This window comes from Leifsonia sp. GW821-FHT13C09, assembly GCF_058806435.1.
On record NZ_JBXAPS010000001.1, the window covers coordinates 1,422,101 to 1,535,466 of the forward strand.

101 protein-coding genes, 3 tRNA genes, 1 other RNA gene, 1 pseudogene and 1 riboswitch (2 of these 107 running past the window's edge) are annotated in these 113,366 nt (G+C 69.9%); of the genes and pseudogenes, 29 read left to right on the plus strand and 77 right to left on the minus strand.

Annotated elements, in window-relative coordinates; genetic code table 11:
- The 4 genes from AC1ROW_RS06910 to AC1ROW_RS06925 form a co-directional block, all read right to left on the minus strand.
- Positions 1-108 carry the start of an ABC transporter ATP-binding protein gene (locus tag AC1ROW_RS06910; protein ID WP_493018095.1) on the minus strand. It extends 1,431 nt beyond the left edge of the window, so only the first 108 of its 1,539 coding nucleotides appear in the window; the start codon lies at positions 106-108; its stop codon lies off the left edge, out of view.
- Positions 109-201: 93 nt separating this feature from the next.
- Complete coding sequence (locus tag AC1ROW_RS06915) at positions 202-1,284, minus strand: BMP family lipoprotein (RefSeq protein ID WP_493018096.1); 1,083 nt, start codon at positions 1,282-1,284, stop codon at positions 202-204.
- Between the two features lie 176 nt (positions 1,285-1,460).
- On the minus strand, positions 1,461-2,564 hold the full coding sequence (locus tag AC1ROW_RS06920) for a magnesium and cobalt transport protein CorA (RefSeq protein WP_493018374.1): 1,104 nt from the start codon (positions 2,562-2,564) through the stop codon (positions 1,461-1,463).
- Between the two features lie 101 nt (positions 2,565-2,665).
- Positions 2,666-3,835: a glycosyltransferase family 4 protein gene (locus tag AC1ROW_RS06925; protein WP_493018097.1), complete on the minus strand. Its 1,170-nt coding sequence runs from the start codon at positions 3,833-3,835 to the stop codon at positions 2,666-2,668.
- Positions 3,836-3,909: 74 nt separating this feature from the next.
- Here AC1ROW_RS06925 and AC1ROW_RS06930 point away from each other — a divergent pair, with 74 nt between their 5' ends.
- From AC1ROW_RS06930 to AC1ROW_RS06950, 5 genes are all read left to right on the plus strand, one after another.
- The gene (locus AC1ROW_RS06930; RefSeq protein WP_493018098.1) at positions 3,910-5,031 is read left to right on the plus strand and encodes a mannose-1-phosphate guanylyltransferase; all 1,122 of its coding nucleotides are present in this window, start codon (positions 3,910-3,912) and stop codon (positions 5,029-5,031) included.
- 164 nt (positions 5,032-5,195) lie between these two features.
- Entirely contained in the window at positions 5,196-5,612 is a 417-nt protein-coding gene (gene sdhC / locus AC1ROW_RS06935; protein ID WP_179607700.1) for a succinate dehydrogenase, cytochrome b556 subunit, read from the plus strand.
- A gap of 1 nt (position 5,613) precedes the next feature.
- Positions 5,614-6,057 (plus strand): succinate dehydrogenase hydrophobic membrane anchor subunit, encoded by a 444-nt coding sequence (locus tag AC1ROW_RS06940; RefSeq protein WP_493018099.1) that lies wholly within the window; start codon positions 5,614-5,616, stop codon positions 6,055-6,057.
- Positions 6,058-6,080: 23 nt separating this feature from the next.
- On the plus strand, positions 6,081-7,883 hold the full coding sequence (gene sdhA / locus AC1ROW_RS06945; protein ID WP_493018100.1) for a succinate dehydrogenase flavoprotein subunit: 1,803 nt from the start codon (positions 6,081-6,083) through the stop codon (positions 7,881-7,883).
- Positions 7,883-8,644, plus strand: a complete 762-nt coding sequence (locus AC1ROW_RS06950) for a succinate dehydrogenase iron-sulfur subunit (RefSeq protein WP_493018101.1) — start codon at positions 7,883-7,885, stop codon at positions 8,642-8,644. The genes sdhA and AC1ROW_RS06950 overlap by 1 nt, the downstream gene beginning before the upstream one ends.
- 205 nt (positions 8,645-8,849) lie before the next feature.
- Here AC1ROW_RS06950 and AC1ROW_RS06955 read toward each other — a convergent pair whose 3' ends face one another.
- Together AC1ROW_RS06955 and AC1ROW_RS06960 are read right to left on the minus strand one after the other, a co-directional pair.
- Positions 8,850-9,641 (minus strand): hypothetical protein, encoded by a 792-nt coding sequence (locus AC1ROW_RS06955; RefSeq protein ID WP_493018102.1) that lies wholly within the window; start codon positions 9,639-9,641, stop codon positions 8,850-8,852.
- A gap of 151 nt (positions 9,642-9,792) precedes the next feature.
- A complete protein-coding gene (locus tag AC1ROW_RS06960) occupies positions 9,793-10,638 on the minus strand; it encodes a hypothetical protein (protein WP_493018103.1) in 846 nt (281 codons plus the stop codon).
- A 277-nt stretch (positions 10,639-10,915) separates the two neighbouring features.
- Here AC1ROW_RS06960 and AC1ROW_RS06965 point away from each other — a divergent pair, with 277 nt between their 5' ends.
- From AC1ROW_RS06965 to AC1ROW_RS06985, 5 genes are all read left to right on the plus strand, one after another.
- A complete protein-coding gene (locus AC1ROW_RS06965; protein ID WP_493018104.1) occupies positions 10,916-12,160 on the plus strand; it encodes a YihY/virulence factor BrkB family protein in 1,245 nt (414 codons plus the stop codon).
- Between the two features lie 9 nt (positions 12,161-12,169).
- Positions 12,170-13,009, plus strand: a complete 840-nt coding sequence (locus AC1ROW_RS06970; protein WP_493018105.1) for an exodeoxyribonuclease III — start codon at positions 12,170-12,172, stop codon at positions 13,007-13,009.
- A gap of 33 nt (positions 13,010-13,042) precedes the next feature.
- Entirely contained in the window at positions 13,043-14,053 is a 1,011-nt protein-coding gene (gene trpS, locus AC1ROW_RS06975; protein WP_493018106.1) for a tryptophan--tRNA ligase, read from the plus strand.
- A gap of 72 nt (positions 14,054-14,125) precedes the next feature.
- A complete protein-coding gene (locus tag AC1ROW_RS06980; RefSeq protein WP_493018107.1) occupies positions 14,126-14,725 on the plus strand; it encodes a GNAT family N-acetyltransferase in 600 nt (199 codons plus the stop codon).
- Entirely contained in the window at positions 14,722-15,456 is a 735-nt protein-coding gene (locus AC1ROW_RS06985; protein ID WP_493018108.1) for an HAD family hydrolase, read from the plus strand. The genes AC1ROW_RS06980 and AC1ROW_RS06985 overlap by 4 nt, the downstream gene beginning before the upstream one ends.
- Positions 15,457-15,530: 74 nt before the next feature.
- Here the strand turns inward: AC1ROW_RS06985 and AC1ROW_RS06990 are convergent, their stop codons facing one another.
- From AC1ROW_RS06990 to AC1ROW_RS07005, 4 genes are all read right to left on the minus strand, one after another.
- Positions 15,531-16,799, minus strand: coding sequence for an LCP family protein (locus AC1ROW_RS06990; RefSeq protein WP_493018109.1), 1,269 nt, complete (start codon positions 16,797-16,799; stop codon positions 15,531-15,533).
- Positions 16,800-16,939: 140 nt separating this feature from the next.
- A complete protein-coding gene (gene glpK, locus AC1ROW_RS06995; RefSeq protein ID WP_493018110.1) occupies positions 16,940-18,454 on the minus strand; it encodes a glycerol kinase GlpK in 1,515 nt (504 codons plus the stop codon).
- Between the two features lie 71 nt (positions 18,455-18,525).
- On the minus strand, positions 18,526-19,305 hold the full coding sequence (locus AC1ROW_RS07000) for an MIP/aquaporin family protein (protein WP_493018111.1): 780 nt from the start codon (positions 19,303-19,305) through the stop codon (positions 18,526-18,528).
- A gap of 130 nt (positions 19,306-19,435) precedes the next feature.
- Positions 19,436-21,175: a glycerol-3-phosphate dehydrogenase/oxidase gene (locus AC1ROW_RS07005; protein ID WP_493018112.1), complete on the minus strand. Its 1,740-nt coding sequence runs from the start codon at positions 21,173-21,175 to the stop codon at positions 19,436-19,438.
- A 148-nt stretch (positions 21,176-21,323) separates the two neighbouring features.
- On the opposite strand from AC1ROW_RS07005, the gene AC1ROW_RS07010 reads away from it, so the two are divergent.
- Together AC1ROW_RS07010 and AC1ROW_RS07015 are read left to right on the plus strand one after the other, a co-directional pair.
- Positions 21,324-22,337, plus strand: coding sequence for a sugar-binding transcriptional regulator (locus AC1ROW_RS07010; protein WP_493018113.1), 1,014 nt, complete (start codon positions 21,324-21,326; stop codon positions 22,335-22,337).
- Positions 22,338-22,436: 99 nt separating this feature from the next.
- Positions 22,437-23,015, plus strand: coding sequence for a hypothetical protein (locus AC1ROW_RS07015; RefSeq protein ID WP_493018114.1), 579 nt, complete (start codon positions 22,437-22,439; stop codon positions 23,013-23,015).
- 50 nt (positions 23,016-23,065) lie between these two features.
- Here AC1ROW_RS07015 and AC1ROW_RS07020 read toward each other — a convergent pair whose 3' ends face one another.
- Positions 23,066-23,626: a hypothetical protein gene (locus AC1ROW_RS07020; protein WP_493018115.1), complete on the minus strand. Its 561-nt coding sequence runs from the start codon at positions 23,624-23,626 to the stop codon at positions 23,066-23,068.
- Positions 23,627-23,806: 180 nt separating this feature from the next.
- Positions 23,807-23,959: riboswitch (FMN riboswitch) on the plus strand.
- A gap of 106 nt (positions 23,960-24,065) precedes the next feature.
- On the opposite strand from AC1ROW_RS07020, the gene ribD reads away from it, so the two are divergent.
- The 4 genes from ribD to ribH are packed head-to-tail and all read left to right on the plus strand — an operon-like array spanning position 24,066 to position 27,578.
- Positions 24,066-25,103, plus strand: a complete 1,038-nt coding sequence (gene ribD, locus AC1ROW_RS07025) for a bifunctional diaminohydroxyphosphoribosylaminopyrimidine deaminase/5-amino-6-(5-phosphoribosylamino)uracil reductase RibD (RefSeq protein ID WP_493018116.1) — start codon at positions 24,066-24,068, stop codon at positions 25,101-25,103.
- Between the two features lie 2 nt (positions 25,104-25,105).
- Positions 25,106-25,822, plus strand: coding sequence for a riboflavin synthase (locus AC1ROW_RS07030; RefSeq protein WP_493018375.1), 717 nt, complete (start codon positions 25,106-25,108; stop codon positions 25,820-25,822).
- Positions 25,819-27,105 (plus strand): GTP cyclohydrolase II, encoded by a 1,287-nt coding sequence (gene ribA / locus AC1ROW_RS07035; protein ID WP_493018117.1) that lies wholly within the window; start codon positions 25,819-25,821, stop codon positions 27,103-27,105. Before AC1ROW_RS07030 ends, ribA begins: the two co-directional genes overlap by 4 nt.
- Positions 27,102-27,578 (plus strand): 6,7-dimethyl-8-ribityllumazine synthase, encoded by a 477-nt coding sequence (gene ribH, locus AC1ROW_RS07040; RefSeq protein WP_493018118.1) that lies wholly within the window; start codon positions 27,102-27,104, stop codon positions 27,576-27,578. The genes ribA and ribH overlap by 4 nt, the downstream gene beginning before the upstream one ends.
- A gap of 11 nt (positions 27,579-27,589) precedes the next feature.
- On the opposite strand, the gene AC1ROW_RS07045 is transcribed toward ribH, so the two are convergent.
- A complete protein-coding gene (locus AC1ROW_RS07045) occupies positions 27,590-28,075 on the minus strand; it encodes a DUF2269 family protein (protein WP_493018119.1) in 486 nt (161 codons plus the stop codon).
- 171 nt (positions 28,076-28,246) lie between these two features.
- Here AC1ROW_RS07045 and AC1ROW_RS07050 point away from each other — a divergent pair, with 171 nt between their 5' ends.
- The gene (locus AC1ROW_RS07050; protein WP_493018120.1) at positions 28,247-29,641 is read left to right on the plus strand and encodes an MFS transporter; all 1,395 of its coding nucleotides are present in this window, start codon (positions 28,247-28,249) and stop codon (positions 29,639-29,641) included.
- Between the two features lie 34 nt (positions 29,642-29,675).
- Here AC1ROW_RS07050 and AC1ROW_RS07055 read toward each other — a convergent pair whose 3' ends face one another.
- On the minus strand, positions 29,676-30,356 hold the full coding sequence (locus AC1ROW_RS07055) for an SDR family NAD(P)-dependent oxidoreductase (protein WP_493018121.1): 681 nt from the start codon (positions 30,354-30,356) through the stop codon (positions 29,676-29,678).
- Between the two features lie 86 nt (positions 30,357-30,442).
- Between AC1ROW_RS07055 and AC1ROW_RS07060 the strand changes: the two genes are divergently transcribed.
- Complete coding sequence (locus tag AC1ROW_RS07060; RefSeq protein ID WP_493018122.1) at positions 30,443-30,853, plus strand: winged helix-turn-helix transcriptional regulator; 411 nt, start codon at positions 30,443-30,445, stop codon at positions 30,851-30,853.
- Between the two features lie 264 nt (positions 30,854-31,117).
- Here AC1ROW_RS07060 and AC1ROW_RS07065 read toward each other — a convergent pair.
- The 4 genes and pseudogenes from AC1ROW_RS07065 to AC1ROW_RS07080 form a co-directional block, all read right to left on the minus strand.
- Positions 31,118-31,429 (minus strand): annotated as a pseudogene (locus tag AC1ROW_RS07065) (DsbA family oxidoreductase); the annotation flags it as partial.
- A gap of 79 nt (positions 31,430-31,508) precedes the next feature.
- Entirely contained in the window at positions 31,509-32,339 is an 831-nt protein-coding gene (locus AC1ROW_RS07070) for an ABC transporter permease (RefSeq protein WP_493018123.1), read from the minus strand.
- A complete protein-coding gene (locus AC1ROW_RS07075; protein ID WP_493018124.1) occupies positions 32,336-33,181 on the minus strand; it encodes an ABC transporter permease in 846 nt (281 codons plus the stop codon). Before AC1ROW_RS07075 ends, AC1ROW_RS07070 begins: the two co-directional genes overlap by 4 nt.
- Positions 33,178-34,104, minus strand: a complete 927-nt coding sequence (locus AC1ROW_RS07080; RefSeq protein ID WP_493018125.1) for an ABC transporter ATP-binding protein — start codon at positions 34,102-34,104, stop codon at positions 33,178-33,180. Before AC1ROW_RS07080 ends, AC1ROW_RS07075 begins: the two co-directional genes overlap by 4 nt.
- Before the next feature lie 109 nt (positions 34,105-34,213).
- Between AC1ROW_RS07080 and AC1ROW_RS07085 the strand changes: the two genes are divergently transcribed.
- The gene (locus AC1ROW_RS07085; RefSeq protein ID WP_493018126.1) at positions 34,214-36,172 is read left to right on the plus strand and encodes an ABC transporter ATP-binding protein; all 1,959 of its coding nucleotides are present in this window, start codon (positions 34,214-34,216) and stop codon (positions 36,170-36,172) included.
- 82 nt (positions 36,173-36,254) lie between these two features.
- Here the strand turns inward: AC1ROW_RS07085 and AC1ROW_RS07090 are convergent, their stop codons facing one another.
- Positions 36,255-38,117, minus strand: a complete 1,863-nt coding sequence (locus AC1ROW_RS07090) for a phosphoenolpyruvate carboxykinase (GTP) (protein ID WP_493018376.1) — start codon at positions 38,115-38,117, stop codon at positions 36,255-36,257.
- A gap of 177 nt (positions 38,118-38,294) precedes the next feature.
- On the opposite strand from AC1ROW_RS07090, the gene AC1ROW_RS07095 reads away from it, so the two are divergent.
- Complete coding sequence (locus tag AC1ROW_RS07095; RefSeq protein ID WP_493018128.1) at positions 38,295-39,752, plus strand: helix-turn-helix domain-containing protein; 1,458 nt, start codon at positions 38,295-38,297, stop codon at positions 39,750-39,752.
- 28 nt (positions 39,753-39,780) lie between these two features.
- Here AC1ROW_RS07095 and AC1ROW_RS07100 read toward each other — a convergent pair whose 3' ends face one another.
- The 15 genes from AC1ROW_RS07100 to topA form a co-directional block, all read right to left on the minus strand.
- A complete protein-coding gene (locus AC1ROW_RS07100; protein ID WP_493018129.1) occupies positions 39,781-40,560 on the minus strand; it encodes a 3-hydroxyacyl-CoA dehydrogenase in 780 nt (259 codons plus the stop codon).
- 120 nt (positions 40,561-40,680) lie between these two features.
- On the minus strand, positions 40,681-41,865 hold the full coding sequence (locus AC1ROW_RS07105; RefSeq protein ID WP_493018130.1) for a thiolase family protein: 1,185 nt from the start codon (positions 41,863-41,865) through the stop codon (positions 40,681-40,683).
- Between the two features lie 71 nt (positions 41,866-41,936).
- Positions 41,937-43,400 (minus strand): NAD-dependent succinate-semialdehyde dehydrogenase, encoded by a 1,464-nt coding sequence (locus AC1ROW_RS07110; RefSeq protein ID WP_493018131.1) that lies wholly within the window; start codon positions 43,398-43,400, stop codon positions 41,937-41,939.
- Between the two features lie 53 nt (positions 43,401-43,453).
- Entirely contained in the window at positions 43,454-43,915 is a 462-nt protein-coding gene (locus AC1ROW_RS07115; RefSeq protein WP_493018132.1) for an Lrp/AsnC family transcriptional regulator, read from the minus strand.
- A gap of 51 nt (positions 43,916-43,966) precedes the next feature.
- On the minus strand, positions 43,967-44,692 hold the full coding sequence (locus AC1ROW_RS07120; protein WP_493018133.1) for an alpha/beta fold hydrolase: 726 nt from the start codon (positions 44,690-44,692) through the stop codon (positions 43,967-43,969).
- 29 nt (positions 44,693-44,721) lie between these two features.
- Positions 44,722-45,507, minus strand: coding sequence for a thiamine pyrophosphate-dependent enzyme (locus AC1ROW_RS07125; protein ID WP_493018134.1), 786 nt, complete (start codon positions 45,505-45,507; stop codon positions 44,722-44,724).
- Positions 45,508-45,600: 93 nt separating this feature from the next.
- Positions 45,601-47,772, minus strand: coding sequence for an MMPL family transporter (locus AC1ROW_RS07130; RefSeq protein ID WP_493018135.1), 2,172 nt, complete (start codon positions 47,770-47,772; stop codon positions 45,601-45,603).
- Between the two features lie 181 nt (positions 47,773-47,953).
- Positions 47,954-48,526, minus strand: a complete 573-nt coding sequence (locus tag AC1ROW_RS07135) for an isochorismatase family protein (protein WP_493018136.1) — start codon at positions 48,524-48,526, stop codon at positions 47,954-47,956.
- A 47-nt stretch (positions 48,527-48,573) separates the two neighbouring features.
- Positions 48,574-50,214, minus strand: a complete 1,641-nt coding sequence (locus tag AC1ROW_RS07140) for a D-alanyl-D-alanine carboxypeptidase/D-alanyl-D-alanine-endopeptidase (protein ID WP_493018137.1) — start codon at positions 50,212-50,214, stop codon at positions 48,574-48,576.
- Positions 50,215-50,337: 123 nt separating this feature from the next.
- A tRNA-Thr gene (locus AC1ROW_RS07145) sits at positions 50,338-50,413 on the minus strand.
- 89 nt (positions 50,414-50,502) lie between these two features.
- Positions 50,503-51,198 carry a TetR family transcriptional regulator gene (locus AC1ROW_RS07150; protein ID WP_493018138.1) on the minus strand — a complete coding sequence of 232 codons (696 nt, stop codon included), beginning with the start codon at positions 51,196-51,198 and terminating at the stop codon, positions 50,503-50,505.
- Between the two features lie 74 nt (positions 51,199-51,272).
- Positions 51,273-52,829, minus strand: coding sequence for an alpha/beta hydrolase (locus AC1ROW_RS07155; RefSeq protein WP_493018139.1), 1,557 nt, complete (start codon positions 52,827-52,829; stop codon positions 51,273-51,275).
- Positions 52,826-54,016, minus strand: coding sequence for a DNA polymerase III subunit delta' (locus AC1ROW_RS07160; RefSeq protein WP_493018140.1), 1,191 nt, complete (start codon positions 54,014-54,016; stop codon positions 52,826-52,828). Before AC1ROW_RS07160 ends, AC1ROW_RS07155 begins: the two co-directional genes overlap by 4 nt.
- Positions 54,017-54,078: 62 nt before the next feature.
- A complete protein-coding gene (gene tmk / locus AC1ROW_RS07165) occupies positions 54,079-54,708 on the minus strand; it encodes a dTMP kinase (RefSeq protein WP_493018141.1) in 630 nt (209 codons plus the stop codon).
- Positions 54,705-57,572: a type I DNA topoisomerase gene (topA, locus tag AC1ROW_RS07170; RefSeq protein ID WP_493018142.1), complete on the minus strand. Its 2,868-nt coding sequence runs from the start codon at positions 57,570-57,572 to the stop codon at positions 54,705-54,707. The genes tmk and topA overlap by 4 nt, the downstream gene beginning before the upstream one ends.
- Before the next feature lie 229 nt (positions 57,573-57,801).
- On the opposite strand from topA, the gene AC1ROW_RS07175 reads away from it, so the two are divergent.
- Positions 57,802-58,053 (plus strand): hypothetical protein, encoded by a 252-nt coding sequence (locus AC1ROW_RS07175; RefSeq protein ID WP_493018143.1) that lies wholly within the window; start codon positions 57,802-57,804, stop codon positions 58,051-58,053.
- 46 nt (positions 58,054-58,099) lie between these two features.
- Here AC1ROW_RS07175 and AC1ROW_RS07180 read toward each other — a convergent pair whose 3' ends face one another.
- The 5 genes from AC1ROW_RS07180 to AC1ROW_RS07200 all read right to left on the minus strand — a co-directional run bounded on the left by AC1ROW_RS07180 (position 58,100) and on the right by AC1ROW_RS07200 (position 61,515).
- Positions 58,100-58,483, minus strand: coding sequence for an Rv3654c family TadE-like protein (locus AC1ROW_RS07180; RefSeq protein WP_493018144.1), 384 nt, complete (start codon positions 58,481-58,483; stop codon positions 58,100-58,102).
- 3 nt (positions 58,484-58,486) lie between these two features.
- Positions 58,487-58,975 carry a hypothetical protein gene (locus AC1ROW_RS07185; protein WP_493018145.1) on the minus strand — a complete coding sequence of 163 codons (489 nt, stop codon included), beginning with the start codon at positions 58,973-58,975 and terminating at the stop codon, positions 58,487-58,489.
- On the minus strand, positions 58,968-59,147 hold the full coding sequence (locus AC1ROW_RS07190) for a DUF4244 domain-containing protein (protein ID WP_493018146.1): 180 nt from the start codon (positions 59,145-59,147) through the stop codon (positions 58,968-58,970). The genes AC1ROW_RS07185 and AC1ROW_RS07190 overlap by 8 nt, the downstream gene beginning before the upstream one ends.
- Before the next feature lie 123 nt (positions 59,148-59,270).
- Positions 59,271-60,464, minus strand: a complete 1,194-nt coding sequence (locus AC1ROW_RS07195; RefSeq protein WP_493018147.1) for a type II secretion system F family protein — start codon at positions 60,462-60,464, stop codon at positions 59,271-59,273.
- Positions 60,457-61,515 carry a TadA family conjugal transfer-associated ATPase gene (locus AC1ROW_RS07200; protein WP_493018148.1) on the minus strand — a complete coding sequence of 353 codons (1,059 nt, stop codon included), beginning with the start codon at positions 61,513-61,515 and terminating at the stop codon, positions 60,457-60,459. The genes AC1ROW_RS07195 and AC1ROW_RS07200 overlap by 8 nt, the downstream gene beginning before the upstream one ends.
- A gap of 355 nt (positions 61,516-61,870) precedes the next feature.
- On the opposite strand from AC1ROW_RS07200, the gene acs reads away from it, so the two are divergent.
- Positions 61,871-63,820: an acetate--CoA ligase gene (gene acs, locus AC1ROW_RS07205; RefSeq protein WP_493018149.1), complete on the plus strand. Its 1,950-nt coding sequence runs from the start codon at positions 61,871-61,873 to the stop codon at positions 63,818-63,820.
- A gap of 83 nt (positions 63,821-63,903) precedes the next feature.
- On the opposite strand, the gene AC1ROW_RS07210 is transcribed toward acs, so the two are convergent.
- Both AC1ROW_RS07210 and AC1ROW_RS07215 read right to left on the minus strand, forming a co-directional pair.
- Complete coding sequence (locus tag AC1ROW_RS07210) at positions 63,904-64,374, minus strand: RidA family protein (protein WP_493018150.1); 471 nt, start codon at positions 64,372-64,374, stop codon at positions 63,904-63,906.
- The gene (locus AC1ROW_RS07215; RefSeq protein ID WP_493018151.1) at positions 64,374-64,508 is read right to left on the minus strand and encodes a DUF4177 domain-containing protein; all 135 of its coding nucleotides are present in this window, start codon (positions 64,506-64,508) and stop codon (positions 64,374-64,376) included. Before AC1ROW_RS07215 ends, AC1ROW_RS07210 begins: the two co-directional genes overlap by 1 nt.
- A 115-nt stretch (positions 64,509-64,623) precedes the next feature.
- Here AC1ROW_RS07215 and AC1ROW_RS07220 point away from each other — a divergent pair, with 115 nt between their 5' ends.
- Both AC1ROW_RS07220 and AC1ROW_RS07225 read left to right on the plus strand, forming a co-directional pair.
- On the plus strand, positions 64,624-67,173 hold the full coding sequence (locus tag AC1ROW_RS07220; RefSeq protein ID WP_493018152.1) for a transglycosylase domain-containing protein: 2,550 nt from the start codon (positions 64,624-64,626) through the stop codon (positions 67,171-67,173).
- Positions 67,170-68,153 carry a metallophosphoesterase gene (locus tag AC1ROW_RS07225; RefSeq protein ID WP_493018153.1) on the plus strand — a complete coding sequence of 328 codons (984 nt, stop codon included), beginning with the start codon at positions 67,170-67,172 and terminating at the stop codon, positions 68,151-68,153. Before AC1ROW_RS07220 ends, AC1ROW_RS07225 begins: the two co-directional genes overlap by 4 nt.
- Positions 68,154-68,207: 54 nt before the next feature.
- On the opposite strand, the gene AC1ROW_RS07230 is transcribed toward AC1ROW_RS07225, so the two are convergent.
- Positions 68,208-68,711: a hypothetical protein gene (locus AC1ROW_RS07230; RefSeq protein ID WP_493018154.1), complete on the minus strand. Its 504-nt coding sequence runs from the start codon at positions 68,709-68,711 to the stop codon at positions 68,208-68,210.
- A 191-nt stretch (positions 68,712-68,902) separates the two neighbouring features.
- Between AC1ROW_RS07230 and AC1ROW_RS07235 the strand changes: the two genes are divergently transcribed.
- Positions 68,903-68,979 (plus strand) — tRNA-Pro (locus tag AC1ROW_RS07235).
- A 45-nt stretch (positions 68,980-69,024) separates the two neighbouring features.
- Here AC1ROW_RS07235 and AC1ROW_RS07240 read toward each other — a convergent pair.
- Both AC1ROW_RS07240 and AC1ROW_RS07245 read right to left on the minus strand, forming a co-directional pair.
- Positions 69,025-69,642: a response regulator gene (locus AC1ROW_RS07240; RefSeq protein ID WP_493018155.1), complete on the minus strand. Its 618-nt coding sequence runs from the start codon at positions 69,640-69,642 to the stop codon at positions 69,025-69,027.
- Positions 69,639-70,667 (minus strand): sensor histidine kinase, encoded by a 1,029-nt coding sequence (locus AC1ROW_RS07245; protein WP_493018156.1) that lies wholly within the window; start codon positions 70,665-70,667, stop codon positions 69,639-69,641. The genes AC1ROW_RS07240 and AC1ROW_RS07245 overlap by 4 nt, the downstream gene beginning before the upstream one ends.
- A 112-nt stretch (positions 70,668-70,779) precedes the next feature.
- Between AC1ROW_RS07245 and AC1ROW_RS07250 the strand changes: the two genes are divergently transcribed.
- From AC1ROW_RS07250 to AC1ROW_RS07260, 3 genes are read left to right on the plus strand one after another with little or no spacing between them, the layout of a single operon-like run.
- A complete protein-coding gene (locus AC1ROW_RS07250) occupies positions 70,780-71,829 on the plus strand; it encodes a hypothetical protein (RefSeq protein WP_493018157.1) in 1,050 nt (349 codons plus the stop codon).
- Entirely contained in the window at positions 71,829-74,252 is a 2,424-nt protein-coding gene (locus tag AC1ROW_RS07255) for a glycoside hydrolase domain-containing protein (RefSeq protein WP_493018158.1), read from the plus strand. Before AC1ROW_RS07250 ends, AC1ROW_RS07255 begins: the two co-directional genes overlap by 1 nt.
- Positions 74,253-74,281: 29 nt before the next feature.
- Positions 74,282-74,761 (plus strand): hypothetical protein, encoded by a 480-nt coding sequence (locus AC1ROW_RS07260; protein WP_493018159.1) that lies wholly within the window; start codon positions 74,282-74,284, stop codon positions 74,759-74,761.
- A 35-nt stretch (positions 74,762-74,796) separates the two neighbouring features.
- On the opposite strand, the gene msuE is transcribed toward AC1ROW_RS07260, so the two are convergent.
- The 23 genes from msuE to ffs form a co-directional block, all read right to left on the minus strand.
- Positions 74,797-75,390 (minus strand): FMN reductase, encoded by a 594-nt coding sequence (msuE, locus tag AC1ROW_RS07265; protein WP_493018160.1) that lies wholly within the window; start codon positions 75,388-75,390, stop codon positions 74,797-74,799.
- 167 nt (positions 75,391-75,557) lie between these two features.
- Positions 75,558-76,574 (minus strand): LLM class flavin-dependent oxidoreductase, encoded by a 1,017-nt coding sequence (locus AC1ROW_RS07270; protein WP_493018161.1) that lies wholly within the window; start codon positions 76,572-76,574, stop codon positions 75,558-75,560.
- 57 nt (positions 76,575-76,631) lie between these two features.
- Positions 76,632-77,174 (minus strand): hypothetical protein, encoded by a 543-nt coding sequence (locus AC1ROW_RS07275; protein WP_493018162.1) that lies wholly within the window; start codon positions 77,172-77,174, stop codon positions 76,632-76,634.
- Positions 77,175-77,223: 49 nt separating this feature from the next.
- Complete coding sequence (locus AC1ROW_RS07280; RefSeq protein ID WP_493018163.1) at positions 77,224-79,068, minus strand: DUF4012 domain-containing protein; 1,845 nt, start codon at positions 79,066-79,068, stop codon at positions 77,224-77,226.
- A 104-nt stretch (positions 79,069-79,172) separates the two neighbouring features.
- Positions 79,173-80,480, minus strand: a complete 1,308-nt coding sequence (locus tag AC1ROW_RS07285; RefSeq protein ID WP_493018164.1) for a UDP-glucose dehydrogenase family protein — start codon at positions 80,478-80,480, stop codon at positions 79,173-79,175.
- Positions 80,480-81,154, minus strand: coding sequence for a thymidine kinase (locus AC1ROW_RS07290; protein WP_493018165.1), 675 nt, complete (start codon positions 81,152-81,154; stop codon positions 80,480-80,482). The genes AC1ROW_RS07285 and AC1ROW_RS07290 overlap by 1 nt, the downstream gene beginning before the upstream one ends.
- A gap of 28 nt (positions 81,155-81,182) precedes the next feature.
- Positions 81,183-81,869, minus strand: coding sequence for a response regulator transcription factor (locus AC1ROW_RS07295; RefSeq protein ID WP_493018166.1), 687 nt, complete (start codon positions 81,867-81,869; stop codon positions 81,183-81,185).
- Positions 81,866-83,077 (minus strand): hypothetical protein, encoded by a 1,212-nt coding sequence (locus AC1ROW_RS07300; RefSeq protein ID WP_493018167.1) that lies wholly within the window; start codon positions 83,075-83,077, stop codon positions 81,866-81,868. The genes AC1ROW_RS07295 and AC1ROW_RS07300 overlap by 4 nt, the downstream gene beginning before the upstream one ends.
- Entirely contained in the window at positions 83,074-84,264 is a 1,191-nt protein-coding gene (locus tag AC1ROW_RS07305) for a sensor histidine kinase (protein WP_493018168.1), read from the minus strand. The genes AC1ROW_RS07300 and AC1ROW_RS07305 overlap by 4 nt, the downstream gene beginning before the upstream one ends.
- A gap of 151 nt (positions 84,265-84,415) precedes the next feature.
- A complete protein-coding gene (locus AC1ROW_RS07310) occupies positions 84,416-85,555 on the minus strand; it encodes an Rv2578c family radical SAM protein (protein ID WP_493018169.1) in 1,140 nt (379 codons plus the stop codon).
- A 31-nt stretch (positions 85,556-85,586) separates the two neighbouring features.
- The gene (locus AC1ROW_RS07315) at positions 85,587-87,221 is read right to left on the minus strand and encodes an ABC-F family ATP-binding cassette domain-containing protein (RefSeq protein WP_493018170.1); all 1,635 of its coding nucleotides are present in this window, start codon (positions 87,219-87,221) and stop codon (positions 85,587-85,589) included.
- A 254-nt stretch (positions 87,222-87,475) separates the two neighbouring features.
- The gene (locus tag AC1ROW_RS07320) at positions 87,476-88,978 is read right to left on the minus strand and encodes a malate:quinone oxidoreductase (RefSeq protein ID WP_493018171.1); all 1,503 of its coding nucleotides are present in this window, start codon (positions 88,976-88,978) and stop codon (positions 87,476-87,478) included.
- 73 nt (positions 88,979-89,051) lie between these two features.
- Positions 89,052-90,125: an aspartate-semialdehyde dehydrogenase gene (locus AC1ROW_RS07325; RefSeq protein WP_493018172.1), complete on the minus strand. Its 1,074-nt coding sequence runs from the start codon at positions 90,123-90,125 to the stop codon at positions 89,052-89,054.
- Positions 90,126-90,224: 99 nt separating this feature from the next.
- Positions 90,225-91,511 (minus strand): aspartate kinase, encoded by a 1,287-nt coding sequence (locus AC1ROW_RS07330; RefSeq protein ID WP_179609606.1) that lies wholly within the window; start codon positions 91,509-91,511, stop codon positions 90,225-90,227.
- Between the two features lie 95 nt (positions 91,512-91,606).
- Complete coding sequence (recR, locus tag AC1ROW_RS07335) at positions 91,607-92,203, minus strand: recombination mediator RecR (protein ID WP_369960909.1); 597 nt, start codon at positions 92,201-92,203, stop codon at positions 91,607-91,609.
- A 4-nt stretch (positions 92,204-92,207) separates the two neighbouring features.
- Entirely contained in the window at positions 92,208-94,673 is a 2,466-nt protein-coding gene (locus AC1ROW_RS07340) for a DNA polymerase III subunit gamma and tau (RefSeq protein WP_493018173.1), read from the minus strand.
- A 92-nt stretch (positions 94,674-94,765) separates the two neighbouring features.
- On the minus strand, positions 94,766-96,037 hold the full coding sequence (locus AC1ROW_RS07345) for an acyl-CoA thioesterase/BAAT N-terminal domain-containing protein (protein ID WP_493018174.1): 1,272 nt from the start codon (positions 96,035-96,037) through the stop codon (positions 94,766-94,768).
- A complete protein-coding gene (locus tag AC1ROW_RS07350) occupies positions 96,034-97,332 on the minus strand; it encodes an acyl-CoA thioesterase/bile acid-CoA:amino acid N-acyltransferase family protein (RefSeq protein ID WP_493018175.1) in 1,299 nt (432 codons plus the stop codon). The genes AC1ROW_RS07345 and AC1ROW_RS07350 overlap by 4 nt, the downstream gene beginning before the upstream one ends.
- Positions 97,329-98,684, minus strand: coding sequence for an acyl-CoA thioesterase/BAAT N-terminal domain-containing protein (locus AC1ROW_RS07355; protein WP_493018176.1), 1,356 nt, complete (start codon positions 98,682-98,684; stop codon positions 97,329-97,331). Before AC1ROW_RS07355 ends, AC1ROW_RS07350 begins: the two co-directional genes overlap by 4 nt.
- 30 nt (positions 98,685-98,714) lie before the next feature.
- Entirely contained in the window at positions 98,715-99,908 is a 1,194-nt protein-coding gene (locus tag AC1ROW_RS07360; protein WP_493018177.1) for an acetate/propionate family kinase, read from the minus strand.
- On the minus strand, positions 99,905-102,043 hold the full coding sequence (gene pta / locus AC1ROW_RS07365) for a phosphate acetyltransferase (RefSeq protein WP_493018178.1): 2,139 nt from the start codon (positions 102,041-102,043) through the stop codon (positions 99,905-99,907). Before pta ends, AC1ROW_RS07360 begins: the two co-directional genes overlap by 4 nt.
- A gap of 2 nt (positions 102,044-102,045) precedes the next feature.
- Positions 102,046-103,428, minus strand: a complete 1,383-nt coding sequence (locus AC1ROW_RS07370; protein ID WP_493018179.1) for a DUF1254 domain-containing protein — start codon at positions 103,426-103,428, stop codon at positions 102,046-102,048.
- Between the two features lie 117 nt (positions 103,429-103,545).
- Positions 103,546-103,642: signal recognition particle sRNA small type (gene ffs / locus AC1ROW_RS07375), an RNA gene on the minus strand.
- 100 nt (positions 103,643-103,742) lie between these two features.
- On the opposite strand from ffs, the gene AC1ROW_RS07380 reads away from it, so the two are divergent.
- Positions 103,743-103,830, plus strand: a tRNA-Ser gene (locus tag AC1ROW_RS07380).
- A 104-nt stretch (positions 103,831-103,934) separates the two neighbouring features.
- On the opposite strand, the gene AC1ROW_RS07385 is transcribed toward AC1ROW_RS07380, so the two are convergent.
- The 11 genes from AC1ROW_RS07385 to AC1ROW_RS07435 all read right to left on the minus strand — a co-directional run.
- Complete coding sequence (locus AC1ROW_RS07385) at positions 103,935-104,885, minus strand: aldo/keto reductase (RefSeq protein ID WP_493018180.1); 951 nt, start codon at positions 104,883-104,885, stop codon at positions 103,935-103,937.
- Complete coding sequence (locus tag AC1ROW_RS07390; RefSeq protein WP_493018181.1) at positions 104,882-105,655, minus strand: VOC family protein; 774 nt, start codon at positions 105,653-105,655, stop codon at positions 104,882-104,884. Before AC1ROW_RS07390 ends, AC1ROW_RS07385 begins: the two co-directional genes overlap by 4 nt.
- A 112-nt stretch (positions 105,656-105,767) precedes the next feature.
- Complete coding sequence (locus AC1ROW_RS07395; RefSeq protein ID WP_493018182.1) at positions 105,768-107,006, minus strand: ROK family protein; 1,239 nt, start codon at positions 107,004-107,006, stop codon at positions 105,768-105,770.
- Positions 107,006-107,797: a substrate-binding domain-containing protein gene (locus tag AC1ROW_RS07400; protein WP_493018183.1), complete on the minus strand. Its 792-nt coding sequence runs from the start codon at positions 107,795-107,797 to the stop codon at positions 107,006-107,008. The genes AC1ROW_RS07395 and AC1ROW_RS07400 overlap by 1 nt, the downstream gene beginning before the upstream one ends.
- A gap of 98 nt (positions 107,798-107,895) precedes the next feature.
- Positions 107,896-108,768, minus strand: coding sequence for a TolB family protein (locus AC1ROW_RS07405; RefSeq protein WP_493018184.1), 873 nt, complete (start codon positions 108,766-108,768; stop codon positions 107,896-107,898).
- A complete protein-coding gene (locus AC1ROW_RS07410) occupies positions 108,768-109,178 on the minus strand; it encodes a tautomerase family protein (RefSeq protein WP_493018185.1) in 411 nt (136 codons plus the stop codon). Before AC1ROW_RS07410 ends, AC1ROW_RS07405 begins: the two co-directional genes overlap by 1 nt.
- A 32-nt stretch (positions 109,179-109,210) precedes the next feature.
- Positions 109,211-109,399 (minus strand): hypothetical protein, encoded by a 189-nt coding sequence (locus AC1ROW_RS07415; RefSeq protein ID WP_493018186.1) that lies wholly within the window; start codon positions 109,397-109,399, stop codon positions 109,211-109,213.
- Positions 109,383-110,789: a GH1 family beta-glucosidase gene (locus AC1ROW_RS07420; protein ID WP_493018187.1), complete on the minus strand. Its 1,407-nt coding sequence runs from the start codon at positions 110,787-110,789 to the stop codon at positions 109,383-109,385. The genes AC1ROW_RS07415 and AC1ROW_RS07420 overlap by 17 nt, the downstream gene beginning before the upstream one ends.
- Before the next feature lie 57 nt (positions 110,790-110,846).
- Entirely contained in the window at positions 110,847-111,635 is a 789-nt protein-coding gene (locus tag AC1ROW_RS07425) for a carbohydrate ABC transporter permease (RefSeq protein WP_493018188.1), read from the minus strand.
- Positions 111,628-112,566 (minus strand): carbohydrate ABC transporter permease, encoded by a 939-nt coding sequence (locus tag AC1ROW_RS07430; RefSeq protein WP_493018189.1) that lies wholly within the window; start codon positions 112,564-112,566, stop codon positions 111,628-111,630. The genes AC1ROW_RS07425 and AC1ROW_RS07430 overlap by 8 nt, the downstream gene beginning before the upstream one ends.
- A 64-nt stretch (positions 112,567-112,630) precedes the next feature.
- Positions 112,631-113,366 carry the 3' portion of an ABC transporter substrate-binding protein gene (locus AC1ROW_RS07435; RefSeq protein ID WP_493018190.1) on the minus strand. Its footprint extends 629 nt past the window's final position, so the window shows 736 of its 1,365 coding nt (coding positions 630-1,365); its start codon lies off the right edge, out of view; it ends in the stop codon at positions 112,631-112,633.

Sequence of the window (113,366 nt, forward strand, 5' to 3'; positions counted from 1 at the left end):
CTCACCGAGCAGACAGTGGATCTCACCGGGTTCGACCGTCAGGTCGATGTGATCGTTGGCGACCAGCGCGCCGAAGCGTTTGGTGATACCGCGGAGTTCGAGTTTCATGGGGGGCCTTGGGGTGTCGGGCTGTGCGCCGGCCGGGGGCGGACGAGGTGGGGAGGCCGGCACGAGGCCGGCCTCCCGGGGTGTCGCTGGGATCTACTCCGAGAACGCCGACGGCGACTCGACCTTGATCGAACCGTCGATGATGCCGGCCTTGATCTTGTCGAGCTCGCCCTGCAGGCCGGAGTCGACCTTCGAGGCGAAGTCGTGGAACGGGGCGATGCCGACGCCGTTGTTCTTCAGCGTGCCGACGTACTGCGAGTTGTCGAACTTGTTGCCGGAGGCGGCCTGCTGCACGATCGTCGAGACGGTCGGCTTGATGTTCTTCATGATCGAGGTGAGGAACAGGCTGTTGTAGCCGTTCTGGTCGGTCAGGAAGACGTCGGCGTCGTTACCGATCAGGGCGACGTTCTTGCCGCCGTCCTTGATCGCCGAGGCGGCGCCCTGGTAGATCGGGCCGCCGATGGGGGCGAGCACGTCGGCGTTCTGGCCGAGCATGGTCTGCGCGATCGTCTTGGACGTGTTCAGGTCGACGAAGCTGTTGACGAACTGGCCGTCCTGCGACGCGACGTCCCAGCCGATGACCTTCTTGGTGGCGCCCTTCTGCTGGTTGTAGTACTTCACGCCGTCCGAGATGCCGTCCATGAAGATGGTGACCGACGGCAGCTTCTGGCCGCCGTAGGTGCCGATCACACCGGTCTTCGAGTAGCTCGCCGAGGCGTAGCCGGCCAGGAAGCCGGCCTCGTCGGTGTTGAACACCACGGGCTTCACGTTGGCGGCCTTGATGCTGTTGTCGTCGACCATCACGAAGTTGACCTTCGGGTTCTCCGCGGAGGCCTGCTTGACGGGGGCGACGAGGTTGAAGCCGGAGGCGACGATGATGTTGCAGCCCTGCTGGATCAGGCTCTTGATGTTCGGCAGGTAGTCGTTGGCGCTCTTCGACTGGACCTGCTTGTAGCTGCTGCCGATCTTCTGAGCGGCCTCCTGGACGCCCTCCAGACCGAGCTGGTTGAACGAGCGGTCGTTGAAGCCGCCCTGGTCGGACACGATGCAGGGCAGGTACTTCGAGTTCGCGGCGGTGCTGGTCGAACTGGGCGCCGAACCGCAGGCTGCGAGCAGTGCGACGACGCCGGCGGCGACAAGGCCGGTGAGGGCGGCCTTACGGGCTGTGATTGTCAAGGTTTTGTCCTCCAAGATGCAGTGCCCGCTCGGGTGCGCGCGGGCAAGGATACGCAGTGCACGTTACCGAATATGACGAACCGCACTGTGGTCGAATTCGGCTTCTTCATGCAAGCGTTACAAATGCGCGCCTGTTTGGCACCTGCTCATTTGAGCAAGAGATCTCGTCGGTCCCGCTACATCCACCCGCGCTTCTTGAACACCGTGTACAGCAGCGTGCTCAACCCCAGCATCGCGAGGATCGCCAGCGGGTACCCGAGCGGCCATGCCAGTTCCGGCATGTTCTCGAAGTTCATCCCGTAGACGCCCGCGATCAGCGTCGGCGCGAACAGGATCGCCGCCCACGAGGAGATCTTCTTGACCTCCTCGCCCTGCCGGTGCGAGGAGTGCGCCAGACGCGTCAGCTCCTCGTTCTGGCGTTCGGCGACGAGCGTCGAGTTCACCGTCAGGATGTCGCGCAGCAGGTAGCGGAAGCCGTCCACGCGCTCATTCACCTGCGTGAGGTGGTCGGCCACGTCGCGCAGGCGCCGCTCCAGCTCCTCGGCGACGCCGTACTTCGCCGAGCCGCGCTCCAGGGCGACCATGACCGACGACAGCGGGTGCGTAGCGCGCTGGAAGTCGATGACCTCCCGCGACAGCTCGTAGATGCGCCGTGAGACCAAGACGTCGCCACCGAAGACCTGCGTCTCGATCTCGTCGATGTCGTTGGCCAGCCCCGCGACGACCGGGCCGTACGCGTCCACGACGGCGTCGATGATCGCGTAGAGGATGGCCTGCGGGCCGAGCGCGAGGAGGTCGCGCTCCCGCTCCATCCTGTGTCGCACGGTGGACAGGTCCGGCGACTCGCTGTGCCGCACCGTGATGACGAAGTTCGGCCCGACGAAGAGGTGCAGCTCGCCGAAGTCGACCTCCTCGGGCACGTCCAGGTAGTTGGCCGCCTTCAGCACGACGAACAGCACGGAGTCGTAGCGCTCCAGCTTGGGCCGCTGGTGGGCGACGATCGCATCCTCGATGGCCAGCGGGTGGAGGCTGAACTCCGCCGCGAGCGACATCAGCTCCTGCTCGGTCGGCCGGTAGAGCCCGATCCAGGCGACGCCGCCGGGGGTGTCGTCCAGCGCACTGTAGGTCTCGGCCAGGGTGCGCGGCGACGCGACCCGCACGCCGTCGGCGTAGATCGCGCTGTCCACCATGCTGGAGCGCGCGGCGCGCTGCGGCTCGGTCAGGGCGGGCTCAGGCGAACTGGGAGGATCGACCCGCCGGGCACGGGACACGAAGGGCATCGGAATGCCGCGTCGGTTCAGGTTCGCCAAGGTTCACCTCCTGGTGCGCGGAAACGTGAGGTGGCCCGTGCAACGCCCGGCGAACCGCGCGGCAGCGCCACCTAACTGTACGCGCGGAGTGTGCCGGTGCGCTGGGCCCCGCCGCGGCGGACGTCCGTGCAAGCGTCGAGGATGACCTGCTCGTAGTGCCCGACGAGCTCGGAGCACAGCACGTCCCACCCGCGGCCGAGCACGCGCCGGCGTCCGGCCTCCCCCATCCGCAGGCGCAGCGGCGCGTCGGCGGCGAGCATGGCGACGGCGGCCCGCAGCCCGCGGTCGTCGGCCGGAGGGAAGAGGAGCCCGTCGACGCCGTGCTCCACGAGGTCGATGGGGCCGCCGGCGCGCGGCGCGATCACCGGCAGACCGGAGGCGTGCGCCTCCTGGACGGTCTGCCCGAAGGTCTCCTCGGAGCCGGTGTGCGCGAACACGTCGAAGGCCGCATAGGCGGCGGCCAGGTCGGCTCCGCCGAGGCGGCCGAGCCAGGTGGTCGGCACGCCGTGCAGCTGCCGCTCGACGGCCTCCCGCGATGGCCCGTCCCCGACGATCGCGACCGAGACCCCCGGCAGACCGCGGAGCACGCGCAACCGCTCGACCTGCTTCTCCGGCGCGATCCGGCCGACGTAGCCGACGACGATCTCGCCGTCCGGCGACAGGCGCTCCCGCAGCGCGACCGCCCCGGCGGTGCGGCGGTTGTTCGGGTGATACCGCTCCAGGTCCACGCCACGCCCCCAGCGGGCGAGGCGGCGGACCCCGGCCTCCCGGAGGTCGTACTCGCTGGCCGACGACGGCACCAGCGTGAGGTCGGCGCCCTCGTGCACCCAGCGCACGTACTTCCAGGCGATGGCGGCGGTCATCCCGAGCCCGTTGCGGCGGGCGAACCCGGCGACGTCGGTCTGATAGATGGCGACCGAGGGCACGCCGACCCGATTGGCGGCGGCGATGGCCTGCGCGCCCAAGAAGAAGGGGGAGGCCGCATGCAGCACGTCCGGCTCGAACTTCGCGAGGATCCGCTGCACCTGCGGGCTGGGCAGCCCCACCGGGAACTGCCGGTACGCGATGGAGGGCACCTGGTGGATGCGATAGCCGGCGTACTCGTCCGGCGCCCCGGCCTCCGGGCAGATGACGATCGCTTCGTGGCCCTCCGCGGCCAGATGATCGAGCACCCGCAGGACGCTGGTGGTCACCCCGTTCACTGTGGGGAGGAAGCTTTCGCTGACGACGGCGACCCGCATGACCACAGTGTCTGCTCCGGGAATGTCCCGCCTGTGAACGGAAGGTGTCCAGAACCGCTCGATATCCTTTCGGCATGACTTCTCCTGGCGCGCTCGACCGGTTCTACAGCATCATCCCGGCGGGCGGGATCGGCTCCCGGCTGTGGCCGCTGTCGCGGGCCGACGCGCCGAAGTTCCTCCACGACCTCACCGGGTCGGGGCAGACGCTGCTGCGCGACACCTGGGACCGGCTGGCGCCGATCGCGGGCGAGCAGCGGATCATGGTCGTCACCGGCCGCGCGCACCGCGCCGCCGTGGAGGCGCAGCTTCCGGCGCTGGCCGACGCCAACGTCGTGCTCGAGTCCGAGCCGCGGGACTCCACCGCCGCGATCGGCCTGGCCGCCGCCATCCTGGAACGCCGCGAGCCGGGGGTGATCGTCGGGTCGTTCGCCGCCGACCACGTCATCCGCAACACGCGGCTGTTCGCCTCCACCGTGCGGGAGGCCGTCGCCGCCGCCGACGCCGGCTACATCACCACCATCGGAATCAAACCGACCGAGCCCGCCGTCGGGTTCGGCTACATCCGCTGCGGAGGCGGCCTGACCGTCACCGGCGCCCCGAATGTGCTGGCGGTCGAGTCGTTCGTCGAGAAGCCGGACCTGCCGACGGCCGAGGCCTACCTCGCCAGCGACTCCTACCTGTGGAACGCCGGCATGTTCATCGCGCGCGCCGATCGGCTCCTGGAGGAGATCGGCCGCTCCAAGCCCACCCTCCTCGCCGGGCTGCTCGAGCTCGCGGAGGCCTGGGACGACCCGGCCACCCGCGGACCGGCCGTCGACCGGATCTGGCCGAACCTGGAGAAGATCGCGATCGACTACTCGGTCGCCGAGCCCGCGGCCGCCGCAGGGAGGCTCGCGGTCATCCCGGGCTACTTCGACTGGGACGACGTGGGCGACTTCGCCTCGCTCTCCAAGCTGAACTCCGGCGGCCGGACCACCGACCTCGCCATCCTCGGTGAGAACGCCCGGGTGCTCGCCGACGCCTCCAGCGGGATCGTCGTCAGCCAGACCAAGCGGGTCATCAGCCTGATCGGCGTGAAGGACATCGTGATCGTCGACACGCCCGACGCGCTGCTCGTCACGACGACGGACAACGCCCAGCGGGTGAAGTCGGTGGTGGACGCGCTGAAGGTCACCGGCTCGACCGACGTGCTCTGAGCGGCGCCCGCAGCTCGGTCCCGCAACCGGCCGCACCCCTCCCATTTATCTCGACGTCGAGATAACCAAGGCCACCCTAAGCAGCGCGGACGCCCCCCGCGGCATAGACTTGCCACGCGCTTCGTGCGCCTACTTTCAGCGATCGCAACCAGGGAGGGTTGTTCGTGCCAGAGCAAGCGGCAGGGACCCTGCAACCGACGAAGTCGAGGCCGGGCGGCACGCTGTACCGCGGCCGTGAGGGCATGTGGTCGTGGGTGCTTCACCGCATCACCGGCGTCGCCATCTTCTTCTTCCTTCTCGTCCACATCCTCGACACCTCGCTCGTCCGGGTCAGCCCCGAGGCGTACAACGCGGTGATCGGCACCTACAAGAACCCGATCATGGGATTCGGGGAGATGGCGCTCGTCGCGGCGATCATCTTCCACGCCTTCAACGGCATCCGGATCATCCTGATCGACTTCTGGAGCAAGGGCGTCAAGTACCAGAAGGTCATGTTCTGGATCGTCATCGCCCTCTGGGTGATCCTCATGGCCGGCTTCGTCCCGACCCAGCTCATCCACATCTTCTCGGAGGTGAACTGACGTGACGACCATCGAAGCGCCGCGCACGCCGGCCCGCCCGGCCCGCAAGGGCGTCAACTGGGAGAAGTGGGGCTGGATCTACATGCGGGCCTCCGGCCTCGTGCTGGTGATCCTGATCTTCGGCCACCTGCTGATCAACCTCGTGCTCGGCGCGGGCGTCAAGCAGATCGACTTCGCCTTCGTCGCGGGCAAGTACGCCACGCCGTTCTGGCAGGTCTGGGACCTCCTCATGCTGTGGCTCGCGCTCATCCACGGCGGCAACGGCATGCGCACCCTGATCAACGACTACGCGCACAACGTGCTGGTCAACCGCATCCTCAAGTGGGCGGTCCTCGCGGCGGTCGTCGTCCTGATCGTGCTCGGCACGCTCGTGATCTTCACCTTCGACCCGTGCCCGGCAGGCGCCCACGCGGCCGACCTGCCTTCGTTCTGCCCGGCCAAGTGACTGATTGACGGAAAACAAACGCTGTGACAACTGAAACCACCGAATCCACCGTCATCGACGGCGTCCACTACCACGAGTTCGACATCGTCATCGTCGGCGCCGGCGGCGCCGGCATGCGCGCGGCCATCGAGGCAGGCCCGCACGCCAAGACCGCGGTGATCTCGAAGCTCTACCCCACCCGCTCCCACACCGGCGCGGCGCAGGGCGGCATGGCCGCGGCGCTCGCCAACGTGGAGGAGGACAGCTGGGAGTGGCACACCTTCGACACCGTCAAGGGCGGCGACTACCTGGTCGACCAGGACGCGGCGGAGATCCTCGCCAAGGAGGCCATCGACGCGGTCATCGACCTCGAGAACATGGGCCTGCCTTTCAACCGCACGCCCGAGGGCAAGATCGACCAGCGCCGCTTCGGCGGCCACACCCGCGACCACGGCAAGGCGCCGGTCCGCCGGGCCTGCTACGCGGCCGACCGCACCGGCCACATGATCCTGCAGACGCTGTTCCAGAACTGCGTCAAGCTCGGCATCAACTTCTTCAACGAGTTCTACGTCCTCGACGTGATCATGAACGAGGTCGACGGAGTCGAGCAGCCCGCTGGTGTCGTCGCCTACGAGCTGGCCACCGGCGAGCTGCACGTCTTCCACTCGAAGGCGATCGTGTTCGCCACCGGCGGGTTCGGCAAAATCTACAAGACGACCTCCAACGCGCACACCCTCACCGGTGACGGCGTCGGCATCATCTGGCGCAAGAAGCTGCCGCTGGAGGACATGGAGTTCTTCCAGTTCCACCCGACCGGCCTCGCCGGCCTCGGCATCCTCCTCACCGAGGGCGCCCGCGGCGAGGGTGCGATCCTCCGCAACGCCTCCGGCGAGCGGTTCATGGAGCGCTACGCCCCCACGATCAAGGACCTCGCGCCGCGCGACATCGTCGCCCGCTGCATGGTCCAGGAGGTCGCGGAGGGTCGCGGCGCCGGCCCGCACAAGGACTACGTGCTCCTCGACTGCACCCACCTGGGCGCGGAGGTCCTGGAGACCAAGCTCCCCGACATCACCGAGTTCGCCCGCACCTACCTGGGCGTCGACCCGGTCGTCGAGCCGGTGCCGGTCATGCCGACCGCGCACTACGCGATGGGCGGCATCCCGACCAACAACAACGCCGAGGTGCTGCGCGACAACACCACCGTCGTCCCCGGCCTCTACGCCGCCGGCGAGTGCGCGTGCGTGTCCGTGCACGGTTCGAACCGCCTCGGCACCAACTCGCTGCTCGACATCAACGTCTTCGGCAAGCGCGCGGGCAACAACGCTGTCGAGTACGTCAAGACCGCCACGGCCGTCCCGCTGCCGGCCGACCCCGCCAAGGCCGTCCGCGAGATGATCGAGGGCCTCCGCAGCGGAACGGGCACCGAGCGCATCGCCGCCATCCGCAAGGAGCTGCAGGACGAGATGGACCGGAACGCCCAGGTGTTCCGCACCGACGAGTCCCTGGAGAAGGTCACCGGCACCATCCACCGCCTGCGCGAGCGCTACAAGAACATCGTCGTGCAGGACAAGGGCAAGCGCTTCAACACCGACCTGCTGGAGGCCGTGGAGCTGGGCTTCCTGCTCGACCTGGCCGAGGTCGTCGTCTTCTCGGCCCGCAACCGCAAGGAGTCCCGCGGCGGCCACATGCGCGACGACTACCCGAAGCGCGACGACGAGAACTACATGAAGCACACGATGGCCTACCTCACCGGCGACCCGCACTCCGCCGACGCGGCAGACCACATCACGCTCGACTGGAAGCCGGTCGTCGTGACCCGCTACCAGCCGATGGAGAGGAAGTACTGATGTCCACCGCCGTACTCGAGACTCCCCCGGCCCCGGAGGCCCCGGTCCAGTCGTTCACCGTGACGCTCATCATCCGCCGGTTCGACCCGGACGTGGACACCGAGCCGCGCTGGCAGGACTTCGACGTCGAGATGTTCCCGACCGACCGCATCCTGGACGCGCTGCACAAGATCAAGTGGGAGCAGGACGGCTCGCTGACCTTCCGCCGCTCGTGCGCCCATGGCATCTGCGGCTCGGACGCGATGCGCATCAACGGCCGCAACCGCCTTGCCTGCAAGACGCTGATCAAGGACCTGGACATCTCCAAGCCGATCTACGTCGAGGCGATCAAGGGCCTGCCGCTGGAGAAGGACCTCATCGTCGACATGGAGCCGTTCTTCGCCAGCTACCGCGAGGTCCAGCCGTTCCTGGTCGCGAACACCACCCCGGAGAAGGGCAAGGAGCGCATCCAGTCGGTCGCCGACCGCGCCCGCTTCGACGACACCACCAAGTGCATCCTCTGCGCGGCGTGCACGTCGTCCTGCCCGGTGTTCTGGACCGACGGCCAGTACTTCGGCCCGGCCGCGATCGTCAACGCGCACCGCTTCATCTTCGACTCCCGCGACGACAACTCGCAGGTGCGCCTCGACATCCTCAACGACAAGGAGGGCGTTTGGCGCTGCCGCACGACCTTCAACTGCACCGACGCCTGCCCCCGCGGCATCCAGGTCACGCAGGCCATCGCGGAGGTCAAGCAGGCCATCATGCGCGGCAAGGCGTGACGCCGGCCACGACGGCCTGAGCACACCACTCGAACGACGAAGGCGCCCCCGGGAGACCGGGGGCGCCTTCGTCGCTCGAGTGGTGTCAGGGTGCACGTCAGCACTGGGCGCGCCAGCCTGAACGAGCGGAAGCGCCCCCGAAAGATCGGGGGCGCTTCGCGAGTAGTGGTTGCTGCGAGGCCGCCGCGCCGCCTGAGGGCAGGCCTCAGTTGTAGAGAAGGCCGTCCCACGAGTAGGCCGTAGCGACGGGAATCGGCACGTCGGGGCCCAGATTCGGGGCCCACCACACGAGCTGGAAGTATCCGAAATGCCGGGCCAGGTCCCACTGAGTGACGTCGAAGGAGAAGGTGTCCCCAACGATCGTCACCGCTCTCTCGCCCCCGACGACGTCCCAGCCCTTGATCGAGGTATAGGCGACGAGCTGGATGCCCGGCGGCAGCTGCGTTCCTTCGGGCACCACGATCTTTCCGGTGAGCGTGGTGGTCCCTCCGGGTAGCGTTCTGAAGACATACTCGTCGTACACGAGCGTCGGCGTCCCAACGGGGAGCTGGGAGGGGAACTCCTTCTCCAGCGCGGCTTCCGCCGGCGCCCAATTGGCGTGATTGGCGGCCGAGACCGTCAGCCTGCCGGACATGGCTCCGGTGGGCGTTCCTCTCACGAGGAGCTCGAAGCTTCGTCGGTCCTCGCTCAGGACGGGCTGGACCAGCACGTCGAAGCCGGCGGTGACCTGCGCGGTGAGGACGATGTCCGCGGGGACGTCCGCCGTGTTCGGAATCGGAGTGAGGGTTCCGCTGATGCGCAACACGTACGCGCTGGAGGTCTCCAACGTGTACGTGCTCTTGCCGAAGCCGATGACGCCGCTCGAGGTGCCGGGCGAGGCGGCGCGGGCCGGGGAGGCGGCGGCGAGGGCGATGGCCGGGGCGGCCCAAGCGGCGGTCTTGGCGACCGTGCGTCGGGAGACGAGGCGTGGCGCGTCGGAGTCGGGTGTGTCGTTCACGAGGAGGAGCCTTTCTTGGCAGTGTTGAAATGTCTGACGCCAATGTTACTCGCTAAGTCTGAGCAATTGCACATCGAGGCTCGATCGGGTGGTGAATTCTCAGCCGCGAACATCACGGCCGGCCGGGGAAGCGCCCCGGCCGGCCGTGTACTCAGGCGTACCGGTAATGCACGACGAAGCCGAGCTTCTTGCCGTCGACCTGATGGATGATCTCGGCGGTACCCACCGAGCCATGCGGGAGTGTCCCGGGGAGGAACGCGTAGACCGTGTCGTGTGTCTGGATCGCCACCGTGCCGTTGTGGCTCGGCCAGCACCCGGTCACATCCGGCTTCCGCCCCTGGCTGGTGATGGTTCCCGGGCCGCTGACGCTCACGGAGCCGATCCGGGTGCCGATACCGTGGGCATCGGCCTGCGCCGCGCCGTTCGCCCGCAGGCCGGCGACCCTGCTGACGGTGCTGATCGTGTGGGTGCTCGTGTCGAACTGGCTCGTCTGGGTGGGCTTGAGGAAGGGTGTGTTGCCCAGGTTGTCGAGGAAGGGGTCGCCGACAGCGTGGCAGAACCGGAGGTCGAGCCAGCGGGCCCCCGTTCCGAGCATGGCGGAGGTCACGTCGACGACGGGAGTCGCGTGTCGGAACCACGCGATCGAGGCGTCGCTCCCGACCTTCGCCCGCTGCCAGTGGTTCGCGATCGGCGTCAGGGTGGGCGTCTTGGCGTTGGCGTAGCCGGACACCAGGTAGGCGGATGCCTCGCCGTACAGGGGATAGTTCGGGCTGCCGACCACGAGGGTCGCCACGGCGGGCGTCGCCGGGGCCCGGACGACCAGGGTGAAGACGTTGCCTTGGATGTCCGGGGACCCGACGACCGCGAATCCGGCCTCGCCGATCGAAACAGCGAGCTGGTAGTCGGACGGGACGGTTGTTCCCGGCGCCGGGACGAGCGTTCCGCTGATCATCACCGTGCCGGAGGTCACCACTTCGTACAGCGGAGCGCCGAGCACGATGGTCCCGGCACGCCCGGCCGGGGAGGCGGCATAGGCCGGACACCCTGCCGCGAAAGCGACGGCCGGGGCGGCCCACGCAGCCGTCTTGGCGAGCGTGCGCCTACTTACGCGGGGCGTTGCGGGGGGGGGGGGGGGGGGTAATGCCGTTCACTGCGTCAGAAGCCTTTCGAGGACTTTGTGAAATGTACAACGCACAATCTAGCACCTGGCACGGAGAAGTGTCCATGCGCGGTTCATCCCGCAACGACGACCGCCGACTCGCTATCCTTGCGGCGTGGCCAGGAAGTCGCGACGCGGGGAGGGCACGGTGTCGGCGCAGCCCGATCCGGCGCTGCAGCGCGCCGAGGGCACGGTCGAACCGGAGGAGACGCTGAAGGAGCGCATCCTCGATGCCACCGAGCCGCTGAAGGAGCGGCTTGAGAAGCCGGTAGCGCGGGTGTCCCGATGGGCGAAGTGGGTGCAGTCGCTGCGGCCGTACCGGGTCTACATCAACTTCTCGCACTCCGACGGCAACCTGCGGGCGGCCGGGATGGGGTTCCAGTCGCTCTTCGCCGTGTTCGCGGCGGTCTGGCTCGGCTTCTCGGTCGCCGGGGTCTGGCTGAGCGGCAACAACGACGTCTACGAATCGCTGGTGGAGATCATCAACCGGGCGATCCCCGGACTCATCTCCACACCCACGACGACGGGGGTCATCAACTCCGAGCAGCTCGAGTCGGCCACGGCCTTCGGTTGGTCGGGCATCGTGGCGGCGATCGGCCTGCTCTGGACGGCGATCGGCTGGCTCTACTACACACGCCAGGCCGTGCGCGCGGTGTTCGGGCTCAGCCGGGACACCACCAACTACGTCCTGCAGAAGATCCGCGACCTGTTCCTGGCGCTCGCATTCGGGCTGGTGCTGGTGCTCTCGGCGCTCATCTCGATCATCAGCACGCAGGCCGTGACCTTCTTCCTCCATCTCGTCGGGCTCAGCACCGACACGTTCTGGACGGACGCGCTCACCCGGTTCTCCGGCCTGCTCATCTCGGTGGTCCTCAACATCTTCACGCTCGGCGCCATGTTCCGGGTGATGGCGCGGGTCGCGATCCCGTGGCGCAACCTGTTCTTCGGCGTCCTCCTCGGAGCGTGCGTGCTGGCCGGGCTGAGCGCGCTCGGCGGGCTGCTGCTGACGGGGGCGACGAAGAACCCGCTGCTGGCGACCTTCGCGGTGTTCGTCGGTCTGCTGATCTGGTTCAACCTGGTCTCGCGCGTCATCCTGCTGTCGGCCTCCTGGATCGCGGTCGGGATGTTCGACAGCGGGATCTCGCCGCGGATGATCACGCCGGAGCAGGCGGCGGCCGAGCGCGCAGCCGCCGAGTACGAGGCGCGCGTGCTGGTCGCGAAGGCCGAGCTGCAGAACGCGCGGGACGATCTGGCCGGGGCGAAGTTCCTGGCCCGGCTGAGCGCGCAGCGCCGGGTCGAGAAGGCCGAGCACCGGCTCAACGACCTGCTCGACGACAGCGGCGTCGGCGCCCGCCGGTAGGCTGGACGCATGCCCTCGAAACCCCTGCGCATCGCGACGGTCAACGTCAACGGCATCCGGGCCGCCTACCGTAAGGGCATGGGCGCCTGGCTCGACGGCAGGGACGTCGACATCCTCGCGCTGCAGGAGGTGCGCGCCTCCAGCGAAGACCTGCAGGGCCTCCTCGGCGACGAGTGGGACATCGTGCACGACCCCGCGACGGCCAAGGGCCGCGCTGGCGTCGCCATCGCCAGCCGGCATCCCCGCGCGGAGATCCACCGCGTCGAGCTCGGCGCGCCCGACTTCGACAGCGCGGGCCGCTGGCTGGAGGCCGACTACGAGGTCGGCGGCACCGTCGTCACGGTGGTCAGCGCCTACGTGCACTCCGGCGAGGCCGGCACCGAGAAGCAGGACGCGAAGTACGCCTTCCTCGACGCGATGGAGGCGCGCCTGCCCCAGCTCGTGAAGCACAGCGAGTACGCGGTCGTCCTGGGCGACCTCAACGTGGGCCACCGGAAGCTCGACATCCGCAACTGGAAGGGCAACGTCAAGAAGGCCGGCTTCCTCCCCGAGGAGCGCGCCTACTTCGACCGCTTCCTGGGCGCGGAGGACGACCCGCGCTACAACGACGGCGCCGGGCTCGGCTGGGTCGACGTCGGCCGCAAGGCCGCGGGCGAGGTCGACGGCCCCTACACCTGGTGGTCGTGGCGCGGGCAGGCGTTCGACAACGACACGGGCTGGCGGATCGACTACCAGCTCGCCTCCCCGGCGCTGGCTGCGACGGTGAAGAACTACGCGGTGGACCGTGCGGCCGCCTACGACGAGCGATGGTCGGATCACACCCCCGTGGTCGTCGACTACGCCCTCTAGCATCCGCACCCTCCCTACTTCGAAAGCAGTGACATGAGCACACTCCCCCGCCTGTACTCCGGCATGCAGCCGTCGGCGGACTCCCTCCACCTCGGGAACTACGTCGGCGCCCTCCTGCAGTGGAAAGAGCTGCAGAGCAGCCACGACGCCTTCTTCTCCGTGGTCGACCTGCACGCGATCACCGTCGCGCAGGACCCGGCGGAACTCCGCGAGAAGACCCGGCGCACGGCCGCGCAGTACATCGCCGCGGGCATCGACCCGTCGGCCTCCACCCTCTACGTGCAGTCGCACGTGCCCGCGCACGCGCAGCTCGCCTGGCTGCTGAACACGATCACCGGGTTCGGCGAGGCCTCGCGGATGACGCAGTTCAAGGACAAGGCCGCCAAGCAGGGCGCGGACGCGACCTCGGTCGGGTTGTTCGCCTACCCGGTGCTGATGGCCGCCGACATCCTGCTGTTCGACGCCGAGGTCGTGCCGGTCGGCGACGACCAGCGCCAGCACGTCGAGCTGACGCGCGACCTGGCGGAGCGGTTCAACAGCCGGTTCGGCGAGACGTTCGTCGTGCCGCAGGCGATGATCCTCAAGGACGGCGCGCGCATCTACGACCTGCAGAACCCGGAGTCGAAGATGTCCAAGTCCGCCGAGTCGGGCGCCGGGATCGTCTGGATGCTGGACGAGCCGGACGTGACGCGCAAGAAGATCATGCGCGCCGTGACGGACACCGACGGCGTCGTGTCGTTCGACCGCGCAGGCAAGCCGGGCATCTCCAACCTGCTCAGCATCTACTCCGCCCTCACCGGCCGCGCGGTGGCCGACATCGAGCTGGAGTACGACGGCAAGGGCTACGGCGACTTCAAGAAGGGTCTCGTCGAGGTCGTCGTGGAGACGTTCGGCCCGATCCGCGAGCGCGCGCTCGAGCTGCTCTCCGACCCGGCCGAGCTCGACCGCATCCTCGCGGGCAACGCGGCGCGGGCCAGCGAGGTCGCCGAGCGGACGCTGGCGAAGGCCTTCAACGCGATCGGCCTGCTGCGACGGGCGCACTGAAAGCGCTGGGCGCACTGAAAGGCGACGGGCACACTGAAAGGCGACGGGCATACTGATGCGGCGGGCGCGCTGATGTCTCCGGCTCCGGTAGAGCTGGCGGGCGGCCCTGTCGTCCTGTCGGTGCCGGTGGAAGCCGACATCGACCGGATCGCTGAGTTCTGCCGCGATCCGGAGGTCGCCGCGTGGACCACGGTGCCGACGCCGTACGAGCGCGCCGACGCCGAGAGGTTCGTGACCGGAATCGTCCCGGACGGCTGGGCGAGCGGGCGGGAGTGCACCTGGGCGCTCCGCGACGCGACCACCCGTCTCCTGCACGGGATGATCGGGCTGCACCACCTCCACGACGGCGAGGGCGAGATCGGCTTCTGGCTGGCCGACGGCGCCCGCGGGCGCGGATGGATGTCCACCGCGGTCGGCCTGGTGCTCGACTACGGGTTCGACGTGTCCGCGGGGCTGGGCTTGCAGCGCATCGTGTGGCACGCGTTCGCGGGCAACGTCGCGAGCGCCGCCGTCGCCCGCCGCGCCGGCTTCCAGTGGGAGGGCGTCGCCCGGCTCGGCGCTCCGCACCGGGGCGTCCGGCGCGACGACTGGCAGGCCGCCCTCCTGCCCGGCGACCCGCGGCGGCCGGCGGACGGCTGGCCCGCGTTCACCCTGGCGGAGCCGACGCGATGATCGGCCCGCGCGTCGTCCTCTTCGACCTCGACGACACGCTGTTCGCGCACCGCGCCGCGGTGTCGGCGGGCATCCAGCGTTACGCAGGCCGGCTCGGCGAGCCCTACGGGACGATGGAGGCCGTCGATCTGACCGCGCTCTGGCACGACCTGGAGGAGGAGCACTACCACTCCTACCTCGCGGGCCGGCTCGACTTCGAGGGGCAGCGCCAGGCCCGCGCCCGCGACTTCGCCGCCCGGCACGGCGTCCAGCTGACCGACGCCGAGGCGAGCGCCTGGTTCGCGGACTACTTCGAGCACTACGTTGCCGCCTGGTCCCTGCACGACGACGCGCTGCCCTGCCTGGACGCGCTTGAGGCGGCGTTCCCGGGGGTGCGCTTCGGCCTGATCACCAACGGGGACCTGGCGTTCCAGCGCCGCAAGGTGGAGGCCGTCGGGCTCGACACCCGCATGGAGCACCTGATCGCCTCCGGCGAGGTCGGCGTCGCGAAACCGGACCGGCGCATCTTCGAGGAGGCATGCTCGGTGTTCGGCGTGCGGCCGGCCGAGGCTGCCTACGTCGGCGACCGGCTCCGCACCGACGCGATCGGCGCGGCGCGGGCGGGGCTGACCGGCGTGTGGCTGAACCGGCGCGGGGATGTGCCCGCGGGCGACGACGCGGCCGAGGCTGCTGAGGTCGGCGTTATCGAACTCCGCGGCCTGGTCGGGCTGGTGGAGGCGCTCGCTCGCTGAGCCACCTGGCAGGACACGCCGTGCGCTGATACGCGCTGGCGGCGTGTCCTGCCAGGTGATTCAGGGATGGACGATCAGTTCCCCTTCGTGCAGGTCTGCTGCGCCGCGGTCTGACCGGTGACGTTCGAGGGGAGGCTGACCGCCGACGACGTCGGGGCCGGGGTGCTTCCGCTCGTCGCGCTCGGCGCGGGGGTCGCCGCCGCGGTGGGCGCGCTCGGAGCCGTGGACGGCGAGGGCGTCGCCGACACCGTCGCGTTGCCCGTCGTCCCGGTGAGCTGCACCGGGGTGTCGGTGGCGAGCGCCTGCTTCAGCGCGTCCGCCCCGGTCGGCTCCGGCACCACCCGGTTGACGTTCTCCGGGTCCGTCATCGCCGGGTACTGGAGGAAGACGAAGTCGCTCAGCGGCACGCTCTTCAGCGCGAGCCCGATCGACACCAGGGTGGTCGGGGAGGACATCGTGTCCGAAAGCGTGAGGTTGGAGGTCGCGGCCTTCGCGAGTGTGAACAGCGTCAGCGGGTTGGCCAGCACGCCCGCGCTGGTCACCTTGCGCAGCAGCGACGACAGGAAGAGCTGCTGGTTGCTGATCCGGCCGAGGTCGCTGCCGTCGCCGACGCCGTGACGGCTGCGGACGAACGCGAGCGCCTGGGCGCCGACCAGGGTCTGCTGGCCCGCCGGCAGGTTCAGCCCGACGTAGGGGTCCTTGAGCGGGGTGGCGAGGCAGACGGTGACGCCGCCGACGGCGTTGGACATCGCCGAGACGCCGTCGAAGCTGACTTCCGCCGCGTACGGGATGCTGAGGCCGGTGAGCGCCTCCGCCGTGAGCACGACACAGGACAGACCGCCCGTGGACAGCGTGGTGTTGAACTGGGCCTTGTCCTGAGGCGAGGTGGAGCGGCCGCCCGAGGTCGGGCAGGACGGGATCGGCACCATCAGGTCGCGCGGGATGCTGATCACCGTCGCGTGCTGGTGGTCGGCCGAGAGGTGCAGGACCATCGTGACGTCGTTGTTGCCGGCGCCCGAGCTTCCGGCGAGCTCCTGAGCGGACGAGAACTGGCCGCCCTGGCCGGTGCGCGTGTCCGTTCCGGCCAGGAGGATGTTGACAGCGCCGGACTCCGCGCTGACACTGGGCGCGGCGACGGCCTTGCCCGCCGCGGAGACCAGGTGGACCGAGGGCTTCAGCGAGCGGACGGTGTCCTGCACCGCGTACGCGGCGACGGCCCCGGCGGAGACCACGGCGACGGCGACGATGCCGGCGAGCAGCCGCGCGACCGGTCCGCGGGCGCGACGGACCGGAAGACGGCCGTGCCGTACCGGTGCCGGTCGCTCGACCGCGGAATGCCTCATCCTTCGAAGCTAAGGCAGCAATCTGCGCGAAACCTTTTCCGCGGGTGAGGAATCTGCAAGGATCCTCATCCTGCGAGCGGGCCACACGCACGAGCGCCGCCCGGCGGGAGCCGGACGGCGCTCGAGGTCAGGACCGTTGACTACTTCACGTCCTCGTCGACCCAGTCGAAGGTCTTCGTGACGGCCTTCTTCCAGAGGCGCAGCTGACGGTCGCGCTCGGCGTCGTCCATCTTCGGCTCCCAGCGGCGGTCCTCCTGCCAGTTCTTGCGGAGGTCGTCGAGGTTCTCCCAGAAGCCCACCGCGAGCCCGGCCGCGTAGGCTGCGCCGAGGGCGGTGGTCTCCGCGACGACCGGACGCACGACCGGAACGCCGAGGATGTCGGCCTGGAACTGCATCAGAGTGTTGTTGGCGATCATGCCGCCGTCCACCTTCAGCTCGGTCAGGTCCACGCCGGAGTCGGCGTTGACCGCGTCCAGCACCTCGCGGGTCTGGAAGGCCGTGGCCTCCAGGGCGGCGCGGGCGATGTGGCCCTTGTTCACGTAGCGCGTGAGGCCGACGAGGGCGCCACGCGCGTCCGCGCGCCAGTACGGCGCGAACAGGCCCGAGAACGCCGGTACGAAGTACGCGCCGCCGTTGTCCTCGACGGTCTTCGCCAGGTCCTCGATCTCGGGGGCGCTGGAGATGATGCCGAGGTTGTCGCGCAGCCACTGCACCAGCGAGCCGGTGACGGCGATCGAGCCCTCCAGGGCGTAGTGCGGCTTGTCGTCGCCCAGCTTGTAGCCGAGCGTCGTCAGGAGGCCGTTCTTGGAGTGGACGATCTCCTCACCCGTGTTGAAGATGAGGAAGTTGCCGGTGCCGTAGGTGTTCTTGGACTCGCCCGGATCGAAGGCCGCCTGGCCGAACGTGGCCGCCTGCTGGTCGCCGAGGATGCCCGCGACGGGCACCTCGCGCAGCAGGCTGGAGGACTCCACCGTACCGTAGACCTCGGACGAGGCCTTGATCTCGGGGAGCATCGAGCGGGGCACACCGAACACCTCGAGGATGTCGTCGCGCCAGCTGAGGGTCTCCAGGTCCATGAACATGGTGCGGGAGGCGTTGGTCACGTCGGTGGCGTGCACGCCGCCGTCCGGGCCGCCGGTGAGGTTCCAGAGCACCCAGGCGTCGGTGTTGCCGAACAGCAGGTCGCCGCGCTCGGCGCGCTCGCGGGCGCCCTCCACGTTCTCCAGGATCCAGGCGATCTTCGTGCCGGAGAAGTAGGTGGCCAGCGGGAGGCCGACGATCTGCTTGAACCGCTCGACGCCGCCGTCCGCCGCCAGGCGGTCGACGATCGGCTGGGTGCGGGTGTCCTGCCAGACGATGGCGTTGTAGACGGGCTCACCGGTGTTCTTGTCCCAGACCACCGCGGTCTCGCGCTGGTTCGTGATGCCCACCGCCGCGATGTCGTGACGGGTCAGGTCCGCCTTGGAGAGGGCCTGGCCGATCACCTCGCGGGTGTTGTTCCAGATCTCCTTCGGGTCGTGCTCGACCCAGCCGGCCTTCGGGAAGATCTGCTCGTGCTCGAGCTGTCCGGTCGAGACGATCGACCCGGACTTGTCGAAGATGATCGCCCGGGTGCTGGTGGTGCCCTGGTCGATGGCGACGACGTAGTCGGCCATAGGTAACTCCTTTGTTTGGTGGTGGGACTGAAGAGGGCCGGTCGGGGTCTCCCCCGGCCGGCCCCCGGGTGTTACTTGGTGAGGATCGGAAGCAGCAGCAGCGCCAGCCAGCCGGCGAGCAGGCCGCCGATGACCGGGCCCACGACCGGGACCCAGGAGTAGGACCAGTCGCTGGTGCCCTTGCCCCGGATGGGGAGCACGGCGTGCGCGATGCGCGGACCGAGGTCACGTGCTGGGTTGATCGCGTACCCCGTCGGACCACCGAGGCTGGCGCCGATGCCGACCACGAGGAGGGCGACGGGCAGGGCGCCGAGGGCGGCGAGTCCCGCCGCGGTCCCCGGCTGGTGGCCGAAGGCGATCACGACGAACACCAGCACGAAGGTGCCGATGATCTCGGTGACGAGGTTCCACGCGTAGCTGCGGATCGCAGGTCCGGTCGAGAAGACGCCGAGCTTGTTGCCCGGGTCCGGCTCCTCGTCGAAGTGCTTCTTGTACGCCAGGAACGTCAGGCAGGCGCCGATGAAGGCTCCGATGAACTGGGCGACGATATAGAGGAGGATCGTCACGAAGTTGACCGGCACCAGCGTGTGCCCGGCGGCGCTGCCGAACGCCTTGGCGCCGTTGGCCACTAGGCCGAGCGTCACCGCGGGGTTCAGGTGGGCGCCCGAGTTGTATGCGACGACGACACCTGAGAAGACCGCGATGCCCCAGCCGAAGTTCACCATCAGGAACCCGCCGTTGAAGCCCTTGTTCTTGATCAGGGCGACGTTCGCGACGACACCAGTACCGAGAAGCACCAGCATTGCCGTTCCGCACAACTCTGACAGGAAATCAATACCGATATTGTCCACGTTGACCTTCCAGTTGTTCAGTTGACCCGCACCCTGTCGTGCGATGGTGTGGCTCTCGCCAGGGTGGGCCTTTGAACGCTATTGCGGTCGGGTCCGCCCGGGCAAGGACCGTTCAATGCACGTTCGTGCATTATCGGAGCGCTGCGGCCTCGCTCCCGTCCCCCGACGCCAGGTTCACCCGGTGGGCGGCTGCCAGTTCCGCTTGGAACGCATCTTCCTCCTCCGCGCGCCGGTTTGGCGACCATCCGAGGGCGTTTGCGACGATTTCCCCGATCTCGTGGACCAGCGGGATCGAGACCGATCCGGTGAACGCGAGGCTCGTGCGGCGCAGGAAGACGTCCGACAGGTGGGCCACGCGCTCCGTGCGCACGAGGTGGTCGACCTCCGCGCGGGAGTAGTCGGGGGCCGCCGCGAGCGGCGCGTCCTCGCCCTCCCAGCCCGCGATGGCGTCGATGACGAAGGCGGCCTTGGTGCCGTAGCGGTGCAGCAGAACGCTCGCGCGGGCCGCGCCCACGTCCGCGCCGTAGCGGGCGATCCAGTCGCGCTCGGCCTGCGGGGTGGCCGGGAAGCCTGCGCCGCCGCCGATCGGGAGCCCGAGGGTGGCGACCGTGCGGGTCATGCCGAGTGCCGCCAGAGTCTCGGTCGCGAGGTGCTCGCTCAGGGCGCGGAACGTCGTCCACTTGCCGCCCACCAGGCTGAGCACGGTGGTGTCGCCGAGGCCTGCGATCGTGCCGGGCACGATCCGGTAGTCGCGGGAGACGAAGCCGGGCGCGGTGTCGTCGTGGTGCGGCAGCGGGCGCACCCCGGAGAAGCTGTAGACGATCTGCTCGCGGGTGACCGGGATCGTTGGGAAAACGTGCGCGACCAGCTCGATGAAGTAGTCGATCTCGTCCTCGGTGCACACCGCGGGCACCGCCATGTCGGCTTCGAGGTCGGTCGTGCCGACCATGACCTTGCCCTTCAGCGGGTAGATGAGGACGATGCGGCCGTCGTTGTTCTCGAAGAAGATCTCCCGGCCGTCGCACGCCTCCAGCAGCTCCGGGCTGTCGAGGACGATGTGCGAGCCCTTGGTGCCGCCCATGAACTGCGTCGCCTGGCCGAGGGCCGCGTTGGTGAGGTCGGTCCACGGACCGGAGGCGTTCACGACGACATCGGCGGTGATCGTGAACTCGTCGCCGGTCTCCCTGTCGCGGACGAGCACCCCGCCGTCCTGCGCTCCGACGGCCTCCAGGTAGTTGGCGGCACGGGCGTGCGGGCCGGCGGCGAGGCCGTCGGCGAGGACGTCGAGCGCGAGCCGCTCCGGGTCGTGCACCGACGCGTCGAAGTAGGTGGCCGTGTATTTCAGGCCCGGATTGAGCTTCGGGAGGGTCTCGAGCGACTTGCGGCGGCCGTGGAAGGTGTGCCGCGGCACCGTGCCGCCCTCGCGCGAGAACGTGTCGTAGATCGTCAGGCCGGTCTTGATCAGGAACGCGCCGCGCTCCTTCGGCTTGCCCTGTTTGTGGGTGAGGAAACGCAGCGGCGCGGCGAGGATGCCGGAGAAGGTGGAGTAGATCGGGATCGTGGTCTGCAGCGGCTTGACGTAGTGCGGCGCGATCTTCAGCAGCCCGTTGCGCTCCGTCACCGACTCCTTGACCAGGCGGAACTCGCCGTTCTCCAGGTAGCGGATGCCGCCGTGAATCATGTGGCTGGAGGCCGCGGACGCGCCCGACACGAAGTCGTTGCGCTCCACGAGCACGACGTCGACGCCTTGCAGGGCGAGGTCGCGGAAGGTGCCGAGCCCGTTGATTCCGCCGCCGACGATGACGACCTGGGCGTGCGGGCGCTCGCGGAGCTGCTGGACCTCGGGGCGGACATTGGACTGCGTCGTCACGGTGACTCCTGGTGCTTCTACTGAACGGCGGTGGGTTTCGCTATAGTCTTCGATGCCGGCACAACTTCGATCAAGCCGGGTGCACATACGTGCAGCGCCATCCCGAACCCATAGGCAGCAGTACCCGAAAGCAGAAGGCGGTCCCCGAATGTCCGCACCCGACACCCAGAACCTCCCCGAGAAGGTCCGCGACGCCCTGAAGGCGGGGCACCTCTACTACATGCAGGACCTGACGATGGAGGCCATCGCCCACGAGATGCACACCTCGCGGTCCAGCGTCTCCCGGCTCCTCTCCTATGCGCGCGCGTCCGGGCTGGTCACCATCCAGATCGCCCAGCCGCACGAGGGCGCCACCCGTGTGCAGCAGGAACTGCACGCCCGCTACGGCATCGGAGCGCACATCGTCCCGATGCCCAGCGCGATCAGCGACGTCGACCGGCTCGAGCGCGTCGCCATCTCCGCTGCACGAATTCTCGACCGCTTCATCGACTCCAACATGACGGTCGGCGTGGCGTGGGGCTCGACGATGAGCGCACTGAGCCGCCACCTCATCCCGAAGGACCTGCACAATGTGGAGTTCGTGCAGCTCAACGGGGCGGGCAACACCTACACGACCGGTGTGCTCTACGCGTCGGAGATCCTGCGCCGGTTCGGCGACACGTACTCCGGGACGATCCAGGAGTTCCCGGTGCCCGCGCTGTTCGACGACCCGCAGACCAAGCAGGCGATGTGGCGGGAGCGCAGCACACGGCGCATCCTCGACATCCAGGAGCGGATGGACGTCGCACTCTTCGGCCTCGGCTCGCCGTTCTCAGAGGTGCGCTCTCACGTCTACGCGGGCGGCTACCTCGACCCGGAGGACTATGCGTCGCTGGACGCGTCCGGGGTGGTCGGCGACGTGGCGACGGTGTTCTTCCGCGAAGACGGCAGCCACCACGGCATCCCGCTCAACGAGCGGGCCAGCGGGCCGGACATCGACCTGATCAAGCGGGTGCCGCGCCGGGTCTGCATCGTCTCCGGGCCGTCGAAGGTCCACAGCCTGCGCGGGGCGCTCGCGGCGGGGCTGATCACGGATCTGATCGTGGACGAGGGGACGGCGCGGGCGCTGGCGGATATTGCGGAGCCGCAGGGGACGGTGGAGCCGGTGGAGCACGCAGCCTGACGTCATCTGAAATTTAACCTTCCAACTGCAATCTAACGTTTGTAGTGTTGGAGTGGCGATCGGAGTCGGGTCGCGCATTCAACGATGAAGGGAAACACCATGACCTTTGGGTTCAACGCCCTCCGTGCCGCCGTGGCTGCGGCACTTGCGGGCACACTCGTCTTCTCCGGCGCCCTCGCCGCCCAGGCCGACGACGTGACCGCGGAGACGGAGACAATTACCGTCGGGATGGTCCCGTCCGGATTCGACTCCGCCGTCGCGGAAGCGAACGGTTACCAGATCGTCACGGACAGCGATGGTCAGCAGCGTTCGGTCGCCGTGAGTCCCGAAGCCATCCGGTTCGAGAAGTCACTCGCGATGAGCCGGACCACCTGGGTCGAGGGCCCCTGCGGCAACTCGTGGATCAACGCTGTCAGTCGCGGCAACTCGAAATTCATCTCCACTGGTTTCGTCGTCCCGCGGCCGGTGATTGCCAAGAACTGGACCGTGCAGGTGTGGGGATGGTCGGGCACGCCCTCGTACTGGTGGGGCGGCGCGAGCGGGTCCTCCTGGAGCAGTAGCTGGTCGTTCTCGATGCCCGGGGACGGCTTCGCGAACGTGCTCCCAGGCTCCAACGTCGTCATGAACAACGGGGCCGTCTGCGCATCCGGATCGCCGGGAGAGAATTTCCACTCCTGACCGAACCAGGACGACGAGCGGGTGTCATCCCGAATATGGCACCCGCTCGTTCAATCCCGCCCGAACGAGCGCAGCGCCTCCGTGTAGCCGACCACGTCGCGGCGGGTGACGGTCGAAACGACCAACGTCGCCGCGGAGAGCTTCCGCCAGTACGCGCCGGCGAGAGGGAGCTCGATGACCGTCCGCAGCCCGCGTCGCCAGGCGACGCGGACATCATCGACGACCGTCCTCTCCGCATTGTGGAAATCGGGCGCCCCTCGCCACGAACGCACGCCCTCGCCGACATCGAGACCGAACTCCTCCGCGAACGCTCCGATGTCGGGCGCAGCCCAGAGTTCGGGATGCTCCGCCACCGCGAGCGGGTCGAGCTCATGCACACGCCGCGAGTTCTCGAGGCTGTCCTTCCAGAGCTTCTCCCAGGTCCCGACCAATCGGTGGTCATCCGAGGAAATCGGTTCACCGGGAAGCGCCGCGGGCGGCAACGACGGCTCGGCGTTTCCCACCGCCATGTGGCGCAACCACAAGAGGTCGATGAGGTTCGCACCGTCGGACACGCGAATCGTCATGTCGTCCGGCCACTCGTTGGCGTCGCTTCCGTTTTCGTACCGCATCGTCGCTCCTCACTGGCTGTGCAACATCTTCCATCATCACTGAGAAATCTGAAACCCCAACCTTCGCCGAGCCTACCAACTGCGCGCCGTCAGCGCTCCCCACGGGCATCCCCTCCATGTCCGCATATGTCCGGGAATACTTCCCCCGTTCCAGCGTTGATCTACACTCGACAACAGAAGAACGTGCTCCGGGGTCGGTGAGAGTCCGAACCGGCGGTGACAGTCCGCGAGCGGGAGGCGAGAGCCCCCTGCTGAGCCGGTGGAATTCCGGCACCGACGGTAATGCGTGCAGGCAGGAGCCTGGGCGCTCAGTCCGGATGGGAGGCGCACGTCGGCGGTCGACGACCGCCGCGAACGCGAGCTTTCGGCTCCAGCGACCCCGGCATCACGTCTCACATGACGAGAGAGATCTCGCAGCGAGAGACAGGACGACGCCCGGATGACCCGGACTGGAGAATGGGAAGCGGCGATGCGCACCGCGCTGCGGCTCGCCGAGGGCGGCCCGGCCACTGGTGTGAACCCGCGCGTCGGCTGCGTCATCCTCGACGCCGAGGGCCGCGCGATCGCAGAGGGCTTCCACCGCGGCGCCGGCACGGCGCACGCCGAGGTCGACGCGCTCAGCAGCCTCCCCGAGGGCGGCGCACGCGGCGCGACGGCCGTCGTCACCCTGGAGCCCTGCAACCACTGGGGGCTCACGGGCCCCTGCTCGGAGGCTTTGATCGCCGCCGGCGTCGCTCGCGTGGTCTACGCTGTCGCCGACCCGGGCCGGCACTCCAGCGGTGGGGCCGAGCGGCTCCGGGAGGCCGGCGTCGAGGTGGTCGGCGGAGTGCTCGCGGACGAGGCCGAGCGCTTCCTCGGCGACTGGCTGACGGCCGCGCGGCTCGGCCGGCCGCACATCACGGTCAAGTGGGCCAGCACCCTCGACGGACGCACGGCCGCCACCGACGGCACCAGCCGGTGGATCACCGGCGCCGCGGCCCGGCAGCGCGTGCACGAGCAGCGGGAGGCCTCCGACGCGATCGTCGTCGGCACCGGCACCGTGCTCGCCGACGACCCGAGCCTGACGGCGCGCGGGGACGCGGGCGAGCTGCTCGCGAAGCAGCCGACGCCGGTCGTGGTCGGCACGCGCGCGGTTCCGAAGGACGCCGCGGTGTTCCGGCACCCGCATCCCGTGATCTTCGAGGGCACCCACGACCTCCACGAGGTGGTCGCGGACCTGCGCCAGCGCGGCTTCCGCCGGGTCTACGTGGAGGGCGGCCCGACCCTCGCGAGCGCGTTCGTCGCCGCGGGGCTCGTCGACGAGTACGCGATCTACCTCGCGCCGTCACTGCTCGGCGGCCCGAAGCTCGCGCTCGGCGACATCGGCGCGGAAACCATCGGCGACCAGCGCAAGTTGCGCATCCTCGACGTCGAGCGACTCGGCGTCGACCTCTACCTGCGGGCCGTGCCCGTCCAGACCACCCCTCAGGAGGCGTGAGCGTGTTCACCGGAATCATCGAAGAGCTGGGCGAGGTCGTCGCCGTCGAGCGCGACGCCGACGCGATGCGGATCACCGTGCGCGGGCCGCTCGCGGTCAGCGACGCGGGGCACGGCGACTCCATCTCGGTCAGCGGCGTCTGCCTCACCGTGATCGGCCAGGACGCCGAGACGTTCACGGCCGACGTCATGGCGGAGACGCTCGCGATGAGCACCCTCGACGACGTCGCGCCCGGTCGGCGCGTCAACCTGGAGCGTGCCGCGCAGGTCGGCGACCGCCTCGGCGGCCACATCGTCCAGGGTCACATCGACGGCACCGCGACCGTGCTCTCCATCGAGGACGGCAGCGCTTGGCGCGTGGTCCGGCTCAGCCTCGACCCCGCGCACGCGCCGCTCGTCGCGCGCAAGGGCTCGATCGCCATCGACGGCGTCTCGCTCACCGTCAGCGGCGTCGGCGGCGGCCGCGAGGACGGCTGGTTCGAGGTCTCGCTCATCCCGGAGACGCTTGCCGCCACGACGCTCGGCGACCGGGTCCCCGGCGACCGCGTGAACATCGAGACCGACATCCTCGCCCGGCACGTGGAGCGGATGCTCGCGCTCGAGCCTGACTTCGCCGCCCGGTTCTCCCCCCACACCGCAGCAGCCACCGAGACCGCGACCGACACAGCGGCCGCCACCGCAGCAGCCACCCAGACGCTGACAGAACGGAGTGCGTCATGACGCTCGCCACCATCCCCGAGGCCCTCACCGAGCTGCGCGCCGGCCGGCCCGTCATCGTGGTCGACAACGAGAGCCGCGAGAACGAGGGCGATGTCGTCATCGCCGCCGAGCTCGCCAGCCAGGAGTGGATCGCCTGGACCGTGCGCAACTCGTCCGGCTTCATCTGCGCACCGATGACGAACGAGATCGCCGACCGCCTGGAACTGCCGGTGATGGTCGCGAACAACGAGGACGCGCGCGGCACCAACTACACGGTGAGCGTCGACGCCGCCAACCGGCTGTCCACGGGCATCAGCGCGGCCGACCGCGCGCACACCCTGCGCGTGCTCGCCGACACGGAGTCCACGCCCGCCAGCCTGCACCGGCCCGGCCACATCATGCCGCTGCGCGCGGTCGACGGCGGCGTGCGGGAGCGCGACGGCCACACCGAGGCCGCGGTCGACCTGCTGAAGCTCGCCGGGCTGAACCCGGTCGGCGCCATCTCCGAGATCGTCGCGGACGACGGCGAGATGATGCGCCTTCCCGGCCTGCTGGAGCTCGGTGAGCGCGAGGGCGTCCTGGTGATCACCATCGAGGCGCTGATCGCGTACCTGCAGGAGTTCCACTGCGACCAGCAGCTCGCCTCCCCCGCGCCCATCCCGGAGTCGTCGCGGGTGATCTTCGAGGTCGAGACGACCGTCCCCACCACGAACGGCACCTTCCGCATGCGCGCCTACCGCGACCGGATGACCGGCGCCGACCATGTCGCCATCGTCTCGGGCACGCCTGCCGCCGAGGGCACATTGGTGCGGGTGCACTCGGAGTGCCTGACCGGTGAGGCGTTCGGCTCGCTCAAGTGCGAGTGCGGCCCGCAGCTCGACGCGGCGCTCGCCACCATCCAGCGCGAGGGCGGCGTCGTCGTCTACCTGCGCGGACACGAGGGCCGCGGCATCGGCCTGATCAACAAGCTGCGCGCCTACAAGCTCCAGGAGGACGGCCTCGACACGCTCGACGCGAACCTGGCGCTGGGCCTGCCGATCGACGCGCGCGACTACGGCGCGGCGACCGCGATCCTGCAGGACCTCGGCATCGAATCGGTGCGCCTGCTGACCAACAACCCCGAGAAGGTGCGCCAGCTCGAGGAGCACGGGATCACGGTCGACGAGCGCGTGCCGCTCGTCGTCGGCGTCGGCGTGTTCAACGAGGGCTACCTGGAGACCAAGCGCGACCGCATGGGTCATGTGATCGCCGAAATCGACCCCGAAGAAGACGCTGCGATCGCGGCGGAGAGGACAGCACGATGAGCGGAGCCGGAGCGCCCAACGCAGCAGAGGCCGTCGACGGGAGCGGCCTGCGGGTCGTCGTCGTCGCCGGAACCTGGCACGAGCAGATCACCGACGGCCTGATCGCGGGGGCGACCCGCACGCTGGAGGCGGCGGGCGCCGACTACTCGCTCGTGCGCGTGCCCGGCAGCTTCGAACTCCCCGTGGTCAGCAAGGCGGCGCTGGAGTCCGGCGCCGACGCGGTCGTCGCGCTCGGCGTGATCATCCGCGGCGGCACCCCGCACTTCGAATACGTGTCATCGGCGGCGACCGACGGCCTCACCCGGGTGGCGCTCGACACCGGCAAGCCGGTCGGCTTCGGCGTGCTCACCCTGGACGACGAGGCGCAGGGCATCGACCGCGCCGGCCTCCCCGGGTCCAAGGAGGACAAGGGCGAGGAGGCCGCGCACGCGGCGCTCGTGACCGCGATCGCGCTGCGGGAGCTGCGCGGCTGAGGGCCGGGAGGCTACGGCTTCCAGACCATCAGCACGACCACGGCGACCAGCAGCAGGCTGGCCACGCCGGAGCCCGCGGCGATCGCCGGGTACTTGGTGGGCGCTGCCTTCGTGGGTGCTGCCTTCGACGCCGTCGCCGTCTCGCCGGCCGGCGCGGTACTGGCGGCCTGGAGGGCCTCGGCGGCGCGGCGCATGGTCGGCACGACCAGGAACAGCGTCAGGCCTAGGGCGATCACGTAGAGGACGATCGACCAGAGGATCCACGGCGTCGCGATGCTCAGGTCGTACTTCTTGTCGGCGAGTCCCATCACGCCGAAGCCGAAGAAGACCACCAGCAGCGACAGCAGCGCGATCAGGTTGGTCGACTTGGCGAGCACCTCCACCTGACCGGCATTGCCCGCCCGCACCGCGCGCATCGCCGTCATCGGCAGGATGGCCATCGGACCCACGATGAACACAGCGGACACGACGTGCAGGACGGCGAAAAGGGTTTCCATGCCTCCACCCTAGCGAGCGATGCGAGTGCCCCGATTCGGCCGGGCCACGCGAGCGGCATAGGGTGAGAGGGACGCCACAAGCGTCCCGTCCCCCTTTTTCCCGCCCGCGCGACGCCCGACCGACGCCCACGCTCTGCGGCCCTTCGTCACGTCACCGGAAGTTCTGCACGCATGTCCACGACGGCCTCCGTCATCTCCCCCGCCCCCGCCAACACCCGCGGCCGCGTCATCCTCGCCAGCCTCATCGGCACCTCGATCGAGTTCTACGACTTCTACGTCTACGCCACCGCGGCGGTGCTCGTCTTCCCGTCGCTGTTCTTCACCAGCGAGGACCCGACCGCCGCCCTCCTGTCGTCCTTCGCCGTGTTCGGCGTCGCCTTCATCGCGCGCCCTGTCGGCTCCATCCTGTTCGGCCACTTCGGCGACCGGATCGGCCGCAAGGGCACCCTCGTCGGCTCGCTGCTGACGATGGGCATCGCGACGGTGCTGATCGGCTGCCTCCCGACCGCGCACGTGCCCGGCTGGGAGTTCTGGGCGCCCTTCCTGCTCGTCGTCATGCGGTTCTGCCAGGGGCTCGGGCTCGGCGGCGAGTGGAGCGGCGCGGCACTGCTCGCCACCGAGAACGCTCCGGCCGGCAAGCGCGCGATCTACGGCACGTTCCCGCAGCTCGGGGCGCCGATCGGCTTCATCGTCGCCAACCTGCTGTTCCTGGTGCTCAGCCTCAGCATCGACGCCGAGCAGTTCGCGGCGTGGGGCTGGCGGGTGCCGTTCCTGCTGAGCGCGGTGCTGGTCATCGTCGGGCTGTACGTGCGGCTGAAGCTGGTGGAGACCCCGGCCTTCCAGAAGGTCGTGGACACCGGCGAGGTGGCGAAGCTGCCGCTGGCGCGCGTGTTCCGGACGAGCTGGCGGCAGATCGTGCTCGGCACGTTCATCATGCTGGCGACCTATGTGCTGTTCTATCTGATGACGGCGTTCACGCTCACCTACGGGACCACCGCCGCGACCCCGGCCGCCGCCCAGGCCGCCGCCGAGAAGGCCGGCAAGACGTTCTCCGCCGCAGGCTTCGTGCCGGGGCTCGGCTATGCGCGCAACGAGTTCCTGGTCATGCTCATCGTCGGTGTGGTGTTCTTCGGCGTCTTCACGCTCGTAGCCGGCCCGCTGGCCGAGCGCTTCGGCCGCCGGAAGACGCTGATCTGGGTGACGCTCGGGATCATCCTCTTCGGCCTGCTGTTCGTCCCGCTGTTCGCCGGCGGAATGGTCGGCACGATGGCGCTGCTGATCGTGGGCTTCACGCTCATGGGCCTCACCTTCGGGCCGATGGGTGCGGAGCTGCCCGAGCTGTTCCCGACCAACGTCCGGTACACGGGTTCGGCCATCGCGTACAACCTGGCCAGCGTGCTCGGCGCGGCGGTCGCGCCCACCATCGCGGTGTGGCTGTGGACGATCGGCGGCGGCAGCACGGTGTGGGTGGGCGTCTACCTGTCCGGCGCCGGTGTGCTGACGCTCGTCGCGCTGCTGCTGTCGAAGGAGACCCGCGACATCGAGTTCACCGACAACGTGAGCTGACTCCCTCCGCCGAAGGGCACGGCGGTCGAGTGGTTCACGCAGCGGCGTAGGGGTGCTCTGCACCGTCGCGGGTGTTGTGGACGTTCCAGTAGTGCTGGGCGATGGTGTCGGGCTGGGTTTCCGGGCCGCCGGCTCCGATCCAGGCGAAGATCGGCACGTGGGCCACGTAGACGCCGGTTCCGGCAGTGGCCTGGTGCAGCTTGAGGGCGTAGGTGCGGAGCGCGCCGGATCCGATGGCGGTGGCGGCGAACTCGGGTTGTCCGGCCAGCGGGTCCAAGGATGATCCTCCGGTGGTGTAGAGGATGGTCCCCGAGTCGCGCTCGAGCATGCCGGGCAGAACCTGCTGGGTCGCGGCGATTCCGCCGTAAAGGTAATAGTCGATTTGCGGTTGGATGTTGTCGCGGTCGGCTTCCAGAGGGGTCGCGTTCCGGAGTCCGGGCACGGGGTTGTGCGGGGCGGGCGAGTACTCGAGCACGTCGATGGGGCCGAAGCGCTCTGCGATGCGGCCGAAGGCGGCAGCGACGGAGGCGGGGGCCATGACGTCGGCGGCGAAGCCTGCGGCTTCGACCCCGGCGTCGGTCAGCTGGGCGGCGAGGTCGTCGAGCTTAGCCTGCGTCCGGGAGACGAGGGCGACGGAGAAGCCGTGGCCGCCGAAGACCTTGGCGATGGACAGTCCGAGGCCGGATCCGGCTCCGACGATGGCGATGGTGGGCATTTCTGGTTCCCTTCGATTGCTTACATACTTGTGGTGCGGCAGCAGACTGGAAGTACTGCATGCGTTCATGGATGAAGGACAGTGAGATGGCAAGAGCCAGGACGATCAGCGGGCCGTGTCAGGCGTGGCCGGAGGAGAGCGCGTTCATCCGCGAGGTGCTCGACCGGATCGGGGAGAAGTGGACGGTTCTGATCATCAGCACCCTGGGCTCGGGGCCGCTGCGATATTCCGACGTGCAGGCGAGCATCCCGGGCATCTCGCAGCGGATGCTCACGGTGACGTTGAAGGCTCTGGAGCGCGACGGGCTGCTCACCCGCACGGCCTACGCTGAGGTCCCACCCCGGGTCGAGTACGACCTGACACCGTTGGGCCGGTCGCTGCTGGAGGCCGTGATGACCCTTGCGGGCTGGGCGGCCAGCCACTACGAAGACGTGGCCGCCAGCCGGCGCGAGCACGAGCTGACCGGCGTCGGCAGGGAGAGATCCCGCCGGACCTAGCCCGATGGGGCCGGTGCCGGACGCTCGCGGTGACCTCGGCCTGGAGGACGTGGTCGAGGGCCTGGCCGTAGGCGGCAACGGACTGAGCGCCCGCTGCCGCGATCCGGCGGCCGAAGACCGTGAACGGCACCCCCTGCGCGCCCAGCGCCATGCCTTCGGAGGCGTCGGCCCTGACATCGTCGGCGAACTCGTCGTTGGCGAGGACCTCGCGCACACGCGGTCGCCGTCGAGGCCGAGGGACTGTGCGACCTCGACCATGGCATCCGCGTCGTAGGGGTCGATCTCGCCGGAGAAGAACCGGTCCTGGAGCTGGGAGAAGAACTCGAACCCGTGGCCCGACTGCTCGGCGAAGTGCGTCACGCGGTGCAGGTCGAACGTGTTGGCGTTCTTCCGGTCGAGGTCGAACTGAAACCGCCCCGCATCCGGCCGGGCCTCAATCGCGCGCTGGAGCCGATGCTTGCCGAGATAGCACCAGGGGCACCCGAGGTCCGCCCAGACCTCCACGACGATAGGGACCTGTTCGGCCGTGCTGCTGTCTTCCACCCTCATCACCTCACGATTGGTTCGTAACCTCATTCTGAGTGCGCTCGACGAGGTCCACAAAAGGCACCTCGAAGTGCGTGCCGATCAATGAGGTGCCCTTCGGCGTGTTCGCTCAGTCCAGGAAGAGGGCGCGAAGGCGGCGAGTAGTGAGGATCAGGCCGAGCGCGATCATCACCGCGAAGTACAGCACGTGCCACAGCATCCCCGGACCGACGGCCCCGGTCGTGAGCCCGCGCACCAGCTCGACGCCGTGCCAGAGCGGCATCGCCATGATGATCGACTGGATCCAGGCCGGGTAGACGGTGATCGGGTAGAACGTCGCCGACAGCAGGAACATCGGCAGCAGGATGAAGTTGATCCAGTCCATCTGCTGGAAGGTCTTCATGTAGCTCGTGATGCCCATCCCGAAGCTGGCGAAGCCGAACGCGATCAGCAGCACCGCCGGCAGGGCGAGCAGCGCCCACCAGGACAGGTTCAGGCCGAGCACCTGCATGACGATCATGAAGCCGACCGCGTAGAGGGCGCCGCGCAGCAGCGCCAGCAGGATCTCGCCGAGCGCGACGTCGAGCGGTCCGAGGGAGGTGGACAGCATCCCCTCGTACAGCTTGGCGAAGTGCATCTTGAAGAACACGTTCCAGGTGGAGTCGTACACCGCGCCGTTCATCGCGGCCGTCGCCAGCAGCGCCGGCGCGATGAAGGCCGCGTACGGCACCTGCTGGCCGCCGGCCGTGGTGACGTCGCCGACCAGCCTGCCGAAGCCGATGCCGAGCGAGAGCAGGTAGAAGATCGGCTCGAAGAAACCGGAGACGATGACCAGCCAGTTCGTGCTGCGGGTCGCGGACCAGCCGCGCTGCATCACCGAGCGGGCGTTGCCGGCGTAGAGCGCGCGCAGCGGGCGCGACCGGGGCGCGGTCTCGACGAGCGGGTCGCGGGTGGTGGTCACTTGTTCAGCCTCCGTCCCGCGATGCGGCGCGCCCAGCGCCAGAACACGACGAACAGCGCCGCGAGGTACAGGACGTGCACGATCGTGAGCCAGAGCGGCTCGGCGTAGCCATAGGCGAACACGCGCGCGAGCTCGGTGGAGTGCCAGAGCGGGGAGATCCAGCCGATCCATTGCAGGTAGACCGGCATGGCGGCGAGCGGGAAGAAGGTCCCCGAGAACAGCGTCATCGGCAGCAGCACGAACCGCATCAGCATCGCGATCTGGCCGGTGTCCTGCTCCAGGGTCGCGACGTACGCCATGACGGGAGCGCCGAACGCCAGGCCGCCGAGCGTGGCGGCCGGGATGGCGAGCCAGCCCCAGGGGCTCGGCACCGCCCCGAACAGCAGCATGAAGAGGTAGTAGACGACGCTCGTGCCGAGCAGCCGCGCCACCACCGAGATGACCACGCCGTCGATGATCTGCCCCGGCGCGATCGGGGACGCACTGATGCCGATGAACGTCGGATTCCACTTGAACCCGAGCATCACCGGGTAGGTGAACTCCTCGCTCGCGACCGTGACGCCGGCCGTGCACAGCAGCGCGGGGGCGACGAACGCCAGGTAGCTGACGCCGTTGACGGCGGTCGGGCCGAGGTTGGCGCTGACCAGGCTCCCGAGCCCCACCCCCATCGCGAACAGATACAGGAACGGGTTGCCGAAGCCGGTCACCAGCAGCGTCTGCAGGTACGAGCGCATCACCCGGAACCGGTGCTCGGCGACGTACCAGGCGCCGAACCGGCGCGGCCGTCCCGCGGCGGCGAGCGCGGCCCGCGTGCCGTCGTCCACGGAGGTGGCTGCGCTCATTCGATCAGGCTCCGCCCGGTCAGCCGCAGGAATACGTCCTCCAGGCTCGACCGACGCACCAGGCTGGTGAGCGGGTGGAGGCCGCGCTCGGTCAGCCGGGCGAGCTCGGCCTCCCCGTCGTCGCTGTAGACCAGGATGCGGTCGGGCAGGACCTCGACGCGCTCCCCGATGCGCTCCAGCCGCGGCGCGACCTCGGCGTTGCGCTCGGAGCCGAAGCGGACCTCCAGCACCTCCCGGGTCGAGTACTGCCGGATGAGCGATGCCGGGGTCCCCTCGGCCATGATCGTGCCCTTGTCGACCACGACGAGCCGGTCGCAGAGCTGCTCGGCCTCGTCCATGTAGTGCGTCGTGAGCACCAGCGTGGTGCCTTGCTCCTTGAGCCGGAACAGCCGGTCCCAGAGGATGTGCCGGGCCTGCGGGTCGAGACCGGTGGTCGGCTCGTCCAGCAGCAGGATGCGCGGGTCGTTGATGAGCGCCCGCGCGATGGTGAGCCGGCGCTTCATGCCGCCGGAGAGGTCATCGACCTTCGCCTTCGCCTTGTCCTCCAGCTGCGCGAACGCCAGCAGCTCGTCGGCGCGCTTCCGCACCCGCGCGGACGGGAGGCCGAAGTAGCGCCCGTAGACGATGAGGTTGTCGCGCACCCGGAGCTCGGTGTCGAGGTTGTCGGACTGCGGCACCACGCCGAGCTGCGACCGGATCTCCGGTCCGTACTTGTCCGGGTCGAGCCCGAGGATGCTCAGCTCGCCCGCGGTGCGCGTCGACACCGCGCCGATCATCCGCATGGTCGTCGACTTGCCGGCGCCGTTCGGGCCGAGGAGACCGAACGACTCCCCCGCCTCGACTTCGAAGCTGATGCCGTCGACCGCGGGGAAGTCCTTGTACTTCTTGACGAGGTCGGCGGCGGTGATGACGGACGTCGGCATAGTTCAGCACTGTAGCCCGGACCGCGGACATTCACCCGGTGTCAGCAAACCGGAAGCCCGCAGGAAGTACGGTCGAAGCAGCATCCCGAACTCCTGTCGAAGGAATCCCATGAGTACCGACACCGCCGCTCCACGCCGCCGTTCGCCCTTCGCGCGGCGGGAGCCGGACAGCGGACCGCGCGCGCGGTTCAGACAGCTCCTCCCCTACCTGCTCGAGCACCGCGGTGTGCTCTCGTTCGTCGTCGTGCTGAGCGTGCTCGGCGCCGCCGCGAGCCTGGCGCAGCCGCTGCTGGTCAGCCAGGTGATCACCATCGTGGGCAAGGGCGAACCGCTGAACGGGATCGTCTGGGGGCTCGTCGCGCTCGTCGTGGTCTCCGCGCTCATCTCGGGCTACCAGCACTACCTGCTGCAGCGCACGGGCGAAGGCGTCGTGCTGTCGTCGCGCCGCAAGCTGGTCGCGCGCATGCTGCGGCTGCCGATCAGCGAGTTCGACACCCGGCGCACCGGCGACCTGGTGTCGCGTGTCGGCTCGGACACCACGCTGCTGCGCGCCGTGCTCACCCAGGGTCTGGTGGAGGCCATCGGCGGGGCGCTGACCTTCATCGGCGCGCTCATCGCCATGCTCATCATCGACCCGGTGCTGCTCGGGCTGACCGTGTTCGTCGTCGCGGTCTCCATCGTCGTCGTGACGCTCCTGTCGGGGCGCATCCGCGTCGCCAGCCAGAAGGCGCAGACCAAGGTCGGCGACCTCGCCGCGGCGGTCGAGCGGGCGATCAGCTCGGTGCGGACGATCCGCGCGGCGAACGCGACGGAGCGGGAGATCGCGGCGGTGGACGCCGACGCGACCGGGGCGTGGAGGATGGGCATCCAGGTCGCCAGGATCTCCGCGCTCGTCGTCCCGGTCGCCGGGATAGCGATGCAGGTGTCGTTCCTCGTCGTGCTCGGCGTCGGCGGGTTCCGCGTCGCCAGCGGGGCGATCACGGTCGCGAACCTGGTCGCGTTCATCCTCTTCCTGTTCATGATGATCCTGCCGCTCGGCCAGGCGTTCGGCGCGATCACCGCGGTGAACTCGGCGCTCGGCGCGCTCGGCCGCATCCAGGAGATCCTCGACCTCCCGACCGAGGACCAGTTCGACCGCGACATCGCGCCGCTGGGGATGACCGCGGGAGCGGCGAACGAGGGGCTCGCTCCGCAGGCGCCGGCGATCGAGTTCGTGGACGTGGAGTTCGCCTACCCGTCGAACCCGGAGCGGGACGAGCCGAGTCCCGCCGGGGTTGCGCCCGCGGACGCCGAGCGCATCGCCCTCGGCGCGCTCGGCGGCGTGGACGTCGTCGCCGAGGCGGAGGCCGCGGCGGGGATCGGCAGCAACGCTCCCGCCGCGACGCACGGGGGGGTGCTGCACGGGGTCAGCTTTACGGTGCCGCGCGGCAAGCGCACGGCGCTGGTCGGCCCGTCCGGAGCGGGCAAGTCGACCATCCTGGCGCTCATCGAGCGGTTCTACGACCCGGAGGCCGGGCAGGTCCGGTTCGGCGGGATGGACCTCCGCATGCTCGACCGGGTCGCGCTGCGCTCCAACATCGGCTACGTCGAGCAGGACGCGCCGGTGCTGGCGGGCTCGCTGCGCGACAACCTGCGGCTGGCGACGCCGGACGCGACCGACGAGCAGTGCGTGGACGTGCTCCACGCGGTCAACCTGACCGAGGTGCTGGAGCGCAGCGAGCTCGGTCTGGACGCGCCGGTCGGCGAGGACGGCATCATGCTCTCCGGCGGCGAGCGCCAGCGCCTTGCGATCGCGCGCGCCCTGCTGGCCGCTCCCCCGGTGCTTCTGCTGGACGAGTCGACCTCCAGCCTCGACGGCCGCAACGAGCAGCTGATGCGGGAGGCCATCGACGCCGTCGCCGCGGACCGCACACTCCTCGTGATCGCGCACCGGCTCTCCACGGTCGTGGACAGCGACCAGATCGTCGTCCTCGACCACGGCCGCGTAGTAGGAGTAGGAACCCACTCCGAACTCGTAGCGTCCACCCCCCTCTACCGCGACCTGGCCAAGCACCAACTCCTCGTCTAACCCGGTCCTCAAACCGTCGAGTACGCGAAAAATCGAGTAAAAACCGCCGAGTACGCAGACAATCTGCGTACTCGGCGGTTTGCTACGCGTGGAGGTGGTAGCGGAGCGAGGCGAGCTCGGCCCGGAGGGCGGCGGGGACGTGCGCGCCGAACTGGTCGAAGTACTCCTCGGTGAGGTCGCACTCGGCCAGCCAGCTGTCGCGGTCGACCTCGAAGAGCTCGGCGACGTCCTCGTCCGGGAGGTCGAGTCCGTCCAGGTCGAGCTCCTCCACGAGCGGGAGGCGGCCGATCGGCGTCGAGGCGGCGCCGGCCGTGCCCTCCACCCTGCGGGCGATCCACTCGATGACGCGCGAGTTCTCGCCGAACCCGGGCCACAGGAACCGGCCGTCGTCGCCCTTGCGGAACCAGTTCACCTGGAACACCGCCGGCGCGTTCGAGCCGAGCTTCTCGCCCACCTCGAGCCAATGGCCCCAGTAGTCGGCCATGTTGTAGCCGCAGAACGGCAGCATCGCGAACGGGTCGCGGCGCAGCTCGCCGACCGTGCCCTCGGCGGCGGCCGTCTTCTCCGACGAGATGGTCGCGCCGATGAACACACCGTGCTTCCAGTCCCTGGTCTGCGCCACGAGCGGCACATTGGTCGCGCGGCGGCCGCCGAACAGGATGGCGTCGATCGGCACGCCGTCGACCGCGTCCCAGTCGTCAGCGATCGCCGGGCACTGGGCCGCGGCGACGGTGAAGCGGGAGTTCGGGTGCGCCGCCGGGCGGCCGCTCTCGGGCGTCCAGTCGTTGCCCTGCCAGTCGATGAGGTGCTCGGGCGGGGTCTCGGTGAGGCCCTCCCACCACACGTCGCCGTCGTCGCGGAGCGCCACGTTGGTGAAGATCGTGTTGCCCCAGAGCGTGTCGACCGCGGTCTTGTTGGTGAGCTCGCCCGTCCCCGGCGCGACGCCGAAGAAGCCGGCCTCGGGGTTGATGGCGCGCAGCCTCCCGTCAGAGCCCTGCCGGAGCCAGGCGATGTCGTCTCCGATGGTCTCGACCTTCCAGCCCGGGATGGTCGGCCTGAGCATGGCGAGGTTCGTCTTGCCGCACGCGGACGGGAACGCCGCCGCGAAGTGGAAGGCGCGACCCTCGGGCGAGGTGACCTTGACGAGCAGCATGTGCTCGGCCAGCCAGCCCTCGTCGCGCGCCATCGCCGACGCGATCCGCAGCGCGAAGCACTTCTTGGCCAGGATGGCGTTGCCGCCGTAGCCGGAGCCGTAGGACCAGACCTCGCGGGTCTCCGGGAACTGGACGATGTACTTGGTCTCGTTGCACGGCCAGGTCACGTCCTCGTGACGCACCCCGGCGTCGTCGATCAGCGGGGCGCCGACGCTGTGCACGGTCGGCACCCAGGGCTGGCCGGCGTCGATGAGGTCGAGCACCCGGTCGGTGACGCGGGTCATCAGCGCCATGCTGACCGCGACGTACGCGGAGTCGGTCAACTCGACGCCGACCTGCGAGATGGGGCCGCCGAGCGGACCCATCGAGAACGGGACGACGTACATCGTGCGGCCGCGCATGCTGCCGGCGAAGACCCCGCGCAGCTCGGAGCGCATGGCCTCCGGCTCGCGCCAGTTGTTGGTCGGGCCGGCGTCCTCCTCGTTGACGGAGCAGATGAAGGTGCGGTCCTCGACACGGGCGACATCGCCCGGGTCGGTGCGCGCCAGGAAGCTGTTCGGGCGCCACTCCGGGTTCAACCGGATGAGCTTGCCCTCGGCGACGAGCTGCTTGGTCAGCCGGTCGGCCTCCCCCGGCGTTCCGTCGCACCAGACGATGCTCTCGGGCTCGGTGAGTTCGGCGATCTCGGCGACCCAGGCGCGGAGGCCGGCGAGGCCGGAAGGTGCGGGAGTCGAGGGGGCGGCGGCGTTCGCGCTCTCGGCGATGGTGCTGGTGGCCTGGTAGACGCGCATCTCGTCTGCTGCGTCGGCATCGTGTGCCTGGTCGGTCAGCGGGAGCTCGGCGATGGACATTCCGTCGGTCCTCTCGTTCGGAAAGATCGGGGCGTGGATCCAGGATCGAACAGAATTCATAGCCCCGGGCGACAATTCCCGGGTAAAGAATCGCGATTCTTTCGCTATTGTGAAGGCATGGACTCCCTCGCCACCGAACCGGCGACCGCCGACGTCGCCACCCTCGGCCACCGCATCCGGCATTTCCGCACGCAGCGCGGCCTGACCCTGGACGAGCTCGGCGCCGCCGCCGGGGTCGCCGCGAGCCAGCTCTCGCTGATCGAGAACGGCAAGCGCGAGCCGCGCGTCTCCCTGCTCGGCACACTGGCCGCCGCGCTCGGAGTCCCGCTGGCCGAGCTGCTGTCCGCCGAGCCGCCGGACGCACGCGCGGCGCTCGAGATCGAGCTGTCCCGCGCCCAGAAGGGCTCGCTCTACGGCTCGCTCGGCCTCCCCGCCGTCAAGCCGACCAAGGGCACGCCGACCGAGACGCTGGAGGCCCTGGTCGGCCTGCACCGCGAGCTCGCGCGCCGCGCCAGCGAGGCGATCGCGACGCCCGAGGAGGCCCGCCGCGCGAACACCGAGCTGCGCGAGCGGATGCGCGGGGAGAACAACTACATCCCCGACATCGAGGTGCTCGCCGAGGAGCGCGTGCGCGCGTCCGGCCATGTCCGCGGCGCTCTCACCCACCGCGAGGTCAGCGTCATGGCCGAGCAGCTCGGCTTCGAACTCATCTACGTGGATGACCTCCCGCGCTCCACCCGCTCGATCACCGACCTGGAGAACGGCCGCATCTACCTGCCGCCGGCCTCCATCCCGGGAGGCCACGGCCTCCGCTCGATGGCATTGCAGGCGATGGCGCACCGTCTGCTCGGCCACGAGCGACCGTCGAGCTACGCGGACTTCCTGCGGCAGCGCCTGGAGATCAACTACTTCGCGGCGTGCGCGCTGATGCCGGAGGCCGCGGCCGTGGCGTTCCTGCAGCAGGCGAAGAAGGAGAAGGACCTCGCCGTCGAGGACTTCCGCGACGCCTTCGGCGTCACGCACGAGGCGGCGGCGCTGCGCCTGACCAACCTGGCGACCCGGCACCTGGACATGCCGCTGCACTTCCTCCGCGTCGGCGACGACGGCACGCTCTACAAGGGCTACGAGAACGACGGCCTGCCGCTGCCCACCGACGTCACCGGCTCGATCGAGGGCCAGGTCGTCTGCCGCAAGTGGGGCGCCCGCAACGCGTTCGCACGCACCAACCGCACGACGGAGTTCTACCAGTACACGGACACGCCCGCCGGGACGTACTGGTGCTCGACGCAGACCGGCAGCACGGCCGACGGCGGTTACTCGATCAGCGTCGGCGTGCCGTTCGACCAGGCGAAGTGGTTCCGCGGCCGGGAGACGACGGCGCGCGCCGAGTCCCGCTGCCCGGACGAGTCGTGCTGCAAGCGGCCGGCGGCCGAGCTGACCGGGCACTGGGCAGGCAAGGCGTGGCCGAGCGCGCGCCTCCACGCGCACATCCTCTCACCGCTCCCGTCGGGGTCGTTCCCCGGCGTCGACGACTCCGACGTCTACACGTTCCTCGAATCCCACTCCGGCGCCTAAGCCCCGCGACATTCGTGGCGGATCGGGGTTACTTCGGCTGCATCCGGATGGCGCCGTCGAGGCGGATGGTCTCGCCGTTGAGCATGGGGTTCTCCACGATGGAGCGCACGAGCTGCGCGTACTCCGCGGGGCGGCCGAGGCGGGACGGGTGCGGCACCTGGGCCGCCAGGGAGTCCTGCGCGGCCTGCGGCAGTCCGGCCATCATCGGCGTCTCGAAGATGCCGGGCGCGATGGTGACGACGCGGATCAGGCTGCGGGCGAACTCGCGGGCGAGCGGCAGCGTCATCGCGGCGACGCCGCCCTTCGACGCGGAGTAGGCGGGCTGGCCGATCTGGCCGTCGAACGCGGCGACCGAGGCGGTGTTGACGATGACGCCCCGCTCCTGACCACCCGGGATGGCCTCGCCAACCGGCTCGGTCTCCGCCATCGCGACGGCGGCGAGGCGCACCACGTTGAACGTGCCGATCAGGTTGACCCGGATGACGCGCTCGAAGCTCTCCAGCGGGAGCACGCCGTCGCGGCCGATGACCTTCTGGGCCGTCGCGATGCCGGCGCAGTTGACCACGATCCGCAAGGGGCCGAGGGAGCTCGCGGTGTCCACGGCGGCCTGCACCTGCTCCTCGTCGGTGACGTCCGCGGCGACGAACCGGGCGTGCGGACCGAGCGCGACGGCGGCCTTCTCGCCCTCCGAGCTCGGCAGGTCCAGGATGACGACGCGGGCGCCGGCCTCCGTGAGCGCCCGGGCGGTCGCGTTGCCGAGTCCGCTGGCGCCGCCGGTGACGAGCGCCGAACATCCGTCGATCTGCATGGGGGATCCTTTCTCCGGCCGCCGAGTACGCGGATATTCGACGTACTCGACGGAATCTGGCTGAATTCGGGCGTACTCGGCGGTTGGGGTCGGGGGGCGGGTGGGGGCGGGTGGAGCGGGTTAGAGGCGTTCGATGAGGGTGGCGTTGGCGGTGCCGCCGCCCTCGCACATGGTCTGCAGGCCGAACCGGCCGCCGGAGGCCTCCAGCTCGTTGAGAAGCGTGCCGAGCAGCCGTGTGCCGGAGGAGCCGAGCGCGTGGCCCAGCGCGATCGCGCCGCCCCGCGGGTTCAGCCGCGCCGGGTCGGCGCCGAACTCGCGCAGCCACAGCAGCGGCACCGGGGCGAACGCCTCGTTGACCTCGTACGCGGCGATGTCCTCCAGCTTCACGCCGCTGCGGTCGAGCAGCTTGCGGGTCGCGGGGAGGATTCCGGTGAGCATGAACAGCGGGTCGCTGCCCGCCACGGCGAACGAGTGGAAGCGCGCCCGCGGCCGCAGCCCGAGCCGCGCCGCGGCCTCCGCGCTCATGATCAGCGCGGCCGAGGCGCCGTCGGTCAGCGGCGACGAGTTGCCCGGCGTGATCCGCCAGTCGAGCTGCGGGAAACGCGCGGCGAGCCGGTCGGTGCGGAACGACGGCGACAGCGCGGCCAGCTTCTCCACGGTCGTCCCCGGCCGGATGGTCTCGTCCGCCGTGACGCTGCCGCTGTCCGGCGTGGGCACGGGCACGAGTTCGCTCTCGAACGCTCCAGAGGCCGCTGCCTCGGCCGCGCGGCGGTGCGACTCGGCCGCGAAGGCGTCCAGCTCCTCACGGGAGAAGCCCCAGCGCTCGGCGATCAGCTCGGCCGCGACGCCCTGATTCACCAGGCCCTCCGGGTAGCGGGCGTGCAGAAGCTCGCCGCCGAGGGAGGCGCCGCCGAGGTTGGAGCCCATCGGAGCGCGGCTCATCGACTCCACCCCGCAGGCGATCACGATGTCGTACGCCCCCGCGATCACGCCCTGCGCGGCGAACGCGGCGGCCTGCTGGCTGGACCCGCACTGCCGGTCGATCGTGACGCCGGGGACGCTCTCGGGGAAGCCGGCGCTCAGCAGTGCGGTGCGCGCGATGTTGCCCGCCTGCTCCCCGGCCTGGGTGACGCAGCCGGCGATGACGTCGTCCACGAGGGCGGGATCGACCCCGTTGCGGTGCGCGATCTCGGCCAGCACGCCGGCCAGGAGGTCGGCCGGATGGATGTCGGACAGCTCGCCGCCCGGCTTGCCGCGCCCGGAGGGGGTGCGGACGACATCGACGATGACGGCTTCGGTGGCCATGGGTGCGCTCCTCGGCTCGGGCTGATGGGTCGGCTCGGTTGATGGGTCGGCTCGGGGTGGGTCGGTCAGGCTCAGACGCGGAACGGGTCGGGCGTCAGCGTGTACTTCGTGCTGAGGTACTCGTGGATGCCCTCCAGGCCTCCCTCGCGCCCCAGCCCCGACTGCTTCACGCCGCCGAACGGCGCGGCCGCGTTGGACACGACGCCGACGTTCAGCCCCATCATCCCGGTCTGCAGCCGCTCGATCATGCGCTGGCCGCGCGCGAGGTCCTTCGTGAAGACGTACGACACCAGCCCGAACTCGGTGTCGTTGGCGATCCGCACTGCCTCGTCCTCGTCGCGGAAGCGGACGATCGACAGCACCGGGCCGAAGATCTCCTGCCGGAGGATCTCGCTGCCGGCGCGCACGTCGGTGACGACGGTGGGCTCGAAGAAGGTGCCGGTCCCGGAGACCCGCGAGCCGCCCGCGAGCACCGTGGCGCCGCGCGCGACCGCGTCCTCCAGGAGCTCTGCGGCCTTCTCGACGGCGTCCTCGTTGATGAGCGGGCCGATCGTGACGCCGTCCTCCGTGCCGCGGCCGATCTTCATCGCCTTCACGCGGTCGGCGACCCGGCGGGCGAACTCGTCCGCGACATCCTCGTGCACGATGAACCGGTTGGCGGCCGTGCAGGCCTCCCCGATGTTGCGGAACTTCGCGAGCATCGCGCCGTCCACCGCCCGGTCGAGGTCGGCGTCGTCGAACACGACGAACGGGGCGTTGCCGCCGAGCTCCATCGAGGTGCGCAGGACGTTTACCGACGCCTGCTGCAGCAGTTTCCTGCCCACCTCCGTGGAACCGGTGAAGGAGAGCTTACGCAGCCGCGGGTCGGCGATGATCGGCGCCGACACCTTCCCCGACGTGGAGGTCGTGATGACGTTGAGCACGCCGGCGGGGAGGCCCGCGTCCTCCAGGAGGCGGGCGAAGTACAGCGTCGTGAGCGGGGTCAGCTCGGCCGGCTTCACGACCACGGTGCACCCCGCGGCGAGCGCCGGCGCGATCTTCCGGGTCGCCATCGCGAGCGGGAAGTTCCACGGCGTGATCAGGAAGCACGGCCCGACCGGGTGCTGCGACACGATCATGCGTCCGGTGCCTTCGGGATTGGTCGCGTAACGGCCGGCGATGCGCACCGCCTCTTCGGAAAACCAGCGCAGGAACTCGCCGCCGTAGGTGACCTCCCCGTTGGCCTCCGCCAGCGGCTTGCCCATCTCCAGCGTCATCAGCAGCGCGAACTCGTCGCGGCGCTCCTGCAGCAGGTCGAACGCGCGGCGCAGGATCTCGCCGCGGGTGCGGGGAGGCGTCGCGGCCCAGGCGTCTTGCGCGGCCACCGCGGCGTCTAGGGCGCGGGTGCCGTCCTCCACCGAGGCGTCCGCGATCTCGCGGATGAGGTCGCCGGTGGCGGGGTCGTACACCTTCAGGGTGCCGTTCGAGCCGGGCAGCCACTCGCCCCCGATGAACAGGCGGTCGGGCACGCGCTCCAGCAGGGTCTTCTCATCCATCGTCGTTCCTCGTCTCGTGTCGTCTCGTATCGTGTCGGTTCCGCGTCGCGCGTTCAGTCCTCCACCGCCGACTCCACCAGCGGCACGCTGCGGTGCTCGATGGTGGTCTCCAGCGCGATCACCGTGGAGGTGCGGCTGATGCCCGGCTCGCTGAGGATGTCGCTGATCACCCGCTGCAGGTCGGCGTTCGAGCGGGCGACCACCCGGATCAGCAGATCCCCGGCCCCGGTCACGGTGTGCACCTCCAGCACCTCCGGGATGCCGCGCAGGTGGTCGACCACGGAGAGGTCGCTTTGCGTGATCTCCGCGGTGACGAACGCAGTAACGGGGAAGCCGAGCCGCAGGCTGTCGATCGTCGGCGCGAAGTCCTTGATCACGCCCGTGCGCTGGAGGCGGTCGAGCCGGGCCTGCACCGTGCCGCGTGCGACGCCGAGCCTCCTGGACGCCTCGAAGACGCCGAGCCGGGGCTCCTCCGTGAGCAGCGCGATGAGGTCGGCGTCCAGCCTGTCGATCATGCGGGCACTCCTTCGCTCCTCGCACATCGTACGACCCGGCGGCCGCGTCGCCTACAGGCTGACCGAAGCTCCCAGGAAGGGAAGCGCAGCCTGCTTGAATGCGCGGGCACTGAGTGCCGTGATGTGGTTGCGGCGCGGCAGCAGCACCAGCTCGGCGCCGAGCAGCCGGGCGGCCTGGTCGGCGTCCTGGGCGACCGGGTCGGCGTCGCCCGCCACCACGAGGGTCGGCACGGTGGAGGCCAGCGGCAGCGGATGCTGCGCCATCCCCGTCGCGCAGGCGGCGAGCGCCTCGCGATCGACGCCGGGGGCCTCGCGCAGGGAGGTCAGGAGCGGGGCGAGCGGGGCGTCGGCGGGAAGCGTGTCCGCGCCCTCCAGGATCGCCTGCCGCACGGCCTCCACGCCCCAGTGGGCGAATTGCTCGACGGTGCCGACGCCGCCGACGACGAGGCGGCGAACGCGCCCCGGCGCCCGGCCGACGAGCGCCAGGGCCACCCAGCTCCCCATCGAGTACCCCACGACGTCGACGCGGTCGAGGCCCTGCTCGTCCAGCACGGTCAGCAGGTCCTCCGCGAGCAGGGCGGGCGAGTAGGCCGCGGGGTCATGCGGCGCGTCGGACGCACCGTGGCCGCGCAGGTCGGGGACGAGCGCGCCGCGGCCGGCCTCGGCGAGCGCGGCGACCCAGCCGGTGGCCTCCCAGGTGAGCGCGCCGGTGGTCGCGAAGCCGTGGATCAGCAGGACGGGATCGGCTCCGGGATGGCGTTCGACGTGGATGCGCATGGTCCCATCCTCGCCGATCGCGGCCGGGTTCAGGCTCCGACGGTGAGCCGGGCGCGCAGCCGGTCGGCGAGCGCGTCCGCGGTGTCGGCGACCTCGGCGAAGAAGCCGTCATCCACGGTCCCGGTGACGCGCAGGCGCTGCTCGCAGACCACGAGCGGATCGCGGGCGGGCCACGCGGTCGGGCCGGGGAGGACGGCGTCGATGAGGACGGGCCCCGCACCCGACCGCGCGAGTTCGAGCGCCTTCACGGCGGCGTCGTGGACGGCGAGCGCGTCGGCGCCATCGACCAGCAGGACGGGCATCCCGGCCCCTTCGGTGCGGCCGGAGCTGGACAGGAAGACCACGGGAAGAGCGGACGCGCGTGCCGTCGTCACCGCGGTGCGCAGTTCCGCGGCCGACCCGGCGCCCGTGCCGAGCGTGGTGAGGGCGCAGCCCCCGGTGCGGTCGAGCTTGGCGCAGAGCGCCCAGCCGACGGCGTGGGTCACCGGCCCCTCGACGGCGTCACCGGGCCCGGCGCGCAGCACGGCCGCGGGGTCGGCTCCGAGGGCGATCGCCATCCCTGGCTCGTGGGCGGTCGGGAAGGCGCGGTCGCGCGCGGTCTGCAGGGCGAGCGCGGCGCCCACCTGCACCGCCTCCCGGCCGCGGGAGTCGAGGTAGCCGGGGAGGACGCCGTGGCCGCGCAGCGCCACCGCTTCGCGATCGAGGCGCCGGACGGTCGCCAGGGTCCGGTAGAGCCGGCGGAGCAGTGCGGCGGCGTCGGCGCCCGCTCCGCCGATCGACGCGCCGAGGACCGGCTCGAGGATCGTGGGGGTCATGGATGCCACTCTGACCGACAGGTGAAGAGGCGGCAACGAGTCGGCGACGGGGCGAGCATCCTGCTCATCCGAGCAGCGGTCGGCGGCCTCCCGCTATACAGACTGCCCGGGCGTCCGCCACAGCTTCGAGGGCCACCAGATCGCCCGCCCCACGTCGTACGACACCGCCGGCACGAGCAGGGAGCGCACCAGCACCGTGTCGAGCAGCACCCCGAACGCGACGATGAAAGCGATCTGCACCAGGAACAGGATCGGGATGACCGCGAGGGCCGCGAAGGTCGCCGCCAGCACCACGCCGGCCGATGTGATGACGCTGCCGGTCATCCCGAGCCCGCGGAGGATGCCCGGCCGGGTGCCGAGCCGCAGCGACTCCTCCCGCACGCGCGTCATCAGGAAGATGTTGTAGTCCACGCCGAGGGCGACCAGGAACACGAAGCCGAACAACGGCACGCTCGCGTCGGCTCCCGGGAAGCGGAATAGATGGTCGAACACCAGGGCCGAGACGCCGAGCGCCGCGGCGTACGACAGCACGACGCTGCCGATCAGCAGCACCGGCGCCAGGATCGAGCGCAGCAGCAGCATCAACACGAGCAGGATCACCAGCAGCACGATCGGGATGATCCGCAGCAGGTCGCTCTGCGCGGTGTCGTTGGTGTCGAGCGCGATCGCGGTGACGCCGCCGACGAGCACGCCGGAACCCGCCTGCGGGAGGTCGCGGCGCAGGTCGCGGACCACCTGCTCGGCCGCGGACGAGTCGGGCTGCGCCTTCAGGGTGGCCTGGATGAGGACCCGGCCGTCCTTCACGACCGGACCCGGCGCGCTCTCCCCCGGCCCGCTCGGCCGCACGTTGCCGGCGTACAGGGTCGCGGTGGAGATGCCGTCGTTCTTCTTCGCGGCGGCGAGCACGGCGTCCGCGTCGGCCTCCTTCGCCACGATGAGCACCGGCGCACCCGACCCGGCGTCGAAGTGCTTCGCGAGCACCTTCTGACCGTCGACGGCGTCCGACTGCGAGAGCACCAGCGCGGTCTGCTCGACGCCGTTCGCCTTCAGCCCGGTGAGTCCGAACGCGCACACGACCAGCAGCACGAACGACACGATCCAGGTCACGCGCGGCCGGTGCGCGATCAGGTGGCCGACGCGGCGCCAGACGCCGCGGATGCCCTCGAGTCCGGCGACGCGCTCGGTCACCTCGTGCTTGTGCTCGTGCTCGTGCCGGTCGCCCGCATACTTCGGCCGGAACGGCCAGAACGCCGCACGCCCGAACACCGCGAGCAGGGTCGGCAGCAGCGTCAGCGCGGACAGCAGCGAGAAGACGATCCCGATGGCGGCGATCGGGCCGAGGCTCTTGTTCGAATTGAGGTCGGAGAACAGCAGGCACAGCAGCGCCAGGATGACGGTCGCGCCGGAGGCCAGGATGGGCTCGAACGCCGCGCGCCACGCCTTCACGATCGCCGTCCAGCGCGACTTGTCCTGCTCCAGTGCCTCCCGGTAGCGGGCGACGAGCAGCAGCGAGTAGTCGGTGGCCGCGCCGATCACCAGGATGGACAGGATGCCCTGGCTCTGTCCGCTGAGCTTGATCCAGCCCCAGAGCGCGAAGAGGTAGACGACGAGGATCGCCGCGCACAGCGCGAACACCGAGGTGAGCAGCACCAGGAACGGCAGGAGCAGCGCCCGGTACACCAGCAGCAGGATCACGAACACCGCGCCGACCGCGACGAACAGCAGGATGCCGTCGATGCCGCCGAAAGCGTTCACCAGGTCGGCGGTCAGACCGCCTGGCCCCGTGACCCAGCCCTGCGTCCCGGCGGGCAGCTCGCTCTTCAGCACACTGCGCAGGTCGGCGACGACGGTCTTCACGTTGTTCTGGTCAGTGATGGGGACGATGAACTCGACCGCGCGGCCGTCCTGGGAGGGGATCGGCCCGGCGACGCTCGTGCTCTGCCCGGACTCCGGCGCCTGCACGCCCGGCACCTCGCCGAGCTTCGCGCCGAGGGCGGCGTACGAGGCGAGCTCGCTGGGTGGGATGGTCGAGTCGGACTGGATGACGACGATCGCCGGTAGCGCCTGCGCGTCCGTGAACCGCTTCTGCCAGTCCTGCACCTCGGTGGATTCGGCGCTGGCCGGCAGGAACGCGGCCTGATCGTTGCTCGACACCCCGGAGAGCTTGCCGAAGGTCGGGCCTCCGAGGCCGGCCAGCACCAGCCAGACCAGAATGAGCACCGTCGGCACCCCCACCCGCAGCCACACCGACGGTTTGCCCGACATCTCACCCTCGCCTCCGCTCGATTACCTAACCAAGCTAGCAATCAGCATAGTGCGTATTCGGCAGGGTAACCGCCGAGTACGTCGATAATCTGCGCACTCGGCGGTTTTCGCCTGAATATCCGCGTACTCGGCGGGGCGAGGGATGGGCGGGGGCGAGGGGTGGGCGAGGCGAGAGTCCGGGTCAGGCGAGTTCGGCGCCGGCGTGGGCGAGCTCGGCGAGGGCCGCCTCCGACGACTCCGGCGCGACGCCCGCGACCAGGCCGGTCAGCACTCGCACCCGCTGGCCGTGGTTCAGCGCGTCCAGCGCCGAAGCCCGCACGCAGTAGTCGGTCGCGATCCCCACCACGTCGACGGTGTCGATCCCGTGCTCGTCGAGGAGGTTGTGGACCGACGAGCCCGCCTCGGTGCGGCCCTCGAAGATCGAGTACGCCGGGACTCCCTGTCCCTTGCGGATGTGATAGCCCACGCGGGACGTGTCGAGCGCGGGATGATAGTCCGCGCCGTTCGTGCCCGCGACGCAGTGCACGGGCCAGGTATTCACGAAATCGGGCTCGGCGTCCGTCGCGAAGTGCCCGCCGTTGTCGTTGTCGCGGTCGTGCCAGTCGCGGCTGGCGAGGATGATCGTGTACTCGTCGGCGTGCGCGCGCAGGTGCTCGGTGATGGCCGCCGCCACCGCCGCTCCCCCGTCGACGCCGAGCGCGCCGCCCTCGGTGAAGTCGTTCTGCACGTCGATGATGAAAAGCGCCTTGCCCATCGCGGCCTCCCCTGCTCGCCTGTCCGTCTGCGCGCCCGATGCCCGGCTCACCCGTTGGTGAGGTTGTCCCCACAGGTGTAGAAGCCGGCCGTCAGCGCGTCGATCGCCTGCTTGGCATTGTCGCTCACCGGACCGAGCGCGTACACAGCGAAGGTGAGCTGGGATCCGTCGGCCGCGTCGATGATGCCGGAGAGCGTATATCCGTTGTTGATCCAGCCGGTCTTCGCGTGCACCGCGCCGTCCGCGACCGAGCTCGACCCGGTGAACCGGCTGTAGCCCGGCCCGAGCGTCCCGGTCCGGCCGGAGATCGGCAGCCCGTCGTAGACCACGCCGAGCCCGTTCTGCCGGTTGAGCACCTTGATGAAGAGCTGAGTCAGGTACGACGGCGGGACGGCGTTGTCGGCACTGAGCCCGGAGCCGTCGGCGATGTGGATGCCGGTGGTGTCGATGCCGTAACCCTTCAGCCCGGCCAGCACCCCCGCGTTCTCGGCGGCGAAGGTGTTCCCCGCGCCGCTCTTGATGGCGACGAGCCGGGCCAGCTCCTCCATGATCGTGTTGTCCGAGTAGGTCATCGCCTGGTCGATCAGGGTCGTCACCGGCTGGGATTTCACCACCGCGAGCTGCCGGGCGCCCGCCGGGGCAGTCCCGGAGGTCACCGGCACGTTCGTGCCGAGGTACTGCTGGAAGTACTGCACCGCGCGGCCGGTCGGGTCGGTGCTGCGCGGCGACTCGACCGCGCCGGGGTTGTCCCGGTCGCCGTCCACCATCAGCGCGGACATGTACGGCGTCGAGCCCTCGACCACGCGCTCCTCGTGCTCGTCCCAGCTCGGCTGCCACAGCGGGCCGCCGAACAGCGACGTGTCGACCACGATCGAGGTCACCGGCTGGCCGCCGAGCGCCTGCTTGGTCTGGGTGGCGAGATCCTGGATGGACGGCGCGTTCGTGTAGAAGGCGCCCTGGCCTCCCGGCAGGCGCGACAGCGTCACGTCGCCGCCGCCGACGAGGACGACCTGGCCGGGGACGCTGCCGGCGACGACCGTGGTCTGCACGCGGTAGTCGGGGCCGAGCGTCGCGAGCGCCGCGGCGGAGGTGAGCGTCTTGAGCACCGATGCGGTCGGGCCGGGCTTGCCGCCGTCGCGGTCGAACAGCACCTGACCGGTCTTGGCGTTGACGACCTGGGCCTCCAGGTTGCCGAGCCGGCCGTCCCGGGCGAGGGACGCGACAGAGCAGGTGCGGACCCGGCTGGCTGCCGGCTGTGTGGCGGGGACGGGCCGCGTCGGGTCGGCGGTGGGAGTGGGGGTCGGCGTGGCACTGGGCGTTCGGACCGCGGAGTGGGTCGGAGGCGCAGCGGCCGCGGCCCCGGCCGGCGCGGAACCGACCGTCGCGCCGAGGGCCACGCTCCCGGTGCCGAGGAGCACGAACGCGACGGCGGCGCCGGCGGCGATCCAGGCCTTCGGATGCGTGCGGATGGCGGTGAGCACCCCCGCGACGGCGCCGGCGAGCGCGCCGGAGACGGCAGCCCCCGAACCCGTCACTCCGGCGGAACGCCGGCCCGATGGGGTCGCTCCACTGCCCGGCTCACTCGTCGCAGAGGAGTCCCCGGTGGGGAGGAGGGTGGTCGGGGGGTTCGTCGATTCAGACTCGGTGCTGTCGGATGCACCGGAGTCGCGCTGGTCCGGTTCGCGCATCCGGGTATCGTACCGGGCTTCGCTGGGAGCGCCAATCCGCGCCGGGATCAGCAGGGGCGACCGACGGCTCCCGCAGGACAGAAAAACCCCCGAGTCAGGACTGCCGCTGACCGGGGGTACCAGTGGAGCCGCCCAAGGGAATCGAACCCTTGACCTTCTCATTACGAGTGAGATGCTCTGCCGACTGAGCTAGGGCGGCGTGGCCGGGCTTCGCGCCCGGGCACAGTCAGATAGCTTACCCGATTCGGCGGGGTGCTCTCAACCACGGCCGCGGGCCGCACGCCCGGCTCAGTGGAGCTGGCCGCCGAGGGACTGGAGCTGCGCGAACGAGCTGCGGAGGCGGTCCGCGAGCGGCTCGACACCGCCGTGGTCGGCCCAGCAGGACCAGGCGTGCCGCATGCCGGCGAACGCCACGTAGGTGACCAGGCGCGCGCGTTGGTGCAGGGCCTCCTCGTCGGCCGCGAGGGCCGGATCGTCGTGCGCCAGGCGGCGCTGCACCACGGCGCTCAGCGCATCCTCGAACTTGTGCATGCTCGCCATCCGCTGCGCGAACAGCTCCGGATTTCCCTTCAGGAGCGCGCGGCGGAGGGCGTGCAGCTCCTTCGCGCTGGCGGCGTTCTCCCCCGCGTGGCCGCCGTCGAGCTCGCCGTCGAGGTCGCCCGTCTCGATCGCGACGATGAGGAGGCGGCCCAACCCGTCGAGGATCGGCTCGGCCGGCCCCGCCTCGATGAAGCGCTCGATGCTGGCCTCGTCCGGGAGCTCAGGGAGCTCGCCGATGATCGCGGACTCCTTCGAGGGGAAGTAGTTGAAGAAGGTGCGCGGCGAGACGTTCGCCGCGTGGCTGATCTCGTCGACCGTGACATGGTCGAACCCGCGTTCGCTCGCCAGTTCGAGCGCGGCGAGCTGGATCGCGCGTCTCGTCGCGATGCGCTTGCGCTCACGGAGGCCCAGCTCGCCCTCCGCCGTCCCGATCTCTACAGTCACGCGTTCGATTATTTCACCGTCTGCAAAATTGCACCACTGACTGCCCCAAGTGTGTCGGCGTGAGACGACCAGCGTCAGCAGGTCTTGCCGCTGGGCGGGACGGTTCCGCTCACCAGGAAGTCGTCCACCGTGTTGTTCACGCACGAGTTCGACTTGTTGTACGCGGTGTGGCCCTCACCCTTGTAGGTGAGCAGGTGGCCGTTCTCCAGCTCGGACGCCAGGTTCTTCGCCCACACGTACGGCGTGGCCGGGTCGTTCGTGGTGCCCACGACGAGGATGGGCGCGGAGCCCTTCGCCGCGATCGGGCCGCGCTGCACGGTGGTCTTGTCCGGCCAGGTCGCGCAGCCGATGTCACCGTAGGCCATGTACGGCCCGATCACGGGCGCCGCGACCGCGAGCGCGGCCGCCTGCGCCCGCATGGCGGCGGGGTCGGCGTTGTAGCTGTAGTCGAGGCAGTTGATCGCGGTGAACGCCTCGGTCGAGTTGTCCGAGTAGGTGCCGTCGCTGTTGCGGCTGTTGTAGCCGTCGGCCAGGGTGAACGCGACGGAGGCTTTGCCCTTCATCACGTCCGCGAACATGCTGCTCAGATACGACCACGCGGTCGCGTCGTAGAGCGGGTAGATGATCGCCGTGACGAGCGTGTTGGCGCCGAGTTCGCGGCCGTCCGAGTTGCGGATCGGGCTGCGTTCCACCGAGGCCAGCAACTCGGAGATGGTCTTCATCCCGTCGTCCACCGTGCCGGTGAACGGGCAGTCCTTCTGCGTGAGGCACTTCTTCAGGTAGGCACGCAGGGCGCTCTCGAAGCCCACCGCCTGCACCTTGGTGACCTCGTCGTTGCTCGCCGCCGGGTCGAGCGCGCCGTCCAGGACGAGCCGCCCGGTCCTGCCCGGGTAGAGGTCGGCGTACACGGCGCCCAGGTAGGTGCCGTACGAGTAGCCGAGGTAGTTGAGCTTCGTGTCCCCGAGCACCGCACGCAGGAGGTCGAGGTCCCGCGCCGCGCTCACCGTGTCGACGTGGCCGAGCAGCGATCCGGTGTTCTTGGCGCACGCGGCGCCGAACTGCTGGGAGATGGCGGTGTTCTCCGCCAGCCACTGGTCGGACCCGCGCTGTCCCGGCGTGATCCCGTAGAGGTAGTCGTCCATCTGCTTCGCGTCGTAGCACTTCACCGCGGTGGAGCGGCCGACTCCGCGCGGGTCGAAGCCCACGATGTCGAAATGGCTCTGCAGTGTCTTGTCGGTCGCGTAGTCGACCGAGTCCTTGACGAAGTCGTACCCGGAACCGCCCGGGCCGCCGGGGTTGACCAGGAGAGAGCCCTGCTTGTCGCCCTTCGCCTGCTGGCGGATCAGCGCCAGGGAGACCTGACCGGCGGAAGGGTCGCTCCAGGTGAGCGGCACCGTGGCGGTCGCGCACTGCTTGCCGCTGGCGCAGTCGGACCAGACCAGCCGCTGCTCATAGAACGGCTTCAGCGCGGCGGCGACCTTCTCGGGCGCCGGCGTCGAGGTCGTGGACGTCTTCGCAGGGATGAACCAGGTGACGCAGCCGGTCAGCGTCAGCGCGACGACGGCCGCGATCGCGACGAAGACGGTGCGAGCGGCCCGCCGGCGGGCCGGATGGCCCTCTCGGGTGGTCACAGGTCTGTCCCCTTTCGCGCGGCGCCGCCGCGAAGGATCGTCGTGAGCATGGCCTCCAGGGCCAGGGCGGGAGCGACGTTGCCGTCGATCCGCTCGCGGGCTGTCGTGACGGCGTCCATCGCGGCGAGCGTAGCCGCAGGACTCGTGTGCGCGCTGAGAGCGGTCAGCCGATCGCCCAGCTCGACGTTCACCAGATCGCTGCCGCTGCCGAGCTGCAGCATCATCACATCGCGGTACAGCGAGAGGAGGTCGGTGAGGATGCGGTCGATCCCGTCGCGCAGGCTGCGGGTGGCGCGGCGCTTCTGGTCCTCCTCGAGCTGGCGGAGCTGGCCGCGCAGCGCGGGCGGGATCGCCCCGCCCGGCTCGATGCCGAGCGAGCGGAGGGCGTGCTCCCGCTCCTCGGCGTCGCGCTCCTCTGTGATGGCCTTCGCGTCCGCCCCGGCCACCTCCAGCAGTGTGGCGGCGGCGAGCACCGCGCCGGAGACCGAGCGGATGCCGAGCGCGAGGTCGAGCGTCTGCGCGCGGCGGCGGCGGGCCTCCTCGTTGGTGGCGAGGCGGTGCGCCATCCCGATGTGGCTCTGCGCGTGGCGCGCCGCACGCTCGGCGGTGGCGCTGTCCACGCCGTCGCGGCGCTCGATCAGGCGTGCGACGTCCGCGACGTCCGGGACCTTGAGCCGCACGGTGCGCACGCGCGAGCGGATGGTCGGCAGCAGGTCGGCGTCGCTCGGCGCGCAGAGGATCCAGACGGTCCGCTCCGGCGGCTCCTCCAGCGCCTTGAGCAGCACGTTGGAGGTGCGCTCGGTCATCCGGTCGGCGTCCTCGATGACCATCACCCGGAAGCGGCCGACGGACGGCGCGAACTGCGAGCTCGCGACCAGCGACCGGACCTCCTCGATGGAGATGATGACGCGCTCGGTGCTGAGGACGGCGAGGTCGGGATGCGTGCGGGCCTCCACCTGGCGCCGGGTGGCGAGGTCGCCCTCCGGGTCGCCTGGACTGAGCAGGGCGGTGGCGAACGCGTAGGCGAGGTTGGAGCGGCCGGACCCGGGAGGGCCGGTGATCAGCCACGAGTGCGTCATGCCGCGCGCCGCGTCGGCGGCGGGACCGGACGCGGTGGCCGCCTCGGCGGCGGAACGGACGACGGCGATCGCCTCGTCCTGACCCGTCAGGTCGTCCCACACCGCCATGCGTTCCAGGCTAGCGGGCACGGCGGACAGCGCGGGTACGGCGGCGGCGCCTGGTGCGGTGGTCAGACGCGGTCCTCCAGCCGGCGGCGGATGTCGGCGGCGATCTCCTCGACGGGGAGGGCGGCGTCCACCACGAGGAACCGCTCCGGCTCCGCCTCGGCGAGCCCGAGGTACGCGGCGCGGACGCGCGCGTGGAACTCGGAGCGCTCGGCCTCCAGCCGGTCGTAGCGCGTGCGCGAGGTGTCCAGCCGGGCGCGCGCCGCCGTCTCGTCGAGGTCGAGGAGGATCGTCAGGTCGGGGAGCAGGCCTTCGGCGGCCCAGAGCGACAGGTCGCGCACCTGGCCGGCGTCGAGCACGCGGCCGGCGCCCTGGTAGGCGACGGACGAGTCGATGTAGCGGTCCTGCACGACGACGTCGCCGCGCTCCAGGGCCGGTCGGACGACCGTCGCGATGTGGTGGGCGCGGTCCGCGGCGTAGAGCAGGGCCTCCGCGCGCGGCGCGATGTCGCCGCGGTGGTGGAGGACGATCTCGCGGATCTCCACCCCGGCCGCGGTGCCACCGGGCTCCCTGGTACGCAGGACGGTCCGGCCGCGCTCGCGCAGCCACTCTTCGAGCAGCGCGGCCTGCGTCGACTTCCCGACGCCGTCGCCGCCCTCCAGGGTGATGAACAGGCCGGGGTGCGAGTCGCTCACTCGGCGGACTTCTTCGCCGCCGCGCGGGTCGACGCGCCGGTCTTGGGTGCGGCCTTCGCCTTCGCGGCGGTCGTTTTGGCGGCGGTGGTCTTGGCAGCCGTTGTCTTCGCGGCCGTCGTCTTGGCCGAGCTCGTCTTCGCCGCCGTGGTCTTCGCCGTCGTCGTCTTCTTCGCCGTGCTCGCGCGGGAGGTCGCGCGCTTCGCGGCCGGCTTCTTGGCCGGTCCCTTCGCGCGCTTGTCCGCGAGCAGCTGCACGGCACGGGCGAAGTCGACCTCATCCACGGTCTCACCCCGCGGGATGGTCGCGTTCGTCTCGCCGTCGGTCACGTACGCGCCGAACCGGCCGTCCTTGATCTTGATCGGCTTGCCGCTGACCGGGTCGGCCTCGAACTCCTTGAGTGCGCTGGAGGCCCGGCGGTTGCCGTACTTCGGCTGCGCGAAGAGCTCGAGCGCGCCGGCCAGGTCGATCCCGAAGATGTCGTCCTCGCTCGGCAGCGAACGGGTGTCCGTGCCCTTCTTCAGGTACGGGCCGTAGCGGCCGTTCGCCGCCTGGATCTCGGCGCCGGTCTCCGGGTCGGCTCCGACGGTGCGCGGCAGGTCGAGCAGACGCAGCGCGGTGTCGAGGTCGATCGTGGAGAGGTCCATCGACTTGAACAGGGAGGCCGTGCGCGGCTTGGCCGCCGCCTTCTTCGCGGTCTTCTTCGGCTCGACGACCTCGCCGGTCTGCGGGTCCACCTCGGGCTCCGGCTCCGGGTCCGCCTCGGTCACGTAGGGCCCGAAACGGCCGTCCTTGGCCAGGACGAGCTTGCCGCTCTCCGGGTTGGTGCCGAGCTCGCGGTCGGTCTGGACCGGCGCCTCGATGAGCTCCTTGGCCTTCGCGGGCGTGAGCTCGTCGGGCGCGAGCTCCGGCGGGAGGTTGACGCGGCGCGGCGTTGCGTCCTCGGCGGCGCCGGGCTCCTGCACCTCCAGATAGGGGCCGTACTTGCCGATGCGCAGCGTCACGCCGTCGTCGATCGCGATCGAGTTGATGCTGCGCGCGTCGATCTCGCCGAGGTTGTCGATCACGCGGCGCAGGCCCTTGTGCTTGTCGCTGCCGAAGTAGAAGCTGTTCAGCCAGTCGACGCGCTCGGCCTCGCCGTCGGCGATGCGGTCGAGGTCGTCCTCCATCTCGGCCGTGAAGTCGTACTGCACGAGGTCGCCGAAGTAGTCCTCCAGGAGACGCACCACGGAGAACGCGACCCAGCTCGGCACGAGCGCCTGCCCGCGCTGCGTGACGTAGCCGCGGTCGATGATCGTGGAGATGATGCTCGCGAACGTCGACGGACGCCCGATGCCGAGCTCCTCCAGCGACTTAACGAGGCTCGCCTCGGTGTAACGCGGCGGCGGGGTGGTCTCGTGGCCGTCCGCCGCGACGTCCTGGACCCCGAGGGTCTGGCCCTGGGTGAGCGGCGGCAGCTTGGCGTCGCCGCTCGCGTCGGCATTGCGCTCCTCGTCGCGGCCCTCCTCGTAGGCGTTGAGGAAGCCGCGGAAGGTGATCACCGTTCCGCTCGCGGTGAATTCGGCGACCGTGCCGGCGAGCTCGCCTTCGCCGATCCGCGCCTCGACCGTGACCGAAGCCGTCTGGCCCTTGGCGTCGGCCATCTGGGAGGCAACGGTCCGCTTCCAGATCAGGTCGTAGAGCCGCAGCTCGGGACCGCGCAGGGACTTCTCGAGTTCGGCGGGCGTGCGGAAGACCTCGCCCGCGGGGCGGATCGCCTCGTGCGCCTCCTGCGCGTTCTTGCTCTTGGAGGCGTAGACGCGGGGCTTGTCCGGCACGGTCTCCGGGCCATACAGCTTCGCCGCCTGGGCGCGCGCCGCGTTGGTGGCCTGCTGCGACAGCGACGCGGAGTCGGTGCGCATATAGGTGATGTACCCGTTCTCGTAGAGGGTCTGGGCGACGCTCATCGTCTGCCGGGCGGAGAAGCGCAGCTTGCGGGCGGCCTCCTGCTGCATCGTGGAGGTCGTGAACGGCGCGGCGGGGCGACGCGAGTAGGGCTTCGAGTCGACCTTCGCGACCGTCACGTCCGTGCTCTGCTGCCGCACGGCGTCGGCGAGCGCCTGCGCGGCGGTCTCGTCGAGGATGGTGGCGCCGGAGGTCAGCCGGCCGTGGTCGTCGAAGTCGCGGCCGGTCGCGACGCGCTCGCCGTCGAGGCGCGCGAGCCGCGCCTCGAACGCCGAGGCGCCCTCCGGGAGGAGCTGGGCGGTGAGGCCCCAGTAGGAAGCGGCGACGAACGCGAGCCGCTCGCGCTCGCGGTCGACCACGAGTCGGGTCGCCGCGGACTGGACGCGACCGGCGGAGAGCCCGGGGCCGACCTTGCGCCACAGCACCGGCGACACCTCGTAGCCGTACAGCCGGTCGAGGATGCGCCGGGTCTCCTGCGCGTCGACCAGGGCGGTGTCGATGTCGCGGGTGTTGTCGCGCGCCTTCTCGATGGCCTCGCGGGTGATCTCGTGGAACACCATCCGCTTGACCGGGACCTTGGGCTTGAGGACCTCGACCAGGTGCCAGGCGATGGCCTCCCCTTCGCGGTCCTCATCAGTGGCGAGCAGGAGTTCGTCGGCGTCTTTGAGGGCGCGCTTGAGGTCGGCGACGGTCTTCTTCTTCTGGTCGGAGACCACGTAGTAGGGAGCGAACTCGTTCTCGACGTCGACGGAGAACTTGCCGAGCGACCCCTTCTTCAGCTCCGGAGGAAGGTTCTTGGGCTCGATCAAGTCGCGGACGTGTCCGACGGATGCCATCACCTCGTAGCCCTCGCCGAGGTACTGGGCGATGGACTTCACCTTGTTCGGCGACTCGACGATGACGAGCTTCTTCGTGCCAGGCACTTGACTCCTCTTATATAGCAACTGTGTTCGCAGGGACCTCACTGGTCCGAAGCGCGCTCCCCCGAGCGCCGCGCAGAGGGCGGCGAGCGTGGGCCGCACGGCCCAACAGGCAAACCATACACACCTAGGCCGCTTGTGTGCCTAATCGCCGGCCGCCCCGTTCGCCGCGGGCGGACGGCTCGCCCGGCCGGGCCTGTTGTTCCGGCGACCCCCGGAGGACAATGTCAGCATGGCAACGACATCAATGACGACGTACACCGCCAAGCTCATCGACGGCCCGCTGGAAGGCAAGACGGTCGCGACGTCCTTCCTCGACTCGGGCGACCCGCGGCCCCGCCTCGAACTCCGCGCGGCGTCGGGAGGCAAGCACTACCTGTACGTGCGCGGCTCCGCGTCGGAGACCGAGTACGCGTCGGACGATCCGAGCGGATCGCTTCCGAGCGCGGTGGCGTACCGCTACGTGGAGACGGTGTTCGACTAAGGCGGATGGGCCGACCCGCGCGGCGCGGAGGCGGCGTCCGATCGCGTCACCGGGACCCCGGCGGTCCCGCGCGGGCGGACGCCGAGGCTGCCCAGCCGAGGTACGGGACGGAGACCTCGACGGTGACGACGACTCCCGCGACGGCGCATCCGGTCACAGTCGCGCCGTTCGCGCCTGCCACCGCCTCGGCGCGGGCGCACGGCTCGCCGCCGGCGCTGCCCACGGCGACGTCCGCCGCGGCGAGCGCCGTGGCGTCGGCGGCGAATGCGGCCTTCTGACGCGCGCCCCAAGCCCCGGTCACGCCGACCGCCGCCATCGTGACCGCGACGGTGACAGCGACGGCGACGAGCGCGAGGACGGAGCCGGCCCCGCGCTCACGCCGCCGCAGCGGAGGGCCATCGCTCGTGCTGCCCGACAAGGATCGATGCACTTTTCACCCTTCCTCCGTGTCGTCGAGCACGCACGAACGGGCCGACACGCTGAGCCCGAGCGCACCGAGGCCGCCCGCGCGGCTGGGCGCCGTGACGGTCACGCACAGGAGCCCGTCGCCCGAGCCGACGCGACGGGTCGCCCCCTCCGGCGGCAGGGGAGCCGCGTCGCCGCGTCCGATGAGCCGCGCCGCGGCCGCCGCGTGATCGAGCAGCCGCGCCTGCTGAGCGCCCGCCTGGACGGCGCCGACGCAGAGAGCCAGGCAGACGAGCACCGCGGGAAGGGCCGCCGCGAACTCGGCCGTGACGCTGCCGCGATCGACCCGAAGATCCCACGGGCGCGCGTCCGGCGAGCCGAGCGCCGACCGGCCGGCACCCGGCCCGCCCGCACATGACCGGTCAGGATCGTCGAGCGCTCGCCCTCTGGCGATCCCGGTCACGGCGGCTCGCGGGCCTCCCCCGCGCGCCGGGCGCCGTCCAACGCTGTCAGCCATCGACCGTGAGTGCCCGTCTGACCAGGTCGGTGAGCACGGACTTCACCTCGTCGCCGCGCAACAGCATCAGCAGCACGCCCGCGAATGCGACCGCGGCCATCGTGGTGACGGCGTACTCCGCCGTGCTCGCTCCCCGTTCCTCCCAGCGCAACCGGTGGATCATCTCCCGCATGTGTCTGTCCTTTCGTTCGTTTCTTCGATGTGTGGGTGTCGTCCCGCCGATGTCCGGCGGCACAGGTCGATCGTCTCGTCTCGCGTTGCTCCGATGGGCGTCGCTCCCGGATCCGTGGACAACTCACGTGAGGCCGGCGATGGTGGAGGACATCATCCCGAGGATGACGGGCACCACGCCCAGGAGCACGAACGCGGGCAGCACGCACACGCCGAGCGGGAGCAGCAGCCGGACGGCGAGCAGCTCCGCGCGGCGGCGACCCTCCGCGCGGGCGGCGCGCCGCCCCTGGCGGCCCTCCGCGGACAGGAGTTCGATCGCCGGCGCTCCCGCCCGCTCGGCGATGCGGAGCACCCTGTCGACCGACGTGTCTCCGTCGGCGACCTCAGCGATCCCGACGACACGCGCGACCTCCGCGATGGTCTCCCGAGCGGCCGGCACCGACATGCCGCCGGCGAGCGCGATCGCGGTCAGGTCGTGTTGGATCCCGGCGACGGGTCCGGTCCGCGACGCCGACCGGGCCAGCCGGCGCGTCCAGGACCGGCCCGCGATGAGGAGACCGCACCCGAGCACCGCTGCCATCCAGCCGAGCGGGCCGGCGACCAGCGTTCCGAGGACGTCGACCCCGATCGCGTAGGCCATGACGACGCCGACGGCCGGCAACCACGACATCAGTCGTGCCGTCGCCTGCGGGCCGGCGAGCGCCGTCGCGACGTCGCGCTCGGCTCCGGCGCGGTCGCGAAGCGCCTCGGCTGCGCCGCGCAATGCGGGTGCGAGCGACGCTCCGGCGTGTTCCGCGACGCCCCACGCGGCAGCGACGGCGGCCACGCCGGCGTCGCCGCCGGCAGGCGGTCCGTGCCGTGCGGCCACCACGGCCGCGCCGGCGTCGCGTCTGCCAGCCGGGCCGTGCCGCGCTCCCGCCACGTTCCCGCCGCGCCCAACAGCCGTGTTCCCGCCGCCGCCGCCCGCCGTGTTCCCGCCGCGGACGCCCGCCGTGTTCCCGCAGCGCCCGCCCGCCGTGCTTCCGACCCGCTCGGCAGGCGCGAACCGACCCCGACCCACGGAACCCGCAGCACCCGCCCACGCGCGGCCGGCCCGCGCCGCCGCGGCGAGCGCCTCGGACGGGGGCACCCCGGTCGCGACGAGCGCAGCAGCCCGCACGACGGCCGGATGCGTCGCTTCCGCGGCCACGTACTCCCATGCCGAGCGCGGCGAGATGCCCGCGTCGAGGAGCACGGCGAGCGCCTCCACCGAGCTCGAGAGGAGGTCGTCGGCGGGGCGGGCTGCTCGATCGCGGGCCGCTCGGCGTCGCTCATTCATGCGGCACCACCGCCAGTCGTCCGTCCGGGGTCGTGGTGAACCTCCCGAAGCCCGCCACGCGCCGCCGGTCGCCCGCGCGCTCGACGTGCACGATCAACCCGATCGCGCTGATCGTCTGGCGCGCGGTCGCGATATCGTCCAGTCCGGCGAGGGCCCCGAGGGCCTCCATCCGGGCGGGGACGTCGCCCAGCGAGTTGGCGTGCAGGGTGCCGGCGCCGCCGTCGTGCCCGGTGTTCAACGCGGCGAGCAGGTCGGCCACCTCCTCGCCTCGGCACTCACCGAGGACGAGCCGGTCCGGCCGCATCCGCAGCGCCTCGCGGACCAGCCGGCGCAGCCCGACGCCGCCGGCGCCTTCCAGGTTCGGCTGACGGGTCTGCAGGCCGACCACGTGCGGATGCGGAATGCGGAGCTCGGCGACGTCCTCGATGAGCACGATGCGCTCGGCGGGCGGCGCGTGCGCCAGGACTGCCGCGAGCAGCGTGGTCTTTCCCGCGCCGCCGGCCCCGGTCACGAGGATATTGGTCCGGGCGGACACCGCGGCGCGGAGTACGGCCGCTCCGTCGGCGGTGAGCGAACCGGCCCGGACGAGGTCGTCCAGGTCGAAGGCGACCGGCGCGGGAATGCGGATCGACAGCAGCGTCCCTCCGGTGGAGATCGGTGGGAGCACGGCGTGGACGCGGACCCCGCCGGGAAGCCGCACGTCGACGAACGGCGTGGCCTCGTCGATGTGCCTGCCTCCTGTGGCGATCAGCCGCGTCGCCAGCCGGCGCGCGGCGTGCGCGTCGGGTGACCAGCCGTCCACCCGGTGCAGGCCGCGCGGACCGCCGTCGGACCAGAGGACACCATCGCCGGTCACGAAGAGGTCGGTGACGCCCTCGCGCATCAGATACGGAGCCAGCGGGCCGAACGTGTCCCAGAGGTCGGGGGGCGCCGGGGACGGCGGCGGGTCCGGGTCGCGGTATCGCGGCGTGATCGCGGCGGGCCGCGCCCTCGGCTCGGACAGACCGCTCCGGGCGATCGTCGGCGTCATCCACTGTGCTGCAGTACTCATGCCCTCGACGCTAGGGAAGCGTCACGACCGGCGGCCCGGACAACGAGATTCAGTGGAGAACCCGACTCATCCACAGGAGGCCGGGGACAACCCGCGACGAAGGCGATGCATGATCCGGCGGGTTAAAAAAGGGGGGCCGCACCTATTGGGGGGAACAGGTGCGGCCACTGCGGCGCATGATTGGGGGGAATCGATTGCGCCGCACGCCAGAATTATCATTCGGCCGCTGACTAGTTTACGCAGAATCAATGCAAACGCAAGTCTGCTCCGAGGCCGTCACCTGCTGGTTGTAGAGTCATGAATTGTCGCGCCACGACTCGAACACCAGCATCGCAAAGGAGCGAAAAGACTCCCCATGAGCAACACAATCGACAACCTGCTGCACGAAGCCCGGCGGTTCGCGCCCAGCGAGGAGTTCGCCGCGAACGCGGTCGCGACGGCCGAGCTCTACGAACGCGCGGCGGCCGACCGGCTCGGATTCTGGGCCGACCAGTCGCGCGACCTCCTGCACTGGCACACGCCGTTCACCCGCACGCTCGACTGGACCAACCCGCCGTTCGCGAAGTGGTTCGACGACGGCGAACTCAACGTCGCCTACAACTGCCTCGACCGGCACGTGCTCGCCGGCAACGGTGACCGCGTCGCCATCCACTGGGAGGGTGAGCCGGGCGACACCCGCTCGATCACCTACGCCGAGCTGACCGCGGAGGTCAAGAAGGCGGCCAACCTGCTCACGAGCCTCGGCATCCAGGCCGGTGACCGCGTCGCGATCTACCTGCCGATGATCCCGGAGGCCGTCATCGCGATGCTGGCCGTCGCGCGCATCGGCGCGGTCCACTCCGTCGTCTTCGGCGGGTTCAGCGCCGAGTCGCTCCGGTCCCGCATCGACGACGCGGAGGCCAAGCTCGTCATCACCGCCGACGGCGGTTGGCGCAAGGGCCGGGTGTTCCCGCTCAAGGACGCCGTCGACGCCGCTCTCGCGAACGGCGAGTCCACGGTCGAGCACGTGCTCGTCGTCAAGCGCGGCGAGAACGAAGTCGCCTGGACCGAGGGCCGCGACCTGTGGTGGCAGGACGAGATCGCGCTCGTGGACGCCGACCACGTCGCCAAGGCCTTCCCCGCCGAGAACCCGCTGTTCATCCTCTACACCTCCGGCACGACCGGGAAGCCGAAGGGCATCCTGCACACCTCGGGCGGATACCTGACCCAGGCGGCGTTCACGCACAAGAACGTCTTCGACCTCCACCCGGAGTCCGACGTCTACTGGTGCAGTGCCGACGTCGGCTGGATCACCGGCCACACGTACGTCGTCTACGGGCCGCTCGCGAACGGCGCGACCCAGGTGCTCTACGAGGGCACCCCGGAGACCCCGCACCCGGGCCGCTGGTGGGAGATCATCGAGAAGTACCAGGTCTCCATCTTCTACACGGCGCCGACCGCCATCCGCTCCTTCATGAAGATCGGGCGCCAGCACCCGCAGAAGTTCGACCTGTCGAGTCTGCGCGTGCTCGGCTCGGTGGGTGAGCCGATCAACCCCGAGGCGTGGATGTGGTACCGCGACGTCATCGGCGGCGGCTCCACACCGATCGTGGACACCTGGTGGCAGACCGAGACCGGGGCGATCATGGTCTCCGCACTTCCGGGCGTGACCACGCTCAAGCCGGGCAGCGCGCAGGTGCCGCTGCCGGGCATCTCGATCGACATCCTCGACGAGTCAGGAGTGCCGGTCGGCAAGGATCAGGGCGGCCTCCTCGTCGTCACCGAGCCGTGGCCGAGCATGCTGCGCGGCATCTGGGGCGACCCGGACCGCTTCGTGGAGACGTACTGGTCGAAGTTCGGCGACAAGTACTTCGCCGGCGACGGCGCCCGCTACGACACGGACGGCGAGATCTGGCTGATGGGCCGCGTGGACGACGTGATGAACGTCTCGGGTCACCGGCTTTCGACGGCCGAGATCGAGTCCGCGCTGGTCGCGCACCCGCTCACGGCGGAGGCCGCGGTCGTCGGCGCCGCGGACGAGACGACCGGCCAGGCCGTCGTCGCGTTCGTGATCATCAAGCAGAACCAGCTCGAGACCGCCGAGTCGATCGACGTCGCGGCGGAGTTGCGGAAGCACGTCTCCGAGCAGATCGGCGCGATCGCGCGACCGCGCGACATCTTCGTCGTGACGGAGCTGCCCAAGACGCGCTCGGGCAAGATCATGCGCCGTCTGCTGAAGGACGTGGCGGAGGGCCGGGAGGTCGGCGACACGACCACGCTCGCCGACACGGCGGTGATGAGCTCCATCCAGGCGAAGCTCACCTAGGCGCTGCCGGACAAGGAAGCCTCAGGGACGAAGAACCGCCGCGGATCGGTACGATCCGCGGCGGTTTCGTCGTTGAGCGGCTACTACTCGTACGCGACGACGATCTCGACCTCGACGGGGGCGTCGAGCGGGAGGACCGCGACGCCGACCGCGGAGCGGGCATGCACTCCGGCGTCCCCGAAGATCTCGCCGAGGACCTCGGAGGCGCCGTTGATCACGCCGGGCTGACCCGTGAACGACGGGTCGGACGCGACGAAGCCCACGACCTTCACGACGCGGGTCACGCGGTCGAGCGAGCCGATGACGCTCTTGACCGCTGCGAGCGCGTTGAGCGCGCAGATGCGGGCGTACTCCTTCGCGTCGTCGGCCGGCACGAGACCGTGCCCGTCGCCGACCTTGCCGGTCGCCGGGAGGGCGCCGGAGACCATCGGGAGCTGGCCGGAGGTGTAGACGTGGCCGGCGTCGACGACGGCGGGCGTGTAGGCGGCGACGGGCGGCACGACGTCCGGGAGGTCGATCCCGAGCTCGGCCAGGCGCGCTTCGACGGCGCCCATCAGGCGGCGTCCCCGGCCCGCACCGGACGCTTGAGGTAGGCGACCAGACCGCCCTCGGGGCCGGTCACCACCTGCACCAGCTCCCAGCCCTCCGAACCCCAATTGTTGAGGATGGCGGCCGTGTTATGGATCATGAGAGGAGTCGTAAGGTATTCCCAGCGCAGCATGGTGCTCTTTTCATTCGGGGGGTTTAACAGGTTCATCGCCTAGATTGATCCTATGTCTGCGCAAAAACCACAGGCTAGAGGTGTGCTCGGAGCTGTCGGCGCTTTCGTCGGCATGAGTGCCGTGGCCGGTCTTCTGGTCACCGCTGCCGTCACCCCCGCCATCGCCGTGACGGGCATGGCCGCCAACAACGGCATCGGCGTCTTCGAGGGCCTTCCCGAGTACCTCCAGATCGGTCAGCTCGCCCAACCGACCACGATCTTCGCGAAGAACGGGGACCAGGACGTCCCGCTCGCGACCTTCTACTCCCAGAACCGCCTCCCGGTCGGCTTCGACCAGATGTCGCAGGCGGTCAAGGACGCCGCCATCGCCGGTGAGGACCCGCGGTTCTACAGCCACGGCGGCGTCGACATCCAGGGCACCATGCGCGGTGTGCTCTCGACGGTCTCCGGCGGCGGCGTGCAGGGCGGTTCCTCGATCACCCAGCAGTACGTCAAAAACGTCCTGCTGCAGAAGTGCGAGGCCATGCCGGTCAAGACCGACGCGGAGAAGAAGACCTACCAGAACTGCGTCGACGACTCGACGGGCGTCACTCCCGACCGCAAGGTCAAGGAGATGAAGTACGCCATCGGCCTGGAGAAGAAGTACACCAAGGACCAGATCCTCGAGGGCTACCTCAACATCGCCGGCTTCGGCGGCTCGGTCTACGGCATCGAGGCCGCGGCCCGCTACTACTACAACACCACGGCAGCAGCGCTGAACCCGGCGCAGGCCGCGAGCCTGGTCGCGATCGTCAACGAGCCGACCGGCCTCAAGATCGACAACCCTGCCTCGGCGACGAACGGCGCCGCCAACGGCTACGCCAAGAACAAGGAACGCCGCGACTACATCCTCGGCAAGATGTACGAGTACAAGAAGCTGACCAAGGCGCAGTACGACGAGGCGATCAAGACGCCGATCCAGCCGGCGATCACGCCGTCGACGCGCGGGTGCCAGACGGCGGGCGGGGCGGCGTACTTCTGCGACTATGTGCAGAAGATCTTCCTCAACGACCCGTCGTTCGGCAAGGACCGGGATACCCGCGCGGCGGCGTTCAACCGCGGCGGATACAAGATCTACACGACGCTCGACCTCGACCTGCAGAAGGTCGCCGAAGACACTCTGAACAACTGGATGCCCAAGGGCTATAACCAGAACATCGGTGCGTCCCTGGTCGGCGTCCAGCCCGGAACCGGCCGCGTGCTGTACATGGCTCAGAACAAGGACTACACGCAGGATCCGGACGTGGTCGCGAGCAACCCGACCGTCTATACCGGCATCAACTTCAACACGGACTACGACTACGGGGGATCGAGCGGCTTCCAGCCCGGATCGACGTACAAGGTGTTCACGCTCGCCGAGTGGCTCAAGCAGGGTCACTCCCTGAACGAGACCGTGAACGCGCGGGTGCAGACCTATGGCGGTTCGAACTGGCCGTTCAAGAACTCGTGCACGTCGTCCGGGTCCGGTCCGTGGAAGCCGACGAATGACGACGGCAGCAACCCTGGCACGATGAATGCGATCCAGGCCACGCGCGGTTCGGTGAACACCGCGTTCGTCGGGATGGCCAAGCAGCTCGACCTCTGCAACATCAAGAACGACGCGCAGTCCTTCGGCGTCCACTCCGCCGTACCGGGCAAGGAGCTCGGTTCGACGGCCGCGAGCGTCCTGGGTACCAACGAGGTCGCTCCCCTCTCGATGGCGACTGCATTCGCGGGAGTCGCCAACAAGGGAGTCGTCTGCACGCCCATCGCGATCGACAAGATCGTCGACGGTGCAGGCACAGAGGTGGCGGCCCCGAAATCCGCTTGCTCGCAGGCCGTTGACGAGAATGTGGCCGCCGCAATGGATTACGCGCTGCAGCAGCCACTCGGACCGGGAGGAACCGCGAGCGGTGTGAACACGTCCCGCGTCGACATGCTCGGCAAGACGGGCACCACCGACAACGCCGAACATGTCTGGCTGGTCGCCGCCACTACGAAGGTCGCGGGCGCTTACTGGGCAGGGAACGTCGAGGGCGCCACGTCGATGCGTGTCATCAGGCCCTCGCACGGCAAGACCGTCGCGAACGCCCGCGTCAACGTCCAGAACGCGATGATGATGGCCGCGGTCAAGAAGTACGGTGGCGACAACTTCCCGTCGGTCAACGACAAGCTCATGCGTGGAGTGCAGGTCGCCGTCCCCGACCTCGCCGGCAAGACTCCGGACGAGGCGAAGAGCATCCTGACCGGCCTCGGCCTCGACAGCGCGGACGGCGGCCCGCAGGACTCGGCCGCGCCGGCCGGGACAGTCGCTTCGACCAACCCCGCCGCGGGCGCCTCCGTCGGCAAGGGCAGCTCGATCACGATCTACACCAGCAACGGCTCACTCGTCGCCATCCCGAACGTCGTCGGCCAGAAGCTGTCCGACGCGCAGGCCGCCCTGACGGCGGCGGGCTTCGGCGCGAAGGTCACCGGCGGCGCTTCGCCCAACGATGTCGTCCAGGCGATGGATCCGGGTGCGGGCACGGCCGCGAAGCCCGGCACCCAGGTGACCCTCACCCTGCAGAAGAGCACCAGCACCCCGACTCCCGGACCGGGAGCGGGCGGCCAGTGACCCGCGCTTCGGGCTTCCGGCCGGTGGGCGCCGCACTCGCGGTGCTCGCGGGCGCGGGCGCGGCCGCGTTCGCCTACGGCTCGCTCGTGGAGCGTCGCGCGTTCACGCTGCGCGAGGTGAGCGTCCCCGTGCTGCCGGCCGGCGCCGCGCCGATCCGGGTGCTGCACCTGTCCGATCTGCACATGGCCCCGTGGCAGGCGGACAAGCAGGAGTGGGTGCGCCAGCTGGCGCGGTTCCAGCCGGACCTCATCGTGGACACGGGAGACAATCTCAGTCACGAGAACGGCTTGGAGGGCGTCCGCGCCGCGCTCGACGCGTTCCAGGGCGTCCCCGGCGTCTTCGTGCACGGCTCGAACGACTACTACGGCCCGCAGCTCAAGAACCCGTTCAAGTACTTCAGCGGACCGTCGAAACGAAACGGGTCCACCGCGCCGCGACTCGACGACAAGGCGCTCACCGCCTACTTGGAGAGCCTCGGCTGGCTGAACCTCAACAACGCCGCCGGCGCCCTCGACATCCGCGGAACGCACCTCGAGTTCTTCGGTGTGAACGACCCGCACATCCACGCCGACCGGGTGGAGGCCATCCCGGGCGCGCTGGACGAGCTGCGCGAGGACGACCCGTACTCCGACGACGCGACCTGGCCGGCGGACACGCCGCGCACGGAGCGCCCCACGGTCACGCTCGGCGTAGTGCACGCACCATACCGACGGGTGCTCGACGCGTTCGTCACCTACGGCGCTTCGATGATCTTCGCGGGGCACACGCACGGCGGCCAGGTCTGCGTGCCGGGCTTCGGCGCGCTGGTGACGAACTGCGACATCCCGCGCTCGCAGGTCAAGGGACTCAGCATCTGGCGGCACGCGTTCCGCGCGGCGTACCTGAACGTGTCGGCGGGGCTCGGGACGTCGATCTACGCGCCGGTGCGGTTCGCGTGCCGGCCGGAGGCGACGCTGGTCACGCTGACGGCGTCGGAGTAACTTCCGCGAATGCTCGGCGGTGGCTGATCGTGATCTGCCACCGCCGAGTCTCCGTTAGCAGCGCGGCGACACGAACTTGTAGTTGGCGAATTGGATCACGCTACTGAAGCCCTTCCAACTGTTCGGGCCCATGACGCCATCGATCGGTCCTGTGTATCCGCCTGCGCGCGCCGCTCGCTGCATGGCAGAGTAGGTGTTCTTTCCGGGAACTCCATCGGCGACGCCAGCGTTACAACCGCCAGCGTTCAGGACGTTCTGGATCCCGCGCCAACTGTTTGGCCCCATGATCCCGTCGAGCGGGCCTGTGTACCCGCCGCCATGGCCTCGGGCAACCTCTTGGACTTCGGCCCACATGCACCGATCAGGCACGCCCGTGCGGAACGTTGCCGACTGATATTGGTACGGTTCGGGATTCCCGCAGGTGAACGAGGTCCACGACGATGCCGCCATGGCGGCTGGGGCGTCGATCAGCCCGATTGCGAGCGCGGCCGGAATGGCCAGCGCTGTGACGCCCTTTCGTATGAGCTTTGTCCGCGTGCTGGTTCGCGTCTGCTTCAAGGTCTTTCCCTTTCACTTGAACGTTGGACTCGAATGGATTCTCCAAACGCCAGCCCAAATCTTACGTTCAACATATGAAAAGACGGCAGTGTTATCGATGTGCCGTTCGTCACATTTGCGACGGTCGCAGCAGACGGGTTGGTCACGACCACCCCTCCGGCTCGTGTATTCTTGTTGAGGCCGTTGGCCATCGGGGTGTGGCGCAGCTTGGTAGCGCGCTTCGTTCGGGACGAAGAGGCCGCAGGTTCAAATCCTGTCACCCCGACCACACTTGAAGGCTCCCCTCCGACTCAGGCGGGGAGCCTTCGCTCTTCTAGTCGAGCGCGACGATCCCCAGCCGCGCGGCTTTCCTGGCCGCATCCAGTCGACTGGCTGCGCCGAGCTTCTCGAAGATGCTGCTCAGGTGCCGTTTCACCGTGCCTTCGGCGATGCCGAGCTGCGCCGCGATCTCCCTGTTGGTGAGAGCGGTTCCCACCAGTTGAACGACTTCGACCTCGCGCGGGGACAGCACGCCGGCGGCCGGCTTTCGGCGCCGCGCAGGCTCGTGCCGTCCGGTCCTCGGAGCACGGATCAGCGCGACGATGGCTTCGACCAGGTCCCGGCTGGGGTGGGACTTCGACCAGAACGCCGACGCGCCGGCGGAGAGCAGGCTCTCGCCGAGGGCGGCCTCGTCGTGCATCGTCAAGATTGCGATTCGCGTGCCCGGAGCCCGTCGCCTGACCGTCGTGATCGTCGCGAGGACGGGAAGCCCCGGCATGCTGACATCGAGCAGCAGCAGATCGGGGCTCTCCCTCACGGCCGTTGCGACCGCCTCTGTCCCGTTCGACGCCTCACCGACGACCACGACGCGTGGGTCCAATCCGAAGATGGCGAGCAACCCCTCACGGAAGAGCACATGGTCGTCTGCGACGACGATCCTCACGGGCTTCACGTTCGATCCCCCGAGTGCGGGACGATGAGCTCCACGGATGTCCCCTGCCCGACGACAGAGTCGATGGACAACGTCCCGCCGAGATTCAGCGCGCGCTCGCGCATCGCGTGGATGCCGAGTCCACCCCGCGGAACGGTCCGCTCTGGGTCGAAGCCCCCGCCGTCATCCGCGATGGTGACCGTCAGCTCACGGCCGCTCCATGAGATCGTCGCCTGAATCGCGTGAGCGGAATCGGCGTGCTCTCTCGCATTCCGGATCGCCTCGAGCGCGATGAGGTAGACCTCCTCACGCGTTGCGACCGGCAGCACCAGCGGCTGGCCTTCGCTGCGCACGTGGAGTCGGAGACAGTCCGCTCGAGCGTCGTCCGCGAGCGCCGACAGTGACTCCTCGAGCGTGCGATCGCCGACGTGCCGACGAAGGTCGGTGGCGATCCATCTGACTTCCTCCAAAGACGACCGAAGTATGGCGAGGGCGTCATCCAAATGGCTGACCGCGCCGCCACCCGCCATGCCGAGCTCGACTCGCTGGATGCCCGCCGCGATGCCGTGGGCGACGCGGTCATGGAGATCTCGTGAGACTCGCAGCCGGGATTCGCGGTCCGTCTCGAAGAGCCGCCGACGAAGCCCCTCCGTGTATCCGATCGCGCCGGCCGGGAAGCGACGCCAGATCACGTGGTGGAGGACGCGGACGACATGGATCGTGTCACACCCCAGCTGTGCGCCCCAGTCGACGAAATGCGGCAGCGCCACGTCGAAAAGGATGTCGGCGATGACGAGGCTCTCCGCAGGATGCGACCGGCGCTCCGAGTGGAGTTCGCCCAGTTCCAGGTCGTCCTTCTTCGCGACATAGCTCAGGAACGGACCGGGCGCCTTCGACGGCCGCAGAGTCTCGGGCAACTCGGCCGCGACCTCCAGCACGATCCCTTTCACGATGGAACGGCATTCGGCGTCGATTTCGACGGGGACGGGGAGCTCGAGGTGACGCAGATGTTCCATCGTCTGCTCGAGTATGCCGTCGACGTTCAAGCACGAGCTGTCGCTGACGGAGAAGATGGCCCGATCGACACATGGCTGGATTTGACTGGGATTCATACTGTAGGACTATACATTTTAGCCCGCTGAACGGCTCGGAGGTCTCATGTTCACGGTCAGTCGACGGACGCTCGTCACGGGCGGTGGAGGCGCGGTCCTGGCCGAACTTCTCCGCAGCGACCCGGCATCAGCGATCACCGAAGAAGGCGACTCCCCCTCACCCACTGTCGCGAATCTCCTGACCCAGAGCATGGAGTGTTACAGCGAGGACTTCGGGGCCGCCTTCACAGCCGACTGGTCAGCCGTCGTCGAGCTCGGCGCGGCAACCCTTGTTCCCGCGGGCACTCGGGCCGTTGTGGAATTCGACGACCGTTTCTTCGCCGCCGGCAAAGCGACGCTTTTCAGCGGTGGAGCTGTGCGCTCGGTGTCGACAACGACGACGAACTCGGGGTTCGGGCGGACTCAGGTCTCGTTCGAGATCGACCGGGCCTTCGGAGACACGGAGACCGTCGGGATCGGGCTGCCACTGACGTCGCGTCCGCTGTATCCCTCCGAGAACATCGGGACCTTCTCCCCTGCCGTTCTCACGCTGACCGCGCCCTCGCGCACGACTCCCGAGACGTTCGACCTCCTCGGCACGGCGCTTGAACGCCCGGTCGCACCGTGGGGAGTCGATGTGTCCGGCGCGTGGAGCACCACAGACGTCCGCGAGGGTGCAAAGACCCGTACGTATCGATCGCCCAGCCTTGTTCGTGTCGCGAGCGTCGGGCCACAACCCGCTCCAGCAGGAGCCGTGAGCGTCACTGTCGACGCGAACCTGGTCAGGGAGATCGCAATCGAAGCTGTTTCGCTCGACAGCGCGCCGCTCGACATGGCTCGCGTCCACATTCAGACGACGCGGGTCAGCAATGAGCTGCGCGTGAACGTCGCGCCGGGAGTCGAAATCCCTGCCGGGTCCGTGCTCGAAGTACTTGCCGAGCCCCTCGCCCACGGCGAACGACCGACGGTTCCCGAGGGACTCGTCTTCGCTCGCGCGGAGTTCGTCACCGACCCATCAGCCGACCGTCCACGCCGTCTCACCGGCCGCAGCACCTTCATCGACGTGACGGAGTCCGGGACCGTCGAGCAGTCCGACGCAGCGAAAGGATCGATCTGATGGACCTTCTCGTCCTCCAGTCTCAGAAGTGGTTGAATGCGACGTACATCGGCCGTCCGGGGTACGCCCGAATCAGCGAAGACGGCTCGACGGGCTGGCAGACGATGTACGCCCTCACCCGCGCCCTTCAGATCGAGTTGGGCATCACGACCCCCTCCGACAACTTCGGCCCGACCACGATGTCGACGCTCGCGTCGAAATGCGGGACCATCGGCTCCGGCTTCACCAAGAACAAGAACGTCGTGACCATCATCCAGTGCGCGCTGTGGTGCAAGGGCTACGCCGGCGGCGTGATCGTTCCCTTCACCGAGACGAATCCTGCGAAGAACATCGGGTCGTTCACCTCCGAGGTCGGCGCCGCGGTTGCTTCGATCCGGGCGGACATGGGGCTTGGCGCCTCTCCGACCGTTCCGCCGAAGTTGTTCAAGAGCCTGCTGAACATGGATGCGTACGTCACAGTGAACAATGGCAGCGCGGCCGTTCGCAGCGTGCAGCAGTTCCTCAACGGCAAGTACTGGGAGCGGGAGGATTTCCGCATCATGCCGTGCGACGGGCACTACTCCCGCGACGTGCAGCAAGGCCTGATGTATGCGATCCAGTACGGTCTGGGCATGGCCGACGGGACCGCCAATGGCAACTTCGGGCCAGGCACGCAATCCGGGCTCAAGGCCAAAGCCAACCTGTCGGTCGGCTCGTCGGACGATGAGCGACGATTCGTCTCGCTGTTCCAGGCCGCGCTGATCTTCAACGGGTACGACAGCGACTTCAACGGGAAGTACTCGAGCAAGACGCAGACCGCCGCGAAGGCGTTCCAGTCGTTCTGCGAGCTGCCTTCGCACGGCTCGGCGGACTTCACAACGTGGGCGTCGTTGCTGGTTTCGACAGGCGACCCGGATCGGCCGGTCACGGCGTGCGATACGAGCACGCCGCTGACCAAGGACACCGCCGCTCAGCTCGCCTCTGCCGGGTACCGAGCGGTCGGCCGTTATCTCAACGGTTCGGGCAAGGGGCTGCAGGCGAGCGAGCTGGCGGCGGCAGCCGACGCGGGGCTCTCGATCTTCCCCATCTATCAGGAGTGGAACAGCCTCGAAGAGCTGCGCGAGTACGGCGCCGAGACCTTCGGCTATCGTCAGGGACGCGCCGCTTCCCTCAGGGCGCGCCAGATCGGCTTCCCGGCAGGCACGACCATCTACTTCCCGATCGACGCGGACGCGACCGCTGACGAGATCGAAGCGCTGGTCCTCGACTATTACCGCGGGGTGAAGAAGGGAGTCGCGCTCTCCAGCACTGTCCCGTACACGGTTGGTTGCTATGGGCCGCGCAATGTCGGTATCAAGGTCACCGAAGCGGGCTTGGCCGAGTCGACGTTCGTCGCCGGACTTTCGACAGGGTGGAGCGCAAACCTGGGCTTCCCACTGCCCAAGAACTGGGCGTACGACCAGATTGACGAGACGTCCACGGGCAACGGGGCTCGGTACATCGAGATCGACCGCAATGCATCGTCGAGTCGCGCCAAACCGGTGAGTATGAAGACAATGCGGCCGGTGCCGGCCGCTGGCGGCTCGTTCGACAAGTCACTGCATTGGGCGTTCGAAGAGTACTGCTTTCAAGCGGAAGTATTCCGCGCCGAGGACTTCGCGGGGCTCACCGACGATGATCTAGCTCAAGTCGTCCTCAACACGATGCAGCGACCCAAAGAGTGGGACTACAAATTTTGGTTGTATACCCCGCTCAATCCGAGTCTGGTGCATCCGCAGGCCCTCTTCGAAGCGCGCCTGCCGCGCGACGGCTCGCGCCCGCAACGGGGAGAAGACCCTGACGAAGCAGCGTCGCGCGCGGCGGCCATGCGGAAACTCATCGATGGCGAAGTCTACGACGCACAGCACTTCGCGGCTTCGCTGCGCGGCTACCTCCAGTGGGGCACGTACGGTGGATCGCCTGAGACGCAGGTGGGCGACCTCGGAGCATGGGCTCTCGATCTCGCGCAAGCCTGGAAGGCGTACGAACTGGACCGTCTCAATGGTTACTCGTCCGGCGTGTCGGCGTGGTTCGCGAGAATTGGCGAAGACACCGAACAAGGCGACGCAAGCGGGTTCGGTCACGACGACCTGATCGCGGATATGGACGCCTACCTCGCCGCGATTCAGCTCAGAAATGCCGGTAGTACGTTACCTTCCGTCATGCGCGAGTTGTGGGCCGCCAGTTCGCGGGATCCCGTCTCGCGGCGGCGACGCTTTGCCGCCGAACGCTTCAACCTCGACCGGAACATCGCAGTTCGAGCTGTACATCACCTCTTCACCACTCCGACGTTTTGGGTGGATATGCCAACAGGACTGGTGCTTAAAGATGTCCGCCGCCCCAACGAGGCGGAACGGGACCTCGTCGCGAGGGGATTCACTGAGATGGTCTTTCGCGGACTCTGATGAATTCATTCCGGTGGAGTGCGGCCAGAATGCTTGTCGCGACGGCATTTGCCGTTTCGTGGTGCAACTTGCTCGACCTGAATGCTCGCGAGATCTTCGAACAGACCAGGTACTACCAGGGCTGCGTCGTCGACGATCCTACGATCGGATGGGGGCGGGTGGCGTTGTTCTCGATGTTGATGCTGGCCAGCGCGACTGCGCACATCGTGGCTCGCGTCCCCACTCGGGGCTTCATCGGTGTCACAACGCTGATGGTGGTGATTGGTTACACCCTCTGGGTCGGCGTCGTCGCGCTCATTTCCTACGCGTTCGGACTGTCGGACGATCGGTTCCTCAACTCCCCGACGGCGATACCCGTCGTTCAGGGGCTCGGGGCGGTCGCTGTCCTCTCACTGCGTGTACGCACGCCAGTGCGCGCGCGACTTATTGCGTCAAGCCTGGTGATCATCGTCGTTCCAGCTGGTTGGTTGACGGTCAACTACCTTGTTGCGCGATCGATCTGTAGCTGAGCTGCCGGAGTCGGCGAGCACGAAGGAACTATGCCTCAGAACGCATCCGGCCGCGCGAAGTCCACCGTCGCGTACAGCGACTCCGGGTCGATGTGCGAGCGGATCAGCGGGAGGGTGCGCGACACCGTCGTGTTGATGCGTTCGCGGAGGTCGTCGGAGGAGATCGCGTAGTCCGTGAAGTCGATCTCGCTCGCGTAGATGCCCAGCGGGAGCGTCAGCGACTGGAAGAAGCCGAACAGCGGGCGCATCTGGTGCTCCACCAGCAGCGCGTGGCGGTCGCTGCCTCCGGTCGCGGTGAGGACGATCGGCTTGTCGACCAGTGCGTACTGGCCGATGTGGTCGAAGAACAGTTTGAACAGGCCCGTGTAGGTGGCGCGGTAGGCCGGTGAGCCGACCACGATGACGTCGGCCTTCTCCACCGTCTCCAGGGCCTCCTGCACCCGCGGGCTCAGGCCGCCGCGGAACGGGGCGGCGCCCAGCTCGGCCAGCAGGGGCGCGAGCTCGATGGTCGTGGAGGTCCCACCCGTCGCCTCGGCGAACGAGCGGGCGACCTCGTCGACGAGGACCGTCGTGCGGGAGGGCGCGGTCGGGCTGCCGCTCACGCCGACGACGTGGGGTGCGTGTGCCATGCGGGATACCGCCTTCGCTGGGTGGGGCCGGGAATGCGCCCAACGCTACCCCGGGGCCTCACGCAACGCCCTTGCGGGCGTCATGGTCCGTCATGGAGTCCGGCACGCCGCCGCGACACTGCCCGTCACACGGCCCGTCACGGCCCTACACGGCAGGACACGGCCCGTCAGGCCGCCGGGTACAGCTCCGCGACGATCTCCAGCGAGCGGATGCGCCCCTCCACGGTCGCGGCGCCGGAGGAGATCATCAGCTCGTCCACGCCTGTGGAGGCGATCAGCGCGTCCAGGCGCGCCTTCACGTGGTCCGGCGTCCCGATCGCCTGCCGCGCGTTGCGGGCGGCGATGAACTCCTCCTCGGCCGGGCTGAACTCGTAGGCGAGCGCCTCCTCGACGCTCACCGGCTGGGGCTTGAGGCCGCGGCGCATCCGCAGGAACGAGAGTTGGCCGGGCAGCGACAGGGCCCGCACCTGCTCCGGGTCGTCGTCCGACACCACGTTCACCGCGATCATGGCGTGCGGCTCGGCCAGCTGCTCCCCCGGCTCGAAGCGCGACCGGTAGAGGTCCAGGGCGGCCTCGGTGTTCTCGCCGGCGAAGTGGTGGGCGAACGCGAACGGCAGGCCGAGGGCCGCGGCGACCTGGGCGCTGTAGCCGCTGGAGCCGAGCAGCCAGACCTGCGGGGCGTCGCCCAGCCCGGGCACGGCGGTGATGCCGTGCAGCGGGTTCGCGTCGCTCATCCCGCCGTAGAAGAAGCCGAACAGGTCGAGGAGCTGCTGCGGGAAGTCGTCCACGCCGAGGCCCTCCGCGCTGCGGCGCAAGGCCATGGCGGTCGCGCCGTCGGTGCCGGGCGCCCGGCCGATGCCGAGGTCGATGCGGTCGCCGTACAGGGCGCGGAGGGTGCCGAACTGCTCGGCGACGACGAGCGGCGCGTGATTGGGGAGCATCACCCCGCCCGAACCGACCCGGATGCGCTCGGTCGCGGCGGCGACGCCCGCGATGAGGACGGCCGGCGCGCTGGAGGCGATCGCCGGCATCCCGTGGTGCTCCGCCACCCAGAACCGCCGGTAGCCCAGACGCTCCGCCTGCTGTGCGAGGCGGACGGTCCCGGCCACCGCGTCGGCGTTGCTGCCGCCTGCCGGCCGGCTGGCGAGGTCGAGGACGTTGAGGGGGATGCTGGTGGAGGTCACAGGGAGGGCAACCGCCGGGCCCCTCCGCTCATTCCGGCCGGCCGACGCGCGGTCCAGTCAGGACGACCGCACCTTGCGCAGCCATGCCGCCACCGCGACCGCCACGACACCGACGACCAGGAGGCCACCGCCGACCCAGAGGGACCACGCGGCGATCACCGAGCCGGTGTCAGCAAGGCCGGAGCCCGAACTGCTGATGGTCGACGCCGTCGTGTCGGCGGGGAGCACGGTGATCGAGACCGAGCAGACGTGGCCGCTCTCCGACCCGACCCCGGTGATGGTGTAGACACCGTCCGCGGTCGACGGCAGCGTCACGTGGAGGATGTCGCTCCCGTCGGCGTTGGCGTGCTTGCTGAAGGTGACGGAACTCGCCATGTGGATGTTCGCCCCGTTGAAGCCGGTCCCGGTCCAGGTGACGAGCTCGCTGGGAGCCCAGGTGCCCGGGATGCACGTGACGGTCGCGGTGCCCCCCGCCTGGATGGTGCTCACGTCGACGCTGCAGGGAGCGCCGCTGGTGTAGACGTCCGCGTCGGCCGCGGCAGGCGCGGCGAGCAACAGACCCGCGGTGACGGCCGCAGCCGCCAGGATCCTCTTCAACATCAGGCTCACGTTCCCCTCTGCCGACGCACGAGGTGTTACTGATTAATTCTCACTTTACACCCGCGCCGCACGGGACCGCGATGGCGGCCACCGGCTTCGGTGACCCCATAACGGGGGTCGTGCCGTCGCCGTTCAGGGTGGGCGTCACCGCCACGCTCACCCCCGGACGCTTCTGCACGGTGCCGAGGAACTCGACCGCGACCGTCCGCGACTCGCCCGGCTTCAGCTCGACCTCCACCACGGCCACCGGGCGCCCGCCGTCGCTCCCTGCGACGGAGGACATGCTCGTGCCGCCGCTGCGCACGCCGGCCAGCAGTCCCCGCTGCGGACCGTAGAAGGCGACCCTGGTCAGGATCGAGCCGCGCGGAACGCCGAAGAGCTCGCCACCGGTGACGTAGGTCGACAGTGTGGTCGCCGCGTCCGCCGGCGCCCGGTTGGTCAGGGTCACCTCGACCAGAGAGGTCACGCGGCCGTCGGCCCGGCAGACCTTCGCTCCCGCCGCCACCGAGTCGGCGAGGTAGTAGTCCATCTTTCCGCCCGTCGCGTCGTTGAAATACACGCCGAGCGCCGCGGTGTCTGGGGTGGAGACCGGAAGACCCCCCGCCAGAGCGGTGGTCGCGAGGACGGTCTGCTCGGCCGGGCGCGAACTCCAGATCCGCACCCGGTCGGAGGATCCCGCGTCGGCGAGCACGCCGACGAGGGCGGACCCGCTCACACCCCCCTCGGCGACCCGCGCGAAGACCGCGGCCGCCGCCGACGCGAAGAACGCGTCCTGGTCCGCGGGGTGCGCATAGTGGCGGTAGACCTCGCTGAGCAGCAGGCTCACCGCATTGTCGGCCGTGAGCGTGTCGCCCGTCGGCAGGGAGACCGGTCCCGTGGCGCGCAGGAGGCCGCTGAGCACGACGGGGTCGAGGGCGACGACGCCGTCGACGACGCCGCCGTGGTCGTGGACCCACATCGCTGCCGTCGTCCGAGCGGCGAGCGGGAAGTCGGGCGTCACGTTGGCGTCCTGGAGGTAGCGGCCGACCACCGTGCCGAACAGCGCCGTCGTCGTGGCGGGCACGGGAGCGACCGGCTCGGGCCACGGACCGAAGGCCGGCGACTGCGCGGTCAGGGTGATGACGCCGCGATCGGTCCTGACCTCGGTGACGGAGCCGATGAGGCCGCCGGTCGCGCGCAGCTCGGCCGGGTTCTGGGCCACAATGAGGTAGGTGCGGGGGCCGTCCTGACCGAGCATCCCCGGCAGGAGGCGCGCGGTGTTCGCGACCGCCTCCAGCTGCCCGCCGGCCGTGTCGAGCATCGTCCGCATGCGGGTGACCGCGCGGTTCACCGGGTCGATCAGCCGCCTCTCGTCGATCGCGTCGACCTGGCGCTGCGCGGCGACGAATCCGGACTCGGCCTTCTCGACGATCGGCGCGGCCGCGACCAGCGGCGCGAGGTCGACGCGGCCGTGGGACAGCGTGAGTCTGCGCGGGTCGACGGAGTTCGCGACGGTCACGAGCGGCTGGACGACGCGGGTCGCCAACGTCTCCGTGGCGGCGGCGACGGCGCGGAACGCCGCGAGGTCGCCGCCGAGCCACGGCACGGTCTCCCCGGCGCGCCAGACCGGGTCGCTGGTGAGGTCGGCGGCGGTGCGCGCGTGCCGCGCGAGGTCGGTCGCGATCGCCGTGGCCTTGGCCGTGTCGCCCGACTCCACCGCCGAACGTGCCGCGTCGACGTCGAACAGCGCGGCCTTCAGCTCCTGGCGAGCGAGGTAGGCGCGCCAGCCGATCCAGCCGGCGCCGAGGAGCAGGATGAGGACGACGGTCAGCACGGCGACGACGACGGGACGGCGGCGCCGTCCTTCCTCGCCGCGAACCGGAGGCGCGTCGTCCTCCGCGAGTCCGTTCGACATGACCCAAAGATAACAAATCCTCACTTTTTACCCCAGGGGTGAGGAACCCCCCGAACGAGGGCGAGGAGGCCGCCGGCCGTCGGTGCGCCGCTGACTGAGTGTTGCTACCGACCCAGACCGCGGAACCGCCAGCCCGCCGAGCGCCACCGCTCGGCGTCGAGCGCGTTGCGGCCGTCGATGATCCGGCGATGGGAGACGAGCGTGCCCAGCTCCTCGGGATCGAGCCCGGTGAACTCGGGCCACTCGGTGATCAGCACCACGATGTCCGCGCCCGCGGCCGCCTCGGACGCCGACTCCACATAGGTGAGGTTGGGGGCCCGGCGGCGTGCGTTCGCGTTGGCCTCCGGATCGGTCGCCGTGACGATCGCCCCGCCGTCGGCGAGGCGGATCGCGATGTCCAGAGCGGGCGAGTCGCGGATGTCGTCGGAGTGCGGCTTGAACGCCAGGCCGAGCACGGCGACGCGCACGCCATCGAGGCCGCCGGCCTCCTCGCGCACCAGTTCGACGACGCGCTGCCGGCGCCGCAGATTGATCTTGTCGACCTCGTCGAGGAACCGCACCGAGTCACCACGGCCGAGCTCGCGGGCGCGGGCGCTGAAGGCGCGGATGTCCTTGGGCAGGCAGCCGCCGCCGAAGCCGACGCCGGCGTTGAGGAAGCGCCGCCCGATGCGGGCGTCGTGACCGATCGCGTCCGCGAGCTGGGTCACGTCCGCGCCGGTGGCCTCCGCGATCTCCGCCATCGCGTTGATGAAGGAGATCTTCGTCGCCAGGAACGCGTTCGCCGCGACCTTCACCAGCTCCGCAGTGGCATAGTCGGTGACGATCACCGGCGTGTTGTTCGCCACGGCGGCGGCATACACCTCGTCGAGGATGCGCGCGGCACGTGCGCCCTCCTCGCCCTCCGGGACGCCGTAGACGAGCCGGTCAGGGCTGACCGTGTCCTTGACGGCGAAACCCTCGCGCAGGAACTCCGGGTTCCAGGCGAGCGTCGCGCCGGGCACGCGTTCGGCCACGAGCTCCGCCAGACGGGAGGCCGTCCCGACCGGGACGGTGCTCTTGCCCACGATCACGTCGCCGGGCTTCACGTGCTCGAGCAGGGACCCGAAAGCGGCGTCCACGAACCTCAGGTCCGCTGCGTCCCCCTCCGCCGACTGCGGCGTCCCGACGGCGACGAAGTGCACGTCGGCGTCGGCGACCGCGGCGAAGTCGGTCGTGAACCGCAGCCGTCCGCTGGCGGTGGCCGAGGCCAGCACCTCCGGAAGGCCGGGCTCGAAGAACGGCGCGCGCGCCTCGGACAGGGCGGCGATCTTCGCCTCGTCCACGTCGACGCCGACGACGGTGTGGCCGAGGTCGGCCATGGCTGCGGCGTGGACGGCTCCGAGGTAGCCGACGCCGATGACGGAGATGCGCATCAGGTGAAGTCCGGGTCCGGTTCGCTGTCGTAGGCAGTGGGCGAGGTCACGGGCCAGTGCCGGCGGCCGTTGTTCAGCACGCCCTGGCTCTCGTCGAGGTAGCAGTTGCCGCAGAGCGCCTCGTAGCTGACCGAGGCGCCGTCGATGGCGACCTGGTCGCCGTCGAAGACGAAGACGCCGTCGATCTTGCGCGCGTTGAAGATCGCCTTGCGTCCGCAGCGGCAGATGGTCTTGAGCTCTTCGAGGCTGTGGGCGACCTCCAGGAGGCGCCGGCTGCCGGGGAAGGCGACCGTCTGGAAGTCGGTGCGGATGCCGTAGGCGAGCACGGGCACGTCGTCGAGCAGCGCGATCCGCAGCAGGTCGTCGATCTGCGCCTCGGTGAGGAACTGCGCCTCGTCCACGAGCAGTGCGCTGACGTCGCGGCCGAAGCGCTTCACGGTACGCTCGCGGTGCTGCTGGAAGCGTCCGTACGCATCCGTCTCCGGCGCGATGAGGAAGTCGACCTGCCGGGTCACGCCGAGCCGCGACAGGATGCCCATGTCACCCTTGGTGTCGATCGCCGGCTTGGCGAGCAGCACCCGGTGCCCGCGCTCCTCGTAGTTGTACGCCGCCTGCAGCATGGCGGTGCTCTTGCCGCTGTTCATCGCGCCGTAGCGGAAATACAGTTTTGCCACGGAGCAATCCTATGCGGGCGGCGGAGGGTCAGGTGAGGTAGCCGTCCTCCGCGGCGCGGCGGATGAGGTCCGCGCGGGAGCTGGTCGGCCTGCCGACCTTGCCGTACTTCTCGCGCACCCGGCGCAGATACGTCTTCGCGGTCTCGTACTGGACGTTCATCGCGCGGGCCACTTCCGAAGTCGTCCGGCCGTCGGCGTAGAGCACCAGAGCCTGCCGCTCGCCGTCGCTGAGCTTCGGCCGGGAGGCCTCCGGAACGGACGGACGGGGCCGCCAGGCCGGGGCCGGGGCCGGCTCCGTCTCCCCCGCTGCGCCGGAACGGCCCATGGCCGCGAGCGCCGCAGCGATCAGCTCGGCCATCGGCTGGGTCTTCGTGACGTAGGCGACCGCACCTGCCGCGAGCGCGGCGTCGCGGTCCTCCTGGGTGTCCACGGCGCTCAGCACGACCACCTTGGCGCCGGCCGCGCGACAGGTGCGCACGCGCGCGCCGATCGACACGGACTCGCGAAGCTGGAGATCCATGATGACCAGGTCGGTGGGGAAGGCATCGCTGTGGACCAGCTCCAGCCAGCTCCCCGCCCGGACGACGAGGTCGAAGTCGGGGGCGTTCCGCTCGATCCACGCGGCGAGGCTGTCGAGGAGGATCTCATGGTCGTCGAGGATGGCGAGCCGGATGGGGGCCGCGGTGGACCCGGGATGTTCTGTGTTGGTGCTCATGGTGCTCGCCTCTCAGGATAGGCGAATCGGACGGTGAGCCCGCCCGCTCGAACGCGCATCGACGCCACCATGGACACCGACTGCAGCGCACTGAGGAACGGGACGAGCTCGGAGCGGAGCGAGCGCCTCGGCTCGTCCACCCGGGCGGTGAGCCGGAAGACCGGCGCGCCGGGCTGCGTCACCGACACCGCCAGGCTGTCCGCGTCCAGCCCGGGGAGGGTGGCGATGGTTCCGATGAGCGCGCCGACGATCGCGCGCTGCTCCTCGCTCAGCACCTGTTCGAGCCGGTCGGGGTCGTGCACGCGGGAGGCCCTGGCCGCTTCCGCGACGGCGCCCCGGCGGGAGAGGGCGAGCGCGACGGTCTCGGCCAGCCAGCTCCGTTCGAGCGCTTCGACGGCGGCCGCTCGGAGGTGCTCGGCGATGCGGCGCGCCTGCCGCCTGTCCTCCTCGGTGACGATACCGCGGGCGGCCAGCGCGGTGAGGAAGGGGACCGCTTCCGCGTTGAGCGCGGTGGTCCGCTCCTGCGCGATCATCCGCGCGGCGACCTGCCGCAGCTCGGCGTCGAGCCGGAGCTGACCCGCCCGGGCGACCTCCCGCCAGCGGAGCGTCTCGCCGGTCATGGTCCACGCGTAGCCCGCGCCGCCGGAGGCCAGCGCGAGCACCGGTGTCGCGGCCACCATCGCATACACGAGCGGATGGTTGGAGATGACCAGCGACGCCCCCTGCGCCGCCGCCAGCGCACCCAGCACCAGTGCGGCGAGCGCGGCCACCGTGAGCACTTCGGCGACCGGCCGGTAGAGCGGCATCGCCATCACCAGCAGGGCGACCGCGATCTGCCCCCAGTCGTCCTGGATGCGCTGGTTGTGGCCCCAGACCGCGGCGTCGAACAGGCACGCTCCGACGACCGCGACGCCGATAATCGCCAGGTGCGACCAGAGCCCGAGCGGCGCGAGCCCCGGGTGCGTGCGGATGGACGCGACGATGACGGCGACGAGGAGGACGACGATGGCCCACACCGCAAGGGCGGGGCTGCGCAGCTGGGCGTGATGCAGCAGCGTGGAGAACACCGCGTAGGTCACGGCGACGCCGCCGAGCAGCGGCATCAGGAGCCACGCCGACTGGACCCCGAGCGGGTCCAGCCGTTGCGGCGTGCGTTCGACGGGCAGCGACCGGTAGTGGACGATCGTCTCGGAGAGCACCTCGTTCATGCGGCCTCCGCGACCGGGAGTGTCATGATCACCGTCGTCCCCACGTCCTCGGCGGAGTAGACGGTGACGGTGCCGCCGACCTTGCTGATGCGTTCGTGCACCGACTGGCGCAGGCCCAAGCGGTCGCCGCCGGGCGCGCCGGCCGCGGCGAAGCCGCGACCACCGTCGACGACCATGACCGACACGGAGGTCTCGCCGTGGGAGAACGCGACCTCGGCGGTCGCGCTGCCGGAGTGGCGCAGCACGTTGACCAGGCACTGGCGGACGGCGAGGCCGACGGCACGCCGGGCGTCGGGGGTCAGCCGCGCGACGGCCTCCCGCTCGCCGGAGACATCGATGGCGAGGCCTTCGTCGCGGGCGTCCTCGATGGCCCGGCGCAGTTCGCTGTCGTACCAGGGGTCCTCGTCGGCTGGCGCGTGGTCGTCGGCGGGCAGGCCCGCGGCGCCGAGCCGGTGGAGGTCGGATTCGATGCGCTGCCGGAGCCGCGCAGGCAGTTCCCCCGGCTCCGTCGCCGCCACGGCGAGCAGTTCGCTGAGCACGGTGTCGTGGAGGTCGGCCGTGGACTCCGCCAGCAGCTCGCGCCGCAGTTCGACGAGCCGGGCGTCGCGGACGGCGCGGTGGATCGCGCCCTGCGTGCGCGAGCGCGAGCCGCGGGTGAGCCCGTCGAACGTGAGCACGCCGACTAGCAGCAGGTAGGCGCTCAGCGAGATCGCGTCGGGCTGGAAGTCTCGCCCGGCCGCGGTCGCCCCGAAGAACACGGCGGTCTCGGCGACCGCGAATCCGACCGTGGCCCACAGCACGCCGGCGAGGGAGCCGACGCCTGTGCCACCGACCAGGGTCAGTGCGACGACGGGGAGGGCGACGACGAGCAGGTCGGTGTCCCGGTACTCCGGGGTGCTGGCGAAGAGCAGGTAGATGTAGAAGTAGGTGCAGACCGCGCCCACGAGCAGGTAGACGACGGTGAGCAGGACGGTCCGCCCCCGCGCCAGCAGGACGAGCAGCGCGATCATGGGCAGCAGGACGAGGGCGCTGAGCCAGGAGGCCGCGCCTGTGGTACCGCCGATCGTCGAGACGGCGACGTTGACGGCGGCCAGCTCCAAGCAGACCACCGCGGTCCAGCGCGCCGCGGTCGCCAACGCTCGGGAGTTCGCCGCCCTGGAGAGGTGGCTGGGAAGGCCGAGCGACACCGGACTCCTTCGGCGCGAGAGGGGACCGACGGTGAGGGCGCCGGTGGCAGACCACGCATCGGCGGCCTCCCAGGGGGGATTATGGCAGCGTTCCCGCCCGCTGTGTACCCCGGGCGCCGTCGGCGTGTTGTACCCCGTGGGGTGCGTGCCCTCAGAACAGGGTCGGCTGCACCCCGAGCGTCACCAGAGCCGACTCGGGCGCGACCTCCTCCGGCGCGACCCGTTCCAGGGAAGGCCGCTCCACCGTGCGCCGCTCCACCGTGCGCCGTTCCCCCTGCCCGTCGCGCAGCATCCCGAGCGCCGACGACCGCACGCCGCCGGTCAGCGGATCCTCCTGACCGCGCTCGAGCCGGTGCGCCCGGATGAGCGGCTTGATCCGGGTCGCCAGCCAGGCGCGGTACTCCTTGGGCGCGTACGTGCCGCGGCCGTACATGCTGCGGTACTTCGGCAGTAGCTCCGGGTGCTCACGCCCCAGCCACAGGTAGTACCACTCCTTGACCCCGGGCTTCAGGTGCAGCGCGGTGTAGAGCACGCTGGTCGCTCCGGCCTCCTTGGCTTGGCGCAGCGCCTCGTCCAGATGCGCCCGCGTGTCGGTGAGGTACGGGAGGATCGGCATCAGGAACACCGAGCAGTCGAGGCCGTGCTCGCGGACGGCGGTCACGGTCGCCAGCCGCGCTTTGGTCGTGGGCGTTCCCGGCTCGACCGACTGCTGCAGCTCGTCGTCGTAGACCGCGATCGACATCGCCAGGTCGACCGGAACCCGCGTCGCCGCCTCCGCCAGCCGGTCCAGGTCGCGCCGCAGCAGCGACCCCTTGGTGAGGATGCTGAACGGCGTGCCAGAGTCGGCCAGCGCGTCGATGATGCCGGGCATCAGCGCGTAGCGACCCTCCGCCCGCTGATACGGGTCGGTGTTGGTGCCGAGCGCGACCGGGTGGTGGCCCCAGCTCGGCTTCGTCAGCTCTTTGCGCAGCACGTCGGCCACGTTGACCTTGACGATGATCTCCTGGTCGAAGTCCTTGCCCTGGTCGAGCTCCAGGTAGCTGTGCGTCGGCCGGGCGAAGCAGTACACGCAGGCGTGCGAGCAGCCGCGGTAGGGGTTGATCGTCCAGCCGAACGGCATCGGCCCTCCGCCGCCCGGGATCTTGTTGAGCGCCGACTTGGCGAGAATCTCGTGGAAGGTGATGTTCGCGAACTCCGGCGTGCGCACCGACCGCACCAGGTTGTTCAGCCGGGCGAGACCGGGCAGGGCCGACGGCGTCTCCACCGCCAGTTCCTGCCCGCTCCACCTCATAGGGCTATTCGAACATATGTTCGAATGCCCGTCAAGTCTCCCGCAGTGTGGCGCTCCGCAGCGACACCACCTCCCCCGACCAGCGCTCGCGCAGCCACCGGTCGTGGCTCGCCACCACGACCGCGCCGGGGTACCCGCCGAGGGCGGCCTCCAGTTCGGTCGCGAGGGTGAGCGAGAGGTGGTTCGTCGGCTCGTCGAGCAGGAACACGTGCGGCGGCCGGGCCATGATGAGCGCCAGCGCGAGCCGGCGCTGCTGCCCGACGGACAGCGTGCCGACCTCGCGGTCGAGGTCGCGCGGCGCGATCAGGCTGAGCCCGGCGAGCGGGACCGCCTCCGCGCGCCGCTCGCCCAGCGCCAGCTCGTAGATCCGCCGCGGCGTCTGCGTCGGGTCCGCGAAGCGCACGTCCTGCTCCAAGAGCTCCACACGCAGGCCGCGGCGGCGGTGCACCGTGCCGACGAGCGGCACGATCCGCCCGGCGAGCACCGAGAGCAGCGTCGACTTGCCCGCGCCGTTCGCGCCGGTGACCAGCACGCGCGACTGCGCGTCGATCGCGAACCGGTCGAGCGTCAGCCGACCCGGCACGTGGAGGTCGTCCGCCTGCAGCAGCGACCCGCCCTCGTCGCTCACGGCCTGGAAGCCGGCCGGGATCCCGGAGAAGCCGAGCGGCTTCGGCGGCTTGCGCACCTGCGTGCGGGTGAGTTCGTCCAGCCGGCCGTCCGCGTTGCGCACGCGCCGGCTGATCTGCCGGTCCAGGGTGTTGCCCTTGTACGACTTCACGAACTTGTCGTTGTCGCGCACCTTGCCCGACCAGGCGATCGAGCGCGCGGTCACGTCGACCGCATGCTTGAGCTCCTTCAGCTCGGCCTGCTCGTCCGCGTACTGCTTCTCCCAGCGGTGCCGCTCCGCCGCCTTCTCGGCGAGGTACGCGCTGTAACCGCCGCCGAACACCGTCGTGCCGGAGCGTGTGGGGTCCAGGTCGAGCAGGCCGGTCGCCGCCGAGTCGAGGAACGCGCGGTCGTGACTCGCGAAGAGCACCGGACCGTGCCAGCCGAGGAGCTGCGACTCCAGGAACGCCGCCGCCGCGTCGTCCAGGTGGTTCGTCGGCTCGTCGAGCAGCAGCGCCTCCGGCCGGCCGAGCAGCAGCGCGGCCAGCGCGAACCGGCTGCGCTGGCCGCCGGACACCTCGTCCAGCCGCCGGCCCAGCGGGATGGCGCCGACCCCGAGGCCGTCGAGGAGGGCGTCCCGACGCGCGTCGATCGACCACACCTCGGCGAGCTCCGCCGCCGCGAGGGCGGCGTCGTACCGCGCGTGCGCAGCGGGGTCGTCGCCTGCGAGCGCCGCCGCGGCGGCCTCCAGCTCGCGCTCGATGGCGCGGACGTCGGCGAGGGCGTCCTCGATCAGCGTGGCGAACGTGTCGTCGGGCCGGAAGCGGACCTCCTGCCAGAGGAAACCGACCCGCTTCGGCCGCGAGACGACCCCGGAGTCCGGGGTCTCGGCCCCGGCGAGCACCCGCAGCAGCGTGGACTTGCCCGCGCCGTTCTCGCCGATCAGGCCGAGGCGCGCACCTGGGGCCACAGTGAGGGAGACGTCCGTGAGCGCGCGTCGGTCACCGTAGCTGACGGAGACACCGTCGGCGCGCAGTGGAGTGAGAGTGAGAGTTGGCAATGCGAACCACCTTCCGGGCGCTCCATCACGGAGCAGGCTCCCGCCGGGCGGACTTCCGTCGCGAGTGCGCCGGAGCGCCCGGTGCTGGATGACCAGGCGGCGCATGACCTCTGGGGCCGCTCGTACAACGGCGCCTCGGGCGCGGGACGAGAAGAGGTTCTACTTCATAGCGTGGACGACCATAACAGGTCGCGGACACGGCTGTCCAGCCGATCCGTACCGGAGGGTACGGATCGGCTGCGAACGGCCGGTCGTCAGGCCCGGACGAGCTGACCGGCGGGGCTCTCCACCAGGTCGAGCACCGCTGCGGTCTCGGCCAGCACGCGCGCGGCCTCCTTGGGGCGGTCGTTGAGCGTCGTGCCGACCGTCGGGATGAGCTGCTTCAGCGTCGGCAGCCAGCTCTCGTAGCGGTCGGGGAAGCACTGCTTCAGCAGGTCGACCATGATCGGCACCGCGGTCGAGGCACCCGGGGACGCACCGAGCAGACCGGCGATCGAGCCGTCGGCGGAGGCGATCACCTCGGTGCCGAACTGCAGCACGCCGCCCTTCTTCGGGTCCTTCTTCATCACCTGGACGCGCTGGCCGGCGGTGATGAGCTCCCAGTCCTCCGACTTCGCGGTGGGCATGAACTCCTGCAGCGCCTTCAGCTTCTTCTCGCGGTTGGCGAGCACTTCGCCGACCAGGTACTTGATGAGGGAGAAGTTGTCGCGCGCGACGGCCAGCATCGGGCCGAGGTTGCCGGCGCGGACCGAGCCGGGCAGGTCCCACCAGCTGCCGTTCTTGAGGAACTTGGGGCTGAAGCCCGCGTACGGGCCGAAGAGCAGCGAGGTCTCGCCGTCCACCACGCGGGTGTCGAGGTGCGGGACCGACATCGGCGGGGCGCCGACCGCGGCCTTGCCGTAGACCTTCGCCTGGTGCTGCGCGACGATCTTCGGGTTGGTGGTGCGCAGGAACTGGCCGGAGATCGGGAAGCCGCCGAAGCCCTTGATCTCGGGGATGCCGGACTTCTGCAGCAGGTGCAGTGCGCCGCCGCCGGCGCCGACGAACACGAAGCGGGCGAGCGCCTCGTGCGGCGTGTGACCGACCTCGTGACGGACGCGGATCTTCCAGAGCTCGTCGGGGGTGCGCTTGATGCTGAGGACCTTGTGGTTGAGCGCGAGGTCGGCGCCGTTGGCGACCAGGTCGTCCACCAGCGCGCGGGTGAGCGCGCCGAAGTCGACGTCGGTGCCCGCGGTCTGGCGCGTGGCGGCGATGCGCTGCTTGGGGTTGCGCTTCTTGGTGAGCAGCGGGGTCCACTCGCCGATCGTCGCAGGGTCCTCCGAGTACTCCATGCCCTCGAACAGCGGCTGGTCCTTGAGCGCCTCGTAGCGCTTGCGGAGGTAGCGGACGTTGTCGCGGCCGCGCACGAACGTCATGTGCGGCGTCGCGTTGATGAAGGTGTGCGGGGCCGGCAGGTGGCCCGCCGCGACCAGGGAGGCCCAGTACTGGCGGCTGAGCTGGAACTGCTCGTTGATGCTGATCGCCTTGGCCGGGTCGACGCTGCCGTCGGCCGCCTCTGGCATGTAGTTCAGCTCGCAGAGGGCGGCGTGGCCCGTTCCGGCGTTGTTCCACGGGTTCGAGCTCTCCTGGGCGACGTCGCCCAGGGACTCGTAGATGCGGATGGTCCAGTCGGGCTGGACGCGCTGGATCATGGAGCCCAGCGTCGCGCTCATGATGCCGCCGCCGATCAGGACGACGTCGATGGGGTCAGTGCTCACCCGACAATCCTACGGCGAGCGCGCTCATCCCCTGTCGTCGCGCGGAGATCTGTCTCGATATCGAGACATCCGGTCAGCCGGCGACGCGGCTCGCGAGGCGTTCGGCGACGAGCTCCGCGATCTGCACCGCGTTGAGCGCGGCACCCTTGCGGAGGTTGTCGTTGCTGATGAAGAGCGCGAGGCCGCGGCCCTCCGGAGCGCCCTCGTCCGCGCGGATGCGGCCGACGTAGCTCGGGTCCTGGCCGGCGGCCTCCAGCGGGGTGGGGACGTCGGTGAGCTTCACGCCGGGGGCGTCGGACAGCAGCTCGGTCGCCCGCTCGGGGCTGAGCGGCGACGCGAACTCGGCGTTGATCGACAGCGAGTGGCCGGTGAACACCGGAACGCGCACGCAGGTGCCGCTCACCAGCAGCTCCGGGAGGCCGAGGATCTTGCGGCTCTCGTTGCGGAGCTTCTTCTCCTCGTCGGTCTCGTTGAAGCCGTCGTCGACGATCGAGCCGGCGAGCGGGATGACGTCGAACGCGATCGGGCGGACGTACTTGACCGGCTCCGGCATCGCGACGGCCGAGCCGTCGTGCACCAGCTGAAGCAGGTTCTCGTCGGCCACCGCGGTGCGGATCTGGCCGGCCAGCTCCTCGGCGCCGGCGAGGCCCGAGCCCGAGACCGCCTGGTAGGTGCTCACGATGAGGCGCTGGAGGCCGGCCTCCTCGTGCAGGACCTTCAGCACGGGCATGGCGGCCATGGTGGTGCAGTTGGGGTTCGCGATGATGCCCTTGCGCGCGTCGGCGATGGCCTCGGGGTTGACCTCGGAGACCACGAGCGGAACGTCCGGGTCCATCCGCCAGCCGCTGGAGTTGTCGATGACGATGGCGCCGGCCTCGGCGAACCGCGGAGCGTGCGCCTTGGAGCCGGTGGCGCCTGCCGAGAACAGGGCGATGTCGATGCCGGAGACGTCGGCCGTCTCCACGTCTTCGACGGTGATCTCCTCGCCGCGGAACGGCAGCTTCGTGCCCGCCGAGCGCGACGAGGCGAAGAAGCGGATGCTCTTGACCGGGAAGTCGCGCTCCTCGAGCAGCTGGCGCATCACGCCGCCGACCTGGCCGGTGGCGCCGACGACGGCGATGTCAAGGCCGGGGGTGGTCTCGGTCATGGTGTTGTCCTCCGGGTCGTGGTCTGGAGATTCGGTTCGTGGTCTGAAGAAGGGAACGGGATGGCGACGGCTGCCATTCCCGCGAGCGGCGCGTGCGGCTCAGCGGCCGGTGCCGGCGTAGACGATCGCCTTCTCGTCGCCGTCCAGCCCGAAGGCGGTGTGAACGACGCGGGCGGCCTCCGCCACGGTGTCGGCGCGGGTGACGACCGAGATCCGGATCTCGCTGGTGGAGATCATCTCGATGTTGATGCCGGCCTCGTACAGCGCCTCGAACAGCTTGGCCGAGACGCCCGAGTTGGTGCGCATGCCGGCGCCGACGAGCGCGAGCTTGCCGATCTGGTCGTCGTACTGCAGGGCCTGGTAGCCGACCTCGTCGCGTTCGCTGCTCAGTGCGGTCAGCACGCGCTGGCCCTCCGACTTCGGGAGGGTGAACGAGATGTCGGTGAGGCTGGTGGCCGCGGCGGACACGTTCTGGACGATCATGTCGACGTTGGCGTTGGCCTTGGCGACGATCTTGAAGATCTGCGCCGCCTTGCCCGGGACGTCGGGCACGCCGACGACGGTGATCTTCGCCTCGCTCAGATCGGTGGCCACTCCGGAGATGATCGGCTCTTCCACGGTTCCATCCTTCTTCGCGGCCTCGGCCGCAGCTGCTTCGTTGAGGACGTACGTGCCCACCCGGTTCGAGAACGAGGAGCGCACGTGCAGGGTCACGTTGTGGCGGCGGGCGTACTCCACCGCGCGGATGTGCAGGACCTTCGCGCCGGCTGCCGCGAGCTCCAGCATCTCCTCGCTGGTGATGCGGTCGATCTTGCGGGCGAGCGGGACCTGACGGGGGTCGGAGGTGAACACGCCGTCGACGTCGGTGTAGATCTCGCAGACCTCGGCGCCGAGCGCGGCGGCGAGGGCGACGGCGGTCGTGTCGGAGCCGCCGCGGCCGAGGGTGGTGATGTCGCGGGTGTCGCGGTTGAAGCCTTGGAATCCGGCGACGATGGCGATCGCGCCCTCGTCCAGCGCCTCCTTGATGCGGCCGGGGGTGACGTCCACGATGCGCGCGGCGCCGTGCTGGGCGTCGGTGATCATGCCCGCCTGGCTGCCCGTGAAGGATCGTGCGTCGTAGCCCATGCTCTTGATCGACATCGCGAGCAGGGCCATCGAGATGCGCTCCCCGGCCGTGAGCAGCATGTCCAGCTCGCGCGGCGCGGGGATCGGCGTGACCTCGTGGGCGAGGTCCACCAGCTCGTCGGTGGTGTCGCCCATCGCGGAGACGGCCACGACGACCTCGTTGCCCGCCTTGCGCGTCTCGACGATGCGCTTGGCGACGCGCTTGATGCTCTCGGCGTCGGCGACGGACGAGCCGCCGTATTTCTGAACGATCAGGGCCACAGGCACTCCAGAACTCACGGGAGTGACCATTCTACCGGCCGGGGATATGCCGCCCCCGCCATGTGACGTCAACGGCCGGGGCTGCCGCGGGCGGGTCAGGAGACCTGGCGGCGGCCCTCGAAGGCGCGGCCGAGGGTGACCTCGTCGGCGTACTCGAGGTCGCCGCCGACGGGGAGGCCGGAGGCGAGCCGGGTGACGCGGATCTCGAGCGTGGTCAGCAGGCGGCTGAGATAGGTGGCCGTGGCCTCGCCCTCCAGGTTGGGGTCGGTCGCGATGATGACCTCCTGGACGGTGCCGTCGGCGAGGCGCTGCATGAGCTGCCGGATGCGGAGGTCGTCGGGCCCGACGCCGTCGATCGGGCTGATCGCGCCGCCGAGCACGTGGTAGAGGCCGCGGAACTCGCGGGTGCGTTCGATGGCGACCACGTCCTTGGCCTCCTCGACCACGCAGATGACGTCGGGCGAGCGGCGCGGGTCGCGGCAGATCGAGCAGGTGGCCTGCTCGGAGACGTTGCCGCAGATCTCGCAGAAGCGCACCTTGTCGCGCACCTCGAGCAGCACTTCGGCCAGCCGGGTGACGTCGAAGCTCTCGGTCTGCAGGATGTGGAACGCGATGCGCTGCGCCGACTTCGGCCCGATGCCGGGAAGCCGGCCCAGCTCGTCGATCAGCTCCTGGACGATGCCCTCGTACACGGCGTTACCTCATGCCGTTCATGGGAGGCGCGGGCTGTTCCTCCAGGAAGCGGGCGCCGAGGATCTCGCGCACGACCGCCTCGCCGTAGCGCTGCGGGGCCTGGAAGGTGGGCGTGCGGGCGCCGGAGGCGGGCGCGGAGCGCTCGGCGGCGGGACGCTCGGGGGTGCGCTCGGTCGCGGGACGGTCGGCGGCGGGTCGCTGCGGGGCCTGGCCCTGCGTGCCGGACCGCTCAGGGGCGGCGGCGCGGACCGGGGGCGCTGACTCTGCGACCGGCTCCGACGGCGCGGCGGACCAGTCGCCTGCCGGCTCCTCGGGGACGGCGGACTCGTAGGGCGGCTCGATCTCCTCCGGCGGCTCGAGGTCGTCGGGCGGAAGGTCGTCGGGCAGCGCAGCGGTGGACCGGGCGGGAGCGGCGGGGGCCGGAGCAGCCGGGGACGGAGCGGCGGCGCGTGCCGCGGGAGCCTCGGGCCGTTCCAGGGTGGCCACAGCGGCGGGCGCGGAGGACGGGATCGCGACGGTGGCCCACTCGGTGACCGAGGCCGACGGCGACGATGCCGAAGCGGACGGCGCCGGAGCGGCGGAGGGCGCAGGCGCGGCGGACCCCGCGGACTGCGTACCTCCCGCCTGACGGGAGGTGGACGTCGACGACGCCGGGCGGGCGGCGGCCGTACCGTCTCCATCGGCGCCGGGCCAGGTCGGCGCCTCCGGAGCCGGGGGCGCGCCGGCGGACGGCCGGGCCTGTCCCCCGCCGGACGGAGCGCCGTCGGCTCGCGCGATGAACTTGACCCGGATGCCCAGGATGTCGATGATCGCCTGGCGCAGGTACTCGCTCACGCTCTGGCCGCCCTGCGACTGCGGCTGGCGGAAGCTCTGCACGTCGTTGTCGCTCGGGAACGACAGCGTCAGCACGTCGTCGTTCAGCGACCGGACCTGGGCGGTGAACACGACCATCCACGCACTGCGCTTGGCACGCTGGACAGCGTCGAGGATCTGCGGCCAGGAATCCTTGACCTGCTGCGTGCTGACCGCGCCGACGGCGGCGGGCGCCGCAGGAGCCGCGGGCGCGGCCACCGGCTCGGGAACGGCGGGCGCCGGGACCGGTTCGGGAGCCGGCTTCGCCGCCTTCGCAGCGGGCGCGACGGGTTCCGCGGCGGCCGGCGGCGAGGCCGGAGCGGCCACCCGCGCCGAAGCAGCCGGCGCGGAAACGGGAGCAGGAGCAGGAGCGGAAACGGGAGCAGCTGCCGCTGGGGCCACCGGCGCAGACGTAGCGACGCCAGCACCATCCCGCGCCGCACCGGCGTCGCTCACCCCGACCCGTCGCTCCAGCCGCTCCACGCGCGCCAGGGCCCCGCGCTCGCTGTCGTCGCTCGACGGCACCAGCACGCGGGCGATCATCAGTTCCAGGTGCAGCCGCGGCGAGGTCGCGCCGGTCATCTCGGTGAGCGCGGCGTTCACGATGTCCGCGGCCCGGCTGAGTTCGGCCGCGCCGAACTTCATCGCCTGCACGCCCATCCGGTCGAGCTCGTCCTGCGGCACCCCGCGCAGCACCGCGGCGGCGCCGTCGACGCTCGTCGCGGCGACCACGATCAGGTCTCGGAGCCGCTCCAGGAGGTCGTCCACGAAGCGCCGCGGGTCCTGGCCGGTCTGGATGACCCGGTCGACCGCGGCGAACGCTCCGGCGGCGTCGCGCGCGGCGATCGCGTCGATGACCTCGTCCAGCAGGGCGGCGTGCGTGTAGCCGAGCAGCGCGACCGCGCGCTCGTACTCGATGCTGCTGCCCTCGGAGCCGGCCATGAGCTGGTCGAGCAGCGAGAGCGTGTCGCGCGGCGAGCCGCCTCCCGCGCGCACGACGAGCGGCAGCACACCGGGCGCGACCGTCATCCCCTCGCTGTCGCACAGCTGCTGGACGTACTCCAGCATCTGCGCGGGCGGGACGAGCCGGAACGGGTAGTGGTGGGTGCGCGAGCGGATGGTGCCGATGACCTTCTCGGGCTCCGTGGTCGCGAAGATGAACTTCACGTGCTCCGGCGGCTCCTCCACGATCTTCAACAGGGCGTTGAAGCCCTGCGGCGTGACCATGTGCGCCTCGTCGAGGATGAAGATCTTGTAGCGGTCGCGGGCGGGGGCGAAGATGGCGCGCTCGCGGATGTCGCGGGCGTCGTCCACACCGTTGTGGCTCGCGGCGTCGATCTCCACGACGTCGAGCGACCCGGAGCCGTCGCGGCTCAGCTCGACGCAGCTCTCGCACTTTCCGCACGGGGTGTCGGTCGGCCCTTCCGCGCAGTTGAGGCAGCGGGCGAGGATGCGGGCGGATGTGGTCTTGCCGCAGCCGCGCGGCCCCGAGAACAGATAGGCGTGGTTGACCCGGTTGGTGCGCAGCGCCGTCATCAGCGGCTCCGTCACCTGCGACTGGCCGATCATCTCGGCGAAGGTGTCAGGCCGATAGCGGCGATACAGAGCGGTTACCACCCACACATGCTACTTGCCGCCGCCGACAATCCGGCCGCCCCGCGAAGACTCCCGGGCAACCCCGATCGGCGCGGGCTCCGCCGGGGCCGGATTCAGTGCCCCGGCACCGACGACGGCGCGGTCAGCGCGACCATGATGTCGGCCCAGAGCGCCTCCCGCGCCCGCTCCGTCGGCTGAGCCGCGAGGGCCGCAGGAAGCAGCAGCGGCGTGTAGGGCGGCAGGTAGAACAGATGCGTCGCGCCGGGCGCCTTCAGGTACGCGTCGCCCTCCCGCGCCGGCCGCTTGAGCGCGGCGGCGTCGAGCCACGCGCAGCCGTTCGCGAGCTCCTCGTCGTGTCCGGCGCAGCCGAGCACCACCGGCCCCGGGATGCGCTGGACGTCCAGCACCGCGGCAGGCGCCGGGTCGTGCGTGCCGGTCGTGCACGGCACCCAGTCGCCGCCGACCGTCACGGCCGGGCTCGGCACCGGCGACGGGCAGATGAGCCCCGTGGTCCCGCCCGGGGCGATCGCGCCGTACACGGTGCCCGGATAGGCGGAGGCGGCCCAGAGCGCGAGCGGAGCGCCGCGCGAGGCGCCGAAGGTGAAGATGCGCTGGTCGTCCACGCCAGGCTGCGACCGGAGCCAGTTCACGGCCGACAGGAACCGTTCGGCCGGGAGGCTGCGCAGCGGGTCGACCTGCCCGGCCGACCCATAGGTGGAGAGGTCGAGCGTCGGGAACCCGTAGGCCGCCAGCGTCGCCGAGACGAGCACGCCGGTCGGCTCCCCCGGGTCGGTGCCGTCGAACACGATGATGCCGGGCCGGAGGCCCTCGGCCGAGCTGGTCGGCTGGAAGAAGTCGCCGGTGATGCCGTCGTCGAACACCGCCCGCGACGGCGCCGCCACCGACAGGCCGGTGCGCTGCACCCGGGTCTTGGCGACTCGGCGTCCGTCGACGGACGCCTGGAGGTCGACCGAGAAGGACGCGCCGCCCCAGGTCACGTCGGAGGTCGCCGCCTCCCCTGTGCTGCTGCGCATCGTCCAGAACAGGCCCATCCCGTCCGCCCCGCTGAAGGGCGCCTCCAGCGGGACGTCCCGTGCCAGGTCGACCACGCCGTCCGCGGGCACGGCGTAGACCGCCTGCGACGACCAGAGGCCGCCGGGGACCAGCGACGCACGGATCGTGACCTCCTGGCCGGGCGGCAGCGCGAGGATCTGGATGCCGACAGGCTGCCACACCGGGCTCGGGTTCAGACTCACCTCGAAGCGCGGCCCCGCCGCCCCCTGCTGTTCGCCGCAGCCCGCCAGCCCCACCGCGGCCAGGACGACGCCGGCCAGCGCCGCGAGCACGCGGCGCGCGGCGCGGCGGGTCCTCCCGGCGGGGTTCACGGTCCGATGGCTCCTTCCAGCAGCGCGGTCACCCGGGACCAGAATGCCACTCTGGCGTCCTCCGTCGCCTGCGCCGTGGCCGGTGGGAGGCCGTCGAGTCCGATGGGCAGCATCGGCGGCGCGCTCAGCTCGTGCGCCGAACCCGGGGCGATCAGCGTCTCCCCCAGCGCCCGCGCCCCGCGCTCGTCGGCACCGGCGCGGGTCCAGTCGCACGCGCTCGGGAGCAGTTCGTCGGCCGTGCCGCAGGCGAGCAGGAGCGGCCCGGGGATGCGGTTCAGCGGGAGGATGGGCGTGTCCGCGATGCGGCGGTTCGGGCTCGCGCACGGCACAGGGCGGCCCTCGCTCAGGAGCGTGGGCGCGCCGGACGACGAAACGCACAGCTCGGCGGTCGGTCCGCTCGCGGCGATGGCGCCGTAGACCGTCTGCGGCTCTCCTGCCGCGAACCAGAGCGCCAGCGGTGCGGCGCGGCCGGTGCCGTAGACGACGATGTGGTCCGGATCCACGCCCGGATCGCGCGCGAGCCAGGCCCGCGCGGCGTCGAAGGCCTCCACCGAGAGGGCGGCCGAGCCGGGGATCTGCCCCTCCGGACCGAAGGCGGGCAGCACGAGCACGGGAAAGCCGATCGCGGCGATCCGGCGCGCGGCGAAGGCGGCGGACGCGGCGTCGCCGTCACCGTCGATGAGCACGACGCCTGGTCGCGGGTGCACGAGCGTCGGCAGCGGGGTGAACAGCGTGCCGGTGCGCAGCGCCTGGCGCTGATCGGCGGTGAGGCCCGTTCCGGCCGCGGCGGCGGCCTGCGCGAGCGCGTCGACCGTCACCGCGCGCTCGACGCTCTGGGCGGCCAGCGGCGTGCGCGGCACCTCTGCGACCGCGACCCTGGCGCCCTGCTGCTCGGCGGTCAGCTCGACCCGCACCGGCCCCTCCGCCCAGGCCCGTTCGAGCTGCGACTGGCTCAGGGCGGGGCCGGACATGCTCCAGAACGGCGCGGCCGCGTCCGGTCGCACGTAGGGGGCGGTGATCGGCTGCTGGGAGGAGAGCGCGACCCGCCCGCTGGGCGGCACGGCATAGACCGCTCGGGAGGTCCACGTGCCGGCCGTCGTGGTCGCGGCGGCGCGGAGGACGACGTCCTCCCCCGGCGTCAGCCCGGTGAGCGAGACGACGACCGGGTCGGCCGTGGCGTTGCCGAAGCGTGCGACGACGATGCGGGCGCCGCCGGCCGGGGCGACGCAGCCGGCGAGGGCCGCGACCGCGGCGACGGCGGCAGCGACGGCGAGAGCGCGCGCACGCCTTCTCACGACAGCACCGCCCGCAGCAGCAGCTGCCCCACCGCGTTCCAGAAGGCGATCCGCGCCTGCTCCGTCGCCTGGCCGTCGGCGCCCGATCGGTCGCCCGGCGCGGGCAGGGCGATGGGGAGGCCGGGCGGCACCGTCACCGCGTGCGCGGCGCCGAGGGTCACGAGCAGCTTGTCGCCCGCGCGCGGCGTCCGGCTCGCGGTGAGCTCCTGCTGCACAGCGCACGCGGCGGGGAACACCCGATCGACCTGCCCGCAGGTCAGCACGACCGGCCCGTTCACGCGCAGCGGCGGCGCGGACGTCGTCCCGACTCCCGGGCTGCGCTCGCACGGCACGCCCACGCTGCCCTCGAAGACCGGCGACGCGCTGGAGCCCGCCAGGCAGAGCAGCTCGGCGGGCCCGGCGCCGCCGAACAGCCCGTGCAGCCGGGTCGGGAAGCGAGTGGCCGCCCAGATCGCGAGCTGCTCGGACGCGCCGGTACCGTAGACGAAGACGTGGCGTGCGTCCACCGACGCCAGCCGGTCCATCCAGTCGAGGACCGCGCTGATCGTCCCGGCGTCCGTCACCGTCGACAGGTGCACCCCGTCGGCCGAGGTCATCGGGACGACGAAGACCGACGCGCCGAACTGCGACAGCAGCGCCGCCGTGAAGGCCGCCGACGCCCCCGGCGTCGGATCGTCGAACATCAGCACGGCCGGCCCGGTCGGCCGCTCGATGGACGACGCGTCGTAGAACCGGCCGACCGGCACGTCCTCGTGCGTCTCGTGCGGCGGGGGCGTGACGTCGGCGGACGGTTCGAGGTCGTGCGTGTACACCGTGCGGCCGTTCAGGGTGCCGCCCAGGCCCTCCAGCCGGAAGGTGCGCCTGGCGACCACCCGGTCGCCGTCGCTGGCGGTCAGCGTGACCGCGTTCGTGTCGTGCATCCACTGCTGCGCGAGCTCCGCTGAGCCGAGCGTCGGTCCGCGCAGCGACCAGAACAGGCCGGCCGAGTCCGGCTCGGCGAACGGCGCGAACAGCGGTTTGTCGCGCGCGAGGTCGACCGTGCCGTCGCCGGCGACGTCGTAGCTGGCGGCCGACGTCCAGGTGCCGCGGGCGGAGTCGAGGGAGGCCGTGATCCGCACCCTGGTGCCGGGCTCGGCGTCGATCAGCTCGAGCGGGACCGGCCACAGCACGGAGCTGTAGCGGATCAGGGGCGGCGTGATGAAGCGCGGGCCGACCTGGTCGCCGTCAGCGGCGCAGCCGGTCAGCGCAGCGCCGGCCGCGAGCACGGTGGCGAGCACCGCGGCGACGATGGCGGCCAGCGCCGGCCGCAGCCCGGCCGCCCGGGTGGTCCTGTCGTCCCGCCCGGCTTCCACGCCGCGCCGCCGCATCGTGCACCCGCCCGCTCAGCCCGCGCCCACCGCCTGCAGCGACTGGCGGGCGATCTCCCGCTCCTCGTCGGTCGGCACCACCAGCACGGTGACCCGGGAGTCGTCGGCGGAGATGAGCCGCGCGCCGGGGGACGCGCTCGCGTTGCGTTCCGGGTCGAGCCGGATGCCGAGCACGTCCAGGCCCGCGCACACCTCGGCACGGAGCCGGGCGTCGTTCTCGCCGATGCCCGCGGTGAAGACGAGCACGTCCAGGCCGCCGAGCTCCGCCGTGTACGCGCCGATGTAGTGCTTGAGCCGGTGCACGGTGGTGTCGAGCGCGAGGCGCGCGGCGGTGTCTCCCGACTCGGCGGCGTGGCGGACGTCCCGCATGTCGCCGTGGCCGGAGAGCCCGAGCAGGCCGCTGCGCCGGTTAAGGAGTTCGTCGAGGTCGTCGATTCCGAGGCCCGCGCGCCGGGCCAGATGCAGCAGCACCGCCGGGTCGAGGTCGCCGGAGCGGGTGCCCATGACGAGCCCCTCCAGCGGGGTCATCCCCATCGAGGTGTCCACCGACCGGCCGGCATCGACCGCGCACACGGACGCGCCGTTGCCGAGGTGGAGGACGATCTGCTTCAGCTCGCCGAGCGGGCGGCCGAGGAACTCCGCCGCCGCACCCGACACGTACCGGTGCGAGGTGCCGTGGAAGCCGTACCGGCGGACGCGGTGCCGTTCCGCGAGCGCCGCGTCGATCGCATAGGTGTACGCCGCGGGCGCGAGGGTCTGGTGGAACGCCGTGTCGAACACAGCGACGTGCTGCACGTCGGGGAACGCCTTCTTCGCCGCGCGGATGCCCTGCAGGTTCGCCGGGTTGTGCAGCGGCGCGAGGTCGGAGAGGTCCTCGATGTTGATCTCCACCAGGTCGGTGACGATCGTGGGCTCGAAGAAGCGCTTGCCGCCATGCACCACCCGGTGCCCGACGGCGGCGAGCGGGTTCTCGTCCAGGCTCGGCCCTTCGGCGGAGAACGCGTCGAGCATGACCCGGAAGGCGACGGTATGGTCCGGGATCGCGAGCGTCGACTCCAAGGCGCCGCCCGGGCCACTGTGCCGGATCTGGCCGGAGGACTCCCCGATGCGCTCGATGAGCCCGGAGGCCAGCGCCTCCTCGCTCCCGGCGTCGATGAGCCGGTACTTCAGCGACGACGAGCCGCTGTTGATCACCAGCACCGCGCTCATGACAGCGCCGCCTGGATCGCGGTGATGGCGACCGTGTCCACGATGTCCTCGACGGTCGCGCCGCGGGACAGGTCGTTGATCGGCTTGCGGAGGCCCTGCAGGACCGGCCCGATCGCGACCGCCCCGGCGCTGCGCTGGACCGCCTTGTACGTGTTGTTGCCGGTGTTGAGGTCGGGGAAGATGAACACCGTGGCACGGCCGGCGACCTGCGAGCCGGGCATCTTCGCCGCCGCGACCGCTGTGTCCGCCGCCGCGTCGTACTGGATGGGTCCGGCGACCGCGAGCTGCGGCGCGCGCTCCCGGACCAGCTCCGTCGCGGTGCGCACCTTGTCCACATCGGCGCCGGCTCCGGAATCGCCGGTGGAGTAGGACAGCATCGCGACCCGCGGGTCGATGCCGAACTGCTCCGCCGTGCGGGCGGACGAGATGGCGATGTCGGCGAGCTGCTCGGCGGTCGGGTCCGGCACCACGGCGCAGTCGCCGTAGACCAGCACCCGGTCGGCCAGCGCCATCAGGAACACGCTCGACACGACCGAGACGCCGGGGGTGGTCTTGATGATCTCGAACGCCGGCCGGATCGTGTGCGCTGTCGTGTGCGCCGCGCCCGACACCATCCCGTCGGCGAGGCCGAGGTGCACCATCATCGTGCCGAAGTAGGAGGCGTCGGTCACCGTGTCGGCGGCCTGGTCGACGGTGATGCCCTTGTGCGCGCGGAGTTTCGCGTACTCGTGGGCGAAGCGCAGCCGCAGTACGTCGTCGAACGGGCTCAGCACCTCCGCCTTGCCGATGTCCAGGCCCAACTCGATCGCGCGCGACCGCACCTCGAAGGGCTCGCCGAGGATCGTCAGCCGGGCGACGCCGCGGGCAAGCACGGTGGCGGCGGCGCGCAGGATACGGTCGTCCTCCCCCTCCGGCAGCACGATGTGCTTGTCCGCGGCGCGGGCGCGCTCGATGAGGTCGTACTCGAACATCAGCGGCGTGACCACCTCGTGCCGGGAGACGTCGAGGAGGGCGAGCAGCCGCTCCGCGTCCACGTGCCGCTCGAACAGCGCGAGAGCGGTGTCGTACTTGCGCTGCGAGTCGGCGGCGAGCCGGCCGCGCGCGTGCGTGATGCGCACGATGGTGTCGTAGGTCTGCAGATCCGTTCGCACGATCGGCAGCGGAGACCGCAAGCCGGCCAGCAGCCGCTCGATCGGCTCCGGGAGGTCGAAGCCGCCGTTCAGGACGACGCCCGCGATGGAGGGGAAAGTGCCGGACGCGTTCGCCATCAGCACGGCGAGCAGCACCTCGGTCCGGTCGCCGGGCACGACGACGACGGAGCCCTCCACGAGCCGCGGCAGCACGTTGTTCATCGACATGCCCCCGACGACGACGCCGAGCGCCTCGCGCGCGAGCAGGGCCTCGTCGCCGGCGATCAGCTCCCCGTCGATGACCTCCATGATCGAGCGGATGCTGGGCGCGACCAGGAAGAGGTCCTCCGGGATCGCCCACACCGGCGGGAGGTCCGGGCCGGACGCGACCGCAGGGCCGGCGGCTGCGACGGCGCCGCTGACGGCGGCCACGATCGCGTCGAGGCTGTCCGGGTCCGCGCGGTTGGCGATGACGGCCATGACGCCGGCGTGCTCCTGGCGCAGCTCGGCGAGCGCCAGCTCCGCGAGCTGGCGAAGCTCCTCGGGCGAGCGCGGCTCGGCCTGACCCAGCCGCTCGCCGAAGCCCTGGCCGATGCGGCCGCCGAGCACGAGCAGGACCGGGGCGCCGAGGTTCGCCGCGATCCGCGCGTTGTAGCCGAGCTCGGTCGGGCTGCCGACGTCGGTGTAGTCGGAGCCGAGGATGACGACCGCGTCGCAGCGCGCCTCCACCTCCCGGAACCGCCGGACGATCTCGGCGAGCGCCTCATCCGCATCGGCGTGCACGTCGTCGTAGGTGACGCCGATCGCCTCCTCGTAGCCGAGGTCGGCGGTCACCCGGTCGAGCAGCAGCTCGAGCACGTAGTCCCGTTCGACGGCGGAGCGAGCGATCGGCCGGAACACGCCGACGCGCTCGACGGAGTGCCGCAGGGACTCCACGACGCCGAGCGCCACCGTCGACTTGCCGGTGTGTCCTTCCGCGGAGGTGATGTAGAGCGAACGGGCCACTTTCAGCGGGTCTCCTCGTCTGTGTCGCGGTCTGTCTCGGAGTCGATGCGTTCGATCGGCGCGAGGCGGTAACTGCCGTCGAGCACCGCGGCGCCCGGGGCGTACATCCGCAGCAGCGGGCGGAAGTCGCCTTCCGGCGCCGGAAGCCAGTTCGCGGCGGCCTTGGCGTCGGCCGGCCGGCTCGCGCTCATCGTGATGGTCAGCCCGCCGTCGTCGTCGTACACGATGCCCGGCGTGCGGTCGCCGATCGAGTACCGCCCGATCGGGTTCTCCACCAGATAGAAGTGCGGGAGGTCGTACATGGTCAGCGACCAGAACGCGCCCACCGGCGGGGTCGGGCTCAGCCGCAGCCGGTAGACGTGTGCGCCGCTGAGCTGTTCGCCGGCGGCGTCCACGTAGGTCGGGAAGTACGCGGCCTCGTAGCCGTGGTTGCCCCACAGTCCGCCGAGAGCGGCGCCGGCCCGGCGGGCGTACCGCGTGGTCGGGTCGGCGAGCTGCCAGCCGCCGCCGTCGAGCGCGCCGACCTCGAAGAAGTCGGTGTTGTAGTCGAAGACGTGGAGGTTCACCTGCCAGCCGTCGGTGGTCGGGATGGACGTGTGCAGCGACGACTCGAGCGCCTGCTTGCCGACCGCGTAGCCCTCCTCGAGCGCGTCGCGGACGTGCTCCGGCAGCTCGGCGATCGGCGTCGAGCCGGTGAGCCCGATGGGTTCGTACGTCGCCAGCGCCTCCCGGTCGTGCTCGGCCGGCGGGAACTCCTGCGACCACACCCGCATCCGCTCGAAGAAGGTCAGCGCCTCCGTCGGGCCGGGCTGCGGCTCCGGAATGCCGGCGGGCGGCGCGAACCCCTCCAGCTTCGGGGTGAGCGCGGTGGCGTCCTGGAGGGCGTGCACGGCAGGGAGGTCGTCCTCCCCCGCGACCGCCCAGCGTCCGACGATCGTGCCGACCCGGGTCGGGAAGCGGATGACGGTGGTGTCATCCGGCGCTTCGTCCGCCCAGCCGGGCGGGACGAGCAGGAACTCACCCGCCGCCGAGCCGGTCGCGCGGGTACCGACGTAGGCGAAGTTGTTCGTCCAGGCGTCCACGAACTGCAGCACGTAGTACCGGTCGCCGACCGCGGGGACGGTGAGCAGGACCGGACCGACGCTCAGGTCCAGCTGCGCGATCGAGTACAGGGTGTCGTTGTTGACGGAGACGAAGGTGGTCTCCGGGCCGGCGAGGGTGCGCGCGTGCCCGAACTCGTTGAACGGCGTCGGCGGCACCGCGCCCAGCCCCTCGCGGGTGAACCGCGCGACCTGCTCCACGTCGAATACGAGCGGGAACCCCACAACGAACGCTTCGGACGCGAGCTCGGCGATCCCGTGCTCGGCGGCTCCCTGCTCGGTCATACGCGCACCTCGACTCGTCGGAGTGTCATTCTACAAAGCGTAGAACAATCTGGAGGATGTGGTCAGCTGCTGTGCTGAGCACACTCTACGCGGCGCGCATGGCGGGTGTCTGAACACGAAAAAGACCCCCCACGCACCCGCCAGAGCCCGGTTACCCTTGCTGCGTTTCCGCCCTGGGGGAGTTCGCCTGGATGGCGCCACGTGGGGAGCCGCGAACCAGTCTAGCGGGTGTCCCTGGGAGGCCGTGCACAGAGGCGCCCCCGGCGTCCGCTAAGATATTGTGAGCCGTCGCCCGCAGGGGCGGTGGCGACCCAGGAGAATTCGCCTAGTGGCCTATGGCGCACGCTTGGAAAGCGTGTTGGGTGCAAGCCCTCGGGGGTTCGAATCCCCCATTCTCCGCCATTCCTTTAGATGACGAAGGCCCCGAGATCCGCGTGATGACGCGGAAGTCGGGGCCTTCGCTCTTTCCTCAGCCGACCGATTCAGTGGTCAAGACCGTTCATCACCTAGGCGCGGTGGTCAAGCCAGTTGTACGGGGCGGGGAGCAGCTCGTTCAGTTCTGCCCAGAGCTCTGACGGCAGATCGGCTTCGGCCGTTGCACTCGTCGTCTCGATCCGCCCGGGCCGGCTGATGCCCACGATGGTGGTCGCGAACCGCGGGTCCCGCGTGGAGAACCGGATCGCGGCCGTCGCGAGGTCGGTGCCGTAACGCTCGCACACCTGCCGCATGGCGCGGACCGCATCGAGGGTCTCGGCGGACGCAGGACGATAACCGTAGCGGGTGGACCTCCCCGTACGGTCGGCCAGGAGGCCGCCACCCAGGACGGCCGCATTGACCACGCCCATCCCGCGTTCGAGCGCTGCGTCGATCAGCTCTCCCGCACTTCGGTCCACGAGAGTCCATCGATTGTGCACCAGGAGCACTTCGAATACGCCCAGATCGAGATAGCGCCTCATCTGGTGGACGTCGCCCCCGGCCAAGCCGATGTGCTCGACCTCGCCGCGCTCGCGCGCTTCGACCAGCGCATCCACTGCGCCCCCTGGTGCAGTCATGGCGGCGAAATCATGGAATTCCGGATCGTGCAGGTGCACCAGACGCAGAGGCACCCGAAGCCGCTCGCGACTCTCGCGCAGCGACGCCCGCACCCGCTCACCGGAGTAGTCGGCGCCGTCCGCGTCGACCTTCGTCGTGACGAGGAAGTCGTCAGGGAGGCCGCCGTATTCGGCGATCGCCTGCCCGATCCGGGATTCGCTGCGGCCGTCCGAGTACCCGTTGGCCGTATCGATCGACCTGATGTCGCTGCTCAGCACCGCCTTCACGAGATCGATCGCGTCGCGCTCAGCCACTTCGTAACCGAAATTCTCGGGCATGCTCCCCAAGGGGGCCCCGCCGACCGTCACGCTGCACACGTCCAGGCCCGTCTTGCCCAGGCCACGACGCTCCAGCGTCTGACTCATACGAAGTCTCCAACCAGGAGCAGGCCGTCAGGGTCCGCCACGAGTGCGCGGCCGTCCGGCGTACGCGGCCCGTCGTCGCCGGCCCGCGTGGCAGGATGGTCGAGTTCGATCGCGAGGAACCCGAGCTCGGCGCGGGTGGTCTGGCGCACGCGGGTCTCCGCACGATCGAAGGCGAACAGCTCGAGGGAGCTATCGCCCGAACGCAGGAATGTGATCTCGAAACCACGCGGATCATGCGGTTGGTGGATTCCCGCCATCGTGACGTAGCCGAGCGGCCGGTAGAACTCCTCTGTTCTCGCGAGGTCTTCGACGGTTTCAGCGACATGATCGAAGCGAGGGCGCGACGGAGTGCCCATGGCCCAATCCCGATCGACTTCATCGCCATCGATCACCTCGTGATATTGCAGCGGTCCCTCGACGAGCTCGAGGAGCACTCCGTCCGGGTCGAAGAAGAACGTGATTCGCACGCCTCCTTCAGCATCCAGGGGATCCAGGTGGAAGGTTGTGCCCGCAGCGCGCAAGCGATCGACGAGAGGATCCAGTTCGGCGACCTTGAAGCCGATGTGCCGGAACCCGGTTTGCAGATCGTCAGGCTGCCATGCCGAGGGGCCGCCCTCCGTACGGTGCAACTGAAGCGTCGCCGTGACGGCGTCCAGCACTGCGCCATCCGCATCCGGAGTGTCTATGGGCTGCAAATCCAGCAGCCGCGTGTAGAAATCGACCGAACGTGCGACGTCAGCGACATTGAGGTGAATCGAGCGAATGCTCAAGGAGGGTCCCTTCGACGTGGAGGGCCGCGGAGAAGCCCACGGCGTACTTCCTTAGGTAATGTTAGTTAGTCGAGGCATAGCCGTGCGGTTCTCTCACCCGCGGGCCTGGTGGTCAGTCGCCGGAACCAGCCCTGTAGGGACGGACGTGCGGTGTGAGCGCCTGCTGCAAGGCAAGCGTGGCAGCCCCTACCGCAGCCGGGTCGAGTACCGGGTCGGAAAGAAGAACCTCCACCGGATGGAGGTGCCGCGTCCTAGCGAGGCGAGCGATTGTCTCCCGAGCTACGCGCAGGTAGATCGCCCCGGCGTCCGCGAACCCGGGGCCCGCGAAGTACAGCCGGTCCAGGTCGAGCACGTTCACGAGGGAAAGGAGCGCGTTCGCAAGGTAGTGTGCCGACTCCTCGATGAGCGCTACGCAACGTTCGTCGCCGTTGACGGCGGCTCGCGCCACCCGGGCGAAATCCTGCCGGACGTTGTCACCGTGGCCGGAAAGCCTGAGGTCCGCCGCAAGCGTGTTCTGGCGCATCGCCCTCCGCACCACACTTCGCGGAGCGGCAAGCATTTCGAGGCAGCCGCGCGAACCGCACCAGCATTCCGGGCCGTCGACGTGCAGCACCATGTGGCCGATCTCGCCGACATTCGAGGAGGCGCCGCGGTACAGCGCTCCCTGGACCATGATTCCGCACCCGAAACCGGTCGCCATGTAGACCGTTGCGAAGTCTTGCGTCGCCGGGATCCGGCCGGCCCAGAATTGGCCGAGGGCGGCGCATGCCGCGTCGTTCTCGCGCACGACGGGCAGTCCGGTAGACGCCTCGAGGCTTTCGCGAACCGCGAACTTATCCCATTCCTCGGCGTTGAGAGAGAATCGCTCCGCAGTGTTCCGGATGTCCAGTCCCGCCCCCGCGACACCGACCCCCACCACGTCGGATCGATCGATCTCGAGTTCCGCCAGGAGGTCGTGAAGTTCGGCAGCGACACGCTGAATCCCCTCGCGCGGCCGGGTGCCTTCGATCCCTCGAGAAACAAGTCTGCCGACCATCGCCCCAGAGAGGTCGGTGACGACGTACGTGAGCCGAGCGTCATCCAGCGACAAGCCGATGGCGTAGCGGGCTCGGGCATTCAGCGCGAGGAGGGTCGGGCGCTTTCCTCCGGTGGAGTCACCGTAGCCCGTCTCCATAACCAGCCCGTCGGCGATGAGCGACTTGACGATACGAGTGATCGAGGCACCCGTCAGACCCGACATCTCGGCGAGCTCTATGCGACTGACCACATCGCTGGAGCGGATCATGTCGAGTATCGCGCTTCGTGTGTTCTCGGACGACGGCCCTATTCGCCGGCTGACGGTGTCCGCCATCACGCGCTCTCTCTCGCGACGATGAACGGCAGCGGCGCGGCGACGATGACGGGATCGTCACTGGTTGCCGCCCGCATGATGCAATCGCCCAGTAGCGCCCCGAGCTCACTCGCCCGGTTGTTCACGGCAGTGATTCTCAGCTGCGCACTCTGACACAGAACCGAGTCCGTCCAACACAGAACAGCCACTTCCGCCGGCACGACCAGTCCGTGCGCGGTGAGGGCGGCGGTCAACGCGACAGCAGCCACGTCGCTATCGACCAAGATGACAGCGGGCTCGTCTGCGAGGGCGGCCATCGCATCCTGCACCACCGCGTCCGGCCGCGATCGAATGACCTCGATTGCGGGCCCTCCTGACAAACGATCGATGGCCGCGACTCGAGCGTCGGCCATGCTCGTACCTTCTGGGCCGGCCACATAGAGCAATCGCCGATGTCCAGCCCCGCTGAGATAGCGGAGGATGACATCGAGGGAGTCCGCGGTGTCGTAGACGACGGCGGAGTAGCCGTCGACGTGGTCGGTCTCGCCCAGCGCTGCGAACGGAATTCCCAATTCGCGGAGCTCCCGCACCCTTCGGTCGTCGGAATCGACCCCGAAGAGAGCCACCGCCTGAACAGCGTTCGGCGAGCGCCACGCGCGATACACCTGCAACTCCTCGTCGAGGTCCTCGACGACGCGCGTGACGAAGGAGACGCCCGCATCGGCCAGAGAGTCGCCCAACGCCTGAACCAGCGCCACGGTGAGCCTGTCCTCCAGCGCTTCGCGGGTGAGCACGAGGCCGACGGCGGTCATTCGATCACCATACCGCTCGAAATGAAGCGGAGAGCGCGCCAACGTTTGCGTGTCTGACATAGTGCCCCCTCATATTACACGGCGTAAGTAAGTTCCCGCTACCACACCGGGTACGCGACGAAAGCGAAGCGATCGCTTGTAGGCGCCCAACTGTTGACGTTGATCGTTCCCTGACCACCGAATAGCGGATAGCTGGCGAGTGGTGTCGACCAGTCCGACGTGTCGACAAGTGTGACAACGACGTCGAGGTCCGCGGGGTGCCCCTCGGTTCCGGTCGGGAACGAAATGTAGACGGCTTTCGACCCATCGGGCGACAAGTGAGGGAACCAGTCGACCGTCTCGCTCGTATGCAAGCGTTCGACAGCGCCGCCACCGTCCGGAACACGCGCGAGTTGCGCGTGCCCTGGCGCTGTCGTGAAACCTTCGGTGTTGAAGTAGAGCCACGCGCCGTCGGGCGACCACTCCGGGCCGTCGATGTGGTCGGGGCCGGTGTCGACGACAGAGCCGCCGGTACCGTCGGCCGGCGCGACGACGAGTCTTCCGGGCGTGCCGAACTCGGTGATCTCGACATAGGCGATCCGGGAGCCGTCGCCGCTGACGCCATGAAGAAAGTGCCAGGCACCGTCCTCGGGCGAGACGCGCTCGATCGCGCCGCCCTCGAGGGACGCGCGGTAGATGTGCTTGTCCATCGTCGACAAGAAGATGGTGCCGTCGGGGCCGAGCACGTGATCATTGTTGACCGGAGGGAGGCCGTCGTAGAAGACCTCCTCGAGCGAATAGGGTGCGTCGACGCTGAGCTTCCACACCCTCCCGTTGCCGTTGACGATCAGGTGCTTTCCGTCGGCCGACCAGTTCGGTGCCTCGACCAGCAGATCATCGGTCGAGAAGAGCAGGGTGGGCTCTCCCCCGTCGACTCCGGCGACATAGATCTCGGAGCGCTGGCCGGGAGCAAGCTCGCGGTAGTCGGCCATCAGGCGACCCCTGGCCCGACGTTCGCAGCGTGGGTGACGCCCTCTGGGAGGCCGTTGGTCACCGGGGCGAACCAGGCGGCACCATGCACCTCGAGGAACATGAGCAGCACGTTGTCCTTGGTGATGCCGAGCTTGGAGATGTTGGTCGCGACAGCGTCCATCGCAGCCTGCTTCTCGTCGTCGGAGTAGCCGGACTGGGCAAGGATCTCGACGAAGATGATGTCGTCGCGGTTCTGCTCGGGGAAGGTCGGTGAGTAGAACAGCTCGCCGGGCTCGTGCAGGCGGAAGATCTGGAACAAGTCCTCCCGCGGCATCGCGAGACCCTCGACCATCCCGTCGATGATGGCGTCGCTCAGCTGCGGCAGGCGGCTGCGGTGCGATTCGTGGAGGTCGATGCGGGCGTGGGGCATGGGAGTTCCTTTCGTTGTTGGTCGTTTCGAGTTCAAGAGGCCGGTGTGGCGAGGCTCAGCTCGCCGAGAGCGACATCGCGCCAGCGAACGACTGCGCCGGGTGCCCAGCGGTCGTCGCCCGTGCGCAGGTCGTTGTCGTGCACTTCGAGGGCGAAGCCGTCCGCCGTCGCGGCGTACGAGAGGGGGTCGCGCTTCGCCTTCGGCTCACTTGGCTGCCTCACTCCATGCTTCTCGGGTGGTCGCGGCCAGTGACCCGCCGAGCAAACCAGCGAGCCAGAGCCCGCTCTTCTTGACCGTCCGCACCTGTGTTTCGTAGTCGACGTGGACGATCCCGAACCGCCGCGTATAGCCGTAGGCCCACTCGAAGTTGTCCATCAGGCTCCAGGCGAAGTAGCCCTTCAACGGGATGCCGACCGATAGCGCGTCGACGCACGCAGAGAGATGCTTCTCGAGGTAGTCGCGACGCTCTTCATCGTCGACCGCGCCGTCCACCAGTACGTCTTCGTACGCGGCGCCGTTCTCGGTGACGTACAGCGGGAGCTCCGGTCGAAGAACATGGGCCATGTGCAGAACGTCGACGAGGCCGTCCGGATGGATCTCCCAGCCCATTTGAGTTTTCGGAGCGCCGGTGTCGACCATCTCCACGAATTCGCTGCCCGGGTTCGCGCTGGCGACGCCGTCGGACGGGGCGGAGCCTGCCCGGACGGTGTGGCGGCTGTAGTAGTTGACCCCGAGGAAGTCGATCGGCGCGGCGATTTCGGCAGCGTCGGTCGCAGGATTCGCCGCGAACCAGTTCTGCTCGCCGAGATCGGCCAGGACGTCGACCGGGTAGGCGCCGCGAAGAACCGGTTCGAGGAAGAGACGGTTCTGCAGGCCGTCGATCCGCCGCGCGGCATCCTGATCCGCTTCGCTCGCAGTGGCTGCCTTCACTGAGTAGAGATTCAGGGTGATGCCGACGGTGGCTTCCGGGCTGATCTCCCGAATCGCGGCCACGGCGCGACCGTGGCCCAGGAGGAGATGGTGCGCTGCACGCGCGGCCTCGGGTCCTCGCTTCTTCCCCGGCGCATGAACGCCCGCTGCATAGCCCAAGAAGGCCGAGCACCAGGGCTCATTGAGGGTGATCCAGTGGGTGACCAAGTCGCCGAGGCCCTCCACGACGACGCGTGCGTACTCGGCGAACCGGTCTGCTGTCTCGCGGTTGAGCCACCCGCCCTTTTCCTCGAGAGCCGACGGGAGATCCCAGTGGTACAGCGTCGCGTACGGCGTGATCCCCTTGGCGATGAGGGCTTCGGCCAGGTTGCGGTAGAACGCGAGCCCCTCAGCGTGTGCGGGACCGGTGCCGTCCGGCTGAATCCGGGACCAGGAGATCGAGAACCGGTAGGCATCGAGGCCCAGACCGGCCATCATGTCGACGTCGTCGAGGTAGCGGGCATAGTGCTCGTCGGCCGGGTCGCCGGTGAGTCCGTCCGCGATGGCACCGGGAGTGGCTGCGAGGTCGTCCCAAATGCTGGGGCCACGCCCGCCGCCGGCGGTGAATCCTTCCACCTGGTAGGCGGCGGTCGCCGTGCCGACGACGAAGTCGTCCGGGAAATCGGCTCGGGTAAGGCTCATGTGTCAGTCTTTCCTTTCAGGCAGTCGCCACGCACGGTGGTTGGACGGCTACGGTTTTTACTTCAGTGCTCCGGCAGCGAGGCCGCGCTCGAAGAACCGCTGAAGCAGCAGGTAAGCGAGGATCTCCGGGATTGCGGTCACCACTGCCGCGGCGACGACCTTCGTCTGGTCGTTGTTGAACTCACCGACGAAGAACGATGGCACCAAGGTCACCGTCTGCAGCGCCGGATCCTGAAGGAAGACCAAGGGGAGCAGATAGTCGTTCCAGGTTCCGATCAGGGTCAGCACGATGATCGCAGCGCCGATCGGCCTGGTCAGCGGCCAGACGACGTGGAAGAAGCTCTGCCACGTCGATGCGCCGTCCACGCGGGACGCATCGAGCAACTCGTTCGGGATGCCGTCGACGAAGTTGCGCGCCAGCAGCACCGTGAACGGGATCTGCAGCGCCGTCAGGGGCAGGATCACTGAGATGAACGTGTTGTAGATACCCAGCGCTGTCGCCGTTGCGAACAACGGCGCCAGAATCACGACCTCAGGCAGCGTCAGGGCGGCCAGGAGAAGCCAGAAGAAGAGTTCCTTAGCCCGGATTCGGAGTTTCGAGAAGGCGAAAGCGGCCAGCATCGTGCAGATGTACACCACGGTGATCACGACGACCGCGATGATGATGCTGTTGCGGAAGAAGACCGGCAGCTCCGGAACGGCGAGAACCGCTGCGTAGTTACCCCATCCCGCTCCGGACAGCGATTCCTGGACCATCGCGACGAGCGGGAACACGAAAGGAAGCACCAGCAGCGTCGCGACGATCTGCAGGACCACCTTGGACGGCCAACGGCGCCCTTCAAGCATGACGAGCCTCCTTCCTTTCGACCCCGGTCATCCTCAACAGAATCGCGGCCGCCACGGCGAGCACGAGAAGGGTGATGGAGATCGCAGACGCATATCCGACCGCGTTCAGCGGTACGGCCTGACGGTAGATGAGTAGGCCCAGGAACTCGGTCGCGTAGTTGGGGCCGCCGACCGTGACGAGCTGGGGAATGTCGAACAGCTTGAGAGAGCCGATTGCGGTCAGCATCGCGATCGCCGCCGTCGTGCCGCGCAAGTTCGGCCAGATGATGCTCCTGATGATCCGGACGTTGCCTGCACCATCCAGACGCGCCGCCTCGATCATCTCCGGCGAGATCTGGCCGATTGCGGCGAAATAGAGGATGAACGAGATACCCGTGCCGCCCCAGATCGCGATCGCCATGATCACCGGAAGCGCCGTGCTGTCCTGACCGAGCCACGGTTGCTGAAGGCCGCCCAGGCCGATCGCAGCGAGCACCTGGTTCACCTGACCGGTCGGGGTGAACATGACCCGGAAGATCGGAGCCATCGCGGCCGGCGCGATCACCACCGGCACGAAGACCAGAACCTTGTACACCACAGCGAAACGGATCTTCGACTGGAGGAGAACCGCGAAGACGAAGCCGAAGAACACCTGTCCGACGAACGTCACGATGAAGAACGTGATCGTGTGCTGGATGCTCATCCAGAACACCGGGTCGGCCAGCATTCGCGCGTAGTTCTGGAGACCGACGAACACGGTGTCGGGACTCACTCCGTCCCAATTCAGGAGCGAAATGTAGCCGGTGTAGCCGACGCAGAAATAGATCACGCCGACAGAAACGACAAGTGCGGGAAGAAGCCAGAGAAAGTTGGCCGCGCGGCTGCCGTACAGCGTTTGCCGCCGCTCCAGCTTCCTGGTCGTAGGTGTTGCGAGAGTGCTGACCGTCGCCATAGTGGAACAACTCCGTTCTCATGGTCGGTCGCGGACCCCGAGGTCGGGGTCCGCGACCGGTTTGCTATTGTCCCGACTGCGACTGCAGCGTGGCGGCGGCCTGCTGCGGGGTCGCCTTCCCCGCGAGGACGGAACTCGCCGAGTCGAGCAGGGCCTGGTCCAGCGGGCCGGAGATGTTCGCCAGGCGCGCCTCCGTCACGTTCGACGTGTACTTCGAGAGCCAGTCGAGCCCGGGCGTCTGCTTCGCGGAGTCCACCAGCGGAACGCTCTTGTAGTCGGGCGTGATCCCGGCGATGACCGGGTCCTCGTCCAGGTTGTTCGCGATGACCTGCTGACCGGCAGTGCTTCCCGAGAGCCAGGTCGCGAACGTCTCTGCCGCCGCCGTGTTCTTGGACTTCTTGTTGACCGCGAGGGCGTAGTCCGGGTCACTGAACGCTGCGATGGTGTTTCCGTTGCCTGCAACGTCCGGGAAGGGGATCGGCGCCATCGTGATGAGGTTGCTGGTCGAGGCGACTCCCGCGCCCTGCAGGGCGGCCTTCAACGTGTCAGTACGGGTGTACTGGCGGTACCACGTGCCCATCTGGACCATAGCGACCTTGCCGGACAGGAAGGCGTTGTTCACGTCCGGATACTGCTGGATTCCGAGGGCTCCCGGGTCGAGGATGCCGTCGGAGGTGAGGTCTTTCCAGATCGTGAGGGTCTTGACCATTGCCGGGTCGGTCCACTTGGCCTTACCGGTGACGGCGTCCTCATAGAACCCGGGCTTCACGCTGTTCGCGATGGTGTGCAGCGTGTCCTGC

What these genes read in the sequence shown, in the direction of transcription:
- AC1ROW_RS06920 (WP_493018374.1), bottom strand. Translation starts at nt 2,564, where the DNA reads ATGCCCTTCGTGTCCCGTGCCCGGCGGGTCGATCCTCCCAGTTCGCCT.
- AC1ROW_RS06925 (WP_493018097.1), bottom strand. Translation starts at nt 3,835, where the DNA reads ATGCGGGTCGCCGTCGTCAGCGAAAGCTTCCTCCCCACAGTGAACGGG.
- AC1ROW_RS06930 (WP_493018098.1), top strand. Translation starts at nt 3,910, where the DNA reads ATGACTTCTCCTGGCGCGCTCGACCGGTTCTACAGCATCATCCCGGCG.
- AC1ROW_RS06950 (WP_493018101.1), top strand. Translation starts at nt 7,883, where the DNA reads ATGTCCACCGCCGTACTCGAGACTCCCCCGGCCCCGGAGGCCCCGGTC.
- AC1ROW_RS06970 (WP_493018105.1), top strand. Translation starts at nt 12,170, where the DNA reads ATGCCCTCGAAACCCCTGCGCATCGCGACGGTCAACGTCAACGGCATC.
- trpS (WP_493018106.1), top strand. Translation starts at nt 13,043, where the DNA reads ATGAGCACACTCCCCCGCCTGTACTCCGGCATGCAGCCGTCGGCGGAC.
- AC1ROW_RS06980 (WP_493018107.1), top strand. Translation starts at nt 14,126, where the DNA reads ATGTCTCCGGCTCCGGTAGAGCTGGCGGGCGGCCCTGTCGTCCTGTCG.
- AC1ROW_RS06985 (WP_493018108.1), top strand. Translation starts at nt 14,722, where the DNA reads ATGATCGGCCCGCGCGTCGTCCTCTTCGACCTCGACGACACGCTGTTC.
- AC1ROW_RS06990 (WP_493018109.1), bottom strand. Translation starts at nt 16,799, where the DNA reads ATGAGGCATTCCGCGGTCGAGCGACCGGCACCGGTACGGCACGGCCGT.
- glpK (WP_493018110.1), bottom strand. Translation starts at nt 18,454, where the DNA reads ATGGCCGACTACGTCGTCGCCATCGACCAGGGCACCACCAGCACCCGG.
- AC1ROW_RS07010 (WP_493018113.1), top strand. Translation starts at nt 21,324, where the DNA reads ATGTCCGCACCCGACACCCAGAACCTCCCCGAGAAGGTCCGCGACGCC.
- AC1ROW_RS07015 (WP_493018114.1), top strand. Translation starts at nt 22,437, where the DNA reads ATGACCTTTGGGTTCAACGCCCTCCGTGCCGCCGTGGCTGCGGCACTT.
- AC1ROW_RS07020 (WP_493018115.1), bottom strand. Translation starts at nt 23,626, where the DNA reads ATGCGGTACGAAAACGGAAGCGACGCCAACGAGTGGCCGGACGACATG.
- ribD (WP_493018116.1), top strand. Translation starts at nt 24,066, where the DNA reads ATGACCCGGACTGGAGAATGGGAAGCGGCGATGCGCACCGCGCTGCGG.
- ribA (WP_493018117.1), top strand. Translation starts at nt 25,819, where the DNA reads ATGACGCTCGCCACCATCCCCGAGGCCCTCACCGAGCTGCGCGCCGGC.
- ribH (WP_493018118.1), top strand. Translation starts at nt 27,102, where the DNA reads ATGAGCGGAGCCGGAGCGCCCAACGCAGCAGAGGCCGTCGACGGGAGC.
- AC1ROW_RS07045 (WP_493018119.1), bottom strand. Translation starts at nt 28,075, where the DNA reads ATGGAAACCCTTTTCGCCGTCCTGCACGTCGTGTCCGCTGTGTTCATC.
- AC1ROW_RS07050 (WP_493018120.1), top strand. Translation starts at nt 28,247, where the DNA reads ATGTCCACGACGGCCTCCGTCATCTCCCCCGCCCCCGCCAACACCCGC.
- AC1ROW_RS07055 (WP_493018121.1), bottom strand. Translation starts at nt 30,356, where the DNA reads ATGCCCACCATCGCCATCGTCGGAGCCGGATCCGGCCTCGGACTGTCC.
- AC1ROW_RS07060 (WP_493018122.1), top strand. Translation starts at nt 30,443, where the DNA reads ATGGCAAGAGCCAGGACGATCAGCGGGCCGTGTCAGGCGTGGCCGGAG.
- AC1ROW_RS07075 (WP_493018124.1), bottom strand. Translation starts at nt 33,181, where the DNA reads ATGAGCGCAGCCACCTCCGTGGACGACGGCACGCGGGCCGCGCTCGCC.
- AC1ROW_RS07080 (WP_493018125.1), bottom strand. Translation starts at nt 34,104, where the DNA reads ATGCCGACGTCCGTCATCACCGCCGCCGACCTCGTCAAGAAGTACAAG.
- AC1ROW_RS07085 (WP_493018126.1), top strand. Translation starts at nt 34,214, where the DNA reads ATGAGTACCGACACCGCCGCTCCACGCCGCCGTTCGCCCTTCGCGCGG.
- AC1ROW_RS07090 (WP_493018376.1), bottom strand. Translation starts at nt 38,117, where the DNA reads ATGCGCGTCTACCAGGCCACCAGCACCATCGCCGAGAGCGCGAACGCC.
- AC1ROW_RS07095 (WP_493018128.1), top strand. Translation starts at nt 38,295, where the DNA reads ATGGACTCCCTCGCCACCGAACCGGCGACCGCCGACGTCGCCACCCTC.
- AC1ROW_RS07100 (WP_493018129.1), bottom strand. Translation starts at nt 40,560, where the DNA reads ATGCAGATCGACGGATGTTCGGCGCTCGTCACCGGCGGCGCCAGCGGA.
- AC1ROW_RS07105 (WP_493018130.1), bottom strand. Translation starts at nt 41,865, where the DNA reads ATGGCCACCGAAGCCGTCATCGTCGATGTCGTCCGCACCCCCTCCGGG.
- AC1ROW_RS07110 (WP_493018131.1), bottom strand. Translation starts at nt 43,400, where the DNA reads ATGGATGAGAAGACCCTGCTGGAGCGCGTGCCCGACCGCCTGTTCATC.
- AC1ROW_RS07115 (WP_493018132.1), bottom strand. Translation starts at nt 43,915, where the DNA reads ATGATCGACAGGCTGGACGCCGACCTCATCGCGCTGCTCACGGAGGAG.
- AC1ROW_RS07120 (WP_493018133.1), bottom strand. Translation starts at nt 44,692, where the DNA reads ATGCGCATCCACGTCGAACGCCATCCCGGAGCCGATCCCGTCCTGCTG.
- AC1ROW_RS07125 (WP_493018134.1), bottom strand. Translation starts at nt 45,507, where the DNA reads ATGACCCCCACGATCCTCGAGCCGGTCCTCGGCGCGTCGATCGGCGGA.
- AC1ROW_RS07130 (WP_493018135.1), bottom strand. Translation starts at nt 47,772, where the DNA reads ATGTCGGGCAAACCGTCGGTGTGGCTGCGGGTGGGGGTGCCGACGGTG.
- AC1ROW_RS07135 (WP_493018136.1), bottom strand. Translation starts at nt 48,526, where the DNA reads ATGGGCAAGGCGCTTTTCATCATCGACGTGCAGAACGACTTCACCGAG.
- AC1ROW_RS07140 (WP_493018137.1), bottom strand. Translation starts at nt 50,214, where the DNA reads ATGCGCGAACCGGACCAGCGCGACTCCGGTGCATCCGACAGCACCGAG.
- AC1ROW_RS07160 (WP_493018140.1), bottom strand. Translation starts at nt 54,016, where the DNA reads ATGGCGGTGTGGGACGACCTGACGGGTCAGGACGAGGCGATCGCCGTC.
- AC1ROW_RS07175 (WP_493018143.1), top strand. Translation starts at nt 57,802, where the DNA reads ATGGCAACGACATCAATGACGACGTACACCGCCAAGCTCATCGACGGC.
- AC1ROW_RS07185 (WP_493018145.1), bottom strand. Translation starts at nt 58,975, where the DNA reads ATGGCTGACAGCGTTGGACGGCGCCCGGCGCGCGGGGGAGGCCCGCGA.
- AC1ROW_RS07190 (WP_493018146.1), bottom strand. Translation starts at nt 59,147, where the DNA reads ATGCGGGAGATGATCCACCGGTTGCGCTGGGAGGAACGGGGAGCGAGC.
- AC1ROW_RS07195 (WP_493018147.1), bottom strand. Translation starts at nt 60,464, where the DNA reads ATGAATGAGCGACGCCGAGCGGCCCGCGATCGAGCAGCCCGCCCCGCC.
- AC1ROW_RS07200 (WP_493018148.1), bottom strand. Translation starts at nt 61,515, where the DNA reads ATGAGTACTGCAGCACAGTGGATGACGCCGACGATCGCCCGGAGCGGT.
- acs (WP_493018149.1), top strand. Translation starts at nt 61,871, where the DNA reads ATGAGCAACACAATCGACAACCTGCTGCACGAAGCCCGGCGGTTCGCG.
- AC1ROW_RS07210 (WP_493018150.1), bottom strand. Translation starts at nt 64,374, where the DNA reads ATGGGCGCCGTCGAAGCGCGCCTGGCCGAGCTCGGGATCGACCTCCCG.
- AC1ROW_RS07215 (WP_493018151.1), bottom strand. Translation starts at nt 64,508, where the DNA reads ATGATCCATAACACGGCCGCCATCCTCAACAATTGGGGTTCGGAGGGC.
- AC1ROW_RS07250 (WP_493018157.1), top strand. Translation starts at nt 70,780, where the DNA reads ATGTTCACGGTCAGTCGACGGACGCTCGTCACGGGCGGTGGAGGCGCG.
- AC1ROW_RS07255 (WP_493018158.1), top strand. Translation starts at nt 71,829, where the DNA reads ATGGACCTTCTCGTCCTCCAGTCTCAGAAGTGGTTGAATGCGACGTAC.
- AC1ROW_RS07260 (WP_493018159.1), top strand. Translation starts at nt 74,282, where the DNA reads ATGCTTGTCGCGACGGCATTTGCCGTTTCGTGGTGCAACTTGCTCGAC.
- msuE (WP_493018160.1), bottom strand. Translation starts at nt 75,390, where the DNA reads ATGGCACACGCACCCCACGTCGTCGGCGTGAGCGGCAGCCCGACCGCG.
- AC1ROW_RS07275 (WP_493018162.1), bottom strand. Translation starts at nt 77,174, where the DNA reads ATGTTGAAGAGGATCCTGGCGGCTGCGGCCGTCACCGCGGGTCTGTTG.
- AC1ROW_RS07280 (WP_493018163.1), bottom strand. Translation starts at nt 79,068, where the DNA reads ATGTCGAACGGACTCGCGGAGGACGACGCGCCTCCGGTTCGCGGCGAG.
- AC1ROW_RS07285 (WP_493018164.1), bottom strand. Translation starts at nt 80,480, where the DNA reads ATGCGCATCTCCGTCATCGGCGTCGGCTACCTCGGAGCCGTCCACGCC.
- AC1ROW_RS07295 (WP_493018166.1), bottom strand. Translation starts at nt 81,869, where the DNA reads ATGAGCACCAACACAGAACATCCCGGGTCCACCGCGGCCCCCATCCGG.
- AC1ROW_RS07300 (WP_493018167.1), bottom strand. Translation starts at nt 83,077, where the DNA reads ATGAACGAGGTGCTCTCCGAGACGATCGTCCACTACCGGTCGCTGCCC.
- AC1ROW_RS07310 (WP_493018169.1), bottom strand. Translation starts at nt 85,555, where the DNA reads ATGAGGTGGAGCGGGCAGGAACTGGCGGTGGAGACGCCGTCGGCCCTG.
- AC1ROW_RS07325 (WP_493018172.1), bottom strand. Translation starts at nt 90,125, where the DNA reads ATGACCGAGACCACCCCCGGCCTTGACATCGCCGTCGTCGGCGCCACC.
- AC1ROW_RS07360 (WP_493018177.1), bottom strand. Translation starts at nt 99,908, where the DNA reads ATGAGCGCGGTGCTGGTGATCAACAGCGGCTCGTCGTCGCTGAAGTAC.
- AC1ROW_RS07370 (WP_493018179.1), bottom strand. Translation starts at nt 103,428, where the DNA reads ATGACCGAGCAGGGAGCCGCCGAGCACGGGATCGCCGAGCTCGCGTCC.
- AC1ROW_RS07385 (WP_493018180.1), bottom strand. Translation starts at nt 104,885, where the DNA reads ATGAGTCAGACGCTGGAGCGTCGTGGCCTGGGCAAGACGGGCCTGGAC.
- AC1ROW_RS07395 (WP_493018182.1), bottom strand. Translation starts at nt 107,006, where the DNA reads ATGGCGGACACCGTCAGCCGGCGAATAGGGCCGTCGTCCGAGAACACA.
- AC1ROW_RS07400 (WP_493018183.1), bottom strand. Translation starts at nt 107,797, where the DNA reads ATGACCGCCGTCGGCCTCGTGCTCACCCGCGAAGCGCTGGAGGACAGG.
- AC1ROW_RS07405 (WP_493018184.1), bottom strand. Translation starts at nt 108,768, where the DNA reads ATGGCCGACTACCGCGAGCTTGCTCCCGGCCAGCGCTCCGAGATCTAT.
- AC1ROW_RS07410 (WP_493018185.1), bottom strand. Translation starts at nt 109,178, where the DNA reads ATGCCCCACGCCCGCATCGACCTCCACGAATCGCACCGCAGCCGCCTG.
- AC1ROW_RS07420 (WP_493018187.1), bottom strand. Translation starts at nt 110,789, where the DNA reads ATGAGCCTTACCCGAGCCGATTTCCCGGACGACTTCGTCGTCGGCACG.
- AC1ROW_RS07425 (WP_493018188.1), bottom strand. Translation starts at nt 111,635, where the DNA reads ATGCTTGAAGGGCGCCGTTGGCCGTCCAAGGTGGTCCTGCAGATCGTC.
- AC1ROW_RS07430 (WP_493018189.1), bottom strand. Translation starts at nt 112,566, where the DNA reads ATGGCGACGGTCAGCACTCTCGCAACACCTACGACCAGGAAGCTGGAG.